This window comes from Shewanella colwelliana (assembly GCF_001735525.1).
In the GTDB taxonomy this organism is placed as follows: domain Bacteria; phylum Pseudomonadota; class Gammaproteobacteria; order Enterobacterales; family Shewanellaceae; genus Shewanella; species Shewanella colwelliana.
The window spans coordinates 1-115,343 of the sequence record NZ_MCBT01000043.1 but is presented as its reverse complement, the minus strand read 5'-3'; the positions used below and the strand labels follow the sequence as shown (position 1 = coordinate 115,343).

The window sequence follows — 115,343 nt, the reverse complement described above, 5'->3', positions numbered from 1 at the left end:
AATAAAAGAGGGAAAAGTCGATTTTACTGCAGGAACATCGGCTGGTGAAGTGAAGTTCGGCTACACGATCACAGATGGCACCGATGAGGCGACAGGTGAAGTGACTGTGACTGTTGAGGCGGCCGTGATCCCAGAGCCTGATGTGCTCGCTTATGTTGGTTCAGCGGCATGTGCAGGTTGTCACGCTGATCAGCATGCAACGTTCTCTAAGACGGGTCACAACTTCAAAATTCAGAAAATTAGTGCAGGTGAACAACCAAGCTTCCCTTATACGCCTGAAGCAACCATTACAGGTGCAATCGACTTACTTGTGGATTCGACGCCAAATAACGACCTAGGTGCGCCTACAAGCTATGACGATGTGACTTACGTTGTGGGTGGTTACCACTGGAAAATGCGTTGGTTGGATAAAGATGGATACATAGTTACGGGTAAGAACGTACAGTACAATATTCGTAACGGTAAAGGCGAGCTCAATATTCCTGATAACCATCCTGCCGATGCAAGCGTGATGGGTGATTATAAATCTACAGAGTTTAACTATAAGTATAGCTGCGGTAACTGTCATACTACGGGTTGGAAACGCACAACAGATGTGGCGGGTGGCGATGAGCGTAATCCTAACCGTCAAGACGATCTGCCCGGTATGAATGGTACGTTTGCCGAGCAAGGTATTCAATGTGAGTCTTGCCATGGTGCCGGTAGCTTCCACGTTAAAGCCCCTTCTAAGGACAATATCACTAAAATCGCTGTTGCCCGTACTACTGATCAGTTCTTAGCCGATGATATGGCTTACGGTAAAGCGGTAACGTGTGCCGAGTGTCATACCCGTGATGGCGAGAAAGATTACCCATCCTTTGTGAGTAAATATAATACTTCGTATCCAAATGGCTCTAAAGTCGGTGGTCGTATTATCGCGAAAGGGGGGTTGGCACAGCATCACCAAACCGCTGATGAAATGTTAGGTGTTGTTCCTCAAGATTACGGTATTTATAAAGCCGGTGATGAGATTGGTGCCAAGAAGAGTATGACCTGTATCGATTGCCATGATTCTCATAAGTCGACGAAGAACCAAGATAGCACTGATGGCCTACACATGAATGCAGTGAAAGCGTGTACCGACTGTCACACTATGGCGTTCACGGATGGTGGCGGTTCATACGGACACGGCACATTAGCTGAATGTACAGATTGTCATATGCCTAAACTTGCTAAGAGCGCGGTAACGACAGCACCTAAGATGGGTGGCGCAGATGTGGTGTTTGGTGACATCAAGTCTCATCTATTCACCTTAGACTTATCAGCAGATGCGAAGCAGTTCAGCGATGATGGCAAGTATCAAATGCCATGGGGTACCGCTAAGTTTACCTGTGGTAACTGTCATGGAGATTATGCGCAGAAGGCGGCAGCGCTCTCCAAGGTACATAAATAACCATCACTAACTGTTAAAAGTGAAAAAGTAATTTGACCCCCAGAAAAGACCATCTCGGACATCGCCAGAGGTGGTCTTTTTTTGTCGCGGCACTGGTGCTTAGGCATGACAATAGTTTATACCAATCCCTTTAAATCCTGTTGCAGCGTTCAGGTTTGCATAGGTCTCTTACGCAAGTGTTATAGGGGCCGAGCGCTATTTTTCCCCCAAACTTGTGATGATTTTATCATCGGGTAACAATTGTTGGCGTATGCCGACGAATATAAGATGAAAAATGTTTAATTGACTTCATTTATTATAAGTAGCGCAACGCTGCTAAGATTAATAACATCAGTGGTTTAAGTTTCTTAAGGGAGGTTTTATGGAACATGGAAAGCGACTCGTTGCTTTGTTCGTTTTACTGCTTGCTGCGCTTGTGTTTTATGGCATAGGGATGCATTACAGTGCGCTGGCGTTTATCTTGGTGGGGGCGTTACTCGAATGCGGTTTCTGGTTGAAACTATTTAAAGGCGGTGAATCACCCAAGCATAAATAGTCGGCAATATAAAAAGCCAGCGTCGATGCTGGCTTTTTGCGGTTAGGAGTGGACGACACAAGTGGCGGCATATCCTTTATGGTTATTCTTCGCCGAAGTTTTCACCAATGGTCACAGGCACATCGTAATATTTCCCCAAGCGAATGATGGTCATAGTGACCACTGTGCCAGGTTGTGCTTCGGCAATTCTATCCATTAGCATTTCGACACCAGGTACGATTTCACCATCAAATTTAGTGATCACATCGCGAGGCCTAAGTTTAGCTTGCGCCGCAGGGCCTTGGGGATCGATACCTGTCACCATGACTCCCGTTAAATCTGGCAAGTTTAAAATTTGCGCCATAACAGGATTGATGGGTTCGCCTGTGATGCCTAATGCCCCTCGGATCACCCGACCATCTTTGATCAGTTTCCCCATGATGCTGTGTGCCAGTTTGATAGGAATGGCAAAGTTGATCCCATGACCACCGCCTTCACCACCAATTTGGAAGGCGGCTGTATTAATACCTATGAGTTGACCACTGGTATCAATGAGGGCCCCGCCAGAGTTGCCCGCATTAATCGCTGCATCAGTTTGTAAGAAGTCTAAGTAACCTGAGCTGAGGCCATTACGACCGGTTGCGCTGATAATGCCTTGAGTAATGGTTTGGCCAAGGTTGTAGGGATTGCCTATGGCTAATACCACGTCACCAACCTGTGCAGGAATCTCAATATTAATGGGTACTATTGGTAGCGCATCACCCTCAATTTTCAGCACCGCAAGATCGGTTACAGAGTCAGAACCCACGACTTCAGAGGTAAATTTACGCCCATCCTGCAGAGCAACAACTATCTCGTCAGCTTTTTTAATGACATGGTAATTGGTAAGAATATAGCCTTCTTTACTCATGATCACGCCTGAGCCAAGTCCTTGCAACGATCCTGAATTAAGCGGTTGGTTTTGATTGATACTCAAGCTGTAGATGTTAACGACTGCTGGTGCTGCGCGCCTAACGGCTTGGGAAAAGGAGAGCTCTATGCCGTTTTGCCCTCTTTGCTGGAAAAAGGTGGAGTGATTACCTTGGCCTGTTATGAGTGGCGTTACGATTAGGAACACTGCAGCCATAATAAGACCAAAAAGGATCGCTTTGCCAATATAGAGTGCAGTGTCTTTTAAAGTCATGAGTCAGAAAAATATGAGAAAAGTTGCGTTAGATTAACATGTTTATTTATGCGGCACTATTGGCTATTTGTTTGTGCTCTTATCCAATGAGGGGCATCAAATAAAAGAGGCCATGCGGTGGCATGGCCTCAATAGGTAAGCGCGGTGCTATCTCAAAACAAGGTATAAACTTGTTTTGCCGCGTAAGATTTTAAGTGCTACTGCGCCTTGTTGCTCTTTAAGTTCAGCTTTTAGCTCTTTAAGATCATCAATGCGTGTGCGGTTAACGCCGACAATGATGTCACCTTTTTGCAGGCCACTCGCTGCTGCAGGAGAGCTCTGGGCAATATCGGTAATTTCTACGCCCTTTTTATCGTTCTCTAGCTTTGCACCATCGAGCATTGGGTGTACTGCACCTGCTGAGGTTTCAGTTGATTGACTGGCTTCACCTAAGGTTACAGTGACCGTTTCTTTATCACCATCACGGATGAGTCCAAGTTTTACCTTAGCTCCAGCGCCCATGGTGGCGACTTTGGCACGCAGTTCTTGGAATGATTTAATGGCACGATCATTCACACTCACAATGATGTCACCAGCTTTGAGGCCCGCTTTATCGGCGGCGCTATCGGGCATGACTTCATTTACGAAACCGCCGTGCTGGGTATCGAGGCCAAAACCTTGGGCTAGTTCGCTGTCGAGATCGCGGCCACTGACACCAAGTACGCCACGGCGCACCTCGCCATGCTCGATGATTTGATCAATCAAGTTATTGACCATATTGGCAGGAATTGCAAAGCCGATACCCACGTTACCACCACCTGGTGCAACGATTGCGGTATTAATACCAATCAGCTCACCATTTAGATTAACTAGCGCACCACCAGAGTTACCGCTATTGATCGCGGCATCAGTTTGAATGAAGTTTTCTAACATCTCGATGCCCAGTCCACTGCGTCCCATGGCACTAACAATACCGGAGGTCACGGTTTGGCCTAATCCAAAGGGATTGCCGATGGCGACGGCGAAATCGCCAACACGTAATTCGTCAGAGTCGGCACGTTTTAATGCGGTGAGGTTTTTAGCCTTAATTTGCAGTAAGGCGATATCGGACTCCGCATCACTGCCTATTAATTTGGCTTCAATCTCTCTGCCATCGTGTAGGCCGATCAAGATCTCGTCAGCACCTTCGATAACGTGATTGTTGGTGACGATATAGCCCTCTTCGGCGTTGATAATGACCCCAGAACCCAATCCTTTAAATGGACGCTCCTGCACTTGCTCTCTTGGGGCGTTTGGGCCAAAGAAGTAGCGAAATGCATCAGGTACGCGCTGTTTAGATACATGGGTTCCCGATACCGCAACAGCGACGACGGCTGGCGTGGTCTTCTCTAGCATCGGCGCAAGGCTAGGGACTTGCTGTCCATCTACAGCGAGCGGAATTGCTGCGTGTGATATGGCAGGCATTACCATAAGGCTGGCGCTTAAAACGGCGGCTGAAAGTAGTGATAGTTTTGTTTTCATCAATTCATGACTCCAATGCTGGGATAATGGACTTATGATCGCTTTAGATATAGGGCTGCTTTGCCATAAATCAAGTCGTTAATCTTAAATCTGTTATCCAATCGGACTGTATGCAGCAAAGGAAAGTTCACCTGATTAACAAAGGTTAATATTTTGCTGCTAAACCGGTTTATCTTCCAAGGTTGATGCGGACATCTCTGCAGCCGCTAATGGCTTGTTACTATTTTGTGGTGCGATAATGGCCGAAGAGTCATTCCACTGGCTAGATAGCTTACTGATGGTTTGAGTTAATTCGGCAAGCTGGCGGTGATGCTCTTCAACATGATCGTTAACCTCCTGCTTATATTGGCTTAATTCTAGTTTTGCTTGTTCGGCTAATTTACTACTGCTGGCAGAATTTCCATTGCGACTCAATAATGTGCGTCCGACATAACCTAGCAATAACCCAATAACGAAAGCGGCGACAACTAATGCCCACTCCATAGTAACTCCTTAAACATCTATAAAAACTGATTAACTAAGCTGGCAATATACCCTGTAGAAGTGAGCCATGATACCATCGCCAGGTTGATTTAAGGATAGAAGAGAATAATTCACGTGTCGTACCTCACCCCATGGCAACATTACCAACAAGACTTGCAGCGCGAAGAGTTTTCACATGATCTTGCGCAGGAGCAGGCGGTTAAATCTCTACAAAGAGTGTTTGAAGAACTTATTACTGCGCAGCAAAAGCCTAGCGGAATCGCCAAGCTGTTTAGTTTTATGGGGAAGGGCACGTCACCAGTGAAAGGCTTGTACTTGTGGGGCGGGGTCGGGAGAGGTAAAACCTATCTTATGGATACCTTCTTTGACGCACTACCAGGTGAGCGCAAACTCAGGGCACACTTTCACCGTTTCATGCATCAAATTCATATTGATTTGGATGGACTCAAAGGTCAAAGAGACCCATTACTGGTTATTGCAAAGCGTATGGCTGAGCGTTATCAGGTGATCTGTTTCGATGAGTTCTTTGTCTCAGATATCACTGACGCCATGTTACTGGGTACGCTTTTTGAAGCCTTATTTGCCGAAGGCGTTGCGCTGGTGGCCACTTCTAATATTATTCCTGACGAGTTATATCGCAATGGCTTGCAGCGAGCGCGCTTTCTGCCGGCAATTGCACTGATTAATAAACATTGTGAAATCCTCAACGTAGATAGTGGTATCGATTATCGTCTGCGCACCCTAGAGCAAGCCGAAATCTACCATTATCCCTTAGATCCTCAAGCTGATGAGAATCTATTAAGCTATTTCGACAAATTGGCACCAGAATCAGAGGTATCAATAGCCGCCATCGATATCGATGGGCGCGATATTGAGATACGTAAGCAGGCTCAAGGTGTACTGCTCATCAATTTTAGAGACCTCTGCGATGGTCCACGTAGTCAACGAGACTATATGGAGATGGCCTGTTTGTACCATACTGTGCTGCTCAGTAATGTGGAGCAGATGGGCAGTCAAACCACTGGTGATGATATCGCACGTCGCTTCTTGGCCATGGTCGATGAGTTCTACGAGCGTAACGTGAAACTCATCATCTCCGCTGACGTCGCATTAGAGGATATTTATACCGATGGCTTACTGTCGTTTGAGTTCAAACGCTGCCGCTCAAGGTTGACTGAGATGCAGTCACATGACTACCTCGCGTTAGAGCATCTGCCTTAATACAAAATGCCAAATGGATAATTGTTGCTTTTGTCTATTTGGCGACTAAAGGAAAGTAAAGCGAAAGAATTCCTGTAAATTAGCTAAAAAATTAGATGATTTTTAACTCAGCTTTGTCTATAATTCGCGACCTGCCCTCGTTACTCCGCTAATAAGGCGGAAGATGTAAAGCCTTATTCTTTGCTCGAAGGGGTAGAGAATGGCACTTTTTGTGTTGTTATTTAATGATGAATGACGGCATGTGAGACAGAATTTTAACATTGGGTTTTTGTAAATGAAGACTACTTTTACTGCTACACCAGAAACCGTTACTCGCGACTGGTATGTTGTTGATGCTGAAGGTAAAACTTTAGGTCGTATCGCTACTGAGATTGCTGCTCGCCTACGTGGTAAGCACAAGCCTGAGTATACTCCTCATGTAGATACTGGCGATTACATCATCGTTATCAACGCTGAGAAAGTTACTGTTACTGGTAATAAAGCGAAAGGCAAAGTGTACTACTCGCACTCTGGTTTCATTGGTGGCATTAAGCAGATCACCTTTGAAAAGCTGCAAGATCATAAGCCTGAAATGATCATCGAGAAAGCAGTTAAGGGTATGTTACCTAAAGGTCCTTTAGGACGTGCCATGTTCCGTAAACTTAAAGTTTACGCTGGTACAGAACATAACCACGCTGCACAACAACCTCAAGTTCTTGATATCTAAACAGGATTAAGCAAATGGCTGCAACTCAGTACTACGGCACTGGCCGTCGCAAAACATCTACTGCTCGCGTATTCGCTAAAGCAGGTAGTGGTAACATCGTCGTGAACCAACGTCCACTTGACGAATACTTTGGTCGTGAAACTGCTCGTATGGTTGTTCGTCAACCACTAGAGCTAGTTGAAATGACTGATAAGCTAGACATCTATGTAACTGTTAAGGGCGGTGGAACCACTGGCCAAGCAGGTGCAATCCGTCACGGTATCACTCGTGCACTGATGGAACTTGATGAAGCTCTACGTCCATCTCTACGCGCTGCTGGTTTTGTTACCCGTGATGCTCGTAAAGTTGAGCGTAAGAAAGTGGGTCTACGTAAAGCACGTCGTAAGCCACAATTCTCAAAGCGTTAATATTTCGCTTCGAAAATTCAAAAACCCAGCTATATGCTGGGTTTTTTATGGCTGTCATAAAGTGACTCCGAGCTTCAAGAGCGGTAAGCTTGTCGATTTCGCTTAAGTGATTGGTATAATATCAGGGTTATATCCAGTGCATGGGTTACCCAAATATTAGCGATAGCGCCATTTTGGTTTATAGTGGTTTTACTTTGATTTAGCCATTTTTGAACTTAACTGTTCTGGATAGGGAACAATAGATATGTCATTTCAACTAATCATGCTCGCGTTGGCGTTAGTGCTCATTATTGAAGGTGTCGGGCCACTTTTATTTCCCAATCGATGGCAGGCGTATTTGAAAGAAATTTCCAATCAAAATCAGCGGGTTTTACAAAGATTAGGCGGTGCTTTAGTGACGGCTGGCGTGGTCATATTGATTATTTTTTCATAAATTACTTGCAACTTCCCCCCTAAGATCTGCTAAAATCCCGTTTTAACCACTACCTTGCAGCAAATAATGGGCAAAAACGTCGTAGTTCTCGGCACCCAATGGGGTGACGAAGGAAAGGGTAAGATAGTCGATCTACTTACCGAACAGGCCAAATATGTCGTTCGTTATCAAGGTGGCCACAATGCGGGTCACACTCTTGTTATCGATGGTGACAAAACCGTTCTTCATCTAATTCCATCAGGGATCTTACGTGATAATGTAAAATGCATTATCGGTAACGGTGTGGTGCTTGCACCAGATGCGCTGATGAAAGAGATCAACATGCTTAAAGAGCGTGGCGTACCTGTAGAGGAACGTCTACTAATCTCTGAAGCATGTCCTTTGATCCTTCCCTTCCATTGCGCCTTAGATATTGCTCGTGAAAAAGCACGCGGCAATAATGCTATTGGTACAACTGGTCGTGGTATTGGTCCTGCATACGAAGATAAGGTTTCACGCCGTGGTCTTCGTGTTGGTGATCTGTTTGATGCAGAGCTATTTGCAGAGAAACTGAAAGATGTGATGGCTTATCACAACTTCATGTTGACTGAATACTACAAGTGCGAAGCAGTTGATTACGAAGAGACATTGAAAGATGCTCTCGCAATCGCTGATTACCTTAAGAGTATGTGCACCGATGTGACTGAGCTTCTTGATCAGGCACGTAAAGCTGGTGAGCCTATTCTGTTTGAAGGCGCACAAGGTACATTGTTGGATATCGACCACGGTACTTATCCTTTTGTAACCTCTTCTAACACAACCGCTGGTGGTGTTGCGACAGGTTCAGGATTTGGTCCTCGCCATTTAGATTACGTTCTAGGGATCATGAAAGCTTACACCACACGTGTTGGTGCAGGTCCTTTCCCTACAGAGCTTGATTGTGAAATTGGTGATCATCTAGGTACTAAAGGCCATGAGTTCGGTGCGACCACTGGTCGTAAGCGTCGTCCTGGTTGGTTAGATATCGTTGCGATGAAGCGTGCAGTACAGATTAACAGCATCAGCGGTTTCTGCTTAACTAAGCTTGACGTATTAGACGGCTTAGAAGAAGTGAAAATCTGTGTTGGTTATGAGTATCCAGATGGCTCAGTTGCAACGGTTACACCGCTTGCAGCAGAAGGTTATGAGCAGGTAACTCCTGTGCTTGAAACCATGCCTGGTTGGAGCGAAACCACATTTGGTGCGACCTCTGTAGCGCAACTGCCACAAGCAGCTTTGGACTACATCAAGCGTATCGAAGAGCTACTAGAAACGCCGGTAGATATTATCTCAACGGGTCCCGATAGAAACGAGACCATGATTCTGGTGAATCCGTTTAGTTAATAGAAAGGGCCGCGTTAAGCGGCCTTTTTATTGAGTGAAGTAAAATAAACAGCTATAACTATGACCGGAGCCTTTAAGGTATCGTCAATACTGCCGATAAGATAAGTTATACCGCCCCTTTTAGATGTGTAATGCGGCTTAGGTAGCGCTGTTACCCTGGGCATAGAACAGATATAGAGAATTTTTTATGTTACGTCTCCTATTCTTTATTGCTTTGCTCTGCTTATCTTCCATTACGTCGGCAGAGCCCAAAGCAGTTGATATTTATAGCCAAGAGCAGTTAATTGACATGATCCGTGATAAGTCTTACCTCACAAGGGTTAAAGGCGATGATTGTCAATTAGTACAAGATATTGAGGCGCGAGCCGAAGTATTGAAACAACCCTTATATCAATACCTTTGGGCAGAAATGCTCAATTATGGAATTTGCGTAAAGGCCAATCCTCCCAGAGGTATCTCTTTGCTACGCAACGCAGCCGAACAAGGTGGCGCTGAAGCGATGGTTCGGATTGCAGAGTATTACCATGATGGTAAGTTTGTGATCCAAGATAAAGAGCGCGCAGTACAATACACGCTGCCCGCGGCCGCCAATGGTGACTTACCCGCACGCATGATGTTGGTAAGACTCTTTGGAGAAGGTTATGGTAGCCCACGAGATTACGAGATGGGTTATCACTGGCTTTATAATGATGTATTTAGTGATGAGGCAACTAAGCAACAAGCCTTAAAATTGTTGAAGGTGCTAGAAGCAAAAATGCCCCCCAGTGCAGTGGACAGGGCGAAGCAGGAGCATCTGAAATCCCTGTAATAGCCCCAAGCGATAGCGCTGGGGTCGACATTTTGGATATTGAATGATCAAAGATCCGCATATAAAGCGTGAACAAGAGAAGTATGAAAACCCCATTCCTAGCCGTGAGTATATTTTAGATTACTTACGTTCAGAGAAATCACCCCTAAATCGTGAAAAAATCGCTAATGCTCTCAAAATAGTTGATGAAGATCAGCTAGAAGCATTGCGTCGCCGCTTACGAGCCATGGAGCGAGACGGTGAGCTAGTTTTCACTCGTGGGCAAGCCTATGGCCTGCCAGAGCGTATGGACTTGCTTAGCGGCACCGTTATCGGTCATCGTGACGGTTTTGGTTTTCTCAAACTCGATGAAGGTGGCGACGACCTCTATATCAATAACCGTGACATGCAGATGTATTTCCACGGTGATAAGGTCCTTGCTCAAAAAGCGGGTGTCGACCGTAAGGGTCGCCGTGAAGCACGTATTGTGCGCTTAACCCATCAACGAACAGCGCCGCTAGTGGGTCGCTTCCATTTAGATTCAGGCATGGCATTTGTTATTGCCGACGATCGCCGCATTACGCAGGAGATCCTGATCCCTGATGAAGACCGCGCTGGTGCACGCCAAGGCGATGTGGTCGTAGTTGAGCTGACTCGCCGTCCTGGTCGATATGTGAAAGCGGCAGGTAAAGTCACCGAAGTCTTAGGGAAAGAGTTAGCACCTGGGATGGAGATTGAGATTGCGCTGCGTAACTACGATCTGCCCCACACTTGGTCAAGCATGATCGAGAAGAAGCTGCGTAAGATCCCTGACGAAGTCACAGAGACTGACAAGCAAGGGCGTGTCGATCTGCGACATTTGCCTCTAGTGACCATTGATGGCGAAGATGCTCGCGATTTTGATGATGCCGTGTATGCAGAAACTAAAAAGAGTGGTGGTTGGCGTTTATGGGTGGCGATTGCCGATGTGAGCCATTATGTGCGCACCGAATCGGCCTTAGATACTGAAGCGCGAGCCCGTGGTAACTCTGTCTATTTCCCATCGCAAGTGATCCCAATGCTGCCAGAGAAGATCTCTAATGGTTTGTGTTCCTTGATGCCAGAGGTTGATCGTCTGTGTATGGTGGCTGAGATGACAATTTCTGCCGCAGGTAAACTATCTGGCTATAAATTTTACCCAGCGGTGATGCATTCTCATGCACGACTAACCTATACCCAAGTTGCCGATATGCTAGAAGGTGGTGAGGTGAGCGATAAGCTCAAACCGATATTCCCGCATCTGCAGACCTTGCAATCCTTGTATCTCACTTTAGATGAGACCCGTGCCCAGCGTGGTGCCATTGCGTTTGAAACCACTGAAACGCAGTTTATCTTTAATGCCGATCGCAAAATTGATCGCATCGAACCAAGGCATCGTAATCAGGCTCATAAGATCATCGAAGAATGTATGATCTTGGCCAACGTTGCGTCAGCAAAATTTGTGCAAAAACATAAAGGCGAAGTGCTGTACCGCGTACATGAGGCACCATCAGAGCAAAAATTAACTAACTTTAAGGATTTTCTTAAAGAACGTGGCCTAACGATGAGTGGTGGTCTAGAACCAACCCCTGCAGATTACCAGGCGATAATGGAAAAGATCGCTGATAGGCCAGACGCTGAATTGATTCAAGTAATGCTACTGCGCTCAATGCGGCAAGCCACCTATACGCCTGATAACGAAGGTCATTTTGGCCTAGCCTTGGAAGAGTACTCCCACTTTACATCGCCAATTCGTCGTTATCCCGATCTGGTATTGCATCGAGTGATTCGTTATTTGTTGGCCAAAGAGCGTGGGGAAAGCGTTGATAAGTGGACCCCAGATGGAGGGTATCACTACAAGATTGAAGAGTTAGATCAACTTGGTGAAGAATGTTCTACGACAGAGCGCCGCGCCGATGAGGCTACCCGCGATGTGAATGACTGGCTTAAGTGCGAGTTTATGCAAGATCATGTCGGCGACACCTTCGAAGCCGTTATCGCTTCAGTGACGCACTTTGGCATGTTTGTACGCCTAAATGATCTATTTATCGATGGATTAGTGCATATTTCAAGCCTAGGCAGTGACTACTATCAATACGATAATATGCGTCAGCGCTTGGTGGGTGAGGCTTCTGGTCAGATTTATCAGTTAGGAGATGCGGTAACCGTAAAGGTTGCGGGCGTAAACCTCGATGATCGCCAAATAGATTTGATGATGGTGGGTGATGATGCTGGCTCCCCAAGACGCACAAAAGGTAAGAAACCTTTAACGGCTCGTGAGCGGGTTAACCTAGAAGGTGCCAAGCAGGGTAAGAGCGACAGTGATAAATCCGGGCGAAAACCACGACGTAGCAGCAGTAAAAGCGGCAGCAGAAAACCCAGTACGGCTAAATCGGGTGTGGCCAAACCGGGCGCTGATAAAGGTAAGTCTGCATCAGCTAAAAGTAGTGCGAGCAAAGCCAAGACTGGTGCTAAAAAGCGTAAGCCGGTTAAGCGTAAAACCAAATAGTAAAGCCCATAGCATTCAGCAATCGATGATTGAGTGCGGTAGGTTGAAGCAGAAATAAGAGAAATCAATAAATGAAAAAACAAGATATCACCTTCGGGATTCATGCACTTGAAGCTGTGTTAAACCATAGTCCAGAGCGTGTGATTGAAATGTGGGTGCTACAGGGGCGTGATGATCAACGTCTTACGCCACTACTTGAGATTGCCGCCCAATATGGCGTATCTATCCAAAAAACGTCCCGCAAAGCTCTCGATGAGAAAGCGGGCAGCACACAACACCAAGGTGTGCTAGCGCGTGTTAAAGCCGTTAAGCAGCTTAACGACAATGACTTGTTAGCGTTATTAGAGAAAACAGAAATGCCATTTTTGTTGATCCTTGACGGCGTTACCGATCCGCATAATCTTGGTGCCTGTTTACGTAACGCCGATGCAGCAGGTGTTCATGGCGTCATTGTACCTCGAGACAACTCTGTAGGCTTAACACCTGTCGTCAGCAAGGTTGCTTGTGGCGCTGCCGAAGTGGTCCCCTTGTATCAGGTGACCAACCTTGCGCGCACGATGAAAGCACTGCAAGAGAAGGGTGTTTGGATTATCGGTGCAGCGGGTGAAGCAGAGCACGATCTCTACAAAGCCGATTTAAAAGGCCCGATTGCTATTGCTATGGGGGCTGAAGATAAAGGCTTGCGTCGTTTAACGCGTGAGAGTTGTGACTCGCTAGCATCGATTCCTATGTCGGGTAGTGTTTCAAGCTTAAATGTTTCGGTAGCGACCGGGATTTGTTTGTTTGAAGCGGTTCGCCAAAGAATTAGCTAATCGCCAATTCGATTGTTGAATTTGTGTGTTGGCCTTTAGTAAGCCGATAGCTTTTGAGAAATGTCGATGAAGTGTAAATTTCGTCGGCATTTTTGTTTTTGGCGTTTGATCAAGTTATCTACTTAGACTAGAGTCTCGCAGCCTTTACCTTCTTTGTTATCAATCGTCAGCCCGGCGAGTTAAAGCCTAAAGTGTTTTGTTTACTTGGATTGAGAGCTGTGCTCGTACAATTTGTTATTCATACCATTTGAGCAAATTTTCCTCGTCTGTCTAATCGAGGATAAGGCGCTAACCTTAGTCCACTTAGTGCCTCAAGAGCAATACAGTATTTAAGCATCATCGCGAAATCTCCTTTTTTGTTTCAATTCGTTAACAATACTCGCTTTCATTTTGAGCACTTTTCGTTGTACTCTGAGGAGCAATCAACAAATAGTGGCGTAGATCACAAAATTATAAAGATAAAAATGGCGAGGTTTTAATGGAAGGAATCACTGAGTTTGTCAGTATGATCAATGGATTTGTATGGGGCACGCCCATGTTAGTCATGATCTTAGGCGTAGGATTATTTCTCTCTCTTGGTTTGAGATTGATGCCCATTTTAAAATTGGGGACGGGATTTAAGTTACTTTGGTCTGGACGAATTCCTGACAAAGATAAATCAATGAAGGGTGAGATCAGCCCTTTTAATGCCTTAATGACCTCGCTTTCAGCCACTATTGGTACGGGTAACATAGCGGGGGTGGCAACGGCTATCTTTATCGGTGGTCCAGGTGCACTGTTTTGGATGTGGTGTACGGCACTTGTTGGTATGGCCACTAAGTTTGCCGAGGCCGTATTGGCGGTAAAATATCGAGAAGTGGATGACAACGGTAACCACATTGGTGGACCGATGTACTACATTAAAAATGGTTTAGGCAGCAAGTGGGCTTGGCTCGGTACGGCATTTGCTCTATTTGGTTCTTTTGCTGGTTTCGGTATTGGTAATACTGTGCAGGCCAACTCTGTTGCCGATGCACTGAGCAGTAATTTCGGTGTTCCGACTTGGGTGACTGGTGTGGTATTGATGCTGCTGGTTGGCGCGGTATTAATGGGTGGTATCAAGCGTATCGCCGATGTTGCAGGTAAGCTAGTGCCATTGATGACGGTTTTCTATATTGCTGCTGGTCTTGCGGTACTTGTCGTTAATGCTGCAGCGATTCCTGATGCGATAGTGCTTATTGTGCACAGTGCATTTAATCCGGTTGCGGCACAAGGTGGATTTGCTGGTGCAGCGGTGTGGGCTGCGATTCGTTTTGGTGTGGCACGTGGTGTGTTTTCTAACGAAGCGGGTCTAGGTAGTGCGCCAATAGCCCATGCTTCAGCGCAAACCAACAACCCTGTGGCTCAAGGCCTAGTTGCTATGCTTGGCACATTTATCGATACCCTAATTGTTTGTACTATCACAGGCTTAGCTATTGTGGTTTCTGGAGCGTGGACATCGGGTGAAAATGGTGCGGCGTTAACCTCTTATGCCTTCGCCACAGCACTGCCTATGGGTAACTATATCGTAGCGGTGGCACTGTCAGTGTTTGCCTTTACTACCATCTTAGGCTGGAGTGTCTACAGTGAGAAATGTGTGCAGTATCTTTTAGGTGTGCGCGCAGTTAAGCCGTTTAGGCTGGTTTGGATTCTAGTGGTGCCACTCGGTGCGATAAGTTCTCTGGACTTTATCTGGTTACTGGCCGATACCTTAAATGCCATGATGGCGATACCGAACTTGATAGCATTGGCGCTGCTAAGCCCAGTGGTATTTAGCCTAACTCGTGAGTATTTTATTAAGAAACGTCAGCAAGAAGCAGAAGCTAATACATAACGTGATTTGATGAAAAGCGCCGCTAGGCGCTTTTTTTATAGCTGTGATTTACCTGATTGGCCTCACCTTTTAGACTTCGTTACTTAAGTCTGTTTTCTATTGAGAACAGTTTTCGTGTTAGCTCATCTTTATTCAGGGCATAAGCTTAAGGAAGTTTCGAACCAGCTAAATGGCTGGTTTTACAATTATCTTCAACCTTGACAGACACTGCTGTAAGCCATTTCAATTTTGCCAGTTGTTAACATTCTGCCTAACCACTAAGAGATTTTCATCGCTTTGGCTGCATTGTCGATCGGGTTATTTCATTGAATCTGGTACTGGCAACGATTTTATGTGAGGCAATTGTTAATGCGGGTGTAGCGAATAAGATTCTCTCTTTTTGGTGGAAATATGTTAGACCATATAACAATGGCTAAGTTAAGATTTTGATTTTAATGCTATTTGTTTTGTTGTTATGTGAGGCGATACTTACCGGCTATTCAAGGTTCTGGCCTTCCCCCTTTCTCAGCTTTACTCAGCGCTTGTTTTTGTTACATCTGCTTATCATCAATTAATTATATCTCATCAACTTTGTTACCCAGATCACAATCACTTCCTAAATGTTCACATTTGAGTGGCTCAACTTTATCGCAATGTGACGTGTCTCACATTAAGTGCCTAAAAGAAAAAATAGAGTAAAGACTCTAGATTAGAGTAATTGCTCTATCAATAATTGTTCAGGTCAACGTCAATTTTGTCGCCAACCTGAATTTTGTAAACTCAGGAGGCGTTATGGACATACCTGTCTGGCAATATATTGTTTCGATGAGCGGATATATTGTGTTCTTGCTTGTTTTGGTGGAAGGCATGCGCCGTACACCTCGTTTAACTGCAGCATTTTGGCTGTTGTCACTACTTACTGCTCCATTATGGGCCGACAACTTAGATGGTTGGTTCCGTTGGGTGAAAACGGTGAGCGTATTAATCCCTACAGCGATTGTTGTGGGTGGTGCGCGAATCGCATATCTGTATTACGACAACCCAAATCGAGTGTTGGCGTTCTTTAGAGGCGATTGGGTACTTAAAGTCTTGTACGCTGTGCTGTTCCTCAATATTGCGGAAGCCACTGCCAAAGATTTTGCGACGGCTAACTACTTTAATGCGATTTGTGGTGTGATTCTATGTATCACTATTCCATTCCCTCGCTATAAGAATGGTCAGCGCATGTATTGGGTGATTGGTCGTGATAAGCCAAATGACCTGTTGTTCTATTCAACTGCAGCGTGGAACTTTCTGTATACCACATGGAACCTCGCCTTCGTCTTTGGTGAAAACCCAGGATTCTTCGCAAGTTCATTCTGTATCTTAATCGCGGCTGAACTTTACCCCATCATTAAGGGAAGACCTGAGCTCTATATTATCGCTCGAGTGTACACCTTGGCCTTCCACATCTTGGTTCGTGCCAACGCTGATATCTTCACGCCAGTGATGGATTCATCTAGCTGGGCGAATGACACAGTGCTGTGGTACTGGGGCGCGATTAACCTTGCACTGCATATCCCATTTGCAATCTGGTACTTCAATAAGAAACGCACCAGCCCAACAGGCGAGCCACCGACCGGTGACAATGAACCGCCAATGCTGAATGACTACTACAAAGATACGCCGGAAAAACAGCAACAGCTAACTACGGCTTAGTAACAAAGGGGCACCGCGAAGGTGGTGCCCATCACTTAAGCGGCACGATTGAGAGAGTAATGAATATGAAACTCAGGGTGAGAAACATAATCAGCACAATGTTTGCCATGATACTGATGCTTTGCAGCGCAGCGACTTATGCAGACACACCGCTAGATTCATCGCAGAATCTAGAAAAAATTCAAGGCCAAATTTGGCAAGGCACACGAGATGGTAAACCAGGTGAAGGTAGTCTCTTTTATCGCCTCGAATTTGGTACCGATGACACGGTTGAAGTCACCAAACAGTCTGGTGGTTTTAACCACAGCGAAATTCAGCACTGGGCGTTGGCCGGCAATGAGCTGACAATCACCAGTCAACCAAGCTCGCTAATCAAAGACTTTGATGGCGCTAAAATGAGCTTTGTCGAAGCAGAGACCATGCGTTTTAGCTTAGATGGTGATGGCTTTAATGTTCACAAGTGGTATCAAAACCGTGCCTTTGGCCACGTGCTTTTGGTATTGATTGGTTTGATGATCTTAAACGAGATCTGCCGTCGCTTTAAGTACAGCAACTACCTGCTGTGGTTTATCTTGCCTATCGTATTGATCCCATTGTGGTCTAGCTATGGTGTGACGTACTGGTTTAAGTGGGTCAAGCTCTACTCGGTGGTCGGTGCTGCCGCACTATTTACCCTGATCCGTTTTACCAAAGTCGGTGATATGAAATGGGCCAAATTTGGTGCCGCCGCCTTCTTAGCGATTAATATCTCTGAAGCGGTGATGCAAGATTTCAGTATGGGTAACCTTGCCAACGTGCTGAATGCGATTGGTGGTGTACTGTCAATTATTACCTTGGCGGGTTGGGCACAGATCTTCGCCGACAAATCTAAGCAACAAGATATGATTTGGCCTGCCATGACCACCTTCTGGATCATTGCTTACGATGTGTGGAATATCGTCTTCGTTTACCTCAACTTCCCAGGGTCCGCGACCGCGCAAATGATGGTGCTGATCGCGGCAACATTACCTGCATTATTTATCAAAAAAGGTACCTGGTTACAGGCTCGCGCATTCACGTTAGCGGGTTCATTCATGTACTACTTCAGCTGCCCATTTATGTACGAAAGCAACGTGGTGCCTTTACCACGTAATGATGAACTGATGCTCGCCGCTGGCGCAGCAAGTTTTGTGATTAACAGTGCTTATGCCTATGTGTTCTTCACGGGTAAATGGAAGCGTCGTCAAGCACTGACCACGGCAAGTTAACCGCCGTAAATCGACAAGTGATTTTAATTGGTATTTAAAACAAATAGATAAAATTATGATGATGGAGTCAATTATGAAAAAGCATCTTTTAAGTGTAGCGGTTTTAGCGTCAATGACTTGTGGTTTCAATGCGATGGCGGCTGATGATGCCGATATCGATATGTCCAATCCAACGGATGTGTACACCTCCCTTGGTGCTTCTTATGGTAGCGAAGGCGCTAACATCAAGGGGCAGTTGATGTTGTCAGAGAAAACAGCTACTTCAGGGCAAAAAACGGGGATTATTTTTGAAGCAAAAAACCTGTTTAACGAAGGTGATAAAACGCCACAGTTTACCGGCATGGTTGCTCACCCTGACTACGGCATGGTGCCAACGTTTAATGATGAAACCAGCAAGCGCTCTTTCCGTTTGCGTTACGGCACCATTAACACGACCAACGGCACAGGCTGGTCTGTTGATGCCATATTGGCTGATCACCCCTTCTACGGCAACATGGCTGTGGTTCAAGCGGGTCCGGTGATGACGATTCCGGTTTCAGATAACTTCTATATCTGGCCAATTCTTTATGCCGGTGCGGTTGTCGTTGAAGACAACATGTCGCAAATTTTGCCACCAAATATGGCGGGCAGCACAGCAGTATCGAGCAGTGGTATCGATGTGCCATCGCTTATTATGACGGGTATGGTTTACGCGCGTTATGCCTTTAATGATAACTGGTGGACACTGGTGAGTGCCTCATATACCGAAGAGCTACAAGGTAAAGGCTGGAGCGATGACATCATGGATGGTGGTCTCCAGATGGCCAGCTTCTCTGGCGAAATATCAGTGGCTTATCAGATGAATAAACGTCAAAACGTTCGTGTTAACTATAAAACAGATAACAGCGACAGCACTGATGACAGTTATTGGATTGAATACAACCACGCTTTCTAGGTTGTGATCCTTGCACTAGCGTTTGCTCCCCAGTTCGGCGCTAGTGCTTTTTTATTTGATCTATGTGGCTATGACTAAGGTGCAGTAGTGAGTCACACAGGTTTGCATGTTGATATCGACGGAGTGAAAGATGAAAAAGAATATATTGTTATTAGCCAGCGCGCTGCTGTTGAGTACGTCTACCGCCTCTGCTGCTGAAGTCGGGGGGGTCGACTTGCTTGATACTCTGAATTCGCAAGACCAAGTGCTACAGCTTAATGGCGCAGGGGTGCGTAGTAAGTTTTTTATGGATCTGTATGTTGGCTCTCTCTATACCGTAGAGCAGACTGAACAAGCATCTAAAGTGGTTAATGGAGATCAAGTGGCGGCGATCAGGCTCAATATCACCTCGGGTATGATCACTTCTGAAAAAATGACTGAAGCGATGCATGATGGCTTTAATCGCGCGACAGATGGCAATACCACGCCGATTGCTGACAGTATTAAATCGTTTATTGCGACGTTTGCAGAGCCGATTCAAGAGGGTGACCAATTCACCTTAGTGAGCATTCCGGGTAAAGGTATTATCAGCTACAAGAACGGCAAAGAATTGTCGATGACCAGTGGTGAAACTTTCCGTAAAGCGGTATTGGCTATCTGGCTTGGCAATAACCCAACCGATAAAGGCCTTAAAAAAGAGATGCTAAAAGGCTAAGCGTTAAGTCAGCTTGTTGGCCTGCAACCAGGTGCGAAGGTCGTCGTGAATGGACTCATTTAGGTCTATCAGCGTGGCCTGATAACGTTTGCTATTTTTGCTCACCCGTTAGTGTACGTTGATGCTCACCAGCGCTGCGGGAAACAGGCTGACTTAATTACTCGGCGTTGTAGTTTGAATGATGAATGCCAAATTTCCGATTGATGTCGGATGGGATAAAAGCCAATGACCCCCTTAGCATTGTGGCGCTATCTGTTTTTCCCGCGAGACCATGTCTGGACGACAGATCAAGTCAGAATGGTCGATACGGTATTGTTTTTTACCTTACTGTGTTTGTTTACCGGACTCTATAGCTTATTTAAATGGACACAACAGGCTCATACCTTGTTGATGATCACCTCAGTCTTTTTGATTGCCATTGAAATTATTGCTGCTGCTTCCATTCGCTTCTTCAAACAGATCACTTTAGCCTTGAATCTTGGCTTTTTAGGCATGGTGTTGCATGCGCTCAATGTGATTTATCAAGGCGGAGGGATCTTACAATCGAGTCAGAGTTTGTGGGTTGCCGTGCTGATAATTGCCTTTTTTCTTACGGCTTCATTAACACTAGCTACGATTTGGAGTGTTGGGGTGATTTTGCTCTCAGCGGTAATGGTGCAGCAAGGCCTAAGTGGTCTAATTGTTGCCACTATTGTGCTGTCCGATACTGGTGCTGCCGTCGAAGCATGGAGTGGTATGGTATTACCTTTAGTGGTGATTGTCGTGGCTCAAGGTTTTACGAGTGCAGCAAGGCAGAAGGCCAACAAGGCGCAAGCGGCCGCGCAGCAAGCGATTGAGCAAGGTGCGACTAAGGCATTGGCGGGTGAACAGCGTTTAGGGCAAGTCTTAACCCAAGCTAATCAAGATGCGACAGAACTCAGTGACGTGGCTGTCGACCTTGATATGCAAGCGGTTGCCTTACATAGCCAAGTGAATCAACTCAATGTTAACTGCGAGTCCCAAGCCAGTGCGGCAGAGGAGATGAGTCAGCAGGTTTATCGCATGACGCAAGATATGGCGCAATCGGAGCAGTTTATGGCGGAGTTAAAGCAGCGCTGCCAAACTATTGATAGCCAAGCGCAGGCGAGCGCTCAGTCGTTAGTTGCCTCTACTGATGCGATTGCAGCGATATTACACAGTAATCAGAAAATCGTATCGGTGGCCGATCTCATCACGTCGGTCGCCGATCAGACGAATTTGCTAGCATTGAACGCCGCTATCGAGGCAGCGAGAGCGGGGCAATATGGTCGTGGTTTTGCTGTGGTGGCTGAACAAGTCAGGGAGTTGTCGGCTAAGAGTAATCAGTCTGCGATAGAGATCCGCTTATTGCTGTCAAGCAGTCGCAGTGAAGTGTTACAGGGTCAGCAGACGATAGAACACACCGCGGGCGAACTGACTCAAATCATTGAGCAGGTGGCGAGTGTTGTGCACGATGTTAATCAGCTAGCAGACTTAATGGCCCTGCAAGGGGAAGCATTAGCGCAGCTTAATTGTGCCAGCAGTGAAGTCGCGACCAGTGTAGTAAACACTAATCAAGTTTCTGAGTCGGTGGCGGTAGAGGGCGAGCAACTAGCAAAGCGCGTTGAAAGTTTAAAGGCGCTTGCTAGTAGTTTAACCGCCGTCGTCGCGTGCCAGACAGTTTAAACATATGGGTCGGCTTTATCAGCGACCCTATATGCTTATTGCTTAATAGAAATCACCACCCATTGCACGTTTTAGTGCCGCCGCTTCGAGTCGTTCTTCGAGGCGTTTTTTTACTTCTCGCCTGTGTTGTAATTCACAGGCGGCTTTGGCATTTTTTGGCGCTGTCATCGCTTCGATTTCATAATCATTAGGAATAAAATCAATTAATTGAGCCATAGTGGACTCCTCTTATCTCAAATACAGTGCCCGGTAGCACAGCTTTGGTGCTGGTTGGCACGACAGGCTTTGACAAAAGATAGGTGGTCAAAGCGTTACTGGTGGCGCTACGGAAAATGCTTTCACTGAATCTTCAATTAGTTAGTTTCACATTAGTGAGCGCTAATGAGGAAAATAGCAGGGAGTTAGCAACAAAAGTGAGAGGAGGTTAACAAAATCGAATTTACTCAAATTAGCAGATTAATTGAGGAGAAAATGTCGAGAGTTACAGGGTATGCTATTGAATATAATGGGTTTTGATTGTCTTGAAAATAGAACTGCCACCTAATTTAGTGGCAGCTCATTTAGATGATGATCACAAATCGAAACTATAGCTATAACCTATAACCACCTTAGGGTCATCATCTTCTAAGTCTGTGTCACTCACCATGAAAGAGATGGTACCAAAATCGGTATCTTTACTGACAGATACTGAGTAGTCCGTATAGTTGTCGGTATCAAACCATGCATTGACCACATCACCAGTGGAGTAACCATAATGAGCTGAAAGTGAAAGGGTGTCGGACAGCGGAAAACTCACTCCTGCATCGATGTAGCTCAAATCTTTATTGTCGTATGGATCGCTGGCGACGTCGCTGCCTGCGTTGACTATGGTTGAGTAACTTAAACTTAGCCACTTCCAACTTACGGCTGCTTTCACTTCGCCAAGGTCGATACTGCCCTCACTATCAGGATAGGCGTAATAGAGGTAACTGACATCGTAGCCAAAGTCATCGCCTATGCTGCCAGCATAACCACCATAGAAATCTATCTCGTAGCTGGTTCCATCCCCAAAATCTACATTTGAAGCCCAAGTACCAAGATAGAATCCACTATCGTGTTCGTAATCTAACCCACCTTGAACAGCAACAGCATCGTTGGTTTGGGTGGTGCCGCGCCATAGGTAGTTAGAGGTGGCACCGATGTTACCTGAGACGTTAGCGCTCGCCGGTAAGGCAATCATCATGGTACCTGCAAGAATGCTAAGGGTGCGAAGTGCTTGTTTCATACTCATTCCTTATGTTGGTCTAGGGGAGCAACCGTACTTTGCTTTTATTAAAATTGCATGGTTGCTTACCAGATAACATAGCGAAGAGTATGCCAACTATTTTATTTATGTTTTTCAGTATCTTATTTATTTGTGTTCGTAAGTGGGTCGTGTGTTTGATTCGTTATGATGCAGTGGTGCACATAATTAGTGCATAAAAAAACCTCCACAGAGGAGGTTTTTTTACGACTTAGGGCAGTGTTTAGTTAACGCTGTCTTTAAGTGTTTTACCTGCTTTAAACTTAGGTACTGTTGCAGCTGGGATTTGGATCTCTTTACCCGTTTGTGGGTTACGACCAGTGCGGGCTGCGCGGCTTGAAGTTTCGAAAGAGCCAAAACCTACAATAGAGATTTTTTCGCCGTTCTTCATCGCTTCAGCTACTGTTTGTTCGAAAGATTTTAATGCACGAGCAGCTTCTGCTTTAGTGAGTTCAGCGCTTTCAGCCATTTTTGCAACAAGTTCAGTTTTATTCATTTGGATAGTCTCTTCTTTCCGTAGATTTAGTAATACCAATTACATTAGATACTTGCAATTGCTGGACTTAACATGCCACAAGCCTCCCTGTTTGGAAAGTGGTTTTATGCGGATAAATGGCGGTTTAAGTCAAAAATCCGCAAAATGTTAGTCATCTAGTAGGGAATAGAGCAGTTGTTTAACCAATTGGGGCTCAAAAGGCTTGTCGCACAGCGCATTAACACCCGCTTGAGAGACGTTACTTAGATGAGCATCATTGGCTTCTGATGAGACCATTAAGATCGGAATATGGGATTGTTGACTGTCTTGACGAATAAACTGGGTTAACGCCAATCCATCTGCATTGGGCATGTTGTAGTCAGTGATAACTAGGTCGTACATGTTAGATTTCATCAGCTCAATCGCCTCGGCACCATCGGTCGCCTCAGTGATCAACTTCAACCCTAAGTTGGTGATGGTGCGACGAATAATATTTCGTGCCATCCGGCTATCATCGACCACTAATACGCGAATGTTGTGCACATCGAAATGATCGAGATCCAGCTCATCATGGCTGAGTAGATCGATCGTTGCGTTAAGTGCGGCACCTAAGTGCTCAGACGAAAAGGGTTTGGGCAAAATTGAAACCACACCAGATTGTCGATATACCTCAAGCTGCTCACGGCGACATTCGCTAGAGACCAACATGAATTGGATGTCGTTGTAGGCTTCGGTCTCTTTCAAGGTTTTAAGCAGATCGAGTGCGGTACCATCATCGAAATGCATGGCGCTGGCAACTAGGTCTGGGTGGTGACGCGAGATAATCGCTAGTGCTTGGGTGAGATTAGCAGCGGTTTGAATATTGCTAATTCCTTCTTGGGCAAGGCGAGCGGAAATAATTTTTCTTTGAGTATCAGAGGGCTCAACGAGCAAAATAGAGAGTTCACTGGGAGATAGATTACCCATAATCATGGTTCTCATATAGTTATTGTTATGATTAAGGTTAGCCAAACTACCCCATGGTTAGTAGTTTGGCAATATCAGTCTTGTCGGATCACTCGCTAAGATAGCGTTTGGTTGAGGCCGTAAATGCCACCCACCATTGAAAGGCTAATAGGCTAACTACCAGTATTGCTATCAATGGCAAGGGGAGTTCTTGGCCATTGAAAACCACTTTTACATCTTCTGGGGTAATTTGGTAAGCGATGATGCCTGTGGTGGCGAGTGCAGTAAAACCTAACGTCTGTATTGCGATATACACTTTTAACACCACACCAGCCCAAGAGGCACGTAGATATAAACCAATGAGCACGGGGAGCACGCCCAGCGAAAAGAGATCCATCGCTTGGGTATCAATGGTGCGCCACAGGGCAATCACCGCAATAACTAAGTAGAGTGCGATAAGCAAGCTCAAGGCGAGAGTGGGTCGTTTCATAAACAAGACTCATGATTAATTTGCTAGCGAGTGTAGAAAAATGGCTTCTGTTAGTCCATTGCTTTGCACAAAATCATGCAATTTTACTGTGTCACAAGCTTGTCTAAGGTAATATGTCGCGGTTATTACATTGTCCGAGAGTATGATGACTGAAATAGAGTTTTGGCAACTGGTGACCCGCAGCCATGCCGATCAAAGCCAAGAAACCTTAGCTGAAGCGTTAAAGCAAAAGCTTGAACCGCTGAGCAACGAAGAGTTGGCGGCATTTGATAAGCTATTTTCTCAGCAGATGCGTCGCTGTTATCTTTGGTCTGTTTGGGGAGCGGCTTATATTGTTACTGGTTGCGACAGTGAATATGCATTTGCTGAGTTTCGCTGTTTTTTGATCTCTCTAGGGCTGGAGTGGTTTGAAAAAGTCTTGTTAGATCCTGACTGTCTGGGGGCGTTAGTGACCTGGCCAGAGAAAGATGGCTACGCTTATCCTTTTATCGAAGATTACGATCTGATTGCTGGACAAATTTTTGAAGACCGCTGTGGTGATGAGTTGCCATTCGTACCTTCAGGTCAAGCAACGCCTCAGGGGAAGAAGTTTTCTCATAAGAAAAAACAGCTTAAATCGACTTATCCACAGCTCAGTCAGCGTTTTCCTTTCTAATTTTGCTAAAAATAGCAGCAAAAAAAGCGGACACTAGGTCCGCTTTTTATTGATGGATTGGTTTGTTATTCGTAGCAGACTTGCGTCTCGCTATCGTATTGTCTGTCGTGTTCAGCACATGTGGTTTCCATAAACTGCGTTTCGGCCTGCTCCATTTGCTGATCGAGGTTGGCTTGAATATCGTCGATGATCTGCGCTTCACTCGCTTGCTGATGCTGGTCGAGGATCTCAAAGTGCTGTTGAACAGCGGCCTGCTCTGATGGGGTGAGTTCATTGGCTTTTGCTTGAGTGGAGATAGCAAAAGCAACAATAACTGCTGCAATGAGTGCCATCTTTCCTGAGAAATTTACCCGTGTCGTTGTGATTGAGTTGCTCATAATACTTGCTCCAATTTTAATCAATTAGACCTACTATCAGGAACCGTTTGCTTCAACTTGAGCAGACGCGGCTGTCAAATTGAGGGTGTCATCCTCAGGGTCACTAAGCCGTTATCGACTGTATATTCGAGGTGGTGCAGAACTTGTCGGTGCATCGAGTCTCGTTAACTTGGGGGATATAATAGCGGTGATAAACTGAATCCGAGCTGAACAAAAAAGCATCAGTTAAGTTGTGTATATAGGTAAACAATAAATCGGCTTATTTAATGATTTTGCATCGCTTCACATTGGAATCCCTGACGGCTAGCGTCAAATCGACAGCGAAGGCCACATTCCCACACGACATTGCCTAATTGCTGGGCCTGCTCTGTTGCAAATGTTTTGCAGCGTAAATAGTCATCAAAGTCATCGGTCTTTTTATAGCGACCAGAGTTATATCCATTGGCGTAAACAAATGCCGACCAAGTTTCTGGTTCATCATGCTGTTGTCCTTGGTTGATCCAAATGATGACTGCGCCAACCACTGAAAATAGCAAGGCAACAAAGAGAATAGGCATAAATTTTTGCATGTATATTTGTCTTAGATGGAGTAAACCTAGAGTCTAACTCAGCAACAAGCAATCAGGATACAGGTGGGAGCGAAAAGGGTGTGATGAAGGTAAAAGGTTAATGAGTTTTTTCAAAAAAGTACCCTAGACAGAGTGCTAGCCAATTAACTTTGCATTAAGCGAATATTCAGGTTAGCTTTTGTACAGTAAGGATGTTGAGTGAAAGTTGTACAGCCGAAGGAGGCTAAGATGAAGTTTAAATCTCTACTAGTAGTGGGGGCGCTAGTTTCCCTAAATGTGGTTGCTGCCGATGAACCCAAAGTCGACCCTGTCACCGAAACTGGTATTGTTAAAATCACCTGGCAGGATGTTGATAGCTATCGGGACGTTAAAGCGGTGAGCGATATTCAATCTCGCTATGAAAAACGTACTTTTGAGACACTCACTAAAAACCTTAATAAAGAAGCGGCCAAACACTTCAAGCCAAATCAAACGTTAGAAATGGTGGTGACCGACGTCGACCTTGCTGGTGATGTCCGCCCGACATTTGGTGCCACCACTAATGATCTTCGCGTGATCAAAGACCTTTATCCGCCTCGTATGACCTTTAGCTACAAGGTCCTTGATGGCGATCAGGTGATTGTGGCTGGCGATGAGAAGCTCACTGACATGAGTTTTATGCACACCACTGGCATCAGAAGCGATAAGCCACTTAGCTACGAGTCAAAAATGCTGGCCGACTGGCTAAAAAAGAGTATTACTCCGCAGCTTTAAGCACGCTTTAATGGATGCGCTTGTATCGGATAGCATTTTGGTAGTTTGAACAGGCTAAAGGCGTTTTCAGCGTCTTTAGCCTGTTTTTTTGCTGCAGCACTATAAGCTGATAGCGCTTGCTCGCTGCAGCTATGAGTGATCTCTGGTGGCAATAATCCAACGCATAGACTGATGAGTGGATGTTCTTTACATACGCCTTGCCTATCTTCAGCAATCATTTTCTGTGCTTGCCAATGCTCCGCGCTATAAAATAGCTGCTTGCTAGCGTTGAACTGAGATAAAACCTGAAAACACTGCTCGATGATGTTGTCATCGGTACTGATAATAACAAAGTCATCCCCGCCAATATGGCCAACAAAATTATCGCCACACAGCTGCAACTGCAGCAGTTTAGCCACCGATTGAATCACTTCATCCCCACGACAAAAGCCGTAGATATCGTTGTAAGGTTTGAAGTTACACAGATCGAAATAGGCTAAGTAGTAGGCGCGGTTATGATCACGTAATCGCTTTAGCTCCTCCTGTATCGGAATATTCCCAGGTAAGCCAGTCAGTGGGTTGGCATGGCGAGCGATTTTGATCCGTTGTTCGGTGATCTGCTGCAGTAGATCTTTGGTGTGGCCGATACCGAGAAAGTGCTTATCGCGCATGATAATAAATTGCTGGGCCACAACGCCGTGATCTGATGCTGTTAATCGCTGGCTTACTTTAGAGATTGGGTCGCTGGCTTGCACTATCAATACCTTATTATCCATCACTTCACTGACGGCTTTATTCTCATGCAGGGCGCGTCCATATGGGGTGCTAAACAGCTCCATCAATTGGGCTCTATCTACAATAGCTAATGGTTTCTTATTGTCGACCACTGCAATGGCTTGCAACGACTGTTGGGTAATAAAGAGTTCACTCAATGCTTTCAGTTTGGTTTGTGGATTGACGGTAATAGCCCGGGCACAGAGTGACTCGGCTGATTCAGCATAGCGTGCTTGTAACGCGATAGGTTCGGCACTGGACGCATGAGAACAGTGCTGCTTGGGCTCACTTTCTGGGCGGCCAAGCAGATAGCCTTGGCAGTAGATTATCCCCAACTGTTTTAACAGTGCTAGCTCCGCTTGGGTTTCTATCCCCTCGGCAATGACTTTACAGGTGAGGCTTTGGCACAAATCGATAATCGAGCGGACAAACTCCTGTTTGACTGGTGAACTGTCGATATTGTGAATAAAGTGGCGATCAATTTTGACATAATCGGGTGCCAATTCTGACCATAGTCTTAACCCAGAATAGCCTGTGCCCAGATCATCAATGGCGGTAAGAAAACCTTGGCTGCGGTAGTGGTTTAGGCAATCTTTCAGTAGATCGATATCATCGGCGGGATATTGCTCAGAGAGCTCTATGACGATTTGGTTGGGCGAAAGCCCTAGCTCTTGCACTAGGCTGAGGGTGAGCCCCTTAGCATGGCTGGGTTCCAACAAGGCTTTGGGCGAAATATTGATAAATAGCTTGCCGGGTAACTCGCTCGTATTAAATCGATGGATGGAGTGACGACGACATATCTCTTCGAGCTCAGCTAGACGGCCTTCATGCTCCGCAGTTTGGAAGAGCGGCACTGGGGAGTGAAGGGCGCTGTGCTGTGGTCCGCGACTCAGGGCTTCAAAGCCATGGATTCTTTGGGTGCTTATATTGAAAATGGGCTGAAACAGGACATGGATCTTTTCCTGAATGATGATCTTATCCAATGTATCGCGCAGATCGATTGCCGTCATATCTAAATCGCCTCAACTAGTAGTGAAGCGATTCTATGACCATCCTATGACAGCTTTATGACGATTAAGCCTTAATGACTATTTTGCTTGGCTCTTAAAGGCTTGTAAGGTTTGTAATAGTACACCCAGTTTCCGCACAAATTTTTCTAATGCGGCAGGCATGCTACTGGCGTCATTGGGGAGTTGAGTTAACTCCAGTGCCAACTCTTGTACGTATGGGCCAAAGCGATTGCTGCGGGCATCAAAGCCTTCATCTTGGGTGAAAATCGTGCTGAACTTGCCATGTCCCGCTTTTTTAAGCTCATCGAGCTTCGCATCTGCATCGATCGCTTGGCGGTAAGCTACTTGAAGATTCTCTTTCAGTTGCTCTACTAGGTGTGTATGTGGCATAACAGCCTCTTATCATAAAATTTAGCCGAATTATAAGGGGCTAGTCTGATGGCAACAAGTCGTGGTTCACTTTTACTGGCGTTGGTGGGGTTATTTTATTTCTTCAGTGGGACTGATGCGAAAGCGGCAGTTACCGACAAACCACCCTTTTATCAGTTAGAGTATCGCGGTAAGACCGCCTATCTTTTGGGGTCCATTCATGTTGGACGTGATGATTTCTATCCGATGGCGCCACAAATTGAGCGTGCTTTCGCTAAGGCGGGGGCCTTAGTGGTTGAAGCGGATATCGACAATGTCGATGTGATGGCGCTTATCCGTCAATATGGGCTGTCCTCCACACCTCAAGGTGCGAATGTCGAACAACGCATGGCGCAATATTGCCAATATCGTGGCACGTTATGTGATTCATTACGGCCCTATTCGGCATGGATGCAAGCGATGCAGCTGAGTGTGATGCGCTTCGATGAGCTGGGTTATCAAGCACAGTTTGGTGTTGATCAGGTGTTGGTACAAAAAAATCGCCCACGGCCATTAATTGAATTAGAAAGCACTGAGTTTCAGTTTAAGTTGCTAGCGTCATTTTCAGCCAAAACCCAATGGGATATGGTGATTGAAGCGATTGATGCGCCCGATGATGAGATGCTTAATTTAATTTACGCTTGGCGTGATGGTGATGAAGAAGCGCTTGATAAGTTAATGCAGGCGCAGATGCCGGGAGAAGATACCGAGTTACTTGAAAAACTACTTTGGCAGCGCAATGTCAACATGAGCAACAAAATAGCTCAGCTGATGGCTGATGATAGCACGCCAGAGCCGTTATTTATTGTTGTTGGCGCTGGGCATGTGGTGGGGGACAAGAGTATCCCCGCAAAGATGCAGCAGTTATTTGATGTTAAAGCCACTAATTGCTGGCAACAGCGTTGTCAGTAACCCGTCGTGGTTAGCGCCATTGACAGATAAAATGCACATAGCGACCCAGCGGCAGATAAGCTGGATGCTGCGAATAACATAGCTCCATCTCAATGAGCTGGTTAAAACTGGAGTTGGCAGGCTGTTGTTGCTTTAAATAGTCGTGGATCACCCGCACTCCTGACTCAGCAATGGTGGTCATGTTCCAGTTATCTAACCAGCCGCGAACTTGTTCGATATAGAGTGGGTGTGTCGGCGTCAAACCCACTTTCTTTTTCACCTTTAATCCTGCGGCAACATAGTCAAAATTACCTGAAACTAGGTTGAAGAAACGCATAGCTTCTTTGTTGTAAAACATCAGTGAAAAAAGCCCCCTTGGTTTGACCAAGGTTGTCAGCACGCCCAGAGTTTGCTCGGCATCGCTGAGCCATTCGGCTACCGCATGGCAGAGTATGAGATCAAAATGGCCATGCTCTGCCACATTGAGTGCTTGGATAGGGGCATGGATAAAGTTGATGTCGAGCATCTTTTGATGCTGGTGCTCATAGTCTTTGATTTGGCTTTTGGCGATAGCGAGCATCTCACTCGATATATCACATAGGGTCACTTGATGGCCCATCTTCGCGAGCTTTTGGCTGAAAAAGCCAAAGCCGCCGCCAGCATCGAGTATGCGCAGCGGTTTATCACCAAGATGAGTTAAGGCGAGATTAAGATCGCGCCATACTACGGCAGCCCTGACTTCGCCTTTGGGCGTGCCATAGATATTTTTAGCAAATTTTTTGGCCAATGGATCGAAATTTTTATCTTGCACTGAGGCTCAATCCTACAACGTTATCTAAGGGGAAATAGACGATATTTTGCCATAGGCAAGGGCGTGGCACTAAGGATTTTAGGCACAATTGTGCATTTTGAGGTATACTCGCGGGCTTGAAATTTTTTGGCTTGGTAATTTTTGAAGGGTTCCAATAGCGTGAATAAAGAAATTTGTGTTGATTTAAAGGCGATGCCGTCGCTGTTGTCGCTTTATCGCAAGATCTTTTTTGGCCGTAAACCCGGCTGGGATCAGCAGCCATTGCCGCATATTCATGTGAATTGTCCTAATGTTACCTTGTCTGAGGATAAAGTGCGTCAATACGCTAAGGTCTGCGACTTTGACTTTGATGGACAAATGCTGCCGATCACCTACCTGTATGTGATGGCGTTTAGACTGCACGCATGCATTTTTACCCACAATGCGATCACGTTTCCGTTACTGGGGATGATTCATCTTAAAAATAGCATTAGCCAATATCGACAGGTACGAGTTGATGAGCGGTTTAACATCGAGTGTGCTTTGACCAGCAGCCAAGAGACCGACTCTGGGTTAGAGTTTGAGCTAGTGTCGAAAGTCTTTGTTGGTGAAGAGCTGGTGTGGGAGTCATTATCGACATACCTGTACCGTATCGAAGGCGCTGGGCGTCGTGTTCGTCCCCCTAAGGCGAGCCAAATGAATTGGGAAAATCCCGCTAATTGGCAGTTAAATGAAGATCTTGGTCGTCGTTACGCTAAGGCATCGGGTGACTATAATTTAATTCACCTGCATCCTGTCTTATCTAAGCGTTTTGGTTTCGATAGAGTTTTGGCTCATGGCATGTGGTCTAAAGCTCGCAGCGTGGCGCAATTGATGCCGCAGATCGGTACTCGTCCCTGTACGGTAGAGGTCGCTTTTAAGCTGCCACTGTTAATGCCAGCAGAAGTGAGCTTTGGTATCGATAGCGAGCATGAAAGTGGATTGGTCTTTGAGCTTAGAGATATTAAGGGGCGTCGTCCTCACTTGAGCGGCAACGTCATCTTCCTCGATTGATTGTTGTGGCTAATCGGTTTCTCTGCTTGAAAAGCCAGCATTATTGCTGGCTTTTTTGATTTTTGGTGCCATGGACTATCAGTACTATAGGGTTAAGGCACGCAGTGTCCGCTAGAGGCTTGCCATATACTAAACCACTGCTGTCTATCTAAATTGATATGTTGAGACGCAACCGCTGACGTTATCCTCGCCAGATCACCACTGCCAATAATCGGTTTTGGCCGGCTAGGAAGGGCAAGCACCCAAGCATAAATGATCTGACTAATATCATCAGTATTGTGCTGCGCGGCAATCTTGTTGAGAGTCGCACGCAGTCGTTTAGCCTTAGCTGATGTGTCTGTAAATATCTCTCCACCGCCAAGGCATGACCACGCCATGGGGGCGCATCGAAACTGCTGGCACTGATCTAAGCTACCATCATGCAGCGCTGACAGTTGCATTGGCGAGATCTCTAATTGATTGGTTGCCAATGGACGATCTAGCCGAGATTGCAGCAGCTCAAACTGCGACGGTGTAAAGTTTGATACGCCAAAGTGCCGTACTTTGCCTGTTTGATATAGTTGCTCGAAAGCACTCGCCACCTCATCGGCATTCATTAATGGATCGGGACGATGTATCAGTAATAGATCTAAATAGTCGGTTTGTAATGCGCGCAGTGATTGTTCTGCACTGGCAATAATGTGGTTGTAGCTAGTGTCATAATGATTAACGTAGCGTTCGGGAGTCGATGCAAAAGCGGGTTTGATGCCACATTTACTCACGAGCTGCATCTGTTGTCTCAGTGACGGCTTGAGTGCGAGGGCTTTGCCGAATAGGGCTTCGCAACGATGTTCGCCATAGATATCGGCGTGATCCATGCTGGTGACGCCTAGGCTTAGGTAGTGCTCAATCAAGGCTAACGTCTGCTGCGGTGTATGTTGCCAATCGCAGAGCCGCCAGAATCCGGCGATAAAGGGGGAAAGTTGCAGTTTATGGACACTCATCTTTTTCTCCAATCTCGCTATTTTTTTACCTGGGTCGGTAGTTTTTTTGATTTAGATTCATAAAAGCTTAATTAAAGGCGTTGCCGCAAATGAATAGGTTTGTCTTGGCTGGATTTTCCCCTACTATGCAACACAGCTCATGTTTTCTTTTTCTTTTATGTTTTAGGAGCATTGCCTATGCTGTCTGATATTGAAATCTCCCGCCAAGCGCAGTTGCAGCCCATTGAGACGATTGCTCAAGAATTTGGCATTATCCCTGCCGAACTCACCCTATTTGGTTCGACCAAAGCCAAAATCAACTTATCTATCAAACAACGACTAAAAGATAACAGAGATGGTAAGTTAGTTATAGTCACAGCGGTAACGCCCACGCCTTTTGGGGAGGGAAAAACGGTTACGACTATTGGTTTGACTCAAGGATTACAAGCCATAGGTAAGCAAGCTTGCGCCTGTATTCGTCAGCCAAGTATGGGGCCTGTATTTGGTATTAAGGGCGGGGCTGCTGGAGGGGGGCTCGCACAAGTGGTACCGATGGAGGCGTTAAACCTGCACCTGACCGGTGATATTCATGCCGTGACCAGCGCCCATAATCTCGCTGCCGCTGCCCTCGATGCGCGTCTTTATCATGAAACGCGGCTTGGCGCCGAAGTGTTTACGCAGGAGTCTCTGCTACCAGCGCTAGATATTGACCCTAATAAGATCATGTGGCGTAGGGTGGTGGACCAAAATGAGCGCAGCCTGCGCCAAATTACCTTGGCACAAGGTGCTAGTAATGGCCCTATTCATGACGGCGGGTTTGATATCACCGCCGCGTCTGAGTTGATGGCTATCTTAGCGTTAAGTCGAGATCTGCAAGATATGCGAGCGCGTATCGGTCAGATAGTGTTGGCACTGAGCAAAAGCGGTGAATTCATCACCGCAGAGCAACTTGGTGTTGCGGGTGCAATGACAGTGATCATGAGTGAGGCCATTGAACCGACGCTGATGCAAACCCTGACGGGGGCGCCTTGTCTTATTCATGCTGGCCCATTTGCCAACATTGCTCACGGTAACTCCTCTATCATTGCCGATGATATAGCCCTGAAACTGGCCGATATTGTGGTGACCGAGGGTGGATTTGGCTCTGATATGGGGTTTGAGAAGTTTTGCAATATTAAGGCGAGGCAATCGGGAAAAGCCCCTGATGCAGCGGTCATTGTTGTGACGGTAAAAGCCCTAAAAGCCAACGCCGAGCTTGCCGATGGCGAGGCAAGGGATGAGATGAGCAAGTTACAAGCGGGTTTTGTCAATCTAGCTTGGCATATGCGCAATGTGGCGCAATATGGTGTGCCGGTGGTGGTTGCCATTAATCGTTTTGAGTCTGACTCTTTTGAAGAGTTGGCTTGGCTTAAAGCAGAGGTACTTGAGTTGGGGGCATTTGGTTGTGAGGTGTCAGAAGCTTTCACTCAAGGTAGCCAAGGGGCGACCCAGCTCGCACAAACTGTGGTCCATGCCACTGAAGCTGGTGGTGAGTTCAAGTATCTATATGAATTGGAAGCGAGCATTGAAGCTAAGCTGATGACGATTGCCGAAATTGGCTATGGTGCTTCTGGGGTTAACTTGTCTCCTTTAGCTTGTTCGCAACTGGAAATGCTAAAACAGAAAGGCTTTGAGCATTTACCTTTATGTGTAGCCAAAACACCGTTATCAATTAGCCATGATCCTAAGGTTAAGGGCGCTCCTAGTGGATTTGAGTTGCCGATCACTGAGTTAAAACTCAATGCTGGTGCAGGCTTTATTACGGCGTTAGTGGGGAAAGTCATGACAATGCCTGGGCTCGGGGTTCGCCCTGGTTACCTTAATGTCGATATCAATGAGCATGGCGAAATAGTCGGCTTGGCGTGATCATTTAGCGTTATTGACCTGTAAAAAAATCAAAAGCGCCAAAGGTAATACACCCTTGGCGCTTTTTTCTATCTCAACGATGAAACCGAACTCAGGTTACTTAGTCTGATAGATGTGCACATCGCGTTGTGGGAATGGGATAGAGATATTTTCCTGATCGAAGCGCATTTTCACCTCACGGGTGATATCCCAATATACATCCCAATAATCCGCAGGCTTAGCCCATGGGCGTACCACAAAGTCTACCGATGACTCGCCCAATAGGTGTAGTTTCACTGTTGGCTCAGGGTCTTTGAGTACCTTAGGATGGTTTTCGACGATCGCTTTTAATACTTTCTCTGCTTTTTCAATATCATCACCATAACCGATACCAAATGTCATATCGACGCGGCGCTGATGCTCGACGGTGATGTTGTTGATTGTATCGCCCCATATTTTATTGTTAGGGATGATCAGGCGTTGGTTGTCTAAGGTTTTGATGGTGGTGGAAACCAAACTCATCTGGCTGACTTTACCGGTGACCCCTGCAGCATTGATCAGATCGCCCACATCGTAAGGACGATAAATTAAGATCATCATGCCTGAGGCGAAGTTAGATAAGGTATCTTGCAGCGCGAAACCAATAATCACACCGGCAACACCGAAACCAGCCAACAGTGGGCCAAGTTCAAATCCGAGTTGTGACAGGGCTATCATTAACCCCAGGGCAAAGACAATCTTGCCCGACAAAGAGATAAAGAATTCTTGTAATAGTTTGCTGAATTTTAGTTTTGAGTTACTGACGGTTTTCTTGATCAAACGTTGAGTCGCTTTACCTGCAAGGCTAGCTAGAAAAAGGATTAAAACGAAAATAAACACTTTAAAGGTTAGCCCTGGACCATTGTCGATGGCTTGGTTTTTGGCGGTATCCCACCACTGTTCTAACAGGTTGCTGGCTACATCAATATTAAGTACATCTTGGGTAATATCGCCTGAGATACTAAACAGGGTTTGTTTTAATGCGGAGGTATCTTGCTCTAACTGATCCAGGAGATTGATAGCAACCGTCAAACTGCTGCTCGTCAGATCTAATCGCTCTTTCAAATGCGTGATCAATGCGGTTTGTTCACCAGTGACATCCTTGCCAGCGGTAGCGGCATCAGCGACAGCGGTTTTGAGTTTATCTTGTGTGAAATGCACTAGGCTATTGAGTACATTTGAGCGTTTTAACAAGGCTGCAAGTAGCGTTTGCTTCTGGGCTGTAATGTCGCCGCCGAGTTTCTCTAACCAAGTTAAGGTTTCATATTTTGCCTGTAGCATCTCATCGCGTTCTCGCTCTCGATTGGCAAGATTTAGCATCACTGCAGTATCATTATCTTTACCCAGCTCAGATTTGAAGCTTTCTATATCTTCTGCATAATAGGCCGCGACTTGGTTGATAAAGGCTAGATGGTCATTAACCAGTGGTAGCAAGGTTGCGCTGTCAAGTTGCTCTTGGCCCATTAAGGCCTTTAACTGGTCGTGGTATTGGTTAGCGTGTTCTTTGATGCGGTACTCAACAAACTGCTTCATTTCGCCATTGGATTTGGCCAGCTTATCGATATCACTAGTAATGCTTGTTTGCAGTTGTTCTAGCGCGCTGACTGCCGTGCTTGTTTCTGCATCTATTGGAGTGGGTGCCGTTTCAGCAAAAGCGGGCGCTCCGCTTAATCCTATAACGGTGATAAATCCCAAAATGAGTGTGCGCAACATTTATGAAAGTCCTTGGTAATGTAATGCCTTGAATCATAATCCCTCTGCGAGATACTGTAAAATCACATCTGCGAAAATTGCACGCTATCTGTTAAACTGCCTGCCAATATCATTAGAGAGTTTTATTGTGCTGTGTACTCATTGTCATAAATCATTTGGAGTGGGTGGTGTGAATGCCCAACGGGGGAAGGGACTCAATGCGCAAATACAGTGCCCTCACTGTCTGGCGTGGCTAGGTAAAAATCCACTATTATCACGTTTGAAAATCTTAGGTTTTTATATTGGTGCTGCGGCGTTAGGCTATGGTTATTTTGCCCCTGAACTTAGGCACATCACCACGCCAATCGCTATTTTTTCTATCATGCTGCTGTTAGTTAGCCATATGATGGATCACCTTAAGGTGATTGAGGCGCCTGAGGTTGAAGTTGTCGATGACAGTGAGCAGCGACGCAAGTATCGCGACTGAGGTAAACGTTGGTGCTTGATGAAGGTGGGAGGGTGGCTCCGATTGTTGGCCACCCATAGGTCTGTTAGCTGACCACTTGAACCTGAGCTTCTAATGCTGCTTCAACGTAATAGATGCCGCCAAGAATGGCGATAAAGAAAACCGATGTCCAAAAGATCATCTTAAAATTTTCGCGGAAAAATTCCTTCATACTTATTGTTTCCTTTAGCGTTGAGTCGTTGACATCATGTTTGTTGTTAATGTCACTATATGGCATTATTTTAGCGTTTGGAACTTAAGTCAGACTTAATTAGCCGATCCTTCTGCGTGACTCAGTTCAAGCTTTGGTTAGTGTTTGTTCCCCTCTCATATGCCGTGTTGTTGAAATAAAACATTTCGAATTTGATGCTCTCTGTTGCTCTGTATACTTGATACTGTTGGCTGGGTGAAGATAAGATTCAAGTTTCGATATAACAACAGCATAAGGTTACCGCACGGCTGCTATAGGTAGACGCTTGTTGCTGACAAATTGTTACACAAGCGCTAAAATTTAGCCTATTTGTTGCTTGACTTAGTCATGGTAATCCCTAAACTTGGTCGCAATTTGAATCATCAATCATAGAGTCTATGGCATATAAGACTAAGGGTTTGGCAAGAGGAGTAGCGATATGGCTTAGTGCGATATTGTTTTGCTTGTCTGTTGCTGCGCCAGCTCATAGCCTAGAACATGTTGATGACGGTGCGAAAAATCACTGCACCCTCTGTATTCAAAAAGTCCAACTTAATAGTTTATTGCCTGTTGGCGATTTCATTTTTACCCTTCCTTCACCCATTTATGAAAAGTTTGAGTCAAAGTTAACTGTTAGCTTAGCGACTCATATTGATTATTTTCATAGCCGCGCGCCGCCCAAAAACTCGTAATACTTGCTTGTTTTAACAATTAATTATTATTTCTCTCAGTCGTTTGACTAGAGAGCGCTTTACCTGTTTTTGGAGAAAATATGACTCGTTTAAATACCCGAATTTCAGCGGTAGCCGCTGCGTGTGCGCTTATTTCTAATGTATCTTTTGCGGAAGATTCTAGCCTAACTAACCCTGCAATCAGCGCGGTACTCGATGGTTATTATCAAAATACTGAACGACCGATGGCCGAGCGTGAAGAAGGATTCGGTTTAGGGCATACGGAAGTGGCGATTAGTGCCAATATTGACGATATGTTTTACGGTAAGCTGACTGCAGTATTAGAAGTTCATGAGGGTGAGACAGAACTAGGGTTAGAGGAAGCCTTTATTCAAACAACCGCGATGCCTGCGGGGTTCTCTGTGCGTGCGGGTCGATTTTTGTCGGACGTGGGTTATCTCAACAATCAGCATGTCCATACCGATGCGTTTTCTGATAGGCCAGCAGCCTATCGAGCTTTTTTAGGTAGTCACTATTTTGATGACGGCGTGCGTCTCGATTACGTCGCGCCAACTGATCTATTTTGGGCCATGGGTATTGAAGCCTTTAAGGGGGACAATATGCGCGCCGAAGATGAACATGGTGAACGTGATTTTAAAAATCTTGGTGTCTATACGGCCTATACTAAAATCGGTGGCGATATAGGGCTAAGCAGCTCTTGGCAGGTAGGCTTAAGTTATTTGCGTAACGAAAATGGTCGTTTAACTGCCCATGAAGATGAAGAGCATGGCATTGAGCCTGCAGCCGATGACGGCCATGACCATGATCATGCCCATGCGGCAAAGTATACTGGTGAAAATACTTATATGGCTGATTTTGTCTATAAGTGGGCGCCTAATGGTAACTATAAGTACCAGCATTTAACGGTCAGTGGTGAGTACTTTAAAGTGACAGATTTTGCGCCGCTTGATGAACATGACGACGGTCACCTTCACAGCAGTGAACATGGACCAGATGATCAGACGGGTTGGTATTTAAGCTCTGTGTATCAGATTAGCCCTAATTGGTCAGCAGGACTTCGCTATGGTCAGGTCGATACGCAAGAGTTACATGACGACCATTTCGATAGCCAAAAGTTAAAAGAAACCGAAGTGAGCCTTGCTTGGCATCATAGTCATTTTTCGACAGTGCGTTTACAGTATACCAATCAACAAGGTACTAACTTTGATGGTTTCACCGACGATAATGTCATCACACTTCAATATGTTATGACTCTGGGGGCTCACGGTGCGCATCAATTCTAAAGTCATTAAAGCCAGTTGTGCGGCTCTTGCACTGACGTTTACCAGCGGTGTTCAAGCACAATTGAATATCTTTGCTTGTGAGCCTGAATATGCCGCATTGGCACAGGAATTGGCACCCGATGCCAAAATCTACTCGGCGACGACTGCAATGCAAGATCCCCATCAGGTTCAGGCGCGACCGAGTTTGATTGCTAAGATGCGCCAAGCGGATCTGGCTATCTGCGCCGGTGCCGATCTCGAAGTGGGTTGGTTGCCTATGCTGCAGATGAAATCATCTAACGCAAAGGTACGCTCTACCGAGCAGGGATTGTTTTTTGCCGCTGAGCATATCGATACCTTAGATAGGCTTGCGAGTGTCGATCGCAGCATGGGAGATGTGCATGCGAAAGGTAATCCTCACTTGCACTTTGACCCGAACCGCTTGTTGCAAGTGGCACAGGCATTAAGCGTTAAGTTAGTGCAACTCGACCCTGACTCGAAAGACCAATATGATGCCGCACTGGCTGACTTTAGCCAACGCTGGCAGGTTGCGATAGCTGAGTGGCAACAGCTAGCTGCCCCATTAAAAGGCAAAAAAGTAATCGCGTACCATAGTAGCTTTCGATACCTGTTTAACTGGATAGGCATGGAGCAAGTTGGCGACCTCGAACCCAAACCAGGGATCCCACCTAGTACTAGCCATCTGGCCAGTTTACAAAGTCGATCACAAGAGGGTGATGTCATGGCCATTATTGTCGCCTCATACCAAGATGAACGTGGCGCACGCTGGCTAGGGGAACGTACCAACTTACCTGTACAAGTACTTCCTATGTCTGTTGGCGGTAATGATGACAGCGAAGATCTGTTTTCCTTGTACCGTAGCGTGATCGGTCTGCTGTTAAGTTTGTCGCAACAGTAATCGATAGCCGCAGTGCTGTGACTAAGCAGCGCTGCGGCTTCTACTGAATTAGGCGTAAGATTATGTTTGATCTCGATCTGCTTTCTATATTATTGCCAGCCTTCGCCGCTGGTATTCTCGTTTTATCAACCCATGTATTACTTGGTAGCCAAGTGCTCAAACGTGGGATTATTTTCATCGATCTCGCGATTGCTCAAGTAGCCGCTTTGGGTGCAATTATTGCGCATACCAACCATGATATTGAGCACCTACCATTTTCGGGTGTTTGGATGCCGGCATTGTTTGCCCTGCTTGGTGCTGGCTTTATTGCCTGGCTATCAAAACGTATGGCAGATGAGCTAGAAGCCATTATTGGTTGTTTCTACGTATTGTCGGCTGTGGCTGCTATGTTGCTGTTATCAAATGATCCCCATGGTGCAGAGATGCTGAAACAGTTGATGTCTGGGCAAATCCTGTGGGTCAACTGGTCACAATTGCTGTTTCCAGCCATCGTATCCTTTTTGGTTTTACTGACCATTGCATGGAAACCTAGCCTACTCGAGGGGGCTGGATTTTATCTGTTATTTGCCTTAGTTATCACGCTGTCGGTTGAACTGGTTGGGGTTTATTTGGTGTTTAGTTCGCTTATCTTGCCCGCGCTGGCTGTGAACAAATACCTAGGGAAAGCTAAGTGGGCGATCGCTTATCTCGTCGGTATTGTGGGTTATGGGGTTGGGCTTGTGCTCTCCGCGAGCTTTGATTTACCCAGTGGCGCTGCCATTGTTGCAACCTTGGCTTTGACTGCCGTGGCATTTAGATTACTGCAACCCAAACTTGCTAAGGTATTGGCGTAAAAGGTATTGAGTGATTAACAGTGCAAGAGTCTCTCGTACAGGTGTAAGTCGAATACCCTTGCTGGTATACTAGCGCCACTGAAATCACAGGAGTATGTTGTGCTGTTAATCTTCAGATCACTGATCTTGGCAGTTATGTTGTTGTTGGCATTTGTTTTTGGTGGACTTTATTGTTTGCTTAGACCGCGCCATCGAGACAATGTACATTTGTTTGCTAAAATCTTTTCATGGGCCGCGCCTGTATTAGGCGTGAAAGTGGTGGTGCGCAAGCCGCAGGTACAACGTGCCGAACCTTGTATCTTCTTGGCTAACCATCAAAATAACTTTGATATGTTTACCCATACAGCGGCAGTGCCTAAAGGTACGGTGAGCTTGGGTAAAAAGAGTTTAGCTTGGATCCCATTTTTTGGTCAGATTTACTGGTTGTCGGGTAATATTCTCATTGACCGTAAAAACCGTAATCGCGCCTTTGAAACCATGGCTGAAACGGCAAAAAAGATTAAAGAAAAGTGTCTTTCTATCTGGATTTTCCCAGAGGGAACACGTTCTCGGGGAAAGGGGCTATTGCCATTTAAGTCTGGCGCATTTCATACCGCCATTGAGGCTGGTGTGGCTATGGTACCAGTGCTTGCCTCTAACCAAGAACATATAAAGTTAAACCGTTGGAATAATGGTGTGGTGATCATCGAGATGATGGAGCCGATCGAAACCAAGGGGTTAGCTAAATCACAAGTCAAAGAGCTGTCTGCCCGTATTCATAGTATGATGGCTGAAAAGTTAGCGCAGTTAAATTTAGAGGCTTCTGCTTTAATGGCAAAGCAAGCTATTTAACCTGTTTTTATTGTTTATTTCGGAGTGATCCATGTCTACAGAACGTCAGTTACAGGAACAGAAGCAAGAGAACCAAGAGATTGTTGAAGCGATCCTTGCCGATGGCTCTGAGCCAGATGCTGAATATACCATTGAACATCATTTTTCAGCAGCCAACTTCGATCGTTTAGAAAAAGCGGCTGTTGAGGCGTTTAAAATGGGTTTTGAAGTCAATGATGCTGAAGAGATGGAACTCGATGATGGATCGGTGATTTTCTGCTTTGATGCCATTGCTTACCACAAGCTCGAAGTTGAGTTATTGGACAAGGCCTGTGAAGATCTGATTCTATTAGCGGCTAAGTTAAAAGTGGATTACGACGGCTGGGGCACCTACTTCATTGGCGAAGGTGCCGAAGATGAAGATGATGACGAGTTCGAAGAAGAAGCCCGCTTTCATTAATCGGTTTGAAAAAAAAGCCCTTGTTAGTCAATAACAAGGGCTTTTTTATTAATGCTGATACAGATGGTATTAGCCTTCAAAAATCCTACAGCAGTTGCGGCCCGCTTGCTTGGCTTCGTAAAGCGCATGGTCGGCATTGGCTAACCATTTACCGCTATTTTCTAATTCTTCTTCAATATCACAGATACCAATACTTACCGTTACACTGATTTTTGCGCTTTCATAGAGCATCTCTGAGGCTGCAATTTTTTCTCGTAAACGATCGGCAAAGTTAAGTGCCGATTTTGCATCGGTATTGGCTAGTACTACCGAGAACTCTTCACCTCCGTAACGTCCGGCGCAATCAGTTTCACGCAAAGACTGTTTTAGAATGTGTGACACATGCTGAATCACCTTATCGCCTGCTATATGCCCATAGGTGTCATTGATACGTTTAAAGTGATCGATATCGAACATCACAAGCGTGGTTGGTTCACCATAACGGGCATGGCGATCGAACTCGCGCTGCATGCATATCTGCCAGTGGCGGCGATTGTGTAGTTGTGTCAAACCATCTGTTTGGCTGAGATGTTCAAGGCGTTCGTTGGCAGCCTTGAGTTGTAGCTTGTTGATCGCGACATCGGTAACGTCATAAATGATCATACTGATGTGAGTGATTTCGCCAGTTAACGAGGAGAGTGGCAGCAAGGTAACATTTTGGTACATGAAATCGGCACGACCCGTGATAGGGCGATAATTACCAAATTGGAACACATAGGGACGTTGCTCCCAGCTAATGAACGCCCGGTTTTTCAACAGAAACACCGATTCCATTTTTTGCTTTAACCAGGTTGCTGGTAGGTAATCAAACTGCTCAAACAGGTTAGAGCCTTTTATGGAGTTAGGTGAGACACCGCTATGGTTCTCCATAAAACCATTCCAGAGCTGAATATCGTAGTTACGATCAAGCACAACCAAGCCCACCTCTATGGTTTGCACCATATCGATTAGCCAGTGTAACTCGTTCATTGCGCTTTGGTCATACGCCATCTAATTGTCCAATTTAATCTAGCAAGTAACCGAGCTTAAAGTTCAGCGTCGGTAGTGATTCTTCTGTAAATAGTAGCAACAGATCGCACTGAATATCGTGGCCTTCGATGCGGTAGTTGATCTCCATTGCCAACGTGCGAGCCCATTTCTCTGAATTGTCGTGGATCAGTTCATTCACGGTGCAGTGTCTGCCTAAGACCACTGGGTGGCTTTGGCTAAATTTCATATGCAGCTGTTCAGATATGCCGTTGAGGAAAGCGCCAATCAGTACGTTGCCAGTATCGATCATCACCTCAATTTCGGTGTTGGCATCCTCTGGATTGGTCAGCCCCATGAGTTGCGCCATATCTTGAAAGGAGGAGTCATGGAATAACAATAAAGCCTCACCCGCAACGCCTGCTCCAATAAAACCTTGGCAGAGTGCCGATACGGTCTGACTTTCTTCAGTTGCTTTGAGTGCCATGGTGAGTTCGCTCACCTCTAACACATTGACATTTGGGATAGGGAGTAACACAAACACATCGAGGAGTTTAGCTAAGAGATCCGCCGCGCGGCCCATAGCAACGTTGGCGATCTCTTGACAGGCATCGCGCAGATCAACTTCGATCATCGGGTTATCACTGTCACTCTCGCCCAGTGCAATCGTCAAAATGCCATATTCTTGCAAAATATTGCTAATGGCATCAGCGCTAACTGGCTTTTGAATAAAATCGAGGGCGCCCATGGCTTTTACGCGCTCATGAGCCTTTATTTGAATATCACCAGAAACCACAATAACCAGTGCGGGGAGATCTTCTTGTTGAATGGTTTTTAGGACTTCATAACCATCCATGACAGGCATATTGAGATCGAGAAAAACCACTTCCCCTTTGCCAGCGCGTATCGCATCGATACCTTCCGCGCCATTATTGGCGAAGGTAATTTCGACATCCCACTCCTTTGGAAGCGTTCTAGCCATCTGCTTTCGAGCGAGTGCAGAATCATCACATATTAGTACTGGGATCGACATTCTAGTTATAACATCCTAATCTGCCCTTCTATTGAAGATAACACTTATTAATGATTTTGGGGCAGTTGTTGTTTATTCATTGTCGTTTTCAATGATGAAAACGTATTTAGCTAACAGTAAGTAGGTACGGTTACCGTGCCGCTAATTATAAGATCTTGTGTAAGGTTTTTTATTGCAATTGTCAAAAAAACATCACTCGCAACCTGGTTTCAAGCATTATCTATCAGATTGATTAACTAAGGTAAATATTAGTGGCAATATTTTGACGTTAGTCAAAAATTCGCTACATGTTATATGTTTTAGGTAAATATGCCAAATGTGTTAAAGTTTCGTCTGGACTGACCAGATGAGCTGTGGGAGTAAAGGAATGCAACATCCATTGGTAACTTTGACGATTGAAGCCGGCATTGCTTATGTCGAGCTAAATCGGCCTGATAAATATAATGCGCTTAATTATACGCTATTCACCTCAATTCGTCGGGTGCAACGGAAGCTAGCTAAAAATCGAGGTGTACGTTGCGTTATTTTACAGGGAAGCGGAGGCAATTTTTGCTCTGGGCTTGATGTCAGTAGTGTGATGAAGTCGCCCATGCAAGCAGTAAAACTGCTATTTAAATGGTTACCTGGTAATGCGAACTTAGCCCAACAGGTGTCTATTGGTTGGCGACGTCTGCCAGTGCCTGTGATCTGTGCCATTGAAGGGGTCTGTTATGGTGGCGGCACCCAAATTGCGCTGGGTGCAGATTTTCGCATTGTTGCTGATGATTGCAAAATGTCGATCATGGAAGCTAAGTGGGGATTAGTCCCTGACATGGCAGGGCTTGTTGGGCTTAGGGAGTTAGTGGGTAAAGATGTCGCCATGCTATTAACCATGACTGCGGAAGTGATCTCTGCTCAACAAGCATTAACATATGGTTTGGTGACAGAGGTGTCAGAGCAACCACGAGTACGGGCACAAGCCTTGGCTGAGAAGCTGCTGGCGACCTCTCCCGATGCTAATGCTGCGATTAAGGCGAGTATCAATAAGAGTTGGCGAGCAACGGAGCGTAGTTTGCTGAGGCGTGAATCATTTAGTCAAATCCGCCTGTTGTTAGGCAAGAATCGTGTTAATGCTGCGATTCGTCAGACCAAAGATCCTAAGCGGGCGTATCAAGAGCGACAGCGCGGCTGGTAGTTAATCTACTTTGCAAACGGCGCCTAAGTGATAACGATCACACTCTGATATCGTCGCTATGACGTATGGTAAGCGAAACTCTATTATCGCCCGCAAATATTAGCGGTAGAGATATTATTGATGCGTGAATTGTTTGAACGGTTTTTATGGAGTAGCCGACTCTCGGTAATGTTAGGTGTATTTGCCTGTGTCGTCGCGGCATTTGTGGTGTTTATTATGGGTGTCAAAGATGTGATGCATATGATGGCACTGATTTGGGATTATCTCATCACGGGCAGTCATGACGTCCGCAATGACTTAGTGATGGTTGTCGTTGAGATTTTAGATACCTTCCTACTGGGCGCAGTGTTGCTGATTTTTGCTTTTGGTCTGTATGAGCTCTTTATTAGTAACCTAAAGGCGGCCGATGACAGTGTTGCTGGTGGGAAAATCTTAGTGATCAGCAGTATCGACTCGCTCAAGAGCAAGCTAGGTAAAGTGATATTGATGATGCTCATCATCAAGGTGTTTTCCTATTTTACCGAGATGAAACCAACCTCCATGCTAGAGCTGCTCTACATGGGGGTGATAGTGGTATTAATCGCTTTGGCGTTGATGCTCAGTAAAGATAAAAAATAGCTCCTCGCAAAAATGGCCTATCTTCGTTAGGGGTAGGCCTTCATGATCCGTTTAGCAAAGCCTTGTACTAGCACTAAAATTTCTTGCCAGGCACTCGGTTGATCTAAGTTAAGTGCTAATATTTGCTGTTCATACCTAAGGGGCTGGTTTTGCGGTGCTAGAGCTTTGCGCTCTAATAGGGTTGCCAGTGCCTCAGGTGAGGCATCTGGTGATTGAATATCTAATACGGGAATGGTTAACTCGGCAATCTGTTGTGCCAGTTTTTGATTCTCTTCGCTGCGGTCTAAATAGGGATTAATGATCACTAAGATATCGGGCTTAGGGAGTGAGCCAGCATTTAATAGGGTAATAGCCAAGCCTGCGCCTTTTTGCGATGCAATTAGAATACGCTTTCCTGGATAGGGTTGACCTAATGCATCCAATTGATTCATTGTCTGAATCAGCTGTTCATGCTGTTTCTCTCTGAGTTTTTGCCACGCTTCTTCACTGTATTTGGGCAGCGACTTGCTGGCTTTTAGTGCCAGTTGTTTTTCACCAGATTTGCTCACTTCGCTCGCGTCGGTAGTATGGTTAACCTGTGGGCCGTTATCGGGGGCGCTAAGGCTGATGGTTGCCCAACCTTTATCATTTAAATGACGCCTTAGAAAGGTGATCACATCGCTGGGGTCGGCATTGGTGCCAAAGTCAGAAAATAAGATAGCAGCACCATACTGGTGTTTACCACGCCATGAGCGGACCAACGCATGACTCTGTTTTTCGCCAATGGTGATTGTGGCTACTTCGTTTTCGGGGAGGTAGTCATAAGCCGGTGCGGTGGCAGCGTAGAGTGGCGATAGACTGAAGCAAAACGACAGTGCTGCAAAATATAGGGCTAGTGATTTCATTACGGGCTTAAAGCAGAGTGTTATTGGCTGAGTATAATTGGTTTTATCTTAAGGCTGTGAGAAATTTTCTGGTGGCAATAAAAATGCAGGAGTCATTAACTCCTGCATTTTTTTGCAATCATTATGCAGTAAATATTAAGCGTGACTCACCAAGACTAAACGGACGGCATCGAGTTGCAACAAACAACCATCTAAGTAGGTATTGAGCTCACTCATTTGTGACTTAATGTGCGCTAACTCTTCGTCACGAATGTTAGGGTTAACGGCTTTTAACGCTTCTAAACGCTCAAGCTCACCCGTCAATTGCGTGGTCATTTTCGCTCTAGCGGTCTCAGTAAGCAGCTGTAACTCGGCTTCGGCAAAGGTTTCGGCCTTAGCAAATAGCGGGTGCAGTAAAGTTTGTGATGCATTGACTAACTTACTGGCGATATGGCGATTAACCGCACTTAACTGCTTATCAAAACTCTCATAACTGACATTGTCTGATAGGTTATTACCATTCTTGTCGAGCAAAACTCGTACTGGTGTCGGCGGCATATAGCGATACAACTGGCTTGACTTAGGTGCAGAGGCATCAGCCATATAGATAAGCTCTAAGAAGATTGTGCCTGCAGGTAACGCCTTGTTCTTCAAAATGGCGACACTAGTGGTGCCGGTTTCAGATGAAGTGATTAAATCGAGTCCAGTCTGTACCAGCGGGTGTTCCTGGGTGATGAGCGCAATATCATCACGAGACAGCGCCATCTCACGGTCAAAAGTAACAGTGACGCCATCTTCAGGCAGCCCCGGGTAGGTGGGGAACATCATGTGCTCGCTTGGGTGCAGCACAATAGCGTTTTCGCCGCTATCTTCCTGTTCGACACCTATGATGTCCCACAAACGAATCACTGAGCCAATGAGCTGGGTATCTTCATCGCGTGCGGCGAGGCTCTCTACCAGCTTGTTGGCTTTGTCACCACCATGAGAGTTGATTTCTAGCAGTTTGTCGCGTCCTTGTTCCATCGCTTTCTTTAACGCTTTGTAACGTGTCTGCGTATGGTTCAGTAGCTGGGTAAATTGGTCTTCATCGCGGTACACCAGCTGTGTCAGTAGCTCTTCGCTGAATTCATTGAACAGAATATGGCCAGTTGGACAGGTTTGCTCAAAGGCGTTAAGACCTTTGTGATACCAGTTCATGAGATTTTCTTGCGCCGTCTGCTCAAGGTAAGGCAGGTGAATTTCGACATCATTGGCCTGACCGATACGGTCGAGACGACCGATACGTTGCTCCAACAGATCTGGGTTCAGCGGTAGATCGAACAGCACTAAATGGCTAGCAAACTGGAAGTTACGTCCCTCTGAGCCAATCTCGCTGCAGATAAGTGCCTGAGCACCGCCAGTTTCTTGAGCAAAGTAAGCACCCGCTTTATCGCGTTCAATAATCGACATGCCTTCGTGGAATACGGTTGCTTGAATCCCTTCACGGGTACGCAGCGCTTCTTCCAGGCTGAGTGCAGTTTCCGCTTGGCTGGCAATGATTAGCACTTTTTTACTGCGATGACTCTTTAGGAAATCAATCAGCCAGTCGACTCGTGGGTCGAACTTCCACCAACTGGCGCTATCACTTTCAAACGCTTGGTAAAGCTTCTCAGGGCTTAATGCCTGCTTCACTTTAGCTTGCAGATCGCTTTGACCACCCATCATGGCCGATACTTTCGCCGCCGTAACATATTGTGTTGGCATCGCTTGGGGATGTGCGTTGAATATGCGAGTTGGGAAGCCTTTTACTGAGGCTCGGCTATTACGGTAGAGTACGCGGCCAGTGCCGTGACGATCCAGTAGCTCCTGTAATAGCTCTTCTCGTGCATTTTGTCGTACATCGGCATCAACACTCTCATCTTCGATAAGACGCAGCGAAGGGGTGATATCTTTTTCGTTTAATAGCTCGGTTAAGCTCGCAACTGCATCGTCAGAAAGCTTAACGCCTTTACTGAGCTGGTCGGCCGCGGTCGCCACCTCTTTGTAGCTGTCTTCCTCTTTGAGGAAGGCTTGGTAATCGTAAAAACGGTCTGGGTCTAAGAGGCGTAGACGGGCAAAGTGGCTTTGGTGACCAAGTTGATCTGGGGTGGCGGTTAGTAGTAATACGCCAGGTACCACTTCACTTAACGCTTCAACCACACGGTAAGCGCGGCTTGGGGCATCTTCTGTCCATTCAAGGTGATGCGCTTCATCGACCACCATTAAGTCCCAATCAGCATCCAGGGCTTGCTCAAGACGCTTTTTCTTGCGCAGTAATTCCAGCGAACAGATGACTAACTGCTCGGTATAAAAAGGGTTGTCGTGATCGGCATAGGCTTCGACACATCTGTCTTCATCAAATACCGAAAAGCGCAGGTTAAAGCGGCGTAGCATCTCGACTAACCACTGATGGCGCAATGTGTCTGGCACAATCACGAGGATACGTTCAGCGCGGCCCGTCAACAGTTGTTGATGGATGATAAGGCCTGCTTCGATCGTTTTACCTAGTCCCACTTCATCGGCCAGCAATACGCGCGGTGCAAAACGCTGTCCCACTTCATGGGCAATCCACTGCTGGTGCGGGATGAGTCCGACACGCGGGCCTTGTAGACCCAATAGGTCTGAGGTCGCCAACTTGTGACGCAGCAGTTGGCATTGGTAACGTACGCCAAATCTATCTAAGCGATCGATTTGACCCGCAAACAGTCTATCCTGCGGCTTGTTAAAGCGAATATTGTGGTTGAGAAGCGTCTCTCTAAGGCTGACTTGTTCGCCAGTTTCACTATGCACACCGTGGTAGATAATGAGTTGGTTTTTTTCTTCCAGTTCGCTAACCGTTAAACTCCACCCTTCGTGACTCTCAATGGTATCGCCTGGATTATAAATAACGCGTGTTAATGGCGCGTCGTTGCGCGAAAACATGCGGTTCTCATCAGTCGCTGGAAACATCACAGTGACCATGCGGTCTTCTATTCCAACTACAGTACCTAAACCAAGTTCTGATTCGGTATCACTAATCCAACGTTGACCTAAGGAAAAGGGCATTACAATTTCTCATCTACAGGGTGAATCACGAAAGGGCGCGTATGTTATCCAATCGAGGCTATGATGTCGAACACAAATACCGCGCTGCTGCTCAGCTTAAAAGCCTAATGGCTAACGGGATAGATTACAAATTATCCAATTGTAAATTGGTGGGGTGGCTTGTCATCTTTTTGTCATGCTGGGCTGTGAGTCTCAAAGTGGCTGCCTATACTCTAAGTAACAAGTTTCCGATTGAAGCAAAATCGGTTTGGTGTCAGTATGGATTTGAACATAATGTTGGTTCAATTTTGATTTGATCCGTCACCCTTAATAGTTGGAGTCATAACCTAAGCCAAAAAATCAACCCTACGCACAAGTGGAGGCGCCATGGAACAAGACGACAAGAAGTTGTTTGTACTGGATACCAATGTGTTACTGCATGAACCTTTAGCTATCTATTCGTTTAAAGAGCATGATGTAGTTGTCCCCATGACCGTTCTGGAAGAGCTCGACCAGATAAAAGATAGAAAGCGAGACGTAAGCCGAGATGCCAGAGTCGCTATTAGAGCGTTGGAGGATATCCTCGGTGGCAAAACCACTCCAGAAGAGATTATTAATGGAGTGAAGTTGCCTAAACGTGAAGGCCACGGCGACGCTGTTGGTTCCCTCTCAATATTCCCCGATCACCAACTCGAATTTACTCAAGCATCGCTTCCCGGCGATAACAATGACAACCGTATTATCAATACTGCACTGCACCTGCAAACCTTGCATGCGCCCCGTAAAGTGGTGCTCGTCACCAAAGATATCAATATGCGCCTCAAGGCCAAAGGTGCTGGTATCACTCAAGTAGAAGATTACCGTACCGATCAGCTTATCGATGACATTCGCTTTCTTGCTAAAGGTTTCCATCAGTTTGGTGGTGATTTTTGGGCACGCAAAGAGCACGTTGCGACCGAGGGGCAGGGCCGGCATACGGTGCACAAAATCCCCCTTGCCGAAGTCGGTAATGAAAACTTCTATACCAATCAGTACCTCATCGATGAAGACTCAAACTTTTGTGGCCGAGTGTTAAGCAATGATACTCAAGAACTTGAGATCCTCGATCTAGGCCGCGATCGACTGCTGCATTTGGATGCTTGGGGGATTCGGCCGAAGAATATCTATCAAGGGATGGCGCTTCAGGCGTTACTTGATCCCGATATCGATTTGGTCATTCTCACCGGCCCTGCTGGTTGCGGTAAAACATTGCTAGCAATGGCCGCAGCCTTGGAGATGGTGGTTGAACGGGGGTTATATGACAAAGTGATTGTTACCCGTAACACGCCTGAAATTGCCGAGTCTATTGGTTTCCTACCGGGCACAGAAGAGGAGAAGATGGCGCCATGGTTGGCTGCAATTACCGATACCTTAGAGGTGTTACATAAAAACGATGTTAACCCCACTGGCAGCATGAATTACATCATGGATAAAGCCAATATCCAGTTTAAGTCGATTAACTTTATGCGTGGCCGTTCGATTCAAAATTCTGTGGTGTTACTCGATGAGTGTCAAAATCTAACGGCATCACAAATAAAAACCATGATCACCCGTATGGGAGAGGGTACTAAACTTATCTGTAGCGGTAACTTAGCGCAGATAGACTCTAACTACCTCACTGCGGTGACCTCGGGGTTAACTTACATTGTGGAGCGATTTAAGAACTTTGAGGGCAGTGCTAATGTTTATCTCAATGGGGTCGTACGTTCTCGTTTAGCCGAGTTTGCCGAGGAGAACTTGTAATAACCATCTGCTGACATCAATTCAGGGGTATCCAGATGTTGTCAGTTGTGGATGTTCTAAAAAAGTGTCATTGAGCCGTTTATGTTAGCGATTTAATGCGGCGCATTATCAATCTAAGCGCCTGGTGTTAAAGACTCCATCAATTGGAGTCTTTTTGCGTTGTAGTGCTCACAAATTATTTAAGTTTTACTCAAGCCGGTTGTAGTTTGTATTCCAAAGCTCTGGCTTCCTGATACTATAAGAGCAATATGTTGTGCCATGATATGGATTGATGGTGGCAGGCACTTGTTCTCAAAGGTAATGAATGAAATCGACAGAGCCGGACTTACAGCTTAAGTCTCCCATACAAAAAAACTATAACCGCGCCGTATTTTACACTTACATAGGTGTAATTATTATGGCCTTGCTGACAGCGTGGATGTTTTTTGAACGGCAAAAGACCCAGATGATGAGCCAGCGTGAAGAGCTGGTTGAGCGTCATGTATTGCAGATTGATTTGTTACTTGAGTCCAGTATTCGCGCGGTAAAGAGTTTACGAAATGTGGCGGTTGACCATTTAAAACTCGGTGAGTTGGTGCGTACTGAACGACTGCCGCAATATGAGAAATTTAATGAAAGTGGCCAGTTCTTTACCTTAGAACCTAGCTACGCTACCAGTGGTAAGCCCTTTACCAATATGGGGCGCATCACAGGTGCGGGTTCACTCAACGGCCGCAGTGATAAGTTTTACCAAGAGCTTGAAATGCTGTTCGAATTATCACTCTCATTCCCTGTCGCGACTGAAGCAGCCCCTAAAGCGTCATCTATCTACTATATCTCCAAACACCGCATGATGTCCTACTACCCATGGCCATCGGATGAACAACGATTTCGTGAAGAACTGCTCAACAAAAACCAATTTCAGTTAGCCACACCAGCTATGAACCCGCAGCGCAGTGTGTTCTGGAGCCCCGCCTATGTTGAGCCGACAGACAAAGGCTTACTGACCACCTTAGGTGTTCCCATCTACCTTGAAGATGAGTTTATTGGTTCAATCAACTTAGATATGACGCTCTCTTCCCTGGCAAAACAGATCCGTCTCTACTTTAAGATGCCGGGCACAGTGATTCTGCTTGATCAGCAAAACAACATATTGTCTCACAGTGATATCGACACTGGTGACTTTAACCGGGTGTATCACATTAGTCAGAAGATCCCGTCAGCGCTGCACTCAGTGCCGGAGTCGGAATTGTTTGATGCCCATGAAGGCATTATGCGCAACGGTTACTATATTCACTCAGTGGCGCTGCAAAATGCGCCATGGCGTTTGTTGTATCTGCAAGACGAAAATGAACTGTTTAAAGATTCTTGGGAGAAACTCGAGCTGACCTTCTTGCTGGTGGTTATCGCCCTGTCAGTCTTGGTGACCATTGTTCATTGGCAGACACGCCGCTCATTTGTGAGCCCTGCTTCGCGACTACTCACTCACTTAGAGGGCTGTTCTCAAGAGCCGCGCAAACCGCCTGAGAAGATCACTCAAGGTTGGGAGCCTTGGTTCCAGTTGGTCAGTCGAATTTTTGAAGAGAACCAGCAATATACCCGTCATCTTGCGGAGCAGAACCGTCGATTAGACAAGTTGGTGGCCCGCCGTACAGAGCGTTTGAAAGAGACCACCGAGCGGCGCGAGAGAGAGTATGCATTGCTACGTTCGCTGCTGGACTCTATACCAGAGGCGATTGTCTTTAAGGACAAAGAGGGTAAATATTTAGGGTGTAATAAGTCAGCAGAGCGGATGCTGGGCTATACCGAAAGCGAGATGATAGGTCAGGACTCTAAAACCATGACCAGCAACGAGCAGTCAGTGCGTATTCGCGCTGAAGATGAGCGCGTATTGTCTGAGCGCACGCCACTTCGTTATCAAGAGAAAGTTGAGTTGGCGGGTAAACCTGTATTGCTCGATACTCTCAAAATTCCTTTCTATAACCGTCGTGGCGAGCTACTGGGTTTGATTGCTGTGTGGCGTGATGTAACCCGAGAATATGAGTCAGCTGAACAGCTACGTTTAAGTGAAGAGCGTTATCACTTGGCCATGGATGCGGTAGAAGATGGTCTATGGGATTGGTATTTAGACTCAGAGCAGATCATCTGTAATCCAGCTTACTACTCGATGCTCGGCTATAAGAGTAATGAGTTCCCCGCCTTGGTCTCTACTATCGATGATCTGATTCATCCAGACGATCGCATTCGGGTCGAAGAGTACCGCGAGCAGTATCTTGCCGATCCTATTGGTGCCTACGATATCGAGTTTAGAATGCGCGGCAAGAGTGGCTTGTATCACTGGGTGCTTAGTCGGGGCCGGGTGGTGGAATTCACCAGTGATAATCAGCCTAAACGTATGGTGGGAACTCACAAAGATATTACTCGACATAAGAGTAACGAAGTGGCGCTACTTGAGGCTAAACAGGATGCGGAATCCGCTAACCTGTATAAGAGTGAGTTTTTGGCCAACATGAGCCATGAAATCCGTACCCCCATGAATGCCATTATCGGTATGGTGCAGTTGGCACAGCGTACCTCGCTGACACCACAGCAAGCCGATTATCTCGATAAAGCGGGATTCTCTGCGCAATCACTGCTACGCATTATCAACGATATCCTTGATTTCTCTAAAATCGAGGCGGGCAAGCTAGAGCTTGAGCGAGTCGCCTTCCCTCTAGACAAAGTCTTAGACCACGCGCTTGACCTCAATGCGCTTAAGGCGCAAGAAAAAGGGGTTGAACTGCTTCTGTATGCGCCAGTGACTGCAGGATTGATCCTCGAGGGTGATCCACTGCGCCTAGGGCAAGTGCTGATTAATATGCTCAGCAATGCGGTGAAGTTCACCAAGACGGGTGAGATTGAACTAGGTTGTGAAGACGTGGGAGAGCGGGATCATCGTATCACTCTCAAGTTCTGGGTGCGCGATACAGGTATCGGTATCAGTAAAGAGCAGCAAGAGAGTTTATTTGATGCCTTTGCACAGGCCGACGGCTCCACCACGCGCAACTATGGTGGCACGGGACTTGGGCTGTCAATCAGTAAGCATCTCGTCTCGATGATGGGTGGCACCATGCAGGTAGAGAGTGAAATGGGCGTTGGTAGTACGTTCAGTTTCACCATCAGTTTTGAAATTGCCGAAGAAGCGAAGGTGAAGCCTTTAGTTGTACCAGAAGGCATGGGTAACCTGAGCACTTTAGTGGTTGACGATAATCCCACGGCGTTACAGATATATTCGACCGCAATGCGTGACTTCCACTTCGATGTGGATACGGCGTCAACTGGCGCCGAAGCCCTCTATAAGCTTGAGCGTCGTCCGGTTGATCTACTCTTGCTTGACTGGATGATGCCTGAGATGGATGGGGTTGAGGTGATAAAGCAGCTGGATCTGATGGTGGCCGATGGCCGTATCAGTAAGCGGCCGGTGATCATTATGATGACAGCCTATGCATCTGAGCCGCTAAAAGAAGATCTCGATGATTTAGCCATTTATGCCATGTTGCAAAAACCATTTAAAGCATCGGCCCTGTTCGATGAGATTATCTCTGCCTTTGTCGACCAACCTAAGCTTAATCCTGCTATTGAGCTGGCAAAAGAGCCGGTTAAAGAGCGTGATAGTCAAGTATCGGGTTTGATTCTACTGGTTGAAGATAACTTTATTAATCAGCAAGTAGCGACAGAGTTGCTCAAGAGTGCTGGCTATGAAGTTGACGTGGCGGAAAATGGTCAAATTGCGTTAGATATGGTCGACAGCAAACCTTATGACGCGGTATTGATGGATATTCAGATGCCAGTGATGGACGGATTAACCGCCACCAAAGCGCTGCGAGAACGATACTCACAGCAGGAGCTTCCTGTCATTGCTATGACAGCGCATGCCATGTCCGGCGACAGAGAAAAGAGCCTAGCGGCAGGTATGAATGCCCATATTACTAAACCAATAGTGCTTAATGAGTTGTTCGATACACTGACGCATTGGATTAATCAAAACCCATAGTCAACAGCTCACTATTTAAGGGAGCTTTGGCTCCCTTTTGTTATCCACTCCTCTGCAACAAGTATCCCTTGATCACCTGCTAATGTGGCGGGTTTGGCATTGCACCCAAAGCATCATACTCACACCTTTATACTGATGCGTATAAGCCAAAGCCTCTTAAATGCAGGCTTTGAGCGTTATCCAACCGAACAAATATACTTTCTACAATAGAGGGTAATGCTTGAAATATTTGCACTTGAGGCAAGGAAAATAACTGTTAAGCTAGGCATTGCACACAGGCAAATAAAAATTCACAACTAAATGCCAAGATTAGGAGCATGCATGAAACCCTCTACGATAGCGCTGGCCATCGCATTAGCCATCACTCCAGCCGTCAACGCAGTGGCTGCCACCGATAACAGTAGCAAAATCGTCAAAGCCAGCCAGATCGCCGAAGGGTTTATCAATCTCTTTTATGAAAAACAGTCTGGTGACTTGTACCTCGAAGCCAATCGTTTAAATCAGCCTTTTTTGCTACTGACCAGTTTGCCCCATGGCGTGGGATCCAATGATATCGGGCTAGACCGTGGCCAATTGGGGTTCACCCGTATGGTGCAGTTTGAACGCCATGGTCCATACCTCATTTTAAAGCAGCTTAATACCGATTATCGGGCCAGCACAGATAATGCTGCCGAACAGCGCGCCGTCAAAGAGGCCTTTGCCGAGTCCGTGTTGTGGCGGGGAAAAATCACCCCTGGTAAGCGCGCGTTGGTATCAATTAATGATTTAGTCGTCAATGATCTGCACGGCATTAGTGATGTGCTCGAACAAACCAAGCAGGGCAGCTATCGTCTCGATAAAGAGAAGTCATTGATTCTGCCTGAAGGAGTAAAGTCGTTTGAGCGCAATAGCGATGTCGATGTGTTACTCACCTTCAACGCCGCGAAATCGGGTGAGCAAGTGGCGCAAGTTACCCCTGATGGTAAACATCTGTCACTGCGGTTGCGTTACTCCTTTATTGCCCTGCCAGACACAGATTTTAAAGCACGGCCTTATCACCCCATGAGCGGTTACCTGTCCGATGACTATCTCGATTATGGCACTGAGGTGAATCAAGATATCGTTAAGCGACACCTGCTGCGTCATCGTCTCGAGAAAATCACTCCGGGGGACGCGCCATCAGAGGTGGTTAAGCCCATTATTTATTACCTCGATCCCGGTGTGCCAGAGCCTATTCGCACAGCACTACTCGAAGGGGCTCGTTGGTGGGAAGCAGCCTTTACTGAGGCGGGCTTCATCAATGGTTTCAAGGTGGAGTTATTACCTGAAGACGCCGACCCACAAGATATTCGTTACAACGTGATCCAGTGGGTGCATCGTGCGACCCGTGGCTGGTCTTATGGCAGTGCCATTGCAGACCCGCGAACCGGTGAAATTATCAAAGGTCACGTGACTTTAGGTAGTCAACGCGTTCGGCAAGATCACCTTATTGCTCGCGGCCTTACCGCAGGTTGGGAAGATAGAGCTGCCGCTGAGGAGGCGTCAATGGCCTTGTCATTAGCGCGAATTCGTCAGTTATCTGCCCATGAGGTAGGGCACACCTTAGGTTTAGATCATAATTTTGCCGCATCAAGTAATCAAAATTCATCGGTGATGGATTACCCTCACCCTAAAGTGACACTCAATGGCGATAACATTGATATCTCAGCGCCTTATGATGAAGGTATCGGGGTGTGGGATAAGTTCGCCGTGGCCTATGGGTATGGCCAGTGGAGTGAAGCGAGCCAAGCGGCAAAACAGGCTCAACTGATGCAAGAGGCCGAAGCTGAGGGGTTACGCTTTGTTGGTGAAGCCGACTCGCGCTCTCGAGGCGCTAGCCATGCCTACGCCAGCTTGTGGGATAACGGTAGCGATCCCGTGGCAGAGCTTAATCGTTTAGCGCAAGTGCGCGGAGTCGCGATTAGCCAGTTTTCAGCCCGTGCACTGCTTGCCGATCAACCCGTTGCTGAACTCAGTGATGCCTTTGTGCCTATCTATCTGCTCAATCGCTATCAAATTACCGCAGCGGCGAAGTTTATCGGTGGCACTGATTATAGTTATGCTGAGGGTGTCGCAGGGCATAGCTGGCATTATCTGGCACCCGAGTTACAACAGGGCGCGCTAGAGAGTTTGTTGGCCACCTTAGCGCCTAGTGACCTGACAATCCCTACTGAACTGCTCGACGCCTTAGTGCCTAAAGCGGGTAATTATCAGGCAACGCGTGAAAGCTTCGATTCATCATTGGGGGTGATCACCGACCCATTAGGCATGGCAGAGGTGTTAAGTCGCCACACCGTTAAACAGCTACTGGCCCCGCAGCGACTCAACCGAGTTAATCAAGGTTTCTTGTTCGATAAGGAGCAGCTTTCTGTGGTGAGCTTAGTGAACAAGTTGATGGCTGCGACACTCTATAATGATATTCCCAATGGCAGTGAGCTTGGTGTGTGGATGCGGGTTAATGCTGTAGTGCTTGATGAGTTACTGGCTAGCTATCACAGTGACACGGTGACGTCTGAAGTTAAGGCGCAGCTGTTTGACCGTATCAACTACGCGCAGAAACAGTTGAGCCGCAAAGTTAAACGCAGCAGCGCCTATGAAGCGGCGCATTTTGAATGGCTCAGGCATTCACTAGAGAAGGGGCTTAGTGACAGCAAGGTTAAGCTGATTCAAACACCGTTAACCATGCCGCCAGGTTCACCTATTTAACCCATTAAAGCCCCTGTGATACGGTTAGTTATTACAGGGGCTTTTCAATGTTTTTCTCTTAGAGAAACTGCACCGAATTAAGAAAGTTCTTCGCGGTCTTCTCTTCACGTTCAGATTGATAACCCGCCATAAGTACCAATAGATGCTCATCAACGATATAGATATGCTGGATAAGATTTATCTGTTGTGGTTCTAGCTTCATGACTAGCTGATAACCGCGCACGCCATCGGTGTTGATGTAGCCGCGGTCGATGATGCTCTCTTTTGTCATTGCATTTAGGCCGCCAAATGTGTTTCCTACTGGGCTGTATTTCTCAATCTCATAGGGAAGGAACTCTAGATCTTCCGCCTCGAAACGATCCATGCTTGAGTGGTATGACATAACAAGCATGGTCAGCGAGTTATCTTGGTGGTGCTGACTATCGAGTAGCTCAAAATCAACTTGATTATTCTGAGTTCGTGATACCTTAGGCGCTGGCAAAATATCGAGTGTCACAGGGACAGAGGTGAGTCGATATTCCTCTAACGGGAATGCGGCGAACCAATGTTGGTAGCCAAAATAGCAGGCGATCATTATCACGCCGAGTTTAAACAGGTTAGCCATATCAATTTCCTTATTTAATCCCTCTTTATGAGTTGAGAGGGACTCATCCTTAAGTGTGCCACGGTCTAAACAGTCCGCGATGTTGCCATTGGTATTACCCATGGGCGTCTGATTTATCAATTACTGATTACAGTTACCAAAGCCAATGCCGTCGGTCGAAAATGTATCAATTTGCATAGATTTGTGTGATCGCGTTCATAAAAATGGGTGGTTAAGGTAATATACTTGTTAACTTAATGTGGTCAATAAGATTGGAGTACATGATGAAATTGTTAGCCAGCGCGACCCTAGTGATAGCCTCTCTGTTATTATCCCCTGCAGCCCTTGCCGAAAGGCCTGATTTTTCTAAAACCGTTGCAGCACAATCCGATTATCGATTTGCCGATAATCAACCGATAAAGAAAAATTATATTGTGCAGCGCACCACCCGCCATGATTTCTCTAAGACAACCGCTGCTAATCGCCAGTATGACTTTAGCTACAATAACGCTAGTCCCCATTGTTCAGACAATGCCGTTTCAACTCAGCATGATTTTTCTAAAACGGTTGCGGCGAGCCGGCCCAGCTAACCGCATTGATTGATGAACGCAGCAAAGGGAGCATTGGCTCCTTTGCTAGCTGGCTTGCGCAATATCCAACTGTTTGCCAATACGGTAGGCATCAATAATTCCCACCACCCAACCGGCGATAAACGCTAGGGTTGCCAAATTGATTAGCAGGCCACTATCGCCTGGCGGCACTTGACTTATCTGCTGATAGATCACATTAAAATCTAACGGAATTTCGCCTGATAGAATGCGATCAGAGATAGCTTGCGCTCGCTCAACCGCTTTATAAAGTAGATAGACCAAACCCGATAAACTTAAAAATGAGATAAGCGTACCCGTGTTATAGCGTTTGAGGTAAAAGTGACCACTGCCGGGGCAGACCAGCGCCGACATCAGTGCGGCGGTAATGGCTTTATTCATGCTGCTCTCTTTATTTCGGTCCGTTGCATTAAGATGGTTGATTACTCTAAGTCGATACGACGAAGTGCGGTATGTAGATGTTTGGCTTTAACAATCAGTTGTGATTCGGCCTGAGCGCCCTGTGCTGCCAGTTGGCTTTCGACCCCAGCCAGCTCCTGTACTAACCAGCCGCGAATCATCACATAATAGCGCGAATCGGTGCCATAGTTAGCAATAACCTCAACCGATTTAGCTGAGGGGGAGTCGATGGCGACCGCTAGCGCTTGCACCATAGCGCCTATCTGCTGTTGGGTACTTTGCTCCTCATATTCTGTTGCATGGGCGATACTACTAACTAAGGCTAAGAGTAATATTAAGGTCGCTTTCATTTTGGCTCCTCATTTGTGCTCTTTTTCTATTAGATGAGCAAAATGTATCGCAAAGCGACGAGCTAAGATAGTCGTAATCATGACAAGGATTTTTACAGAAGTGGCTAAGCTGTAATAATATAAGCCCAGCTCAAGAGAGCTGGGCGCGCCGGGAAGCGAGTTTCGGATTAGTTTTGTGGTAGTGACCTCCTGTTACCCGCAGGGTGGGAGATGCCAAAGAGCAAGGTGTAGGTCACAGGTAATACTATTAAGGTCAACACAGAGGCAAAGCCAAGACCAAAAATAATGGTGATCGCCATGGAGCCAAAAAATGCATCTGACAGCAAGGGGATCATACCTAGCATGGTGGTGATGGCCGCCATCAATACGGGTCTAACCCGGCTCACCGATGAATCGACAACCGCTTGATACGCTGCTTTACCCTGTGACAGTTCAAGGTTTATTTGGTCCACTAATACAATGCCGTTTTTAATGATCATACCGGTTAAGCTAAGCAGTCCCAGTAGTGCCATAAAACTAAAGGGGGCATTAAACAATAACAGGCCAGATACCACACCGATTAGCGCTAGTGGCACAGTAAACCAGATCACTAACGGCTGTCTGACCGAGTTAAACAGCAGCACAGTGATCAAGAACATGGCAAGATAACCCAGTGGGATAGAGCTAAATACCGATACTTGGGCTTCGGTTGAAGTTTCATATTCGCCGCCCCATTCCAGCTCATAGCCAGCAGGCAGTGCCATGGCTTCAATCTTGGGACGAAGCTTTCTAAACACAGAATCGGCAGTTTCATCGGAACCATTTATCGGATCGGCATACACGGCTAGTACGCGCTTGCGATCGCGGCGCATGATCAGCGGATTCTCCCATTCCGTACTAAAGTCCGACACCACTTGGCTAATCGGTACAAATAGATTGTTCTCTGAGCTCCACACTTGTAACTCAGACACGCTGTTGGCATTTAAACGTTCGCTGGCCGGTGCACGTGCCACTATGGGTAACAAGTGGCTGTTCTCTCTATATAGACCTATCTGTTTGCCACTAAAGTTTGTGAGCAAGGCATTGTCGATATCTTGCTTGCTGATGCCCGTTTCGCGTGCCTGGGCTAATGCCAATTGCGGACGTATCAGTGTTACTTGGTTGCGCCAGTTGTGGCGTACGCCTGTAGCGCTTGGTTCAGCTTTAAAAATAGCTTCTGCCTGATGGGCAAGTTGTCGCAGTATTTTTGGATCTTCACCATAGAAGCGTGCCTCAATCTTAGCCGCTGGGCTAGGGCCATTTTCCATATACTTAAAGCGGTATTCGGCTTCTGGATAGCTCAGGCTCAACTCCTGTTCAAGGCTGCGCATATAAAGATTAAGCGTGGTGAGGTCGGTCATCTCAATCAGCAGTTGGGCATAAGCCTTGTAACCTTTTTCTGGCACATAGGGCAGTACAAAACGCTGTGCTCCTTGGCCAATGACAGTGGTGATATTAACCAGGCCCCTATCTTCGCTGGCTTGTTGAGATAACAGATCTTGCTCAATGCGTCCCAATAGGGCCTCTGTCGCTTTAATGTCTGTGCCTTCTGGCATCCAAACGTCAACAAAAAATATAGGGGTGTTCGATGCCGGAAAGAAGACATTCTTCACATGGCCAAATCCAACGACAGAGCCCATCAACGCCACGACCACCACCAACAAAGTCAGAGCGCGAAAACGCATCGCTAGGTTAAGGCTGACGCGATAGAGATTAAACAACCAGCCTTTGTATGGGTCGCTATCATTGTCTTCTTCAGTGATACCATCTTTAAACATCAGGTTGCAGAAAAAGGGGGTCAGTGTCATCGCCGTCAGCCAACTAATAAACAGTGATATCAACAACACCTGAAACAGCGATACACAAAACTCACCCGTGGCAGTATCTGATAGGCCAATGGGCGCAAAAGCGATAATCGCGATGATCGTGGCCCCTAATAATGGCCATTGGGTTTGGGTGATCACTTGCTTGGCGGCTTCAAGACGAGTTTGCCCCCGCTTAATGCCAATCAATATCCCTTCGGTCACCACAATGGCATTATCAACAAGCATCCCCAACGCGATGATCAGTGCCCCCAAGGAGATGATCTGCAGCTCAATATTGAGTACATTCATCACCACAAAGGTGCCCAGTATCGTCAGCAGCAGTACCAGCCCCATTAAGATGCCGGAGCGAACCCCCATAAAGATCAATAGTACGCCAATAACGATAGCGATCGATTCCGCGAGGTTAATCAAAAAACCATTGATGGTTTGATCCACCATTTTGCTTTGGTCATATACCGTGGTGAGGCTCATGCCTAACGGCAACTCACCCTCTAAGGCGGCAATTTTCTCATTTAACGCCTCACCCACCTTAACCACATTGACCCCACCAGAGAAGGCGATGCCTACGGATAAGGCTTTTTGTCCTGTACCATGATAAAGGGTGGTGGGCACCTCATCTAAGTCTTTGTAGATGTCTGCAATATCATCTAAATAGATGAGTTTTGCACTCCCAGGAGGGCTGACAACTAAGCGTGAGAGCGCATTGGTGCTATCAAACTCACCGGTTGGATGAATACGGATACGATTATCACCCACCTTAATACTGCCAGCATTGGACACCACGTTTTGGCTGTTAATCAGGCCATAGATATAATCTTGGTTGAGTCCGAGTGCATTGATCTTTTGGGTGGAAATTTCTACCACGACTTGTTCATCAACCGCGCCAGCAATACTGATCCGCTTAATGCCCTTTACCAGAACTAACTCGCGTCTAAGAAAGTCGGCATAATTTTGTAATTCGCGATCGCTGTAGCCCTCACCACTTAAGTTGAGCAAGATGCCATACACATCACCAAAGTCATCAATAACCTCTGGCTCCATGACGCCTTGGGGGAGGATGCCTTTGGCATCGTTCACTTTACGGCGAACCTCATCCCACACTTGCGGCAGTTCGCTCGCGCCATAGTTTTCTTGAATCTCAATCTCTATTTGAGACAAGCCTGCGCTATTAATCGAGGTGATATGCTTGATGCCATCGAGCTGCTGCAAGGCATCTTCCAGTGGCAGTGTCACCTCCTCTTCGACCTGCTCGGGTGATGCTCCGGGGTAGGCGGTGACCACAAGTGCTTGCTTAATAGTGAACTCAGGAAATTCCAACTGTCCTAAATTAAAAAAGGAGAGACTACCGCCAATCAGTAGTAGCAGCGCAAACATCCAACTGACGACTTTGTGGGTGATTGAATACTCAGCAAAATTCATCGACTAAACCCCTCGCTGCCAATGCAAAGGCTTCACTTGCAGATCGTCTTTAAGGTATTGCACGCCCGCCACAACTACTTTGTCGCCAACCTCTATTCCATTGAGCACCTCAATGCCATCGGTGGTGACTTTACCTAGGGTGATCACCTTTGCCTGCACGGCACCTGTATCACTGTTATAGGTCCATACAATGGTTTCACCGTCTAGGTCACGTTTAATTATTGCACTGGCAGGTAGGGTAACCGCTTTGTGGTTTTTGTTGTGTGACAAGTCGATGGTGAGCTGGGCACTCATGCCTGGTAACACGCTAATATCTTGTGGCACTGGGAGCGTAAACACCACTTCATAACTTTGGCTGCCCGGCGTTACTTGGGTGGCAAACTCCTTTAGGCGAGCAGGGTAGCTGTGCTCAGGAGAGTGACTAAACACCACGCTAGGCAGAAAGGGAGTATTAGGGTTAAAGCGTGTCACTTGGCTAGCGAGCGATTCAGGCACTTGAATGACAACATCTATAAAGCGATCTTTTTGCAGCAGTAACACAGGTTGATTGGCTTGAACTATTTGATGATTGTCTATGTTAGTTTTGGCCACTGTGCCGTTAAAAGGGGCCTTAATCACCGTATAACTAAGCTGATCTTGCGCGCTGGCAAGGTTTGCCGCTGCCGATTTGAGTTGTGCTTTAGCCAAGTCATAGTCAGCTTGAGAGATTAACTCACGGCGAAGTAGTTCCCCTTTGCGTTTAAAGTCCGCTGCGGCGAGTTCATGGTCGGCCTCTCGGTTAAGTAAAGTATTGCGTGCATCGCGGTCATCAAGGCGCGCGAGTGTATCGCCCTTATTGACACGTTGGCCCTCAATGAGTGAAAAATCAACGAGTTGCCCCGACAGTCTAAATGACAGTTCCGCTTGCTTGGTTGCAGCAACTTTAGCGGGAAATGTGCGCAATGACGCGGCATTGACATCCTTCACTTCCAAAAGCTTCACAGGTCGAACCGTTGGCACCGTCACCTCAGAGGATTCCGCGCTGCAGCCAGCAAGTATAATGGTCAATACCATTAGTGAAAGAGAGGTTGTCAGGTGTTTCATAACGTAAATCCCATGCATTGTGACAAGATGTATCAAAGTTGTGGCAACGATAACAGGACTATTTGTTGAGTAAAATGGAATTATGTGGAACCATGGGTTCCAAAAAATGAAACTAAGTTTGCTTGATTTACCCTTGTGAGTGTGTGCAAAGTAAAAGGGCAGAATGGCCCCCATTTATTCTATTTTGAGATGTCACCATGAAAACCGAAGATGTTGCGCTGTTCCACCGTATTGTCGAAACTGGCAGTTTAGTGGAGGCTGCAGATATTTTAAATTTGCCTAAGTCGACCCTAAGTCGCCGCTTGCAAGCCTTAGAAGATGAACTCAATGTGAAGCTGTTCCATCGTCAGAGTCGGGCCATGACCTTAACGGCGTCTGGCAGCCATTTTTACGATAAAACTACGCCAATGTTGGCGACATTGGAGCAAACCCTATCGGAGCTGTCTGGCCAAGAGGCACAAGTTGCCGGTCATTTACGCATTCTGATTTTCCCCATCCCCGAGATTCTGCACATTACCCACGCTATTTTTGAGTTTATGGATCTCAACCCAGAGTTAACCGTCGAAATTATCGTCAGCTCTGAGCCTAAGGATATGATAAGAAACAACATCGACTTAGCCTTTATGCTCGAAGATGCCTTTAACGAAAATGAGATGGTGGCACGACACATAATTGACGAAACCGTGCATTTTTTTGCTAGCCCAGAATATCTAGAGAGAGCGGGTAAACCCCTCACGCCAGAGGAGTTACCCGCGCATAACTCCATTTTGTTCCGCTATCCTAATGGCCGAATTTTTAACGAGGTCCCCTTTGGTAAAGAGAAAACTCTGTCGGTAACTGGCAACCTGTGTGTGAACAGTTTGGGCACCTGTTTAGAAGCGACTTTAATGGGGCGAGGGATCTCAATGATGCCACTGCCTATTGCACAAGAGTATGTGGAAAACGGCAAATTAGTGATGCTATTTGAAGACGTGGAGCCCTATGAAGGTAAGTGTTTCTTGGTTTATCCCTCACGGCGTTTTATTAGCTTAGCGAGTCAACGATTTATCGACCATATGATGTTGGCGTTAGAGACATGCATCCAAAATGGTGCCTGCGATCGACAAGCCAAAACCAAAGGCGCGATTAAGCCCCTGATCTAAAATATGGCCTTGGATTTAATCCATAAACGTTGAGATTAACTAGAACATTAATCGGCGCTGATAATGAGGCCGAAGGGGGCAAGTAGTTGCTCTTGTTGCCATTGATTAATCATCACGCCCTCAAGCGCCACTGTGCGTGGATCTAAGCCGTCGAGTTCGACTCGGGTGAGGTTGGCGCCGCGCAGCTCAAAACTGCCCCACTGTTCAGGGCTAAACTCCCCGCCACTAAGGTCTGCGCCCTTCATTGACGCAGCCGTTAAATTAGCGCCGCGCCAGCGATTATCAAACAGTTCGCACGCTTCAAGGAGTACGCCATCAAAGTTACTGTAGGCCAAGTTGCAGCCAGTAATAAACCCACTGCAAAAATAGCTTTTCTGGGTGATGTAGTTGGTGAAACTGGCGCGATGAAAGTCGCTACCTTGTAAGTTACAGTCGCGAAACTCGGCGCCAAAACAGCGACTACCGGTAAAGGTTGCCATGCTCAGATTACACTGCTTAAAACTGGCATTGATTAAGGTGGCGTAGCTAAAGCTGCAACCAATAAGGTCGCCGCTTTCAATAAACTGGCAGCGTTCAAACTGGCAATCACTCAGGTCGGCATGGTTAAATTGGCAGCGGTAGAACTGACAGTCTTGAAAGTGGTGCGCTTGCAGATCTTCACCACTGAAATCATGGTCGACAAAATGTTGTTTCGTCATCAAGTTCATCGCTTAATCAGCTCCACATGTTCAGGGCTTTTATTCGGTTCGCTGATCCGCTTGGCCAAGATATAACAGGCGATGCCCATAAGAGTATTGGTTATCGGTAATGCCAGCAGTAAGCCCTTAACTCCGCCTAAGTAGGAGCCTAATGCGGCCAATGGCAGCAAGAGTAAAAATAACCGACACAGATTGAGCACGAGTGAGCTCATTGGGCGATGATAGGCGTTAAGGGACGTCGCCATTAGAATCACCATTCCCAGCGGGCCATAGGCGGCAGGGAGGGCAATAATATAGAAGGTCAGCCATTCAATCACTTGAGGGTCGCTACTAAATAACTCGGCAATCGGTGTGGCTAAAAATAGCAGTGGCAGATAGAGCAAGGTTTGAAACACCAGCACAAACTTAAGCGACAACAGCAGGGCATCACGGGCTCGTTCAGTCTGGCCTGCGCCAAGGTTTTGGGCAATAAAAGGCACTAAGCTCGATGACAACGCCATTACGGCAATTAACAACACTGACTCTAAGCGCGTTCCGGCCCCAAAGGCGGCCACAGCACTGTGATCGATACGCGCCAACATCGCCATAATGACAGCATTAGCCACAGGATTAAGCAGATTCATTAAGGCTGCAGGCTGAGCAATATGAGCCAGTTGGCGCCAGTTACAGCGCAGACGTTCAAGATTAAACTCGGCAAATTCGACTAAGTTACGTTTAATAATCAGTAAGTAACCCGACAGCGACAGCGCAACGACCCAAGAGATAAGTGTCGCAATGGCCGCACCTTGGATCTCTAAACGTGGAAATGGTCCAAGACCAAAAATCAGTAGGGGGTCGAGCACTAAGTTGATGATGGCGGCCAGCGCCATAATCTTAGCGGGTGATTTGGTATCGCCCGTGGCGCGTAACCCCTGGTTACCCACCATTAGTAGCACCAGCAATGGCGCGCCGAGGTACCATAAAAACATATAGTCGCGTATAAGCGGCAAGCTAGAATCGTTAGCGCCAAGCAAGGTAAACAGCGGGCCAATACAGAGGCTACCTAGCAGTGACAGCCCTGCCGTCAACCAAAAGGTGATCAGTAGGGCGTCGTGCAGAAACACCTTAGCCTTGGCACTGTTACCACTGCCAATGAGTCGCCCTAAATTGGTCGACACCCCAGCCCCAATGCCAATGGCAATGCTAGAGATCACTAAGGTTACAGGAAAGGTAAAACTAATAGCCGCTAATGCTTCAGTGCCTAACTGACTGATAAAAAAGGTATCCACAAGACTGAACCCAAGAATGGTTAAAATACCAATCAGGTTAGGGAGGCTCATGTTTAGCAGTACACGACCGATTGGCTGGCTGAGCAGCCCGTGTCTGTCTCTCATTAAAGTGGATTGCCTAGATTACAGAAGGAGGGCAATTCTATCAGGATTGGCTGATATTTTATAAAACCGAGTTAAAAAAAATGAGATTTTTTTTGTAAAGCCCTTGGATCTTGATGCAGCGACCCCCATATAACCAAACATCAGACGACATAAGGCTTATGTCGTATTACTTTGAAAAACCGCCAACGTTTGTTGGGCAAAAAAATCATTAGGAGAGTCCATAGATGAATATTCGTCCATTACATGACCGCGTCATTGTTAAGCGTTCTGAAGTTGAATCAAAATCTGCCGGTGGCATCGTACTTACAGGTAGTGCTGCTGAGCAATCAACTCGCGGTGTAGTCCTTGCAGTAGGCAATGGCCGAATTCTTGAGAACGGTAGCGTACAACCTCTAGACGTTAAGGTTGGCGACACAGTTATCTTCAATGAAGGTTACGGCGTGAAAAAAGAGAAGATCGACGGCGAAGAAGTCTTGATCCTATCTGAAGCAGATCTAATGGCTGTAGTGGAATAATCCACTAAGTTACTTTCTATCCCAGTTAAACCCAATTTTTTTAAAGGATACAGAACATGGCAGCTAAAGAAGTTCTTTTTGGTAATGACGCTCGCGTAAAAATGCTAGCAGGCGTAAACGTACTGGCTAACGCAGTAAAAGTTACCTTAGGCCCTAAAGGTCGTAACGTAGTACTAGACAAAAGCTTTGGTGCACCGCTTATCACTAAAGATGGTGTGTCAGTAGCAAAAGAGATCGAACTAGAAGACAAGTTCGAAAACATGGGCGCACAAATGGTGAAAGAAGTTGCTTCTAAAGCCAACGATGCCGCCGGTGACGGTACCACTACTGCAACCGTACTAGCTCAAGCAATCGTAACTGAAGGCCTAAAAGCCGTTGCTGCGGGCATGAACCCAATGGATCTTAAGCGCGGTATCGACAAAGCGGTTATCGCAGCCGTTGCTGAGCTTAAAACCCTATCTCAAGAGTGCAGCGACACTAAAGCTATCGCTCAAGTAGGTACTATCTCTGCTAACTCTGACGAGTCAATCGGTGAAATCATCGCAACAGCGATGGAGCGTGTTGGTAAAGAAGGCGTTATCACAGTTGAAGAAGGTCAAGCACTCGAAAACGAACTCGACGTCGTTGAAGGTATGCAGTTCGACCGTGGTTACCTATCTCCATACTTCATCAACAAGCCAGAAACCGGCAGCGTAGAGCTAGAAAGCCCATTCATCTTGTTGGTTGATAAGAAAGTATCAAACATCCGTGAACTACTACCTATCCTTGAAGGTTTAGCAAAAACTGGTAAGCCACTGCTTATCGTTGCCGAAGACGTTGAAGGCGAAGCATTAGCAACATTAGTTGTAAACAACATGCGCGGTATCGTTAAAGTCGCAGCGGTTAAAGCACCAGGCTTTGGCGACCGTCGTAAAGCCATGCTACAAGATATCGCTATCCTAACTGGCGGTACTGTCATTGCTGAAGAGATTGGCCTAGAGCTTGAAAAAGCGACCCTAGAAGACCTTGGTACGGCTAAGCGCGTTATCATCACTAAAGATGACACCACTATCATCGACGGTAATGGTGAGCAAGAGCAGATCCAATCTCGCGTTGCACAGATCAAGATCCAAGCTGAAGAGTCAACTTCTGACTACGACAAAGAGAAACTACAAGAGCGTATGGCTAAACTTGCCGGCGGTGTTGCAGTGATCAAAGTGGGCGCAGCCACTGAAGTTGAAATGAAAGAGAAAAAAGCCCGCGTAGAAGATGCACTACACGCGACCCGCGCCGCCGTTGAAGAGGGTGTCGTAGCTGGTGGTGGTGTTGCACTAATACGTGTAGCGAGCAAGATTGGCGAAGTTGAAGTATTAAACGAAGACCAAAAGCACGGTGTGGTTATCGCACTACGCGCTATGGAAGCGCCACTACGTCAAATCGCTACTAACGCCGGTGAAGAAGCATCAGTTGTCGCTAACAACGTGAAGAACGGTACTGGTAACTATGGTTACAACGCAGGTAACGACACTTACGGTGACATGCTAGAGATGGGTATCCTTGACCCAACTAAAGTGACGCGTAGTGCGCTACAGTTCGCGTCATCTATTGCAGGCCTAATGATCACAACAGAAGCTATGGTGGGCGAAGTTGCTCAAGAAGCTGGTGCTGGTGGTGATATGGGCGGCATGGGTGGAATGGGTGGTATGGGCGGTATGGGCGGCATGATGTAAATTTTACGGGCCTAAATCTGTGATAGCTGCGTTGCTTCACTACTCGTTTAGTACACTAAACGTCGCGGTAAAGCGCCTTGCTCTAACAAGATTTATACCATGTAAAATGCTCTGCTGGTCTTAAGCCTCACAGCCTGAAACCAAACTTCTTGTAAAAGAATAGAGAAAGCCCCGATACTTTGAGTATCGGGGCTTTTTGTTGGCTGAAATTGAGTAAGGTGAGTGAGCGGTTTGGGCTAGCTCTAAAGGTGTAAATTACTACACTTTTAGGCCGATTAATGGCTGGGTAATAACAAAGGTGTACGAAGTTACACTTTATGTGGTATCGAAACGCTAAATTTCACTAAAGTGTATGAAGCTACACTTTAATGTTGAATCATCGAATAGTTAGGGCTAAAGTGTATCAAGGTACACTTTTAGTTAACCTTACGGAATTTACGTTATGGCATCTTCGCTAAATCAACAATCCTTGGGATCACTGGTTAAAGAAAACCGCAAAAAAGCTGGACTGACTCAAGAGGTGGCGGCGATGTTGTGCGGTGTCACTAAAAAGACGTTGATCCGAGTAGAGAAAGGTGAAGATGTTTATATCTCTACGGTGTTTAAAATTCTTGATGGATTGGGCGTCGCTATTGTTGCTAAGCAAAAAAGCAGTGAAAACGCGAGTGGGTGGTACTAGTTTATGACCGATTCAGTCAAGCTTGTTCTGGATATGCATCTGGGCGATCGCATTATTGGTGAGTTGTCGTTCGACCCTGATACCGAGACATTTGCCGTTAACTATACCGACAAGTGGCAGCAAAATGGTTTTCCCATATCACCCATGATCCCGCTAGATGGCAGTGGGCGTAGTAACCAAATAGCCATGTTCTTGGCTAATTTATTGCCTGAGAACAAAGGGCTCGACTATCTGGTTGAATCGCTAGGTGTGTCTAGGGGCAATACCTTCGCGCTTATTCGTGGAATCGGTTTAGATACCGCAGGTGCAATTGCCTTTGCTCCTCAAGGCGTATTATTGCCTGCTAACTTATTTCGAGAAATAAGCGACGCTGAAGTAATAAAGCGACTCGAGGATCCAGATAGCTGGCCAATGGAGATCTGGGACGGCAAACCAAGGCTATCGGTAGCGGGTGTGCAGTCAAAATTAAATCTGTTCTATAACGGTGAAGCATTTGGTTTTGCTGAAGGTGCGCTTTCTTCGACCCATATTCTCAAGTTCGAAAAGCACCAGCATTTAGTGATCAATGAATTTCTGACTATGCGGTTGGCTAAGGCCATCTCAATGAATGTGGCCAATGTCGATATCAGCTACTTTGGCGAATATAAGGCGCTTAGTGTTGAACGCTTTGATCGCCGTTATCTACCAGCCGAACACAAGGTGCTGAGAAGGCATATCATCGATAGTTGTCAAACACTCGGTTTTAGCGTTAACAAAAAGTATGAGCGTAATTTTGGTACTGGCCGCGATGTAAAAGATATCCGTGAGGGCGTTAGCTTCGCAAGGCTGTTTAGTCTAACGAGTCAGTGCGCTAATCCTGCCGCCGCTAAGCAAGATATGTTGCAGTGGGCGTTATTTAATTTACTGAGCGGTAATGCCGATGCCCACGGCAAAAACTACTCATTCTTTATGACACCCACAGGCTTAGCGCCGACGCCATGGTACGATTTGGTGTGCGTGGCGCTGTATGATGATTTTGAGCAAGAGTTGGCAATGGCGATTGATGATGAATTCGATACCAACAAGATTTATGCCTATCAGCTCGCCGCATTTATTGATGAGATAGGCTTACCAAGAGCTTTGCTAGTCAATAATTTAACTCAAATGGCGACTAAGATAACCCAAGCCATAGATGAGGTTATCGCAATGCTCCCCGCGCTTGATAAGGCCGAGCAAGCCTTTGTCAATAATTACAGAGCGCAGCTACTGGCAAGGTGTGAACGCTACCTAGCTATGGCACCGGAAATTAAAGATATAGAGCTGTAGTTTTGGTTAAAGTTAAAGTTAAAGCTTTAGCTAAAGCTGCCTTGCAGCCGAGCTAAGCGTGAATGAGTCCAAACTTCGTGTGGATTTGAGGTCACCATCGTGGCGCTTCGCCCACACCAGAGCAAGGAGGACAGCTAGCTTGAAAAACGCCGTTCCTGTGGGGATGCGGGCGAAGTTTAGCCACTATTGTGAACATCTGAACAAGGGAAGGCGACACTTCACCAGAAGCTGTGAGTATTTGGCTGTTAACTAAGTTAAAAACATCTATAAACACCTTCCACCCTTAGTTGAACAACCTGAGTTGAACCCACTCGGTTGAAAGTGAGCTATATGTGTCTGTTTTAAGCCTTTAACGTCAGTTTTGCTTGAGCTGTCAGGGATATTGGCAGCGCGCAGAGACAAAAGCCTAGTTCTCATCGACATGTGCAGTATTGGTTGGTTATGTCTTTGATTAATAGTGGCTGGCTTTAGTTTTTTGGTATGAACTTGGATAAACTGCCTTTTAATTTTCAGATATAACTGGCAAAATGCGTAAATGGCTGTATAAATAAACAGTGTTCATTTTGGTGGTATGTATAACTTTTGTCTAGTTGAAACTCGCAGATAGTTAGATTTTCTGATGAAATTTTGATTGTATGAGTTTACTATTCGCCCTTAGATAGAATTAAGAGCTAAATCATGAAAGCGTTATTGTCGATTAAACCTGAGTTCGTAGCAAAGATCATCTCTGGCGAAAAGCTATTTGAATATAGGAAGGCTATATTCAAAAGACCCGATGTTAAGTCTGTAGTTATTTATTCTACGATGCCGGAAGGGAAGATCGTTGGTGAATTTATGATTGGTGAGATTTTGGCTAAACATCCAGCAGATTTGTGGGAAGAGACTAAATCTGCGTCGGGTATTAACAAACAGTTCTTTGATGAGTACTTTAACGAACGCAATATCGCTTATGCTATTCAGATTAAAGACTTTAAAAGATATGAAACACCTATAGACCCATACAAAAAAGAGATGGGCTTTAAGGCACCACAGTCTTTCAAGTACTTAGATGGTGCGTCTAAATTATGTTTTAGTTGATAATGACCGAGCTTATGCTCGTTTTTTTATAATATAAGGTTAGGGATTAATGAAAGAGATATATTTTATATCAGGTATACATGGTGTAGGTAAAGGAACTCTTTGTCATCAACTGAATGCAGAGCTTGGGCTACCAATTTACTCTTGTAGTGACTTGATAAAACAAAACTCAGGCTATATAGAGAATAGTAAGATTGTTACTACAGCTGAACGGAATCAGGAAGCTTTAATTCAAGGTTTGAGAAAGATTAATGAAAAACGTTTTCTGTTAGATGGTCACTTTTGTTTAATAGGTAAAGAAAAGGGTATCATCGAGCTAGATTATGACGTTTTTGATGCGATAGCCCCTGTTGCAGTTATTAATGTAGTGTGTGAGCCGTCAGTTATTCATGAAAGATTACTAAATCGTGATGGTAATGCTATTAATGTCGATAAACTGGAATTGCTTCAATTAAAAGAAACGGCGAGAGCCAAAGAATATTGTGAAATTAATTCAATCTCTTTATATGATTATCAATCATCCAACCCGATTGATCTATTAGTAAAAATTCTCAGCTAATCAGACAAGAAGCACCTAAAGGTGCTTATTGCTTTTATCTTTAAATCAAAATTTTTCGATCAAGTTCTGAGATGTCAATAATTTTATTAAATTGCTGATCTGTTAGCTTCAGTACGCCCCAATAGTCATCTCTATTTAGACCTGCCTTATCAGCGAGATCTCTGCGAATAGGTCGCTTGGGAAGTGCTGCGTTATACGTAAAGTTAATAATATATGTGTACTTTTTTTGACGATAGATTGTGCGTAATTCAGCATCGTCAAATACGCAAAACTTGACACAGGCATTTACAAAATCATCTTCATTATTGTATTTATCTATGGTGTGGACATCTTCGATAACACAAAGTGATGTCGCTACAGCACTATATTCAGCAGCACTTTGGCCATCTCGAGTACGATAGATCACGACTGCATCGCCGCGCTTAAAATCTAGCACTCCATTCATTCCGCAGATATAAACTTTGTGAATGCTATTTGAGTGTGAAACATCCTTTACTACATTAGTTCCTTCCGTAAATAATATTGAATCAGGAAATAGCTTAGTATGGTGTTGTGGATAGATACTAAGTAAATACTTATTATTTCCAGATATATTGACGAATGGGTAGTCTTTATCTACATCATCATAGACTTTGCTTAAGTCTCGTAATAGAACATTCTCAGTGCCATTACTTGTTGTCTTTGTTGCATATTCTTCAAAGCCATAGCGCTTGAACAGATCAGAAAGATATTTGTGCTTTTGCCCAAATACTGTTACGTAAATATCATCTACATTTGGTGACTGAGCTAATGCGTAGTCAAAAATTTTCTTCAAATATCGATCACCTCGACGAGTTTGCATTGGGTTAAATTTAAATGTACCCACCTTCATATGTTGCGTATTTGGTAGTGGGGGATACGTATCATTCCCTGGGCCTTGCTCAAACTTACAATACAAGAAGCCTTCAATTGTCCCTGCAACATTATATAGAACAAGAGCATTGTTATTGGCCTTTCGCTCAAACCAATCCGAGAACTCTGTATAGTCAGCCTTTAAGCTGTCAAAAAATGGATCATTTAAATTTATGTCTGAAAATTTTTGTACTACTAGATTTTCCATATGTTAAAGCCTTAGTTTAATTATTAAATAAGTGGGTCAGAGAAGCTTTCCAATTCTCTTAAATCACTCGCTGGCCACAACCACATTCTTGGCAGTTCAAGGTGTAGGTTTCTTGTCGTTTTTGAACTCTGGTATTCTTGCTTTTGCACTGCGGGCAGGCTTGTTTCATCGGTGTGTTTTTAGTGCATTGGTTGCAATGTATGTAATAGCCGAATTTGCCATACATTGGGGTGTAATTCGTTGATTCCCCGCAATGCTTGCAGCGTAGAACTATCTGAATTATTTGGCTTTTATCAGCTGTTTTTTGTTGCTCAGGTTCTGCTGGTATTGGTTGAGCTGGCATTTGTTGAGCAGGTGCTGTGCTAGCGGCTGCAGTTACTGGTGTGTTTGCTAGTGGCGCAGTGCTTTGCTCGGTCGCTATTTTGCTTGTTTCTGGTGCAGCTGCATTCGGTGCGATATGTTGCTTGATAAGAAATGAGGCGACAGATTCGAGTTCTTGTTGATTGAAAGCTGGGCGTGTATCGCTGGTATTTATAAACCGAGCGAATTTACTTTTTAGGTTCATCACCTTGTCGAGTTTCTCTACCAGAAACTCTGATTTTATCAGCTTGTCTGATACGGCCTTGGGCATCGACTTTCTATCAATAATGGCATCACTGGATACTGCACACAGGTGATCCCAGCATCGACCTTTGAAGCCTTGTTGTTTAAAGCCAAGCAATTTACCTAAAATCTCACTGCGATGGTGCATCAATAATTCGAGTAATAGAGCTTGTTGCAGTTCTACTTGCTTGATGGGCGAGGGCATGCCTTGCCATTTATCAGTCTTGCCTTGATTGATGCTTAGGCTGCGCGTCCATTCCTGTTGCTGGTTGACCTTTACCTGACCTCTGATGCTCTTCGATTCAATTAGAATGAAACCGTAGCTATAGACTATGAGGTGGTCGATTTGGGCGGTTTCATCGTTAAAGCGGAACTTAAAATCGTTGATCACCAGCACTTGTGGATGATCTTTGAAGGCACGGCGCAGAAAGAAGGCGACGTTTTGTTCTTGCTGTTGGCCAGCAATCGCTTGGGGTGATTGAGTGTTTTGCACTGATTTGCTTTTTAGAATCATCTATCAACAGCATCCATTCTCTGCTTTAGTCTTTTCGTTAGGTAAGCGTTAGCAGTCTGATAAAAGTCAGCTTTATAATACATAGCCTTAGTATAAAAAAGCTACTGAAAATTCGTCGATTATCCTTCCATCGTTAGCAACGCACCTCATGTCACATAAACTTAGAATAAGTGACACCGTCAGCATTGTTGCCCGCAATTAGGTTGTGTGCAATTTAATTGTGGGGTATGGTTACGCCATATGAGTGTAATGCCTGCCGATAACAGGGATTAACTCACCCCAATTAATCACCTTTAGTAATAGGAAATACCATGAAAGCAGTAATAAAGATTGGCCAAGGGGCGATGATTTTATTCATGACACTAATGAGTAATACAGCGAGCTATGCCGCCACAGTATCCGAAGCGGAGGTGGATAAATCAGACACTAAAGTGGTGAATATTGATGAAACCAGTTTTAGCTGCATCCGCGACATGACGCCAGTGCGTCACTTTTATGTTGATAATCTGCTGGGTAATATAGAAGGCACATTAGCTGCTGCGAATTCGCCTGAGGGCGCTATTTATCCCACAGGCTCTGTGGTGCAACTGGTGCCGACCGAGGTAATGGTTAAGCGTGAGCCTGGCACCTTTGTGGCAACCAATGATTGGGAGTTTTTCGAGTTAGAGGTCGATGAGAGCGGCTCTAAAATTGCAAAGCGCGGTTTCGTTGATGTGGTCAATCGCTTTGATGGCAACTGCTTTGCGTGTCATGTGCCAGCTAAAGAGAAGTGGGACTTTATTTGTGAGTCTGGCCATGGCTGCGAACCTATTCCTATCGACCATAAAATGACAGGCGCATTGCAACGCTCAGATCCACGTTGTGGTGATACGGCGTTGGAGTCTGGTGATACTATGGCGCTGATAAAACTTAAGATGATGGTTGGTGCAGGTTTGACCAAAAAGTGGTTTGAAGACCTGTTCTAATACCATTAGGCAGTATGTGATAGGCGATTAATCACAGCAACTCACCTTAGGCATAGATTTTAATCTATGCCTAAGGTTAGGTGACTACAATGTGTGGTTAGATGCTCGACTTCAACCATTAACAGAGGGATCTACCTGCATGGATACACAACATTCAGCACCTACTCGCCGCATGCCTTGGGTGGCTATTGGCGTCGTTATCTCAATCGTGGCCATATTTGGGCTGTTATTAATGATGATGCCTAAAGGGTTTAAAGCGACTCATGAGCAGATAGGCACAGGTAAGCCTGCGGTGGTGTTTGTGTATGATCCTAATCTTGCTCTGAGTAACAGCCAGACCGAACAGATGAACGAAGCGCGTGCGCACCTTGGTGATAAGGTATTATTTTTGTTAGCAAGAACGGGCACACCAGAAGGGCAGCAGTTGATTGCTAAATACAAGGCTGGGCCCGCTGAACTGTTACTGTTCGATCCTGCCGGAAACCTCATCAAGAGACAGTTCGCGGTGAGCGATGCCAACCAGCTAATGCGTTGGGTACGTTAACGGCCATTGGGCTAGTGTCTCGCTGCGAATAAGTCACCAATAATGTAAAGCCCTGATAACTTATGTTGTCAGGGCTTTTTTGTGTAATGCGGTCCACTTTCCCATAGCAAAATGAAAGGTTTTTGTTTTTTTGCGGGTCTATAGCGAAAAAATAGGAGTCTATATGTCTGCATTACTAAAACCCATTAGCCATAATCTGAGTTTGTTAATTGCCAGGGGGTTACTGGGTTGTTTTTTATTCTTAACCGCTATGACTCGCTTTACCGCGGGGGATGCCATTTACTTCAATAAACAACTCGCGGCGATTAATTTGCCAGATATGCCTTGGCTGTCGGCAGTATTGGGGGGAATACAGCTGCTGGTCGTGTTAGCGCTTTTGCTGCCTCAACATAAGTGGAGCCAGGTTACCCTGTACGCTTATGCTGTGCTTGCGACCGTGCCCTTATTGATGCTGTTTACCCATCCTGTTTGGATTGACGCACTTGGCGGTTTTCCTGCAATTGGCGCCGGACAAGGGCTAATAAAATATTTGGCAATTGTGGCCGTGACACTTTATGTGGCCTCTCATTATGGCGATCACTATCGGATTAAGCGCATGGCAACAGCCTTGCTTGCGGCCGGTATTGTTTTAGTCATGGCATGGATTGGCGCGATGAAGTTTACTCAAATTGAAGCTGATGGTATTGAAGGCTTGATGAGCACCAGCCCATTGTTTAGTTGGATATATGCCATTTTTAGTGTGTTGCATGGCTCATACTTTATCGGTGTCATTGAGCTCATTGCCGTCTTGGGCATATTGCTGGCCTCTTGGTCTCGCACAGCTTATGTGTTGGGGCTTGCCGTCGCCGCCTTGACGTTTGCAGCGACTCAAACCTTTGTTATCACTTTGCCCGCTTACGAAACCAGTTTGGGTTTTCCTGTGTTAACCGGAAGTGGCCAATTCATTGTTAAAGACTTAGCCCTACTGGCGGCGTGTATTATTTTGTACGCAAGGCTAACGACTACACATGTGCAGGCTGAATAAGTGTCATCTCATGTTTTCCTGCAATCCCATGGTTTGGCGAGACTGTTAGGTGCTCACGGTCGGTAAACGTAGCGCGTAAACAGGCACACTCCCGCGGCAAAAATATAGAAAATTTGTAGTTGCTCGACAATTGGAAGTTGCGGGAATTCGCTGTTATTCATCACGCTCAAGCTGGTTAGTAGCAGTAATAACGTGGCTAACAATAAACACTGTGCCTGCTTGGTGACCAATGAGGTGTTGAGCGCGCTCGCCGCATAAATACTACTCCAGCCGATGATCGCCCCTAAGGCCACATCAATGGGCCAGTGGGCACCAACGGACACTCTCGACAGTCCAACAAGGACGGCTAATGAGAGCAATAATATCCGGCTCAATTGTCGTGTTGATGAGAGAAAAACGGTGCCAGCGAGTAAAAATATGGTTGCGGTATGCCCTGAGGGAAAGCTATTGCTATGGCGCGCGTCGCCGACGATATGCAGTTGCGCTAACAGGGAGGCTGGACGTGAAGCATCAAAGTAGTTTTTAAGAAGATGGGTGGCAGCGAGGCAGATAATTGCTGCCAGCATTACCCGTAATATCCAAGCTGGTTTAAAGCATAGAATGATGATTAACAAGCTCCCAGTAACAATGCCATTACCTAGGTCTGTGATACTGGCAAGCAGCGCCGGGCTAAAGTGCTGGCTCGCCTGATTAACGAGTAAGAATAAGCTGTGGTTAGTGCTTTGCTTCATCATGAGGACAAATCCGCAGACCAAAATAAACAGCACCCATAAAAAGCCAGATTCACGCTTTCTTTGAAGGAGAAAGGTTTGGTGGTGATTTGTGTGTTGTTGCTCGAAGCTTAGGCTTAGTGGGTTCATTAGGTGCTCTTGTTAATTCAGCTTGCTCCTATTTTATGATTGGCTGAGTGAAAGAAATGTCACTGTGTTCTGACCGATTGCAAGTGAATGGTCGCGAACGCGCTGCACTGGCACTTAATCGTCTATGTTATCCCCAAATCACTCTTGATGCTTTGCGACTCTGTGCTCAATTAAGTGATGGGTCAGGTGTCGGTGGCTGCGAAAAAGTCGTTGTTGAAAAGCGCTGGGGTGTTAAAATGCGCCCCTCATCGTTGGGCCTGACAGATGGCGTTCTATTCAGCTCTTGTCTGCCTACCTACTATTTTCCATTACTGATTAGAGTGTCTATGAAACGGATTTTGTTGTTATCCCTGCTTGCCTTATCCTACCAGGCTGTCGCCGTTGAACCCTTGATTCACACGCCAAAAGATATGGAGCCTACTTGGGTCGACGATATTCTGGATATTTTCGGTGCTGACGGTGAGTTTGATGAAAGCAAACCTATCGATATGAGTTACCTGCCAACGGCTTATTACACGCCAGAGAAGAAGTTTGGCGTTGGCCTGTTGATGGTGGGGCTATACAAAACCGACGGGGCCGCGAGTGATGAGCAGCCTTCATCTTTGGTGTTGAATTCGTTTGTATCGATGAACAATTCGTATGGCGTTGAAGTGGAAAACATGACGTTTTTCAACGGCGGTAAGCAGCGCTTATTATTGGGGCTGGAGTTACATAACGAAGCGTCTGTGTATTATGGCCAGGGGATTGCCGCTGGCGATATCGACAGTAATCATCATGAGTTTGATGAGCAGCTTTACAGCTTTACACCGCGCTGGATGACTGAGGTGGCGGACAACTACTTTTTAGGTGTCGGGGCCGACTTTACCTACGCCAGTGCCGATAAGTTAACCTTGGTTGATACCGATCTGCCTATACCATCTGATGCTATTTTGCCTGATAATTTTAGCTCAGGTGTGGTGCTGACCAGTATCTATGACTCTCGTGATTATCGACTTAATGCCACTAAAGGCTGGTTATTTCAGCTTGATGCTGGGCTTTATCAAAACAGCGAGTACTCGACATTTTCGACCTATAATCTTGAGCTGGCCAACTATATTGATTTGAGCTCGACATCACTACTTAGCGGCGCCCCAGGGCTTATCGCTTGGCAAGTGCAGGGACACTTCACCAGTGGCGATGTGCCATGGAACATGCTGCCAGACTTAGGTGGTTCAAGTGCGATGCGTGGTTATATCAAGGGCCGCTATCGTGATGAGCAGATGATGATGGGGCAAGTTGAGTATCGTCTGCCTATCTTCCAACGTTATGGCATGGTCTTTTGGGGTGGTTTGGGTAGCGTGGCCTCTAAGGTGAGTGAACTCAGTGATGAGCTGATGACCTCTTATGGCGCTGGCTTTCGTTTTAAAATTAAAGACAACATCAATTTACGCCTCGATATCGGTGTGGGTGAAAATGAAACCAACTTTTACCTCAACGTGAACGAAGTGTTCTAGGCATGATGCGTTTATCTGCCTGCATGCTGGGCTGTGTGCTCGCGTTAACTTCGGTGTTGGCGTTTGCTGAAGATGCTTTGGTTGATAAGGCCAAAGTATCGGTCAGCGCTGCGCCTGTATCATCTCAAACTCTGGTTAAGGCATTGGCGCCCCAGTGCATGCGTCAGTCAGATTACGACATTTATCTTAGCGGCATCCATACAGGTACCATGAGCCGAACCGAAACTTGGCACGGGGAAACGGCGGTGGTGACCTCTCATAGTAAAGCCAGTATTTTAGGCATAGGCACTGAGTATCGTCAGCGGGCAGAGCTCTCTTGGTCTACGACAACTCATGAGTGGCTCACCGATAAGTTTCACCAGCAGGTAAGTGGTTTTCGCGCCAGAGACTTACAGGCAAATTTTAGTGCTAATGGTCGCGAGTCTCGGGTCAACGTAGACGGAGATATCGAGCATTATCACTCTTCTTCGATCGCACTGCGAGACGTGGATACGTTGGCGATTCAGATGCGCCACCTCTTGCTGCAAGGTCGCCAGCAGTTTGCCTTAATCAGACAAGCGTCAGATGCCATAGAGCCTTATCAATATTATGTGCAAGCTAAGCAAACAAAAACGATAGCGCCTTGGGGGAACCTCTCGCTCATCCCGGTTGAGCAAACTGGGGCCGAAGACGTGACCTACTATTTCGCTCCTGAGCTAGACTACCAACTTATTCAAGCGCGTTACCATGGCATTGTGTTGCAAGGCCTTATTGAACTGAATCACTATCACTCTACTTGTCAGTAATGGTAAGTACCTGCTGTTAAGTGTTAACGGATGAGATATACCTGTGCTCTCTAATCTAATATTGAAGGTACATAATCAAAAAAGCCGAGTGTTGATTCACTCGGCTTTTTATTAGCTTGGCTGAAGCTTACGGCTTTAAGATCACTTTTACCGTGTCGTCTAGATCTGCTTCGTCGATGTAACCAACAGCATTAGGGGTAGAGGCGACGGTTGACTTCATTGCCGCCGCGCTGCTAACTGTCGCTGGTGGATTACCTTTACCGGTAAATACCTGTTTTGACCAGTAGGCTTTCAATTGCGCATCGCTCTTGCGTGTCACTTTGTCGTGGAACTCAGAGCGGGTAGCGTTACCTTCATCAAGTTCAAAAGGTACAGAAGAGGATGAGCCTTTACCTAGGAATAATTTCTTGGCATCAGACGCTGAAATATCGCTGGTTCCTGGGGCACCAATTAACACTACAGCGGCTTGTGCTGAAACCATGCTGCATAGGCTAAGCGCTACGATAGAGAGTAGTTTTTTCATTGTAGCGCTCCTTAAAATACTACGTCGAATTTAACGGTATACACAGTGACATCGTCATATTCTTGCAATACATTGCTTTGGAATCCACCTGAAGTGTCGCCAAAGTCGGTAGCGTAAGTCACATCAAATTTCACCGCGAGATTGTCCAATGCATCCCAGCGCAGACCACCGCTGTATGAGGTACGTTGGCCGTTGAACAGTGCCGCAATCAGTGCGCTGCCCTGACTGAATACAGGTCTTTGGTCATCATCTTGTGACTCATAATAGGCGGCAGTCACATATGGTGTAAACGCGTTAATGCGGTAGCCTAAGGTGATATAGCCTGCATCTGAATCCGTATATTGGCCATCTACTTCGGCTCGAGTCCATTCGGTGACAGCGAGGAACTCACCGTTGTCATAGCTTGCGCCCACGCCTGTAAAGGTGGCTTTTTCATTGTCGAGCGTTAGTAGTGGTACTGATGCTTCGATAGAGATTGGCAAACCAGTGACAGGGTCTTGCGACGGAATTGTCACAGAGCGGCTGATGGTGCCATCTAAGGTTGATTGGCCGTATACGGCTCGTAGGGTCCAGATCTCATCGGTCCATGTTAGGTTGGCGCCGAGTATATTTTTGATATCTGTGCCAGACTCTTCAGATTCACCGCCAAAGGCTTGCACTGTTAACGTAGAGTCATCAAACTCAAATTCATAGCTGACATCACCACCGGTATAGGTTGTAAAGGGGACTGAGCCATAAACTTCTTCTGGTGGACGCGCAAAAGGCTGGGCGTAACCCACATCTAAGTAATCTGAGTACATAAATAGTGGCACACGTAGTTTACCGCCGCGCAGTTGTACTCCGCCGTCAAAACGATGCGACACGTATGCCCATTCTGCTTCGACATCCCAATCGTTTTCGCCCTTCATCATGAGCTGCATTACCGCTTGGGTGCTGTCGGTGATCGCAAAGGTCGCTTGGAAGCCTAGCTTACTTTCTTCACTAAAATCTGCCGAGGTACTTGAGCCCAAATAGCCAGAGTTATTGTCTGCAGAGACATAGGCTCCGCTCATAAAACCATTAAACTTGAATCTGTCTGTTAAGCTGGCAGTTTGTTGTTTTTGCAAGGTTTGCACCTGCTGCTCTAGTTTTGCTATCTTCTGCTCATTGGTTTCTTCTGCAGCAAAACCTTGTGCGGATACCAGCGAAATAGATATCGCAAACGGCAGTGCTTTAAGCGCCGTATTAAAGGTATGTCTTGTGTTCATCATATGCTCCCGGTTGATCTATTTTTTGTATTAATCGATTAAACTTTAAATTGGTCGGTGATGGTGGTCAGTTGTTTGCTGACCCCTTCGATGTCGTAACTGATGCCACCGAGTTCATCGGTAGTGGCTTTCACTTTTTGAGCGTTACTTTCAATTTCAGCGACGTATTGCTGTATTAGCACAGAGGTATTGTGTTGCTCCTCTGTGGCAGCCGCTATCTGTTCATTGACCACTACGATCGCGCTAACTTTGTCCGTAATGCTCACCAATGCATCGCCCGCAAGCGACGTACTCTGCACCCCTTCATCGGCGGTTTCTATGCCGCGTTGCATCGCTTCTACCGCTTGGGTTGAGGTTGAGCTTAGCTCTTGCAATACCTGCTGGATCTCTTCTGTTGAGGATTGGGTGCGCGATGCGAGCGTTCTCACTTCATCGGCAACCACGGCGAAGCCACGTCCCTGTTCACCTGCTCGTGCTGCTTCAATGGCCGCATTAAGCGCCAATAGGTTAGTTTGCTCGGCAATACCGCGGATGGTGCCTAAAATCGCATTCACATTGCTAGTAAAAGCGTCCAGTTGATTAACAACAATGGCAGTGGCTTTTACTTCATCGGATAAGCGGTTAATGGTGGCAATGGCATTTGCCACAACGGTTTGACCACGCTGTGCTTCTTGGTTGGCATTATCGGCCTCTGACGCGGCATTCGTGGCGTATTCTGCAACGTGTTCAACGCTGACAAACATTTCACGCATCGCATTGGATATCTGATCAACCGATTGAGACTGTTCGGTGACGGTGCTTTCGCTGTTTCTGCAACTGTCTAGCAGTGTCGTCGACACCTTACCTAGGCTTTCTGTGGTTCGTTGCGTGTCGGCAATTGAGGCTTGCAGTTTAGTTACAAACTGATTAAACCAATGAACTAATACGGCAATTTCATCTTTACCGTCATATTGAATACGTGAACGCAAATCCCCTTCACCTTCGGAGATATTACGCAGTGAATCAGTGACATTATTGAGGGTGACAATAATAGAGTTATTGACAAAATAGCCCACTACGATCAGGAAAATAGACGCGACAATACCTATGGTTAGCATAGATGTTGATGCGTTATCGGAGCTTTCTAACGTGTTTTGAATTGATTGCGCAAATTGCTCTGAAAAGTCGAGTTGCTTAGCGTTAAATTGCTGAAGCAGCTTATTATAGCGCTCAGCATTTTCAGCGGCTTGGTTTTTAATCACATTAAAATCGACATCATCTTTAAGAAACTCATTAACCAAGCCTTTGGCTTTTTGATGATAAACCTTGAGATCATTGCTCATGGATTGAGCTTGGGCGGCCTCGTTAGGCAGTAGTCGAGCGATGTCATTTAAGTTATTAACTATCTGTTCAACCATCTTGTCGACGGTGATGAGCGAATCCTCTTCGCCTGTCGTCACTGCTGACTGAATATTTTGGTCGAGCTGAATAATTAAGCCTTCATTGATAGTTGCCAGCTTTAATACCGGAAACAGCTGAGTGTTAACGTAGTTGAGGCGCTCGGCGTTATCTTTAACGCTTTGATTATTAACTACTAATGAGAAAATAAATGAAGCAATTGCCACCAGAGTTAATAGTACTATTCGATGTTTAATCTTTAACTTGTTTAGTTTCATATTCTAGCCTTGGCTGCCTACGGCGAGTAAAACGATTGCACAACACTACTGGCTATAAAATTGATAATGATGATAAACCCAGCTGTTCATCCATTACCTAGCCCAATGCAAAAAACGAGAGACTTCCGTGTGTAGGAGGCTGCAAACTGCATACTTTCCTAATTTTGCGTCCAATAATTAAAAAGTGCACTACATAGTAACTAGTCGATAACTGTGCTTTAAGCAACATTATCCCTATGATTACTAATGATCATTTTTAGATCCGTTAACGTGAATTTAGAGTGAAGCGCCCGTGCAATAAACGGTGCTATAGAGTTGAATTGGAGCTTTCCTTGAATGACATCTGACTTAGCATTGGTGTGCTGCTGGTAAGTCGTTTTGGTTTTCTACCTGAGTTATCTACTCGTTGTGCAATTCCAAGCCGTTATTCAACCTTTCTTAACGCCAATGGCGTTAGGGGCTCTTCGGTTTAAATTGATCAGTATCAATACCAATCACTCGGCAAGTCCTTGCCCTGAGTTACTGCAATAATGCTGAATTAGTTAACTCAACACTCATTTTGGTAACAATATTAACATCCAGAGTATAAGGCCAAGGTAATCAAGTGTATACAGATGTATCACGTTTTTTTGCTGAAACACCGTGGCGAATGTCGATTTTTGTAGGCATCTAACATCCCTAGGTTGAGTTTAAGCTTGGTTTAAGTGTTAAGGTCGATCATGTGGATGTAACAAGCATAACGATTAATCAACCTTGACGCGGTTAGCGTCTGTTGAGAGCAATAAGACAATAAAAAGGAGAGCACGCGTGAAGAGATTCGTCATTGCAGCCCTGTGTATGTTTATGCCTATCAGCATAGCCGTCGCAGAGCAAAGTAAAACCCTTTCAGTGGATCTGTTGTGGCAACTGAGCCGCATTGCTAGCCCAGTTATTTCTCCTAATGGTGAGATGATTATTGCGCCAGTAACTGAGTATGACGTACCCGAGGATAAGGGGAGCACGCAACTGTGGTTGTTTGACCATGAGGGTAAGTCTCAACGTCCGCTGACGGCTAAAGGACTGCGAGTCAGTGAGCCTGTGTTCTCGCCTGATGGCAAGACCCTCGCTTTTATCAGTAAGCGTGATAAAGATGAAGTCGGGCAGGTGTATCTGCTGCCAATGAGTGGCCCAGGTGAAGCCCAGCGATTAACCGATGTGCCCAGTGGGGTGAAGGGGCTGAAGTGGGTCGGCGAGCATATCTATTTTATCAGCGCGGTTTTTCCTGGCAAAAACTGGCAAGAGACAGAGGAGCAATTGAAAGCCGATAAAGATAACAAAGTCTCTGCCCATCAATGGAATGCCTTGCCTTATTCAAGCTTTGACCATTGGCTCGATGAAGACAAGCAGGCGCACGTGTTCCGCATTCCTGCTAAGGGGGGCGATGTTGAGCCCATCACTCAACCGCTCAAGAAGCAATTGCCTCGTTCGTCCCAGAGTGCGGCTAGCTATGATATCGACGTCAATGAGCGCTGGATCGCTTTTAATGCCAACGGCTGGGATAACCAAGTCGATGCCAAAATAGATATTTTCCTTGCAGCCATTGGTAGCGGTAAGGTGGAGAATCTCACCGAACAGAATAATGCGCCAGATTCAAATCCAACCTTTAGCCCAGACGGCAAAACCTTAGCGTTCACTCGTCAGCTTATCCATGGTTTCTATGCCGATACCGCCAAATTGATTCTGTTGGATATGAAAAAGCGCACCGAGACAGTGCTAGCGAAGGACTGGGATCGCTCTGTTGCCCGTTTTATTTGGACACCCGACAACAAAGGGTTTTACGCTTCGGTGGATGACGCCGCTACGCGACGCATTTTTCATATCAATGCCAAAAACGGCAAAATAAAAGCCATTACTCAGGCCACCAACTTTGGTAAGCCTACTATGGCCAACGATGGTACATTGGTCGCGGCTAACGATAGCTTTCTCTACCCTGCACGGGTGGTGAAAATTAATACCAGCAATGGCGAAACGACCCGTTTAGATCAGTTTAACGATGATATTTTGGCTGATGTCGATTTGGGTACCTATGAATCGGTGACCTATAAAGGTTACAAGGACCAAGATATTCAAATGTGGGTGCATTACCCACCAGGGTTCGATCGCAGTAAAAAATATCCATTGATGATGCTAATCCATGGCGGTCCGCACAACGCTATTTCTGATGGCTTTCATTATCGCTGGAATGCACAAACCTTTGCCTCTTGGGGGTATGTAACGGCATGGCCTAACTTTCACGGTTCCAGCAGTTTTGGCCAAGAGTTTGCCGATAGCATTAACCCAGACTGGAAAAACAAATCCCTTGAAGATGTGTTTAAAGCGACCGATTGGTTTACGCAGCAGTCATGGATAGATGACGAACGTTTAGTGGCGGGCGGTGCCAGTTATGGTGGCTATTTAACCTCGATTATTCTTGGTCAAAAACATCCATTTAATGCGCTATTAATCCACGCCGCGGTATATAACATGTACTCGCAGATGGCGGCCGATTTTGCGGTACACAGTACCCGTTTTGGTAATTACTGGGAAAAGCCAGAGATCTATCAATCAATCTCGCCTCATTACGGTGCGGCCAACTTTAATACGCCGACGTTAGTGATCCATGGGCAGTTGGATTATCGTGTCCCTGTGGGGCAAGGCTTTGAGTTGTTTAGAACCTTGCAGACCCGGGGAGTTGAGTCAAGAATGATCTATTTTCCTGATGAGAATCATTGGATCATGAAGCCCAATAACTCCATCTATTGGTATAACCAAGTCGAGCAGTGGATGACACGATTTGCAGAGCCAGGGGCTAAGTAAGCGCCAATACGGTATTGCAAAATAAAAAAAGGCTGTCGATAAGGACAGCCTTTCTGTTTTATCCCTAGATGGATAATGGATTGTCGCTATTTTTGCAGTTGTGCTTTGGCTGCTTCAACTTTTGAAAAATCGAGGCCAAGCTCGGTAACGGCTTCTTTAATCAAGGCCGGGTTTTGCATGACCAAGGCCATTAACTGCTGTAGTTTTTCTGGTGCGATACCTAGCTGACCAATCACGCCCATCGCCATGAGTGGATTGTCGGTCAATGCTTGGAAAAGTTCGTTGATCTTCTCATCGCTAACATTGTGCTCTTTTAAAATGGCAATAATTGGATTCATCGCAACGCCTTATTGTGTTGTAAAGGTGAAATTGGCGCTGATTTTACCACAGAATGTAACCGTTAGTAGACTCAGTGGTCACTCCTAACATTGGTGGATTACGCCAATAAAGGGTAGATTATTAGTGAGGATTTTTGAATAGCCAGTTTTATAGAGGCAATAACGATGTCTGATCAATTTAACTGTTGGCAATGTGGCAAAGCGCTTGAGGGGGTTATTTTACCTCTTTCTCGTCGTGAGGCGTGTGCAGAGTGTCATGCCGATCAACATGTCTGTAAGATGTGTGTGTTTTTTCAGGACTCTGGTAGAGGAGATTGTAAAGAGGAGCGTGCTGAGTGGATCTCTGACCGAGAGCGGGCCAATTTTTGCGACTACTTCAAACCCGCTACGGGCGTATACAGTAAAAGTGGTCCGTCAGCCAATGAGCAGGCTTTAGCTGAATTAGCGGTGCTATTTGGCGATGCGCCAACATCAAGTAATCAGGCAGAGGAACAACCTCAAGAACGGCCGAAAACTGCGGCTGAGATTGCTGAGCAACAATTGCGAGATTTACTTGGCGGGTGAGTTTCATTGCACCAATTTCAAGCTGTTATAGGGCTAATAATGACTATTGTTAGCCCTGCTATATTGCTGCTGAACCTAGACTAAAGGCGCGGATCGGCGTTTTGACTCTCAACCTTTCCAATCACGGTGATCTCGCTAAGGGTTGATAAAGTGCCCCACTGTTGAATGGTCATCATATCTTTGACTTCTTGCGCTGCAAAGCCTAAACGCAAACCATCTTTTTTATACTCATTAGGCAGGTTACTGGGCAATATTTTACGGCCATCATCAGTCAATATACCCCAAAATCCGCCTTCTAAATTAATTCGTCTCACAGTGCCTTGGTTCATCATGACTCCTTTTTGTGGTGAGTGCGGCTTAACCACGGCTTGCATCCCTGTATCATCTGCGTGTTGTCTATCACCAGCGATTTCAACGGGTTTAGCCGGAGCGGTGAGCTGTGACCGATTATCGCTGACGTCGGTGCTGTTGGCTGGTTTGGACTCAGTGGCATCGTTGCAACCAGTAAGTATTAATGCGCATAAGGATATGCACAGAGGGAGAGAGGCACGCATCGAAACTTTCCTTTTGGTATTAGTAGTCTGAGGGTTACTGTAGCAGAACTTACCTTAAAAAGACGAGACGTTAGTGAGTGCTGTATTGACCGACGGTGCGCAGGTGGTAGGGAAGAGAGATGAGGGTAAAGAGAAATCAAAGAGCCTCCTATAGAGGAGGCTCATGAAGGTTAGTGATTGGTAGGCTGTTGGCGCAATTCACGTTTATTGGTGGAGTAGATAAACAGTAAACCGATCACGGGGACAGCAATCGCAGCATAAGGGATCATACCTGCGCCAAAGTGACTGTCGAGTACCATTCCGCCGAGGAAGCCACCAAAGGCATTAGCAAGGTTGAAGGCTGATATGTTCGCGGTCGCCGCAAGCTCTTGTCCTTCACCGCCATGGTTCATTACACGTAGCTGCATTGCAGGTACATTGGCAAATGATGCGATACCAAATAGGAAGGCCGCAGCCACAAACAAGATTTTGTTATCAAGCGCTAATCCTACCAATACTAACGAGATGATCATGGCGATAGCCCAGTACAGTGATGCTTTTTGCAGGTTACTGTCTGATGAACGTCCACCTAAAGTGTTACCGATAATCAAGCCAATCCCGACGATAACCAGAATCCATGTTACGGCATGCTCACCAAAACCTGTGATGTGCATCGCAATTGGGGCTATGTAGCCATAAAGTGTCATAAAGCCTGACCATGCAAAGACAGTGATTGCTAATGATGCCAATAACATAGGGTTCTTAAATGCCTGCAATTGGGTTTTGATATCTTTAGCTTCACCATGGCCGTCGGTTTTGATCACGGCAAGAATGAAAAGCATGGCGATAAGGCCTAAGGCGGCGACGGTGATGAAAGTGGTGTGCCAGCCAAACTGCAAGCCAATCCAAGTGCCACCAGGCACGCCCAGTACGTTTGCCAATGTGAGTCCAGCAAACATCTGTCCTACGGCACGTCCAGCCATTCGTTCAGACACTAAATTGGTCGCCACAACAGCACCTATGCCGTAGAAGGGCCCTTGCACTAATCCCGTGATCACACGACTCGCAAACAGAATATTGTAATCTGGGGCGAAGGCTGAAAGCAGGTTGCCAAGAATGAAGAGCACCATTAAGCCCGTTAATACCCGCTTCTTATTAAACTTGGCTAAATAGATGGTGAGTATTGGGCCACCAAATACGATGGCTAGCGCATAGGCGCTGATCAGATAGCCCGCTTGTCCTTCTGTGATGGAAAGGGCATTGGCAACCTGTGGCAAAATGCCAGCAATAACAAATTCTGCGGTGCCGATGGCGAAAGCGGCAAGGGTTAAAATCCACACCTGCAAAGGTATTTTTTCATTGTTCATAATAGGCTCACTAGTTGATGATGATGCGTTGGAATTTGACTCGACCTAATAAAGAAGTGCCGTTAGCTCACTAAGGCGCCGCCATTGATGTCGATAATGCTGCCTGTGACAAATGGGTTGTCGATAGCAAAACGATAGGCTTGGGCAATCTCTTGAGGGCTACCTATTTGGCCAGCGGGTAACTGCTCACTGGCCTGACTAAACATCTTGCTGCGATCGCTGTCTGATAGGTGTTGATAAGCTGGGGTGTCGGTTAGGCCTGGGCTAATGGCATTAACGCGAATAGGGGCAAGCTCTTTAGCCAACACTTTGGTTACCGCCTCAAGTGCCGCATTGATGGCCGTTTTGGTATAAGTATTGGCGACAACTTTACGTGAAAGCATGCCAGTGGTTAACGTAATAGACCCAGCTGACTTAATGTAGCGTGCAGCATGTTTTATCGTACAGACGGTGCCCCAAAACTTAGTATCAAATGCCGATTTAGCATCATCAATGGCCACATCGACCACTTTTCCGGCTGGCGCGGATGAACCTGCTGTGATCACCAAATGATCAAAAGCGCCCACGGATTCGAAGTAACGATAAATACTCTGCTCTTGACTGATATCTAAACCTGTTTGACGGCTGGCAATATGCACAATATGGCCATCAGCTCTGATTTGTTTAGCCAGTGCTGCGCCTATGCCTGAGGTGCCGCCGACGATCACATATGTGGTTTGTGCTTGATTCATGGTTGAGTGCTCCATCGTTAATTCATTCAGTATTGGTTTGATGGAGTCAGTATATTTGTTTATTTTTTTTTGATAATTGGTCTTAAAGTGAAAATATTATTTGGATATACTGAATAAACTTTCTGTTGTGGATTAAGTGGTATGGATAAGTTTGCTGATATGGAGATGTTTACCTCTGTGGTAAAACATCAAGGCTTGGCGGCTGCAGGGCGAGAGCTAGGGTTGTCGCCAGCGACAATGACGGCTAGGTTGCAGGGGTTAGAGCAGCGCTACGGGATCAAGTTACTCAATCGGAGCACGCGTCATGTTTCATTAACGGATGCTGGCGCCCGCTATTATCAGTCCTGCTTACAGATATTGGATAGTGTAAGAGAAACTGAAGAGCTGATGCGTAAAGGCGTCAACGAGGTAAAAGGGAGCTTAAAGATATCGGCGCCAAAAGATCTCGGTAAGCAGTATATTTTGCCGATAGTGTCGCAATTTATGGAGTGTTACCCAGAGGTGACGCCCTATCTTTATCTCAATGATAACCTAGCCAATATTGCCGAATCTGGCATAGATATAGTGATTCGCTATGGTGAGCTGGCTGACAGTAACCTTATCTCGCGGCGTCTGGCCTCTAGTCGACGGGTGTTGTGTGCGTCGCCAGAGTACTTAGCGCGTAAAGGCACGCCGTTGACGCCGCAAGCTTTGACCGAACATGACTGCTTAGCCATGCTACGTAGTAACGAAGAGCTAAAACATTGGCATTTTCAAGCCAATGAGCAACGCAAGTCGGTGACGGTTATCCCCTCGAGATTTTCTGATGACGGTGAAGTGATCCGCTATTGGGCCTTAGAGGGGGCAGGCATCGCGCTCAAGTCACTGATCGATGTGCAGCAAGACATTAAGGCCCAGCGTTTAGTGACAGTGTTGAACGGTTATATGAAAAACTTCAGCGCTGCCACCACAGTGTCAAGTACCGACCTTAATGTGGTTTATTTGAGTCGCCAATATCAGCCAAAGCGGATTCGTTTATTTTTGGACTTTCTGTTTGAGCGCTTTGAGCAACGCTTAAATCAATAGTGGTTAAGGCGTTGTGCTTATCCTTTATCACAACGCCTTATCTTAACTATTACGACGATGCAACGGCGCGCTCAGTAGGCATCGCTCGCTGGGTAAAGTATCGCTGGGTTTCGGCTAAAATCACGTGGCGTAAACCAATAATGGCGATAAGATTGGGAATGGCCATTAGGCCATTAACGGTATCGGCCAGCATCCAGATAAGGTCCAGCTGAATAAATGCGCCGACTGCAATGAGGCTAAGAAACGTTAACTGGTAAAGCCTAACACCACGTTCCCCAAGGCGAGTGCCCGTTAAATAGTACCAGCAGCGCTCACCATAGTAGTGCCAACCTAAAATGGTGGTAAAGGCGAAGCAGACTAGCGCAATGGTAACCACGTATTGACCTATGATGGCTGATCCGCCCGATGCAAACGCCGCACTGGTCATTGCAGCCCCTGCAGCATCGCCATTCCAGACGCCTGTGATAATCAGTACTAGCCCTGTCATGGTGCAGATTAAGATGGTATCGAAAAAGGTACCTGTCATACTGACCAAGCCTTGTTCAACGGGTTCGTTGGTTTTTGCGGCTGCAGCGGCAATTGGCGCACTACCAAGGCCTGATTCGTTTGAAAACACCCCGCGTGCGATCCCTATTTGTAGTGCTTGAGCGACGGTGGCCCCTAAAAAACCACCAGCGGCGGAGACTGGAGTAAAGGCAGAGTGCAGGACAAGTTGCAGCGCAGGAATGATCTGTTCGCTAAAGGCGATTAAAATCCAGGCGCAAGCCAGTACGTAGCCCAATGCCATAGTGGGCACTAACTTCTGCGCCACGTTGGCGATACGCTTTACACCACCTAGTGTCACGGCGGCCACCAATAGCGTCAGCACTAAAGCAGTTACCCAAGCTGGAATATCAAAAGCGATAGTCATGGCGTCACTGATAGCATTGACCTGAGCGAAGGTGCCAATACCAAAAAACGCGACGCCAACACCAAAGACTGCAAACAGTTTGGCTAACCAGCCAAGACCGAGCCCCCGTTCGATATAGTACATAGGACCGCCAGCAATATTGCCGCGCGCATCTGTGGTACGGTATTTAACAGCGAGCATACATTCAGCATATTTAGTTGCCATGCCAAAGAAGGCGGCTAGCCACATCCAAAATAGCGCGCCGGGGCCGCCAATTTTTATGGCCGTTGCCACGCCGACAATATTGCCCGTTCCAATGGTGGCTGACAGGGCGGTGCATAGCGCGGCAAATGAAGAGAGATCACCCTTACCGCTGGCGGGTTTAAATAAAAGCGATAGCGCCAAAGGAAGTTTGAATACTTGCAGTAACTTTAGCCGCAGTGTCAGGTATAAACCTGTCCCCACCAGCAGACAAAGGGTAACAGGGCCCCAAACAATGGCATTGATGTCGCTCAGTAGCGCGTGAAAATTCATGATATTCCTCGAATATTAAACAACAAAATTAATATGGAGGAGGAAAAGAAATGGCTGAGATATGGCGCTGACGAATGGCGTCGACAAGGTATTTTGCCATACAGATGGCAAAAGTTAGGCGCAGCGACAAACGACAGTGACTGAGGTAACGCAAGGCGTTACAACAACGTCAGTCATCCTCTCCTCTGTCCTTTTGCCTGAGCGTTTCGCACAGCTTGATAAATCAATACTGCACTTTCGCCTTCGGCGCCGTGATGACATAAACGCTAACGTTGCGATATGTTCACAGTCTCTCCAGAGGCTCGTCCAGTAACAGTCCTCACCATAAAATGGCACCTGAAAGAGTGCTTTGCTTGCTAATCAATGGTTAGCGATAACAAAGTTGCCTCGTCGGTGTGGGGTTACTCCCCACTCTCCTGCTACCTTCATCCGAACGGATCTCCTTGAGTCCACAGTTGAACCCAAGGGGGAAGGTAGCATGCGTTATCTTAGCCATTTGCTCAAGAGAGCCTAGTCACAAATTTGCCTGTATGTGAAGGGGGTGGGGGATTAGTAAACGATGATGAGCTAATCATTCGGGAAGTTTAGGCCGAGCCAGATCAAATCTGAGAGTGTCGGATATCGTGTAGTAAGCAGAAGGGCCACCTGCTCTTAATATTGGTTCAGCTAAGGCTGTTTGATAGATGCCCTCGCTGTTAAGTAAGTGTTTAGCAATATGGACGGCGACCACTTCTCCAAGCACCAGCCAGGTATCAATTTTGTCGCCATTTGCCGCTTGCAACTGAATGCACTGAGACAGCTTACACTCAAAATTAACAGGGCTTTCGCTAACGCGGTCTGCAGCCACTATGGTGCTCGGTGTTGGCGTTAGTCCCGCAAACGCAAACTCATCGGCGTTAGGTGGCAAGTTTGCCGAGGTTAGATTCATTTTTTCGGCTAACTGACGAGTGGTGAGATTCCAAACAAATTCACCGCTGTCGATAATATTGGCAAGGCTATCTTTATACCCCACACTGGCAAAGCCTATGATGGGTGGGGAGTAATTAAAGCAGTTGAAAAAGCTATAGGGCGCAAGATTTCGAGCCCCAGTTTTATCACGTGATGAAATCCATCCTATGGGTCGAGGACCTATAATGGCATTGAGGGGATCATGAGCTAATCCATGGCCTTTGCTAGGTTCATAAAAATAGTGATTATCCATGCTGTCATCTCTGTTGCTATCGCACTCATAACGTACGACTGCTTAATTGTGTGGGTTAACTTAATTCAACGCTTAAATTTTCTTTGGCGCTCAGGCGTGGTGATTAAGTTACGTTTATCCAGTGTAGTTTGTGTTTTAACTCGATGTGAAGCGCGTCGCCAAGAGGTTCCGTCGCCTCTGCCTACCTCTCATCGCTACTACTCACGTTGACGGAAACGGGGCGAAAAATAAAGCATTAGGTTAAGTCTTTAAGGATATCATTCACAACTCTAAGTTAATTAAGGTTTTGCTTTTGTTGGTTTTTTGTTGACTTTGCGTGTTGGTGAGGTTAGTTTTAGCGGAATTTTTTAAAGGAATAAATATTGTGAATTTTGAAAGCATTAAGCTAAACGCTGGTCGCCTTATTGTACTCGCCACGGTTTTGCTCAGTACAGCCTGTTCTACCACTTACAAAGTTGATCCGGAGTTGGTTGCTAAGTTTAAACCAGAGGCCGTGCCGACACAGGAACAAACTTTTGTATACGTGATTAGAGGCTCTAATTTCCAAGGTGGCGCACGTGGTGCTTGGGTTGCCGCCAATGAAAATGTTGTTGCTGATCTCTCAAATGGCAGTCATACCTTATTGAAATTGGCGTCGGGCCTAAATTCGATTCACCTCGTTCAAGGTCTTGCTGGCTTTGGTTATGCCAAGGTTGATAATAAACCAGGTGAAACTCTGTTTTACTCTATCGACTATACCACTGGCAAGATGACTGAGTTGACCTCGGATATGGGTGCGTCGATGATTATGGAGACTAAAAAGGCAAAAGATATTGGTGAGCCAAGAAAGAACGATGCATACGATAATCTGCTTGCTAACCCGTCTCTGCTTGGCTTTAAAGTGATGAAACCAAGTGCTGAACCTATGATAGCGGATGCTGAAACTGCGGTAATTAGCTTTTATCGCATGGAGACCTTGATTGGTGAGGTACCGTTTGATATCTGGTCTGAAGCGGGCTATGTCGGCAGTACGAAAGCGGGGGACTATTTCCAGGTGAGAGTCGCACCAGGTAAGCATACTTTTGTTTCGCTTTCTGAACGCTATTCGGTACTAGAGGCTGAGGTTGAAGCAGGTAAAGAATACGTGGTCGAGTTCGATGTGGATATGGGCTGGAACCAAGCGCATGTACAAATATTGCCTATCGATCCAGTGAAATCGGCCAAAACCATTAAGAAGTGGCAGGCTAAAGCGAAATTAATGACCCTTGATGACTCTGTAGTGAGCCTGCCAGAGTTTCAGCAGCGAGTTGAGATGGCGCGAGAGTACCTGTTGCCTAAATTTAAGAGTATCGACGCAGGAGAGATGAGCACTCGAGCATTGACGACTCAGCACGCGCTGTAGTCGCCGCGAGTACTTTCCATAAAGGCGGTACTTGAAGCCGCCGACTTGCTATCCTTTAAAGCGAATCAGGGTTAATCCATGGTTCGCTTTTTTGTGTGATGAATTGATTAATACCAATCAGTATAAAGATGTGATCGCCTGTTAGGCGTGTTTTTTACCTGCTTACTTCTGCGTTGAACGGCCTCAAAAGGGAACAAGCATTCCATCGCCCATTCGTCTTGAATTAGTTGCCAAAAAACGCGCTGAGTAGATCACTTTCTTATACTAATTGGTATAAGGGGCTTGACTGTTAAGTTTAGATCTCGCTTCGGCAATTCTTTCAAAAATAAGCGGGTCTGTGACACCTGTAAAATTACTCCAATTGCTATAGCTATCAATTGCTGCGAGATAATACCCTTGATAGTAATTAATGTCCGCCAATAACTTTATGGCTGCAGCTTGGTCAGCATCTGACAATAGCCTTGGATCTGTGGCTTTCTTTAAGTAGTTAATCGCTAGGTCGAACTCTTCGAGTTCAGCATAGAAATTCCCCAGCATTCTCGTCACAAATGCCTCTTCAAAAGGGGTCGTTGGTTTAACCTTATGTATAGTCTCTATCGCTAGATTAACCTGGTTTTGCATGTAGAGATTGAACCCTTTTTCGACAAGTTTAATGACTTTCTTATTTTTTAATACTTGATCTTTGTTTGGTTTGCGAGGAGTAAACTCTTGCTTGGCTTCAGGCTTAAGCTGCGCTGTACTTTTATCTAAGTTAAAGTCTAATCGCACAGTCAAGTCACGCTGATATTGAGGCGTGTTAGCCACTATTTTGGGGGCGTATTGCCAGCGAGCTAATGCTTGAATGGCGGCGCTATCAAAAATGCCCTCAGGTTGCGAACCCGTCACACGGATATTGACAGGTTTTCCCATTGGGTCGATATCAAACATTAGTCGTACTGAACCCGTTAACCCCTGTTGCGCTGCGTAGACAGGATATGTTGGCGCTTGGGTAAGCAAAGGTGCTGTTTTGTTTTTACTCTGGTTTTCATGGTGGGTGTTGGTTTGGGTTAACTCTGACGACTTATTATTGGCGCAGCCGGTTGAAATTATCACCAGTAATATTGCGAGGTATCTTATTTTAATCATCTTGCTCTCGAGTTTATTTAAATGTAGTTGTTTAGTCACTTGGGAAGTTGTTTTAGCTTTAGGCTACTTTTTGCGTTCAAGTACAAATTTCATCCAACCACCAAAGAAAACACCGCCTAAAATATTAACCCCTATCGCCGTGAGGACTGAGGTGTGTGTGAAATTGGCCTGCACCTGCAACATGACGAGGGAAAAGAGCAACATAAACAGACCAAAGAATATTCCCATTTTGAGATAAGGAAACCGTGTCCTGGATGTTGGCTGGGTTTCACTGGCCTGCATTTTTTGTAACTTTTTGGCACGCCACAGCTGTTTTAGTGGTTTGTGAAACCAAAACCAGATGGGGGCAGTCAGGGCCAGTAGGATTACGCTGGTATAATTCAGTATGCAGGGAATATCATTCTTACAATGAGGGCAGAGTAGTCCAAACCAATTGCCAAACGCTTTGCTTTTGGACCAACGCAACGCATTGTGCAACGTGTTGCAATGGGGGCAGGGGATCAATTGTCTTTCGAGTAGTGGTCTATCACTGTGTTGATCGATAAGGCTCAATTTGGGAATGCGTTGACCTAACACCAACTCATTTATCGCCATTGCTGGATTGATCACCCAATGGAGCAACATCCAATTTGGAAGCTGTATCGCTTTATATTTTTCTTTATCGTACTGCATGTTATATCCGTATAAACTCAGTCAATTGTTGCCTAGCTTACTGTAATTATTTGGCGATTAATATACAGCGAAAAACCGCTATGGGTAAGGAGTGGTCAGTTTATGTTTGTCTGCACCTGTGATTAACTCAAGGTATACTTCGCTTACCTTTATTTTGATTAACCTCCCACATTATGATTACGTTTACTACCAATTACGGCGATATTGAGATTGACCTCAATATGGCGCAGGCGCCCGTCAGTGCAAAGAATTTCCTTAAATATTGCCAAGAAGGCTTTTTTGAAGGCACGATTTTTCATCGAGTGATTAAGGGGTTTATGATCCAAGGAGGCGGATTTACCGCAGAGATGGAAGAGAAGCCGACTCGAGCCGCGATTGTTAATGAAGCTAACCGTGGTCTTAAAAATATAAAAGGCTCGATAGCTATGGCGCGCACCGATGCCCCGCATTCGGCGACTGGACAATTTTTTATTAATTTAGCCAATAACAGTTTTTTAGACCATACCGCGACAACCAATGCAGGTTGGGGTTATGCCGTATTTGGCCAAGTGGTGGTTGGTATGGATGTAGTCAATAAGATTGCTAACGCCAAAACATGCTCTAAAGGTGACCATGATGATGTACCGATTAATGCCATTGTTATCGAGAAAGTCACGATTAACCAATAACCTCCAAGTATGCTTTCTTTCTCTGAAGTCCTTATGCAATGGCAAACATAATAGGTAGACTCATTGTGATGCCTCGCATTAGTTAGCTTTTGCGAATATTTTTGGCTGTGACGTTCGCCACAGTTTCTTTTATGTTTATTCTTCACACTGCTAGTTATTGGCCTGCGCCAATAACTAGGCGACAACTAACGCTTCAAAATTTACACGTTAGTGCGTCGACAAATTTCATTGTTATTAACCTGAACTGGGGATGATGTATGTTGATGAATCAAAAAATCAACCTAAGTCAAAACTCAAATAAGGTGATTTAGGCCAACACTATGCCCAGACCTAAAAAATCTCGTCAACTGTCTTGTTGCGCTCCGTGCAGTATGTTTAAGCCCAACGGTGTGCCTGCAAAAGAACTGGCAAAGATTCAACTGCAAGCCGATGAGTTTGAAGCCTTAAACCTTGGCGATGTTCAAAAACTCAGTCAACTCGAAGCCGCTGCATTGATGGGGATCTCTAGACAAACGTTTGGCAACTTATTGGCGAGCGCCCGCAAGAAAAGCGCTACCGCCATTATTCAGGGGCAAATTTTATTACTGCCTCAATCCAACCAATAGGGAAATATTATGATTATTGCCATGCCAATGAGCCGCGGCAAACTGGCTAGCCATTTTACTAAAGCACAACGAATTGGCTTTTTTAATGAGTATCACCAACTCATCACAAGCTTTGATAATCCAGCGCTTGCTGGTGGCTGCAGTGCCAAAAAAGCGATGTTACAACTGATAGTCCAGCAGAAAACAGATATTGTGATTGTTCAGCATATTGGTGAGCGGATGCTTGGTAAGCTGCTAGATGCACAGATAAGTGTTAGCAAGGGCGACCATAGCGAGAGTATCGAGGCATTGTTAACAACTGCAACCGATCTTAACCGACGCCTTGTTGATGCGTCTCAAGGAAGGAGTTCGCTCAATCATGAGAAGAAAGGCGGCTGTTGCTCAAGTTCTGGTGGTTGTGCTAGTTCAGAGGCTAGTTCAGATGGTTGCGCAGGAGGGTGTGGTTGCAGTAACAAAGCTGATGAATCGAGCTCTCGCATGCTTGATAAACAACACCAATCCACAGTATTAGCTGATAAGCCGGTAAGTTATTCAGGTTTTAGAACCGCTAATTGATTCATACAATTGGGCTCAAGCTAACATGCTATAGGGGCGAGCGATCGCCTCTTTCACATCAACTATTGAAAACACTTTGGAAAATCGACCAAAGGCTTGCCCCTGAAAATAGAGCTCAACCACGGGCAGCGAAAACACATTATGATGTGCTGCGATATCAGGTTGTGCATTGCAATCGATATAGACCAATCTCATCTTGGGAAAATTATCGCTGAGCATAGCCGTTAAGCGGGGTTTGATACTTTGGCACACCCCACAGCTTGGCGCGCCAAAAAGCAGCATCACAGCATCTTGCTGGTTGATGAATTTCTCTAAATCGGCAGCTTTGTTGACCTCATTAGGCTCATGCATTGCTATTGTCCTTTCAAAAACTTCATTCAAGCTGTGGTTAGGTAATGCCTCTAAAGAGGTATTTTATTTCAATATCATAGCGCAATATCCTTGCATAGTTCACACTTCTTCACATGGCGGAGTTTATCGTTTGTCGGCAGTTCTTTGGCTGGTTAGACTACCTCATAAAGCTATATTTTTTATGTGTGTTTGAATTAAGCCTGTTCGACAACGGAGCCAATTATCGTGCTGAATATTGATGATCCCAAGGAAGTAGAAAAAACGCCTGCGATATGGCGTCTCGGTTTTCGGCCTTTCTTCTTGGGCGGTGCGGCGTTAGCCATGCTGTATATACCTTTGTGGTTGGTCACATGGTATATCCCAGAATTTAGTCTGTTTCGTGAGCAGTTTTGGGTACGGGTCGTGCCCTTATGGTGGCACCCTCATGAGCTTTTGTTTGGTTTTGCTTTAGCCATTGTTTGTGGTTTCTTATTGACCTCGGTACAGACTTGGACCAATCAACCCAGTATGAAAGGCTGGCCGCTAGCGTTTACATTTAGTTGTTGGTTAATGGCAAGGTTACTCCTGCTGGCACCATTAGATCTGCCGATTTGGTTACCTGCATTATTTGACACTCTGTTTTTAGGTTTAACGGCGGTGACGCTCTGGCGCTGCATCTACAAGGTGAAACAGTGGAATAATATTGGCTTTCCTATCATGTTGATGGTCGCCGCTGTTATCAATCTATTGAGTTACTACGCATTGAGTCAGCGAGACTTTACCTTGAGCCACCATATTTGGCAGGGAATGCTGTGGTGGTTAGGCTTGCTTATCACGATTGTTGGCGGCCGGGTGATCCCATTTTTTACCGCAATGCGACTAAAGCTAACTAAACCGAATCCAATCATCTTACTGGAGCGTAGTCTCATTGCCCTGATGATTTTGCTGGTGGCGCAAGCAATCACTAAACAGCTGCCTATGGCTGTGGAGCAGGGCGTGTTGGCCCTTGCAGGACTATTGCATCTTGGTCGTTGGATAAGATGGCTTCCCCATAAAACCCTTAAGGAACCCTTGCTCTGGTCTTTGCATTGCGCGTACCTATTTTTACCCATCACCTTAGGGTTGTTGGCGTGGAATATTGATAATGAAAACGCTTATCGTCAATTACTGCATCTGTTTGCTATTGGTACTATGGCGGGGATTTGTCTGTCGATGATCTCGCGAGTGTCTTTGGGTCATACGAGTCGAAACATCTATTTGGGCCCCAAGATGACGCTCGCGTTTATTGCCATTCCACTGGCGGCGATCTTTAGAGCGATCATGCCGCTACTTTTACCTGAGTATGCGCAAGTTTGGTTGTGGCTTGCTGGCAGTTGTTGGACCTTAGCTTTTGGTATGTTTGTGTGGTGGTATGTCCCTATTTTAACTCAGCCACGAATCGATGGACGTCCAGGTTAAATGACTGCGATAGCGTGAAGTATTGGCACCAAGACATTGTGGTACTTGGCTTTATATTAAAGATTAAAGAATATGGAATAAGTGGATGATAAAGACTTTCAAAACAATCCAAGGCATGTGGGGATTGATTGTAACAACACTCGTGTTTAGCAGTGCAGGGGTGGCAGCGCAAGCTAATGTCACGCCTGAGGCGATGAAGGCGAAGTATCCGCAGCAATATGACAGCTGGTTAGCCACCTCTGAGCAAACGGCGCGCACCGACATGTTAGCAAGTTACCCCGCTGCAGTGATTTTATGGGCGGGATCTTCATTTGCTAAAGAGTACAACAGCCCTCGCGGACATCACTTTGCGGTAGCGGATGTGACTCATACTCTGCGTACGGGGGTGACGCCTGATGCGGGGAAAAAAGGGCTGTCTGCCAGTTGTTGGACTTGTAAAACCCCCGATGCGCCAAGACTAATGAACGAGTTAGGCGTTGAAGGTTTTTCAGCAAAAAACTTTACCGAACTTGGTCGTGAAATAAAGAGTGTGGTGTATTGCAACGATTGCCACGAGAATGGGTCAGCCAAGTTAGCGCTGCCACGCCCTCATGCTCAAGATGCCATGGCCAAAGTTCACCTGCCTTTTGATAAGCAGGATATCAATATGCAGGGCTCCCAAGTTTGTGGTCAGTGTCATGTGACTTACTATTTTCAGCCTGAGCGGAGCAATAAGGTCAACATTCCTTGGATCTTTGGCAGTAGCGCCGATCTTATTGAAAAATATTACGACACGCGTCGATTCTATGAGTGGATACACCCCATCTCTAAGACCCCAATTTTAAAAGCGCGTCACCCTGAATTTGAACATTGGAGTCGCAGTGAACACGCTAAGCAGGGGGTCAGTTGTGTCAGTTGTCATATGCCAGAAGTTAATGACGATAAGGGCAACCGTTTTACCGATCATAAAGTGAGCAAGGCGCTCGATCACTATCAACAGGTATGCCAAAGTTGCCATGGCGATCAGCAGGCATTTATGGTCAAACTGGAGTCAGGTAAGCAGCAAATTGATATTAAGGCGCGTGAAGTTGAAGGGCTATTGGTTAAGGCACACTATGAGGCGAAAGCCGCTTGGGATGCTGGTGGTAGCTGGCCGATTATGAATGATGCCATTATGGGCATACGCCATTCACAGTGGCGTTGGGACTTTGCCATGGCTTCACATGGTTTATATGCGCACAATCCACAAGAGGGCAATGACTTACTTGACGCAGCCCTTGTCCAGGTTAAAGCCGCGCGAAAATCGTTAGCGGAGATCTTAAGTATGTTGGAGGTGAAGCAGGTTGAGTACCCAGATATTTCAACCAAAGAGAGTGCGCAGCAAGCTGTTGGGATAGCACTAGAAAAATTGACTCAAGAGAAGCAAGCGTTTATCAAGCAAGAGGTGGATAAACATTGGCCTGAAGTGAGTCAGCACGGATACTAAAATTTGAGAATTTAAGCAAAACGCCAGGGTGAATCGCTCTGGCGTTTTTTGTTAGCGCCTTGGTGCTGTTTTAGTTTTATAGATACGATAGGTGATGGCCAAAATAAAACAGATCAGTGCTGGGCCCGCTAGGGCTTGAAATTGCATTTGGTTAAACAAGAGTGCGCCGAATGTCCCGCCTGAGATAAACCCGATAATGATTAATAGAAATAGAATGGCTTTACGTCTATCGAAACGTTCTCCCTTAAGTGTTGTACCTAACATAATGCCCAAATCGGTAAAAATGCCCGTAACGTGTGTCGTGCGTACAATAGCACCGCTATAGGTGGTGGCTAACGCATTTTGTAATCCGCAGGCAGCCGAGGCCATGTAGTGGCCATAAAAACTGCCGCCTTGCAGTAGATAGATAGCGCTAAGGAGGCACAAGCCTTCAATGACTAACAGGGTGTCATAATGACGCCCAAGCTTTAATGAGCTGCCAGTGAGCAGCGCCCCCGACAGTGCCGCCCCCAGCATAAAGCTCAACATGATCCCTGATAGATGAAATAGATCTGTGTAACTGGAGTTGAGCAATTGCGTCCCTACAAGGGTTGCCGTACCTGATAGATGCGACACACTTTGGTGCTTAAAGCCCAGTAAGCCAATGGCGTTTACACTGCCAGCAATAAAGGCAAGGATAAACGCGCCAGCTTCAACCCATTTAGGCAGTTTGGAAATCAAATCTGTTCCTTCTGTTACCACAACTCTCTAGGAGAGCGTAGCCCCATCATATCGGGAGGCTAAAGGGCGCTATTTTGCGCGCTATGTCGCCAGTAAACTGTCGGCGCGATCGCAAAATGCTCATGAAAAACCTGAGTGGCTAACCGTTTGCCTTTTTGGACTGCGTTTCCGCTAGCACCGCGAGTGCAGAGCATTGGCCACGTTATTGATGACTTAGGGTGGTTATTTTTCTGCGATGAGTCAATTAGATAAAAGTCACACTTTCTTTACATAAAATAGACAGATCACTGCGTCAGATCACGCTCACTCCTGCTATGTGGTTTACCACAATACCCATGAATATTTTGTGGGATAACAATGGGGCATGCCTTCAACAAGTTGGCAAAAAAAACTAATAACAGTGTGTGATTTCATCTGCCTAGGCTGATGAGGAGGAAACCATGATAGAGCTTGATAGACGAACGTTTATTAAGGGTGCAGGTGCTGGTGGAGCCACTTGTGCGCTGGCGACACTACTGCCCGGTAGTTTGGCCGCCTTAGAACAACAACCATTAAAAGCCGTTGGTAAAGAGGTGGCGAGTATTTGTGAGATGTGCTCGACCCGCTGCCCTATTTCTGCAAGGGTTGTTGATGGTAAAAATGTCTTCATTAGCGGCAATAAAGAGGCTAAGTCTTTTGGCGGTAAAGTATGCGCCAGAGGTGGAGCCGGCCACAGTTTGTTGTACGATCCGCAACGTATCGTTAATCCGCTTCGTCGCGTAGGTGAGCGTGGAGAAGGCCAGTGGGAAGAGATCACTTGGCAACAGGCTTATCAAACAATTGCTAAAAACCTCAACGATATTAAAGCCAAGCATGGTGCCGAGGCGGTGGCCTTTTCATCCAAATCCGGCTCCCTGTCTGGTCACCTATTTCATCTCGGTAAAGCCTTTGGCTCTCCCAATAGTTTCACCCATGCCTCAACCTGCCCAGGCGGTTATGTGATAGCGGCCAAAGCCATGTTTGGCACTAAGGTCAAACGTGATCTGGGCAACTCTAAATACATCATCAACTTCGGACATAACCTCTATGAGGGGATCAATATGTCTGAAACCCGTGGCATGATGAAAGCGCAGATGGAAAAAAATGCCAAGTTAGTGGTATTTGAACCGCGCTTTTCCGTGGTCGCGGATAAAGCCGACGAGTGGTTTGCTATTCGTCCCGGCACCGACCTTGCAGTCGCATTGGCGCTTTGTCATGTACTGATTGAAGATAAGCTATATGACCATGCATTTATCGAGCAGCATGTGGTGGGTTTTGAGGCCTTTGCCGAAGAAGTAAAAGCCTATACACCAGAGTGGGCACAGGGCGTGAGTGATGTGCCAGCCAAAGATATTCGACGCATCGCCCATGAATATGCCGCCCATGCACCCCATGCTGTGGTGGATTTTGGTCACAGAGCCACCTTTACGCCTGAAGAGTTTGATATGCGCCGCGCCCTATTTGCGGCCAATGTATTGATTGGCAACATTGAGCGAAAAGGTGGGCTTTACCTCGGTAAAAAAGCCAAAACCTACAATAAATTTGCTGGCAACAAAGTGGCACCCACATTAGGTAAACCTGGGGTTGAGGGCTTGCCTAAGCCAACCGCTAAACGTATTGACCAAGTGGATGAGCAATACGCCATGATGTGGTCATCAGGCGGTATCTACCAAACTATTCTCGATGCGACCTTAGAAGCTAAACCCTATCAACTTAAAGCTTGGGTGATGAGCCGTACTAACCCAATGCAAACTATGACAGATAGAGCTCGTGTGGTTGAGTCGCTCAAAAAACTCGACTTTGTCGTGTGCTGTGATGTGTACATCAGCGAAACGGCTGCTTACGCCGATATCATCTTGCCCGAATCGACCTATCTTGAACGTGATGAAGAGATAGCCGATAAGTCGGGTAAAAACCCCGCTTATTACGTGCGTCAACGCGTCGTTGAAACCATTGGGCAGACTAAACCAAGCTGGCAGATCTTTAAAGAGTTAGGCGAAGAGATGGGGCTAGGTCAGTTCTTCCCTTGGGAAAATATGGAAAGCCTGCAATTACTGCAAGTTAATCGTGATGTCACGCTATGGAATACCATCAAAGAGAAGGGTTATGTTAGCTATGGTAAGCCATTAATGCTGCGTGAACCTAGCATGGTGGCAGCGTTTACCGCTCATTATCCAGAGGCTAAAGCCACTGACGCTGATGGTACTTATGCCAGCGCCATGAGTTTTAAAACTCCAAGCGGCAAGATTGAGCTTAGTTCAGATAAAGTCGAGAAAATGGCCGCCGGACGCGGCGTGATTAAGTATCGTCCTGTGCAACTTAAGCAGGCGGACGAGCTCTACTTTATTCAAGGTAAGGTCGCGGTTCATACCAATGGTGCAACCCATAACATTCCTATGTTGGCCAATTTGATGTCAGACAATGGCGTGTGGATTCATCCGCTTACAGCTGGCAAGCTGGGCATCTCATCGGGTGACAAGATAAGGCTTTCAAGCAGTGTGGGCAGCGAGGAGGGGACGGCGCTCGTCACACCTGGTATTCGCCAGGATACCGTGTTTGCTTATATGGGCTTTGGCTCTAAAAACAAAGAGCTAGCACGTGCGACGGGGAAAGGTATCCATTGTGGCAACCTGCTACCGCATCAAACTGCGCCTATTTGTGGCATGAATATTCACACTACTGGCATCACGCTAGCGAAGATCTAATAGGAGCCCAGTATGAGTAAACGATATGTAATGATACACGATGAAAATCGCTGTATTGGTTGCCAAGCTTGCAGTGTTGCTTGCCGAAGCGAAAACGGCACGCCTGAGGGCGTTAGCCGTCTGCAAGTCAGAGTTGAAGGTCCTTTTGGTGATGCACCGCATCTGCACTTTAAATATAACCGCGTCTCTTGTCAGCAATGTGAAAATGCACCTTGTGTGACAGTGTGTCCAACTGGCGCCGCGTATGTAGGCGATGATGGCTTAGTGACAATCAAAGAGGATAAGTGTGTTGGCTGTATGTATTGTGTCGCAGCTTGCCCTTACAAAGTTCGCTTTATGAACCCCGAAACCAAGGCGGCTGACAAGTGTAATTTCTGTAAAGATACCCGTTTAGCACGCGGCGAGTTACCCGCTTGTGTGACGGTATGTCCAACTGATGCGCTGACCTTTGGTGATGCCAATGATCCGCAAAGCGATGTCGCAAAACTGATCAATACCAAGGCAACCTATCAGGAGAAAACCCATCTTGGGACTCAACCTAGGGTGTATCGCATTCCAACTAAACGTGGGGGGATCCAGTCATGAACAATACATGGGGCGATATGGCGCAATACGATCCGGTAACGTGGAACTGGATCATCGCAGTTTACCTGTTTATGGCAGGCCTGTCGGCGGGGTCCATTCTTATCGGTATCGGGTTGCGCTGGTATAGCAAAGATAAGTCAATAGAGAGTGCAATATTAAAAGCAGCGGCGATTATTAGCCCTGTGGCTATCTCGCTCGGCCTGGCTTGCTTAGTGTTTGATTTAACTAAGCCATTTCATTTCTGGCTTATTCTAATCAATTACAATTTGAGCTCAGTAATGTCGATTGGTGTGCTGGCGCTATTGGCCTACTCACCCATAGGTATCGCGTACTCTCTTATCGTGCTGCGTGATGAATTACCTAAATGGAAGCTGGGCTTTTTAGTGCCACTCGCACATGCCTTAATGCCGTTTAGAAAGGCGATTGAAGTTGTGCTATTTGTGCTCGCTATCGGTGTCGGGGCTTATACAGGCTTCCTGATCTCGGCAATGAACGCCTACCCGATGCTCAATACTGCGGTACTACCAGCGTTGTTTTTAGTCTCTGGTTTATCTGCAGGGGCGGCAGCCAATGCCATTGGGGCTTTAGTGATGTTTAATACCAGTAGTCACGATGCCACACTTGGTAAAATGCATGGGTTAGAGCTGCCTGTGATGCTGAGTGAGATGATGTTTCTGTTTATGCTATTTTGCGCACTTTATTTCAAAGGTGGAGCCGCCGCAGCAGCGCTAGCTTCATTAACGACTGGTGTTTGGGCGAGTGTATTCTGGATTGGCGTCGTGGGTATTGGCTTTGCAATTCCCTTACTCTCTATGCTCATGCCTGCTCAGACTCGCCACACTAAAGGCGTGATGATCGCAGTTGCTTGCTGTAGCTTAACAGGGGTATTAGCACTGAGACACTTTGTGTTGTATGCCGGACAAAGTTACATAAGTTGATAATGAACCCATAGCCTAAAGCTTGAGTTTAGGTTTTACCGTAAAGCCCAGATAGAACTCTGGGCTTTTTATTGGCTAAGACAGCCTGTCTTAGCGCGTTAAGTCTGCAATGATTCGCCATTGCCTGCGGCCCATTTCAAGTATCACCCCGACTGCTAACCCAGCAGCGGTGTTCACCAGTAAACAGATAGCGGCGGTTGATAAAATCACCACAATACAAAAGGGCTTTCCGTCGATAAATCGTTTTGACCAAGCCAGTTGCATCCCTGCGATAGCCAACAGGCTACCCAATACCGCCAGTGGAATAAGCGACAGCAAACTGGCGATGCCTTGTCCCCAAAATGCGGCAATAAATAAACAGGCTGCGCCAAAAATGGTGGGTGTTAACCACGTACGTGCACCAAAGTGATGTTGTACCGCTAGGCCCCCTGCGCCGTGGCACATAGCAGCAGCGCCGATGGGCGCCAGAAACAGGTTGGCCCAACCAGCGCTAGTGGCGAATCGTTTAGGGCTAAATCGGTCGTTGAACTTTTTATGGTCTTCGGGGAATTTCTCGTTGGCCATTGCCGATGTCGCAATAACGGCATTGGTAAGGGTTAATGCCAATTGTGGCAAGACAAGCAGTCCTGCGGCGGCTCCCCATTCATCGAGCGCTGGCCAACCTAGCTCCCAGTTACTGCCTGCGGATAAGGCAAAGCTTGGTGCAACATCGCTATTAAACTGCCAAAGCATCCCTAGAGTTAAGACAAGGGGCATTGCAAGATAGGGGAGTGGGAGATAACGGCTCAGTAACAGTGCTGATAAGGCCAGTAAGCCAATTAGCGGGCTATGGCCTATCATCTGTCCGCCCATACCGATTAGCTGCAGCCCAATGGCAAGTTGTATTCCAATGCTGATGGCGGGAGAAAGTTGTTTTGCCATCCAAGTGATGGCACCACTATAAGCCAAGACTAAAAGAATAATGCCCATCATGATGCCGCTGGCTTGCAGCATGCCGGGGGTGAGTCCTTGTGCGATAACCAGGGCCGTAATGACTTTCATGGGTTGAACCGGCATAGGCCGTCGATAGTAGAAAGCAGTGAACAAGGCAAACAGGCCAAAACCGGTGAAGATCCCTTGGGGCGAAAATTGGTTTAGTGCGATCAGTGCGAGGACTAAGGGTAAAAAAGTACCTAAATCGGCAAAAGCGCCGCCGAGCTCTCCTGAATATTTGTTGAAGGTGCCAAAAGGAGTCGTTTTACATCTCATAAAGCTTGCCGTAAGAAATCATCACCATGGACATTACAAGTTTAATGCCAAAATTTAGATGGGGTTACACGGCAATAGGGAGCCAAAGCGGCGATTTGTAAGGAGGCGTCGAGACAAAATGGCCAACTCGATGCTGTCCCTGTATCGAATTGGCCATTTTAGTGGTTGCTGATATTGGCGTTACGTTTGGTTATGCATGTCGTTGAGTGCATTGTGCAGCAGTTCGTCATCATTGAGTTGATGGTCCACATCGTCCATAGGATCATCGATTATCACTGCATGCTCGCCTTTATGTGAGTCTTCATCATCAGCCAGCGGGTTGTCAAAGTGGTCGTGGGTTAGGGTATCAAGCATATCGCTGTCCACATCATGACTGGCTAACGTGGTGACATCCGGCAGAGCGGCCATCATGGGGGTATCTGTAGGTGAGGTAATATCTCCTTGAGTCAGACCCACCATATGTAGGTAGTGATCGACAGGTGCCGCAGGCAAAGGGAGTGCAGCATGAGCTACCTCTGCGTCGGTCTCTGTCTCTGCTTTGGCGACGGCTGGACTATCTGCTTGATGATCTATGGTGTCACCGGATAGGTCGAGGTCATCAATTGTCACCCTTGTTACCTCATCGTTTTGCGGTGCATCATGCATCACAGGTGCAGCATGGCTGGGAGATGGAGCCATCGAGGTGTCTGGTGTGACCGTCATGCCGACAAGTTGAGTGGTACTTTGGTTCTGTCCACTGCGACCGTGAATGTATGTCACATCAAGATTCACTTTTACATCAACATTGGACGCATGTGCATCATGATACACAACTTGAAATACGTCATGATGTTCTTCTGAGGTTGTTTGCCCAGCCCAATGGGTGCCGCCTGTCGCCTTATTACCGGCAGTCGGAGCTTGACTATAAACATAGTCCACGTGGCCAGTTACGGGATCGATGGTTAAGGTACCGTATTGGCCTTGCAAACTGGTTGAATTATGACCGTGGCCATCAGTGATTGCCCACCCAGCGCCAGATAAACTAGGGGTGAGCTGTTGTATTATTGGAGGTGCAACCAGATCGCCTGAGATATGTGAGCCAATGCTACCACTACCTGTTGGTGTAGGGGGGGTCTTAAAGCTCAAAGTGGGTACAGGGTTAGCGCTATCGCTAATAAACAGAGGGCTGTGTATTGATGCTAAATTCCCCGCTAAATCTTGAACCGATGCGGTGATATCAACCGTTCCCCCTGGCAGCGCCTGAACCTCCGCTGCGGTTAATGAAGTGTGCCAAGCGCCTTGAGTTACCACGGCTTGATGCTGCTGACCCGCAATCGTTACTGTAACCGTTTGCCCATCTTCAACGCCAGATACTGTACCGGTTATATCAATCGCTTGCTGGTGTTCGCTGGCGTCAATGATGTTGTCGCTGGTGATTGGGTTAACCCTAATGGCTGCGTTAGTATCGGTGCTGTAGTGATGATTATCCGCCGCAGTAGCGTTGTTTCCTGCTGTATCCTTTATGGTGACTGATGCACTAATGTTGGAGTGGTTGCTTAGTTGATTGGCTGGGATGTCGATTGAGAATCTATGTTGTGCATCCACGGCGCCAGTGTATGTGTGTGTGCCTAGTGTAAGGGTGATATTATCGCCAACGCTGACTTCACTCCCTACAGTACCTGTGACTGGCACGCTGCCACTGAGCTCGGCCTGATTGAGCACGTCATCAGCAGTGATAGGGTCAAGGCTAATGTGTGGCGCTGCTATATTAGTGTCTAGCGTAAAATCAATACTGGTGGCTTTTGATGCGTGCCCAGCGCTGTCAGTTTGCCTTACCTGTAGCTGATTAAGTCCCTCGACAGGAGTAAATTGGCTGCTCCAATGAGCACCACCATCTGTGGAATACTCCACCTGCATTCCAGCGGTTTGACCTGAGATGCTAAGCGCCCCATCTTGAGTGATCAAGTCTGTTGCCGAGCTGCCGGTATCATGGGCCAGCGAGACTGCTAATGGCGCAATAATGATCGGGGCTTGATAAGGGTCTATATGAATAGTTAAGTTGTTCTGACTATTGTCTGCATAATCACCATTCGTGTCTGAGACGCGGTAGATAAGATTAGGCACTTGCCCGCTAAATTGACTGTTAGGGGTAAAGGTGTAGTCGCCGTTGGCTGAAATTGCGATAACCCCAACACCAGTAATGTTATGAGTTTGCCCAGCTTGAACCGTTATATAGTGATGCGTTACTGGGTCTTGAAATTGCACATCATGAAGCACTAACTGTGCGCCATCATCAACATCCGTAGCACCCTGCAGTAAGTTGCCTGTAACGGGGCCGTTATTCTGCTGAGAATGTGGGTTAAAACTGTGGATGATTGGACGATCACTGGTGCCTGTGACGACGACTTGAGCTTGCTGCTGCGATGTCTGTACATTGCTACCAGCTCCTTGTTGTAGCTCATACTTAATGTCAACTTTTAAGGCGACGCCGTTGGCCAAATGGTTGTAGCTATTGTGCGCCGGATCGACCTGTAATGTATGGCCATCGCTTGCTAGCATAAAGCCATCGGGTACCTGATTAGTGTAATGAACGCCGTCGGTCGAAAATTGCATGTGGCTTACTATGCCACTGCTCAGTCCACCGAGTAAATCGAGAGATTTACCCGCTCCACCTTCATTAACGCTCAAGCTCGGTGTGTCATCATGGCCATGAATTTGAACATTAATGGTGTGGCTAGCAGTGCCATCTGGAGAGGTAACCGTAAAGGTGTCAGTCACCACTTGGCCATTAACCAAGCCATTGGTTGGTGCTAAGTTGTTGTTTAGGTTGTATGTCCAGTGGCCATCGGCATCAAGGCTGAGCTCGCCATATTGACCCGCTAACTGACTGATTGTGGCAAACTGATTTTCGCCACTGTCGACATCTGTCAGTGTTAACTGCCCCGTCAGACGACTCGTTGCACCATCTTCGAAGATATCGACGTTTGATGATGCTCGTGACTGACCATTAATAAGGGCGGAATCATTCACCGCCGCAAGAGTCGTACTTGCACTGGTGTGGGTTATTCCGCCGTGTGCATCTTTGACGTCATAGCTAAAGTGCACCGCGCCGTTGTAGTCTTTCTCTGGCGTAAAGGTGAAGGTGCCATCGCCATTAATTAATATCGAACCATGGTCAGACTGAAGGTTTTCAATGGTTAGTTTACCGACGTCATTGGCATCCACATCGACAGTATTTGCCAACAGTTGGGCGGTAGTCAGCGTTTGGCGTGTATCTTCGCTCGCATTTGCAAGCACAACTTCAGATGAACAGTAAGGTCTGTCGTTACTGCCATGAATGGTGATAACAATGTCATGGGTGGTGCCGTCTTTCGAGCGGATTGTGATGGTATCGGTGAGTGACTGCCCATCCCCCAATTTATCAATGGCCGTTCCTGCAGTACCGGGCATGGCACCATTATGCCGACTACCTGCATTGACATTATAGTGCCAGTTGCCGTCCGCGTTTAAAATAAGGCGGCCGTAACTGCCGTGATAAGTGTAACCCTGAGTACCTACTTGGTTAGTATCAAATTCATTTTCACCGGTATCTAGGTCTGTGATATTTAATTTCCCATCAGCGTATAACATGGCGCCGGTTAAATGCCCCATGCCTGCATGGGCTTGGTCGGGTGACATATCTTTACCTGCTGTGTTTTCAGAAACATCGCCAGTATCAACACCAGTTATGATTGCGGCATCATTTGAGCCCTGCACGTTGATTTGAATATGCTTAGTTGCTGTTGAACCATCGCTTGAGATAGCGACAATATCAAAACCTTCTGCTTGGTTTTGCCCAGCGACGAGGCGGTCGGCTTTGCTTGGATCTACATCGTAATGCCAACTACCGTCTCTTTTTACAGAAAACGTCCCGAAATTTCCGGCCAGAGTTCGCGCTTCAAAATGCACGCTGTCATCTTTATCAACATCGTGTGCTTGTAATGTGCCCGATAGGGAGGTTTTTTGATCTTCAATGGCAGTGCCTATCGATGCTGTTGATGAATCAGGAGTATCGATAATGACGCTATCTTCTGTTCCTCGAATCGTTGCGGTAATTGGAATACGGGAGCCATCAGCGGTGATCAATGTCATCGAATCAGTTAGAGTTTGCCCATCTTTGAGTTGTTGTATTTCAGCGTGATTATTATTTGCGATATAAAGCCATTTATTATGTCCATCACCAGCATGTGTGGTCACAAATGAACCGTGAGCACCCTGTAAGGTCATTGTAAAATTGGCGGGTACGTTATGCTCAACACCATTAACTTCAATTTTGACAATTTGCGCATCTGCTTGACCATCGGTGTCAGTAATATCAAGATTTTTCCAATAGGAAGTTAACGTATGAGAAGCGGGACGGCTAAGATGATCTTCAACCACTTCGTTGCTAGATAACGCACTCGCAAGTGCGGAAGCATCATTGACAGCAACTAAATTGATCGTTGCGTCTGTGTGTGTAGCTCCGCCGTGGCGATCAATGACATCATAGGTAAAGTGCACATCTCCGTTGTAGTCTTTTTCTGGCGTAAAGGTGAAACTGCCATCGGTATTGGTGCTGATTGTCCCATGATCGGCGGTTAGGTTATGGACTCGAAGCCAGCCCCGATCGTTGTTATCGGCATCACTGGCATGGGCTAACAAATCCTGTTGGGTTAAGATAACCTGTGTATCTTCATTGGCTTGGGTCAACACAAGTCCACTGGTTACAGTCGGTGCATCATTACTACCATGCACCGCTACAGAAACCGTTTTACTCACTTTGCTTCCATCAGTCGATAACGCTTCGATGGTGAAATGCTCGTTCCATTCATCACCTTGCCCTAATGCTCCTGCTTTTGACTCATCGACAATGTAGTGCCACTGACCATTGGCATCTATTGAGAACGCACCATATTTCCCAGTTGTTTGAGTAATGGCCCAGCTCACTGAATCATGAGTATCACTATCATGTGCGTGTAGTTGACCGCTGACTTGTGCGCCTGTTGATTGATGCTCAATCACATCGCCAAGATGATTGGGGGCATCGATGACAACGTGATCTTCGGTGCCTTTAATTTCTACAGATAAGGACTGACGAGTGCCATCAGGGGCAACTAAAGTAATACTTTCGTGTAAAGATTCTCCTTCTTTTAAACCTTGAATCGACGGGTTGTTATTGTCTCCATTATACAGCCACACCAACTCCCCTTTATGACTACCGAAGGCATAAGTCTGTAGTTCAAATTTGCCATAGTCGGTTTGAATATCGAGAGGTGTGCCAACTTGCCAAGTAACCGTTTTCCCGCCAAATTCAATGTCAAGCTGATCGACCTTACTGTCAGTGTCGGTAATCGTCAGTTGATGCCACTGCGTCATTGAGTAACTGTTACCACCAAAATAGCCATAAGAGCTAGCGCCTGAATCAACATCTTCTTTGGCTACTGCTGTGGTAATTCCACCAAATACTGTATGGTCATCGACCGCTGCTAAACTGGTCGTTGCCCCTGTATGTGTAATACCACCATGAGCATCTTTGACGTTATAGCTAAAATGCACATCGCCGTTATAGTCTTTTTCTGGGGTGAAAGTGAAGGTGCCATCGCCATTAATTAATATCGAACCATGGTCGGCGTGTAGGTTTTCAATGGTTAGCAGTCCGGCATCATTTTTATCGACATCGACGGTATTCGCTAATAATTGCGCAGTGGTTAAGGTTTGGCGTGTATCTTCACTGCCATTTGCAAGCACAACTTCA

General features: G+C 46.2%; 102 protein-coding genes and 1 riboswitch (1 of these 103 running past the window's edge). Of the genes, 57 read left to right on the top strand and 45 right to left on the bottom strand.

The features are described 5' to 3' along the window. A protein-coding gene (locus tag BEL05_RS13520) for an Ig-like domain-containing protein (RefSeq protein WP_069671465.1) crosses the window boundary here: on the top strand, window positions 1-1,432 show its 3' portion. Its footprint begins 248 nt before the window's first position; 1,432 of the gene's 1,680 nt are visible here — the last part of the coding sequence; the start codon falls outside the window, past its left edge; the stop codon is at window positions 1,430-1,432. Window positions 1,433-1,793: 361 nt separating this feature from the next. After that, window positions 1,794-1,967, top strand: a complete 174-nt coding sequence (locus tag BEL05_RS21055) for a hypothetical protein (protein ID WP_156029374.1) — start codon at window positions 1,794-1,796, stop codon at window positions 1,965-1,967. A gap of 82 nt (window positions 1,968-2,049) precedes the next feature. On the opposite strand, the gene degS is transcribed toward BEL05_RS21055, so the two are convergent. The 3 genes from degS to BEL05_RS13505 form a co-directional block, all read right to left on the bottom strand. Continuing rightward, a complete protein-coding gene (gene degS / locus BEL05_RS13515; RefSeq protein ID WP_028762633.1) occupies window positions 2,050-3,129 on the bottom strand; it encodes an outer membrane-stress sensor serine endopeptidase DegS in 1,080 nt (359 codons plus the stop codon). Between the two features lie 147 nt (window positions 3,130-3,276). Continuing rightward, window positions 3,277-4,629 carry a Do family serine endopeptidase DegQ gene (gene degQ / locus BEL05_RS13510; protein ID WP_028762634.1) on the bottom strand — a complete coding sequence of 451 codons (1,353 nt, stop codon included), beginning with the start codon at window positions 4,627-4,629 and terminating at the stop codon, window positions 3,277-3,279. A 159-nt stretch (window positions 4,630-4,788) separates the two neighbouring features. Further along, the gene (locus BEL05_RS13505) at window positions 4,789-5,112 is read right to left on the bottom strand and encodes a ZapG family protein (RefSeq protein ID WP_037427943.1); all 324 of its coding nucleotides are present in this window, start codon (window positions 5,110-5,112) and stop codon (window positions 4,789-4,791) included. A 114-nt stretch (window positions 5,113-5,226) separates the two neighbouring features. On the opposite strand from BEL05_RS13505, the gene zapE reads away from it, so the two are divergent. The 14 genes from zapE (at window position 5,227) to BEL05_RS13435 (ending at window position 21,454) form a co-directional block, all read left to right on the top strand. After that, on the top strand, window positions 5,227-6,333 hold the full coding sequence (gene zapE / locus BEL05_RS13500) for a cell division protein ZapE (protein WP_028762635.1): 1,107 nt from the start codon (window positions 5,227-5,229) through the stop codon (window positions 6,331-6,333). Between the two features lie 274 nt (window positions 6,334-6,607). Further along, window positions 6,608-7,039, top strand: a complete 432-nt coding sequence (rplM, locus tag BEL05_RS13495; protein ID WP_028762636.1) for a 50S ribosomal protein L13 — start codon at window positions 6,608-6,610, stop codon at window positions 7,037-7,039. Window positions 7,040-7,053: 14 nt separating this feature from the next. Then, window positions 7,054-7,446, top strand: coding sequence for a 30S ribosomal protein S9 (gene rpsI, locus BEL05_RS13490; protein ID WP_028762637.1), 393 nt, complete (start codon window positions 7,054-7,056; stop codon window positions 7,444-7,446). A 244-nt stretch (window positions 7,447-7,690) separates the two neighbouring features. Then, window positions 7,691-7,879, top strand: a complete 189-nt coding sequence (locus BEL05_RS13485) for a DUF2065 domain-containing protein (RefSeq protein ID WP_028762638.1) — start codon at window positions 7,691-7,693, stop codon at window positions 7,877-7,879. 66 nt (window positions 7,880-7,945) lie between these two features. Continuing rightward, window positions 7,946-9,241, top strand: a complete 1,296-nt coding sequence (locus BEL05_RS13480; RefSeq protein ID WP_028762639.1) for an adenylosuccinate synthase — start codon at window positions 7,946-7,948, stop codon at window positions 9,239-9,241. A 187-nt stretch (window positions 9,242-9,428) separates the two neighbouring features. Further along, window positions 9,429-10,049, top strand: a complete 621-nt coding sequence (locus BEL05_RS13475) for a tetratricopeptide repeat protein (protein WP_069671464.1) — start codon at window positions 9,429-9,431, stop codon at window positions 10,047-10,049. Window positions 10,050-10,092: 43 nt separating this feature from the next. Further along, a complete protein-coding gene (gene rnr / locus BEL05_RS13470; RefSeq protein WP_028762641.1) occupies window positions 10,093-12,555 on the top strand; it encodes a ribonuclease R in 2,463 nt (820 codons plus the stop codon). A 71-nt stretch (window positions 12,556-12,626) separates the two neighbouring features. After that, the gene (rlmB, locus tag BEL05_RS13465; protein ID WP_069671463.1) at window positions 12,627-13,367 is read left to right on the top strand and encodes a 23S rRNA (guanosine(2251)-2'-O)-methyltransferase RlmB; all 741 of its coding nucleotides are present in this window, start codon (window positions 12,627-12,629) and stop codon (window positions 13,365-13,367) included. Window positions 13,368-13,845: 478 nt separating this feature from the next. Then, window positions 13,846-15,219 (top strand): alanine/glycine:cation symporter family protein, encoded by a 1,374-nt coding sequence (locus BEL05_RS13460; protein WP_069671462.1) that lies wholly within the window; start codon window positions 13,846-13,848, stop codon window positions 15,217-15,219. Window positions 15,220-15,990: 771 nt separating this feature from the next. Continuing rightward, window positions 15,991-16,896 carry a hypothetical protein gene (locus tag BEL05_RS13455; RefSeq protein ID WP_037427946.1) on the top strand — a complete coding sequence of 302 codons (906 nt, stop codon included), beginning with the start codon at window positions 15,991-15,993 and terminating at the stop codon, window positions 16,894-16,896. Window positions 16,897-16,955: 59 nt separating this feature from the next. After that, entirely contained in the window at window positions 16,956-18,143 is a 1,188-nt protein-coding gene (locus tag BEL05_RS13450; RefSeq protein WP_245686994.1) for a DUF5692 family protein, read from the top strand. 73 nt (window positions 18,144-18,216) lie between these two features. Continuing rightward, window positions 18,217-19,077: a hypothetical protein gene (locus BEL05_RS13445; RefSeq protein WP_028762645.1), complete on the top strand. Its 861-nt coding sequence runs from the start codon at window positions 18,217-18,219 to the stop codon at window positions 19,075-19,077. A gap of 130 nt (window positions 19,078-19,207) precedes the next feature. Then, window positions 19,208-19,771: a chalcone isomerase family protein gene (locus BEL05_RS13440; RefSeq protein WP_069671461.1), complete on the top strand. Its 564-nt coding sequence runs from the start codon at window positions 19,208-19,210 to the stop codon at window positions 19,769-19,771. A 225-nt stretch (window positions 19,772-19,996) separates the two neighbouring features. Further along, window positions 19,997-21,454, top strand: coding sequence for a methyl-accepting chemotaxis protein (locus tag BEL05_RS13435; protein WP_069671460.1), 1,458 nt, complete (start codon window positions 19,997-19,999; stop codon window positions 21,452-21,454). 42 nt (window positions 21,455-21,496) lie between these two features. Here the strand turns inward: BEL05_RS13435 and BEL05_RS21050 are convergent, their stop codons facing one another. The 5 genes from BEL05_RS21050 to BEL05_RS13415 form a co-directional block, all read right to left on the bottom strand. After that, entirely contained in the window at window positions 21,497-21,670 is a 174-nt protein-coding gene (locus BEL05_RS21050) for a hypothetical protein (protein WP_169731089.1), read from the bottom strand. Between the two features lie 355 nt (window positions 21,671-22,025). Beyond that, on the bottom strand, window positions 22,026-22,718 hold the full coding sequence (locus BEL05_RS13430) for a TorF family putative porin (protein ID WP_069671459.1): 693 nt from the start codon (window positions 22,716-22,718) through the stop codon (window positions 22,026-22,028). Window positions 22,719-22,959: 241 nt separating this feature from the next. Next, on the bottom strand, window positions 22,960-23,232 hold the full coding sequence (locus BEL05_RS13425) for an HU family DNA-binding protein (RefSeq protein WP_028762649.1): 273 nt from the start codon (window positions 23,230-23,232) through the stop codon (window positions 22,960-22,962). Between the two features lie 147 nt (window positions 23,233-23,379). After that, a complete protein-coding gene (locus tag BEL05_RS13420; RefSeq protein WP_069671582.1) occupies window positions 23,380-24,177 on the bottom strand; it encodes a response regulator in 798 nt (265 codons plus the stop codon). 88 nt (window positions 24,178-24,265) lie between these two features. Continuing rightward, a complete protein-coding gene (locus BEL05_RS13415; protein ID WP_069671458.1) occupies window positions 24,266-24,646 on the bottom strand; it encodes a hypothetical protein in 381 nt (126 codons plus the stop codon). A gap of 145 nt (window positions 24,647-24,791) precedes the next feature. On the opposite strand from BEL05_RS13415, the gene BEL05_RS13410 reads away from it, so the two are divergent. Beyond that, entirely contained in the window at window positions 24,792-25,301 is a 510-nt protein-coding gene (locus BEL05_RS13410; RefSeq protein ID WP_069671581.1) for a DUF4240 domain-containing protein, read from the top strand. A gap of 65 nt (window positions 25,302-25,366) precedes the next feature. Here the strand turns inward: BEL05_RS13410 and BEL05_RS13405 are convergent, their stop codons facing one another. Both BEL05_RS13405 and BEL05_RS13400 read right to left on the bottom strand, forming a co-directional pair. Continuing rightward, the gene (locus BEL05_RS13405) at window positions 25,367-25,678 is read right to left on the bottom strand and encodes a hypothetical protein (RefSeq protein WP_069671457.1); all 312 of its coding nucleotides are present in this window, start codon (window positions 25,676-25,678) and stop codon (window positions 25,367-25,369) included. A gap of 263 nt (window positions 25,679-25,941) precedes the next feature. Further along, window positions 25,942-26,247, bottom strand: coding sequence for a hypothetical protein (locus BEL05_RS13400; protein WP_028762654.1), 306 nt, complete (start codon window positions 26,245-26,247; stop codon window positions 25,942-25,944). A 228-nt stretch (window positions 26,248-26,475) separates the two neighbouring features. On the opposite strand from BEL05_RS13400, the gene BEL05_RS13395 reads away from it, so the two are divergent. Continuing rightward, window positions 26,476-27,000, top strand: coding sequence for a DUF3016 domain-containing protein (locus BEL05_RS13395; protein WP_028762655.1), 525 nt, complete (start codon window positions 26,476-26,478; stop codon window positions 26,998-27,000). On the opposite strand, the gene BEL05_RS13390 is transcribed toward BEL05_RS13395, so the two are convergent. Together BEL05_RS13390 and BEL05_RS13385 are read right to left on the bottom strand one after the other, a co-directional pair. Further along, entirely contained in the window at window positions 26,997-28,763 is a 1,767-nt protein-coding gene (locus BEL05_RS13390; protein ID WP_069671456.1) for a GGDEF domain-containing protein, read from the bottom strand. The two genes, BEL05_RS13395 and BEL05_RS13390, sit on opposite strands and share 4 nt — an antisense overlap. A gap of 78 nt (window positions 28,764-28,841) precedes the next feature. Continuing rightward, window positions 28,842-29,153, bottom strand: coding sequence for a hypothetical protein (locus tag BEL05_RS13385; protein ID WP_028762656.1), 312 nt, complete (start codon window positions 29,151-29,153; stop codon window positions 28,842-28,844). Window positions 29,154-29,201: 48 nt separating this feature from the next. On the opposite strand from BEL05_RS13385, the gene BEL05_RS13380 reads away from it, so the two are divergent. Then, window positions 29,202-30,083 carry a TraB/GumN family protein gene (locus BEL05_RS13380; RefSeq protein WP_069671455.1) on the top strand — a complete coding sequence of 294 codons (882 nt, stop codon included), beginning with the start codon at window positions 29,202-29,204 and terminating at the stop codon, window positions 30,081-30,083. A 10-nt stretch (window positions 30,084-30,093) separates the two neighbouring features. On the opposite strand, the gene BEL05_RS13375 is transcribed toward BEL05_RS13380, so the two are convergent. After that, on the bottom strand, window positions 30,094-30,873 hold the full coding sequence (locus BEL05_RS13375; protein ID WP_069671454.1) for a methyltransferase domain-containing protein: 780 nt from the start codon (window positions 30,871-30,873) through the stop codon (window positions 30,094-30,096). 192 nt (window positions 30,874-31,065) lie between these two features. On the opposite strand from BEL05_RS13375, the gene BEL05_RS13370 reads away from it, so the two are divergent. Beyond that, window positions 31,066-31,905, top strand: coding sequence for a MaoC/PaaZ C-terminal domain-containing protein (locus BEL05_RS13370; RefSeq protein ID WP_139151889.1), 840 nt, complete (start codon window positions 31,066-31,068; stop codon window positions 31,903-31,905). Between the two features lie 92 nt (window positions 31,906-31,997). Here BEL05_RS13370 and BEL05_RS13365 read toward each other — a convergent pair whose 3' ends face one another. Continuing rightward, window positions 31,998-32,888: an aldo/keto reductase gene (locus tag BEL05_RS13365; RefSeq protein WP_069671452.1), complete on the bottom strand. Its 891-nt coding sequence runs from the start codon at window positions 32,886-32,888 to the stop codon at window positions 31,998-32,000. Between the two features lie 177 nt (window positions 32,889-33,065). On the opposite strand from BEL05_RS13365, the gene BEL05_RS13360 reads away from it, so the two are divergent. Further along, window positions 33,066-34,772 carry a formate--tetrahydrofolate ligase gene (locus tag BEL05_RS13360; protein ID WP_069671451.1) on the top strand — a complete coding sequence of 569 codons (1,707 nt, stop codon included), beginning with the start codon at window positions 33,066-33,068 and terminating at the stop codon, window positions 34,770-34,772. Between the two features lie 96 nt (window positions 34,773-34,868). On the opposite strand, the gene BEL05_RS13355 is transcribed toward BEL05_RS13360, so the two are convergent. Continuing rightward, window positions 34,869-36,503 (bottom strand): mechanosensitive ion channel family protein, encoded by a 1,635-nt coding sequence (locus BEL05_RS13355; RefSeq protein WP_069671450.1) that lies wholly within the window; start codon window positions 36,501-36,503, stop codon window positions 34,869-34,871. 127 nt (window positions 36,504-36,630) lie between these two features. On the opposite strand from BEL05_RS13355, the gene BEL05_RS13350 reads away from it, so the two are divergent. Further along, window positions 36,631-36,969 carry a hypothetical protein gene (locus BEL05_RS13350; protein WP_028762663.1) on the top strand — a complete coding sequence of 113 codons (339 nt, stop codon included), beginning with the start codon at window positions 36,631-36,633 and terminating at the stop codon, window positions 36,967-36,969. A gap of 64 nt (window positions 36,970-37,033) precedes the next feature. On the opposite strand, the gene BEL05_RS21300 is transcribed toward BEL05_RS13350, so the two are convergent. Then, the gene (locus tag BEL05_RS21300; RefSeq protein ID WP_281179899.1) at window positions 37,034-37,159 is read right to left on the bottom strand and encodes a hypothetical protein; all 126 of its coding nucleotides are present in this window, start codon (window positions 37,157-37,159) and stop codon (window positions 37,034-37,036) included. A 790-nt stretch (window positions 37,160-37,949) separates the two neighbouring features. On the opposite strand from BEL05_RS21300, the gene BEL05_RS13340 reads away from it, so the two are divergent. The 5 genes from BEL05_RS13340 (at window position 37,950) to rraB (ending at window position 42,153) form a co-directional block, all read left to right on the top strand. After that, window positions 37,950-39,152, top strand: a complete 1,203-nt coding sequence (locus BEL05_RS13340) for a hypothetical protein (RefSeq protein ID WP_069671448.1) — start codon at window positions 37,950-37,952, stop codon at window positions 39,150-39,152. Further along, on the top strand, window positions 39,136-40,050 hold the full coding sequence (locus BEL05_RS13335; RefSeq protein WP_069671447.1) for a metal ABC transporter solute-binding protein, Zn/Mn family: 915 nt from the start codon (window positions 39,136-39,138) through the stop codon (window positions 40,048-40,050). Before BEL05_RS13340 ends, BEL05_RS13335 begins: the two co-directional genes overlap by 17 nt. 62 nt (window positions 40,051-40,112) lie before the next feature. Next, entirely contained in the window at window positions 40,113-40,883 is a 771-nt protein-coding gene (locus tag BEL05_RS13330) for a metal ABC transporter permease (protein ID WP_069671446.1), read from the top strand. Between the two features lie 99 nt (window positions 40,884-40,982). Beyond that, window positions 40,983-41,714: a 1-acylglycerol-3-phosphate O-acyltransferase gene (locus BEL05_RS13325; RefSeq protein ID WP_069671445.1), complete on the top strand. Its 732-nt coding sequence runs from the start codon at window positions 40,983-40,985 to the stop codon at window positions 41,712-41,714. Between the two features lie 31 nt (window positions 41,715-41,745). Beyond that, window positions 41,746-42,153, top strand: coding sequence for a ribonuclease E inhibitor RraB (gene rraB / locus BEL05_RS13320; RefSeq protein WP_028762669.1), 408 nt, complete (start codon window positions 41,746-41,748; stop codon window positions 42,151-42,153). Between the two features lie 69 nt (window positions 42,154-42,222). Here the strand turns inward: rraB and BEL05_RS13315 are convergent, their stop codons facing one another. Then, the gene (locus tag BEL05_RS13315; protein WP_028762670.1) at window positions 42,223-43,182 is read right to left on the bottom strand and encodes a GGDEF domain-containing protein; all 960 of its coding nucleotides are present in this window, start codon (window positions 43,180-43,182) and stop codon (window positions 42,223-42,225) included. Between the two features lie 13 nt (window positions 43,183-43,195). Beyond that, complete coding sequence (locus BEL05_RS13310; RefSeq protein WP_028762671.1) at window positions 43,196-44,191, bottom strand: response regulator; 996 nt, start codon at window positions 44,189-44,191, stop codon at window positions 43,196-43,198. Window positions 44,192-44,558: 367 nt separating this feature from the next. On the opposite strand from BEL05_RS13310, the gene BEL05_RS13305 reads away from it, so the two are divergent. Continuing rightward, a complete protein-coding gene (locus BEL05_RS13305; RefSeq protein WP_069671444.1) occupies window positions 44,559-45,365 on the top strand; it encodes a crotonase/enoyl-CoA hydratase family protein in 807 nt (268 codons plus the stop codon). 120 nt (window positions 45,366-45,485) lie between these two features. Further along, window positions 45,486-45,983 carry a YqhA family protein gene (locus tag BEL05_RS13300; RefSeq protein ID WP_028762673.1) on the top strand — a complete coding sequence of 166 codons (498 nt, stop codon included), beginning with the start codon at window positions 45,486-45,488 and terminating at the stop codon, window positions 45,981-45,983. A 26-nt stretch (window positions 45,984-46,009) separates the two neighbouring features. Here BEL05_RS13300 and BEL05_RS13295 read toward each other — a convergent pair whose 3' ends face one another. Together BEL05_RS13295 and rapA are read right to left on the bottom strand one after the other, a co-directional pair. Then, complete coding sequence (locus BEL05_RS13295) at window positions 46,010-46,867, bottom strand: DUF3530 family protein (protein WP_069671443.1); 858 nt, start codon at window positions 46,865-46,867, stop codon at window positions 46,010-46,012. A 135-nt stretch (window positions 46,868-47,002) separates the two neighbouring features. After that, the gene (rapA, locus tag BEL05_RS13290; RefSeq protein ID WP_028762675.1) at window positions 47,003-49,909 is read right to left on the bottom strand and encodes an RNA polymerase-associated protein RapA; all 2,907 of its coding nucleotides are present in this window, start codon (window positions 49,907-49,909) and stop codon (window positions 47,003-47,005) included. 366 nt (window positions 49,910-50,275) lie between these two features. On the opposite strand from rapA, the gene BEL05_RS13280 reads away from it, so the two are divergent. From BEL05_RS13280 to BEL05_RS13270, 3 genes are all read left to right on the top strand, one after another. After that, a complete protein-coding gene (locus tag BEL05_RS13280) occupies window positions 50,276-51,670 on the top strand; it encodes a PhoH family protein (RefSeq protein ID WP_028762677.1) in 1,395 nt (464 codons plus the stop codon). Between the two features lie 304 nt (window positions 51,671-51,974). Next, complete coding sequence (locus BEL05_RS13275) at window positions 51,975-55,682, top strand: response regulator (protein ID WP_069671442.1); 3,708 nt, start codon at window positions 51,975-51,977, stop codon at window positions 55,680-55,682. A 321-nt stretch (window positions 55,683-56,003) separates the two neighbouring features. Next, the gene (locus tag BEL05_RS13270; protein WP_069671441.1) at window positions 56,004-58,406 is read left to right on the top strand and encodes a zinc-dependent metalloprotease; all 2,403 of its coding nucleotides are present in this window, start codon (window positions 56,004-56,006) and stop codon (window positions 58,404-58,406) included. Window positions 58,407-58,464: 58 nt separating this feature from the next. On the opposite strand, the gene BEL05_RS13265 is transcribed toward BEL05_RS13270, so the two are convergent. Beyond that, window positions 58,465-59,112 (bottom strand): hypothetical protein, encoded by a 648-nt coding sequence (locus BEL05_RS13265; RefSeq protein WP_069671440.1) that lies wholly within the window; start codon window positions 59,110-59,112, stop codon window positions 58,465-58,467. A 161-nt stretch (window positions 59,113-59,273) separates the two neighbouring features. Between BEL05_RS13265 and BEL05_RS13260 the strand changes: the two genes are divergently transcribed. Then, a complete protein-coding gene (locus BEL05_RS13260) occupies window positions 59,274-59,579 on the top strand; it encodes a hypothetical protein (protein WP_037427952.1) in 306 nt (101 codons plus the stop codon). A gap of 45 nt (window positions 59,580-59,624) precedes the next feature. Here BEL05_RS13260 and BEL05_RS13255 read toward each other — a convergent pair whose 3' ends face one another. The 4 genes from BEL05_RS13255 to BEL05_RS13240 form a co-directional block, all read right to left on the bottom strand. Next, a complete protein-coding gene (locus BEL05_RS13255; protein WP_069671439.1) occupies window positions 59,625-59,978 on the bottom strand; it encodes a hypothetical protein in 354 nt (117 codons plus the stop codon). 41 nt (window positions 59,979-60,019) lie between these two features. Further along, window positions 60,020-60,346 carry a hypothetical protein gene (locus BEL05_RS13250; protein WP_069671438.1) on the bottom strand — a complete coding sequence of 109 codons (327 nt, stop codon included), beginning with the start codon at window positions 60,344-60,346 and terminating at the stop codon, window positions 60,020-60,022. Between the two features lie 167 nt (window positions 60,347-60,513). After that, the gene (locus BEL05_RS13245) at window positions 60,514-63,609 is read right to left on the bottom strand and encodes an efflux RND transporter permease subunit (protein ID WP_069671437.1); all 3,096 of its coding nucleotides are present in this window, start codon (window positions 63,607-63,609) and stop codon (window positions 60,514-60,516) included. Window positions 63,610-63,612: 3 nt separating this feature from the next. Further along, entirely contained in the window at window positions 63,613-64,692 is a 1,080-nt protein-coding gene (locus BEL05_RS13240; protein WP_069671436.1) for an efflux RND transporter periplasmic adaptor subunit, read from the bottom strand. A gap of 197 nt (window positions 64,693-64,889) precedes the next feature. Between BEL05_RS13240 and BEL05_RS13235 the strand changes: the two genes are divergently transcribed. Then, window positions 64,890-65,834, top strand: coding sequence for a LysR family transcriptional regulator (locus BEL05_RS13235; RefSeq protein ID WP_069671435.1), 945 nt, complete (start codon window positions 64,890-64,892; stop codon window positions 65,832-65,834). Between the two features lie 47 nt (window positions 65,835-65,881). Here the strand turns inward: BEL05_RS13235 and BEL05_RS13230 are convergent, their stop codons facing one another. Together BEL05_RS13230 and BEL05_RS13225 are read right to left on the bottom strand one after the other, a co-directional pair. Further along, window positions 65,882-66,532, bottom strand: a complete 651-nt coding sequence (locus tag BEL05_RS13230; RefSeq protein ID WP_404830507.1) for a Qnr family pentapeptide repeat protein — start codon at window positions 66,530-66,532, stop codon at window positions 65,882-65,884. 5 nt (window positions 66,533-66,537) lie between these two features. Further along, the gene (locus tag BEL05_RS13225) at window positions 66,538-67,905 is read right to left on the bottom strand and encodes an MATE family efflux transporter (protein ID WP_069671433.1); all 1,368 of its coding nucleotides are present in this window, start codon (window positions 67,903-67,905) and stop codon (window positions 66,538-66,540) included. Window positions 67,906-68,129: 224 nt separating this feature from the next. Here BEL05_RS13225 and BEL05_RS13220 point away from each other — a divergent pair, with 224 nt between their 5' ends. From BEL05_RS13220 to BEL05_RS13195, 6 genes are all read left to right on the top strand, one after another. Next, the gene (locus BEL05_RS13220) at window positions 68,130-68,420 is read left to right on the top strand and encodes a co-chaperone GroES (RefSeq protein ID WP_028762689.1); all 291 of its coding nucleotides are present in this window, start codon (window positions 68,130-68,132) and stop codon (window positions 68,418-68,420) included. A 56-nt stretch (window positions 68,421-68,476) separates the two neighbouring features. Then, entirely contained in the window at window positions 68,477-70,129 is a 1,653-nt protein-coding gene (gene groL / locus BEL05_RS13215; RefSeq protein WP_069671432.1) for a chaperonin GroEL, read from the top strand. Window positions 70,130-70,571: 442 nt separating this feature from the next. Then, window positions 70,572-70,808 (top strand): helix-turn-helix domain-containing protein, encoded by a 237-nt coding sequence (locus BEL05_RS13210; protein WP_069671431.1) that lies wholly within the window; start codon window positions 70,572-70,574, stop codon window positions 70,806-70,808. A 3-nt stretch (window positions 70,809-70,811) separates the two neighbouring features. Then, window positions 70,812-72,113, top strand: coding sequence for a HipA domain-containing protein (locus BEL05_RS13205; RefSeq protein ID WP_069671430.1), 1,302 nt, complete (start codon window positions 70,812-70,814; stop codon window positions 72,111-72,113). Between the two features lie 678 nt (window positions 72,114-72,791). Then, on the top strand, window positions 72,792-73,190 hold the full coding sequence (locus BEL05_RS13200) for an ASCH domain-containing protein (protein WP_069671429.1): 399 nt from the start codon (window positions 72,792-72,794) through the stop codon (window positions 73,188-73,190). Between the two features lie 49 nt (window positions 73,191-73,239). Next, complete coding sequence (locus BEL05_RS13195) at window positions 73,240-73,749, top strand: ATP-binding protein (RefSeq protein ID WP_069671428.1); 510 nt, start codon at window positions 73,240-73,242, stop codon at window positions 73,747-73,749. A gap of 40 nt (window positions 73,750-73,789) precedes the next feature. Here BEL05_RS13195 and BEL05_RS13190 read toward each other — a convergent pair whose 3' ends face one another. Both BEL05_RS13190 and BEL05_RS13185 read right to left on the bottom strand, forming a co-directional pair. Beyond that, on the bottom strand, window positions 73,790-74,848 hold the full coding sequence (locus BEL05_RS13190; RefSeq protein ID WP_069671427.1) for an acetyltransferase: 1,059 nt from the start codon (window positions 74,846-74,848) through the stop codon (window positions 73,790-73,792). A gap of 58 nt (window positions 74,849-74,906) precedes the next feature. Further along, window positions 74,907-75,965 (bottom strand): nuclease-related domain-containing protein, encoded by a 1,059-nt coding sequence (locus tag BEL05_RS13185; RefSeq protein ID WP_069671426.1) that lies wholly within the window; start codon window positions 75,963-75,965, stop codon window positions 74,907-74,909. A 311-nt stretch (window positions 75,966-76,276) separates the two neighbouring features. On the opposite strand from BEL05_RS13185, the gene BEL05_RS13180 reads away from it, so the two are divergent. The 3 genes from BEL05_RS13180 to BEL05_RS13170 all read left to right on the top strand — a co-directional run bounded on the left by BEL05_RS13180 (window position 76,277) and on the right by BEL05_RS13170 (window position 78,498). Further along, the gene (locus BEL05_RS13180; RefSeq protein WP_069671425.1) at window positions 76,277-76,930 is read left to right on the top strand and encodes a hypothetical protein; all 654 of its coding nucleotides are present in this window, start codon (window positions 76,277-76,279) and stop codon (window positions 76,928-76,930) included. A gap of 139 nt (window positions 76,931-77,069) precedes the next feature. Continuing rightward, window positions 77,070-77,474, top strand: coding sequence for a hypothetical protein (locus BEL05_RS13175; RefSeq protein WP_028762696.1), 405 nt, complete (start codon window positions 77,070-77,072; stop codon window positions 77,472-77,474). A 163-nt stretch (window positions 77,475-77,637) separates the two neighbouring features. Continuing rightward, window positions 77,638-78,498: a DUF417 family protein gene (locus BEL05_RS13170; protein ID WP_069671424.1), complete on the top strand. Its 861-nt coding sequence runs from the start codon at window positions 77,638-77,640 to the stop codon at window positions 78,496-78,498. A gap of 53 nt (window positions 78,499-78,551) precedes the next feature. On the opposite strand, the gene BEL05_RS13165 is transcribed toward BEL05_RS13170, so the two are convergent. After that, window positions 78,552-79,358, bottom strand: a complete 807-nt coding sequence (locus tag BEL05_RS13165) for a phosphatase PAP2 family protein (RefSeq protein WP_069671423.1) — start codon at window positions 79,356-79,358, stop codon at window positions 78,552-78,554. Window positions 79,359-79,684: 326 nt separating this feature from the next. Here BEL05_RS13165 and BEL05_RS13160 point away from each other — a divergent pair, with 326 nt between their 5' ends. Next, the gene (locus BEL05_RS13160) at window positions 79,685-80,851 is read left to right on the top strand and encodes a BamA/TamA family outer membrane protein (RefSeq protein WP_069671580.1); all 1,167 of its coding nucleotides are present in this window, start codon (window positions 79,685-79,687) and stop codon (window positions 80,849-80,851) included. A 2-nt stretch (window positions 80,852-80,853) separates the two neighbouring features. After that, complete coding sequence (locus BEL05_RS13155) at window positions 80,854-81,636, top strand: hypothetical protein (protein ID WP_175427344.1); 783 nt, start codon at window positions 80,854-80,856, stop codon at window positions 81,634-81,636. 127 nt (window positions 81,637-81,763) lie between these two features. On the opposite strand, the gene BEL05_RS13150 is transcribed toward BEL05_RS13155, so the two are convergent. The 3 genes from BEL05_RS13150 to BEL05_RS13140 are packed head-to-tail and all read right to left on the bottom strand — an operon-like array spanning window position 81,764 to window position 85,061. Then, window positions 81,764-82,159: a type 2 periplasmic-binding domain-containing protein gene (locus BEL05_RS13150; RefSeq protein WP_028762700.1), complete on the bottom strand. Its 396-nt coding sequence runs from the start codon at window positions 82,157-82,159 to the stop codon at window positions 81,764-81,766. Between the two features lie 11 nt (window positions 82,160-82,170). Next, the gene (locus BEL05_RS13145) at window positions 82,171-83,406 is read right to left on the bottom strand and encodes a hypothetical protein (protein WP_069671422.1); all 1,236 of its coding nucleotides are present in this window, start codon (window positions 83,404-83,406) and stop codon (window positions 82,171-82,173) included. A 38-nt stretch (window positions 83,407-83,444) separates the two neighbouring features. Next, a complete protein-coding gene (locus tag BEL05_RS13140; RefSeq protein ID WP_069671421.1) occupies window positions 83,445-85,061 on the bottom strand; it encodes a methyl-accepting chemotaxis protein in 1,617 nt (538 codons plus the stop codon). A gap of 837 nt (window positions 85,062-85,898) precedes the next feature. Between BEL05_RS13140 and BEL05_RS13135 the strand changes: the two genes are divergently transcribed. Further along, window positions 85,899-87,896, top strand: coding sequence for a S9 family peptidase (locus BEL05_RS13135; RefSeq protein WP_439332368.1), 1,998 nt, complete (start codon window positions 85,899-85,901; stop codon window positions 87,894-87,896). A gap of 86 nt (window positions 87,897-87,982) precedes the next feature. Here BEL05_RS13135 and BEL05_RS13130 read toward each other — a convergent pair whose 3' ends face one another. Next, window positions 87,983-88,234: a DUF2999 family protein gene (locus BEL05_RS13130; protein ID WP_028762704.1), complete on the bottom strand. Its 252-nt coding sequence runs from the start codon at window positions 88,232-88,234 to the stop codon at window positions 87,983-87,985. Between the two features lie 165 nt (window positions 88,235-88,399). Between BEL05_RS13130 and BEL05_RS13125 the strand changes: the two genes are divergently transcribed. Then, the gene (locus BEL05_RS13125; RefSeq protein ID WP_069671419.1) at window positions 88,400-88,798 is read left to right on the top strand and encodes a hypothetical protein; all 399 of its coding nucleotides are present in this window, start codon (window positions 88,400-88,402) and stop codon (window positions 88,796-88,798) included. An 80-nt stretch (window positions 88,799-88,878) separates the two neighbouring features. Here BEL05_RS13125 and BEL05_RS13120 read toward each other — a convergent pair whose 3' ends face one another. The 3 genes from BEL05_RS13120 to BEL05_RS13110 form a co-directional block, all read right to left on the bottom strand. After that, entirely contained in the window at window positions 88,879-89,352 is a 474-nt protein-coding gene (locus tag BEL05_RS13120; RefSeq protein WP_069671418.1) for a hypothetical protein, read from the bottom strand. Window positions 89,353-89,522: 170 nt separating this feature from the next. After that, the gene (locus BEL05_RS13115) at window positions 89,523-90,698 is read right to left on the bottom strand and encodes an MFS transporter (RefSeq protein ID WP_069671417.1); all 1,176 of its coding nucleotides are present in this window, start codon (window positions 90,696-90,698) and stop codon (window positions 89,523-89,525) included. 62 nt (window positions 90,699-90,760) lie between these two features. Then, window positions 90,761-91,429, bottom strand: coding sequence for an SDR family oxidoreductase (locus BEL05_RS13110; protein ID WP_139151885.1), 669 nt, complete (start codon window positions 91,427-91,429; stop codon window positions 90,761-90,763). A gap of 141 nt (window positions 91,430-91,570) precedes the next feature. Here BEL05_RS13110 and BEL05_RS13105 point away from each other — a divergent pair, with 141 nt between their 5' ends. Continuing rightward, window positions 91,571-92,494, top strand: coding sequence for a LysR family transcriptional regulator (locus BEL05_RS13105; protein ID WP_069671415.1), 924 nt, complete (start codon window positions 91,571-91,573; stop codon window positions 92,492-92,494). A gap of 49 nt (window positions 92,495-92,543) precedes the next feature. On the opposite strand, the gene BEL05_RS13100 is transcribed toward BEL05_RS13105, so the two are convergent. Then, window positions 92,544-93,917: an alanine/glycine:cation symporter family protein gene (locus BEL05_RS13100; RefSeq protein WP_028762707.1), complete on the bottom strand. Its 1,374-nt coding sequence runs from the start codon at window positions 93,915-93,917 to the stop codon at window positions 92,544-92,546. A gap of 175 nt (window positions 93,918-94,092) precedes the next feature. Beyond that, a riboswitch (glycine riboswitch) is annotated at window positions 94,093-94,225 on the bottom strand. A 263-nt stretch (window positions 94,226-94,488) separates the two neighbouring features. Next, window positions 94,489-95,118 carry a flavin reductase family protein gene (locus tag BEL05_RS13095; RefSeq protein WP_028762708.1) on the bottom strand — a complete coding sequence of 210 codons (630 nt, stop codon included), beginning with the start codon at window positions 95,116-95,118 and terminating at the stop codon, window positions 94,489-94,491. 364 nt (window positions 95,119-95,482) lie between these two features. On the opposite strand from BEL05_RS13095, the gene BEL05_RS13090 reads away from it, so the two are divergent. After that, entirely contained in the window at window positions 95,483-96,499 is a 1,017-nt protein-coding gene (locus BEL05_RS13090; protein WP_069671414.1) for a hypothetical protein, read from the top strand. Window positions 96,500-96,763: 264 nt separating this feature from the next. Here the strand turns inward: BEL05_RS13090 and BEL05_RS13085 are convergent, their stop codons facing one another. Both BEL05_RS13085 and BEL05_RS13080 read right to left on the bottom strand, forming a co-directional pair. Then, the gene (locus BEL05_RS13085; RefSeq protein WP_069671413.1) at window positions 96,764-97,624 is read right to left on the bottom strand and encodes an energy transducer TonB; all 861 of its coding nucleotides are present in this window, start codon (window positions 97,622-97,624) and stop codon (window positions 96,764-96,766) included. Window positions 97,625-97,687: 63 nt separating this feature from the next. Next, complete coding sequence (locus BEL05_RS13080) at window positions 97,688-98,296, bottom strand: hypothetical protein (protein ID WP_069671412.1); 609 nt, start codon at window positions 98,294-98,296, stop codon at window positions 97,688-97,690. Window positions 98,297-98,469: 173 nt separating this feature from the next. On the opposite strand from BEL05_RS13080, the gene BEL05_RS13075 reads away from it, so the two are divergent. The 3 genes from BEL05_RS13075 to BEL05_RS13065 all read left to right on the top strand — a co-directional run bounded on the left by BEL05_RS13075 (window position 98,470) and on the right by BEL05_RS13065 (window position 100,124). After that, the gene (locus BEL05_RS13075; RefSeq protein ID WP_028762711.1) at window positions 98,470-98,964 is read left to right on the top strand and encodes a peptidylprolyl isomerase; all 495 of its coding nucleotides are present in this window, start codon (window positions 98,470-98,472) and stop codon (window positions 98,962-98,964) included. A 320-nt stretch (window positions 98,965-99,284) separates the two neighbouring features. Continuing rightward, complete coding sequence (locus BEL05_RS13070) at window positions 99,285-99,569, top strand: DUF134 domain-containing protein (protein WP_028762712.1); 285 nt, start codon at window positions 99,285-99,287, stop codon at window positions 99,567-99,569. A 9-nt stretch (window positions 99,570-99,578) separates the two neighbouring features. Then, complete coding sequence (locus BEL05_RS13065; protein ID WP_028762713.1) at window positions 99,579-100,124, top strand: NifB/NifX family molybdenum-iron cluster-binding protein; 546 nt, start codon at window positions 99,579-99,581, stop codon at window positions 100,122-100,124. A 15-nt stretch (window positions 100,125-100,139) separates the two neighbouring features. Here the strand turns inward: BEL05_RS13065 and BEL05_RS13060 are convergent, their stop codons facing one another. Then, the gene (locus BEL05_RS13060) at window positions 100,140-100,475 is read right to left on the bottom strand and encodes a thioredoxin family protein (protein ID WP_028762714.1); all 336 of its coding nucleotides are present in this window, start codon (window positions 100,473-100,475) and stop codon (window positions 100,140-100,142) included. 225 nt (window positions 100,476-100,700) lie between these two features. Here BEL05_RS13060 and BEL05_RS13055 point away from each other — a divergent pair, with 225 nt between their 5' ends. Together BEL05_RS13055 and BEL05_RS13050 are read left to right on the top strand one after the other, a co-directional pair. After that, on the top strand, window positions 100,701-101,912 hold the full coding sequence (locus BEL05_RS13055) for an NnrS family protein (protein WP_028762715.1): 1,212 nt from the start codon (window positions 100,701-100,703) through the stop codon (window positions 101,910-101,912). A gap of 193 nt (window positions 101,913-102,105) precedes the next feature. After that, entirely contained in the window at window positions 102,106-103,377 is a 1,272-nt protein-coding gene (locus tag BEL05_RS13050; protein WP_245687000.1) for an ammonia-forming cytochrome c nitrite reductase subunit c552, read from the top strand. A gap of 51 nt (window positions 103,378-103,428) precedes the next feature. Here BEL05_RS13050 and BEL05_RS13045 read toward each other — a convergent pair whose 3' ends face one another. Then, window positions 103,429-104,097 (bottom strand): YoaK family protein, encoded by a 669-nt coding sequence (locus BEL05_RS13045; protein ID WP_028762717.1) that lies wholly within the window; start codon window positions 104,095-104,097, stop codon window positions 103,429-103,431. A gap of 440 nt (window positions 104,098-104,537) precedes the next feature. Here BEL05_RS13045 and phsA point away from each other — a divergent pair, with 440 nt between their 5' ends. Genes phsA through nrfD form a run of 3 tightly spaced genes read left to right on the top strand, consistent with a single transcriptional unit; the run spans window position 104,538 to window position 108,343 of the window. Beyond that, entirely contained in the window at window positions 104,538-106,820 is a 2,283-nt protein-coding gene (phsA, locus tag BEL05_RS13040; RefSeq protein WP_069671411.1) for a thiosulfate reductase PhsA, read from the top strand. A 12-nt stretch (window positions 106,821-106,832) separates the two neighbouring features. Beyond that, window positions 106,833-107,405, top strand: coding sequence for a 4Fe-4S dicluster domain-containing protein (locus tag BEL05_RS13035; protein ID WP_028762719.1), 573 nt, complete (start codon window positions 106,833-106,835; stop codon window positions 107,403-107,405). Next, on the top strand, window positions 107,402-108,343 hold the full coding sequence (nrfD, locus tag BEL05_RS13030) for an NrfD/PsrC family molybdoenzyme membrane anchor subunit (protein WP_028762720.1): 942 nt from the start codon (window positions 107,402-107,404) through the stop codon (window positions 108,341-108,343). Before BEL05_RS13035 ends, nrfD begins: the two co-directional genes overlap by 4 nt. Window positions 108,344-108,433: 90 nt before the next feature. Here nrfD and BEL05_RS13025 read toward each other — a convergent pair whose 3' ends face one another. Together BEL05_RS13025 and BEL05_RS13020 are read right to left on the bottom strand one after the other, a co-directional pair. Then, window positions 108,434-109,591: a putative sulfate/molybdate transporter gene (locus BEL05_RS13025; protein WP_069671410.1), complete on the bottom strand. Its 1,158-nt coding sequence runs from the start codon at window positions 109,589-109,591 to the stop codon at window positions 108,434-108,436. Window positions 109,592-109,771: 180 nt separating this feature from the next. Further along, the coding region (locus BEL05_RS13020) for a VCBS domain-containing protein (protein ID WP_139151884.1) at window positions 109,772-115,343 on the bottom strand (5,572 nt) is incomplete at its 5' end.

What these genes read in the sequence shown, in the direction of transcription:
- BEL05_RS21055 (WP_156029374.1), top strand. Translation starts at nt 1,794, where the DNA reads ATGGAACATGGAAAGCGACTCGTTGCTTTGTTCGTTTTACTGCTTGCT.
- degS (WP_028762633.1), bottom strand. Translation starts at nt 3,129, where the DNA reads ATGACTTTAAAAGACACTGCACTCTATATTGGCAAAGCGATCCTTTTT.
- degQ (WP_028762634.1), bottom strand. Translation starts at nt 4,629, where the DNA reads ATGAAAACAAAACTATCACTACTTTCAGCCGCCGTTTTAAGCGCCAGC.
- BEL05_RS13505 (WP_037427943.1), bottom strand. Translation starts at nt 5,112, where the DNA reads ATGGAGTGGGCATTAGTTGTCGCCGCTTTCGTTATTGGGTTATTGCTA.
- rplM (WP_028762636.1), top strand. Translation starts at nt 6,608, where the DNA reads ATGAAGACTACTTTTACTGCTACACCAGAAACCGTTACTCGCGACTGG.
- rpsI (WP_028762637.1), top strand. Translation starts at nt 7,054, where the DNA reads ATGGCTGCAACTCAGTACTACGGCACTGGCCGTCGCAAAACATCTACT.
- BEL05_RS13485 (WP_028762638.1), top strand. Translation starts at nt 7,691, where the DNA reads ATGTCATTTCAACTAATCATGCTCGCGTTGGCGTTAGTGCTCATTATT.
- BEL05_RS13480 (WP_028762639.1), top strand. Translation starts at nt 7,946, where the DNA reads ATGGGCAAAAACGTCGTAGTTCTCGGCACCCAATGGGGTGACGAAGGA.
- BEL05_RS13475 (WP_069671464.1), top strand. Translation starts at nt 9,429, where the DNA reads ATGTTACGTCTCCTATTCTTTATTGCTTTGCTCTGCTTATCTTCCATT.
- rnr (WP_028762641.1), top strand. Translation starts at nt 10,093, where the DNA reads ATGATCAAAGATCCGCATATAAAGCGTGAACAAGAGAAGTATGAAAAC.
- rlmB (WP_069671463.1), top strand. Translation starts at nt 12,627, where the DNA reads ATGAAAAAACAAGATATCACCTTCGGGATTCATGCACTTGAAGCTGTG.
- BEL05_RS13460 (WP_069671462.1), top strand. Translation starts at nt 13,846, where the DNA reads ATGGAAGGAATCACTGAGTTTGTCAGTATGATCAATGGATTTGTATGG.
- BEL05_RS13455 (WP_037427946.1), top strand. Translation starts at nt 15,991, where the DNA reads ATGGACATACCTGTCTGGCAATATATTGTTTCGATGAGCGGATATATT.
- BEL05_RS13450 (WP_245686994.1), top strand. Translation starts at nt 16,956, where the DNA reads ATGAATATGAAACTCAGGGTGAGAAACATAATCAGCACAATGTTTGCC.
- BEL05_RS13445 (WP_028762645.1), top strand. Translation starts at nt 18,217, where the DNA reads ATGAAAAAGCATCTTTTAAGTGTAGCGGTTTTAGCGTCAATGACTTGT.
- BEL05_RS13440 (WP_069671461.1), top strand. Translation starts at nt 19,208, where the DNA reads ATGAAAAAGAATATATTGTTATTAGCCAGCGCGCTGCTGTTGAGTACG.
- BEL05_RS13435 (WP_069671460.1), top strand. Translation starts at nt 19,997, where the DNA reads ATGACCCCCTTAGCATTGTGGCGCTATCTGTTTTTCCCGCGAGACCAT.
- BEL05_RS21050 (WP_169731089.1), bottom strand. Translation starts at nt 21,670, where the DNA reads ATGGCTCAATTAATTGATTTTATTCCTAATGATTATGAAATCGAAGCG.
- BEL05_RS13430 (WP_069671459.1), bottom strand. Translation starts at nt 22,718, where the DNA reads ATGAAACAAGCACTTCGCACCCTTAGCATTCTTGCAGGTACCATGATG.
- BEL05_RS13425 (WP_028762649.1), bottom strand. Translation starts at nt 23,232, where the DNA reads ATGAATAAAACTGAACTTGTTGCAAAAATGGCTGAAAGCGCTGAACTC.
- BEL05_RS13420 (WP_069671582.1), bottom strand. Translation starts at nt 24,177, where the DNA reads ATGGGTAATCTATCTCCCAGTGAACTCTCTATTTTGCTCGTTGAGCCC.
- BEL05_RS13415 (WP_069671458.1), bottom strand. Translation starts at nt 24,646, where the DNA reads ATGAAACGACCCACTCTCGCCTTGAGCTTGCTTATCGCACTCTACTTA.
- BEL05_RS13410 (WP_069671581.1), top strand. Translation starts at nt 24,792, where the DNA reads ATGACTGAAATAGAGTTTTGGCAACTGGTGACCCGCAGCCATGCCGAT.
- BEL05_RS13405 (WP_069671457.1), bottom strand. Translation starts at nt 25,678, where the DNA reads ATGAGCAACTCAATCACAACGACACGGGTAAATTTCTCAGGAAAGATG.
- BEL05_RS13400 (WP_028762654.1), bottom strand. Translation starts at nt 26,247, where the DNA reads ATGCAAAAATTTATGCCTATTCTCTTTGTTGCCTTGCTATTTTCAGTG.
- BEL05_RS13395 (WP_028762655.1), top strand. Translation starts at nt 26,476, where the DNA reads ATGAAGTTTAAATCTCTACTAGTAGTGGGGGCGCTAGTTTCCCTAAAT.
- BEL05_RS13390 (WP_069671456.1), bottom strand. Translation starts at nt 28,763, where the DNA reads ATGACGGCAATCGATCTGCGCGATACATTGGATAAGATCATCATTCAG.
- BEL05_RS13385 (WP_028762656.1), bottom strand. Translation starts at nt 29,153, where the DNA reads ATGCCACATACACACCTAGTAGAGCAACTGAAAGAGAATCTTCAAGTA.
- BEL05_RS13380 (WP_069671455.1), top strand. Translation starts at nt 29,202, where the DNA reads ATGGCAACAAGTCGTGGTTCACTTTTACTGGCGTTGGTGGGGTTATTT.
- BEL05_RS13370 (WP_139151889.1), top strand. Translation starts at nt 31,066, where the DNA reads ATGCCGTCGCTGTTGTCGCTTTATCGCAAGATCTTTTTTGGCCGTAAA.
- BEL05_RS13365 (WP_069671452.1), bottom strand. Translation starts at nt 32,888, where the DNA reads ATGAGTGTCCATAAACTGCAACTTTCCCCCTTTATCGCCGGATTCTGG.
- BEL05_RS13360 (WP_069671451.1), top strand. Translation starts at nt 33,066, where the DNA reads ATGCTGTCTGATATTGAAATCTCCCGCCAAGCGCAGTTGCAGCCCATT.
- BEL05_RS13355 (WP_069671450.1), bottom strand. Translation starts at nt 36,503, where the DNA reads ATGTTGCGCACACTCATTTTGGGATTTATCACCGTTATAGGATTAAGC.
- BEL05_RS21300 (WP_281179899.1), bottom strand. Translation starts at nt 37,159, where the DNA reads ATGAAGGAATTTTTCCGCGAAAATTTTAAGATGATCTTTTGGACATCG.
- BEL05_RS13340 (WP_069671448.1), top strand. Translation starts at nt 37,950, where the DNA reads ATGACTCGTTTAAATACCCGAATTTCAGCGGTAGCCGCTGCGTGTGCG.
- BEL05_RS13330 (WP_069671446.1), top strand. Translation starts at nt 40,113, where the DNA reads ATGTTTGATCTCGATCTGCTTTCTATATTATTGCCAGCCTTCGCCGCT.
- rraB (WP_028762669.1), top strand. Translation starts at nt 41,746, where the DNA reads ATGTCTACAGAACGTCAGTTACAGGAACAGAAGCAAGAGAACCAAGAG.
- BEL05_RS13315 (WP_028762670.1), bottom strand. Translation starts at nt 43,182, where the DNA reads ATGGCGTATGACCAAAGCGCAATGAACGAGTTACACTGGCTAATCGAT.
- BEL05_RS13310 (WP_028762671.1), bottom strand. Translation starts at nt 44,191, where the DNA reads ATGTCGATCCCAGTACTAATATGTGATGATTCTGCACTCGCTCGAAAG.
- BEL05_RS13305 (WP_069671444.1), top strand. Translation starts at nt 44,559, where the DNA reads ATGCAACATCCATTGGTAACTTTGACGATTGAAGCCGGCATTGCTTAT.
- BEL05_RS13300 (WP_028762673.1), top strand. Translation starts at nt 45,486, where the DNA reads ATGCGTGAATTGTTTGAACGGTTTTTATGGAGTAGCCGACTCTCGGTA.
- BEL05_RS13295 (WP_069671443.1), bottom strand. Translation starts at nt 46,867, where the DNA reads ATGAAATCACTAGCCCTATATTTTGCAGCACTGTCGTTTTGCTTCAGT.
- rapA (WP_028762675.1), bottom strand. Translation starts at nt 49,909, where the DNA reads ATGCCCTTTTCCTTAGGTCAACGTTGGATTAGTGATACCGAATCAGAA.
- BEL05_RS13280 (WP_028762677.1), top strand. Translation starts at nt 50,276, where the DNA reads ATGGAACAAGACGACAAGAAGTTGTTTGTACTGGATACCAATGTGTTA.
- BEL05_RS13275 (WP_069671442.1), top strand. Translation starts at nt 51,975, where the DNA reads ATGAAATCGACAGAGCCGGACTTACAGCTTAAGTCTCCCATACAAAAA.
- BEL05_RS13270 (WP_069671441.1), top strand. Translation starts at nt 56,004, where the DNA reads ATGAAACCCTCTACGATAGCGCTGGCCATCGCATTAGCCATCACTCCA.
- BEL05_RS13265 (WP_069671440.1), bottom strand. Translation starts at nt 59,112, where the DNA reads ATGGGTAATACCAATGGCAACATCGCGGACTGTTTAGACCGTGGCACA.
- BEL05_RS13260 (WP_037427952.1), top strand. Translation starts at nt 59,274, where the DNA reads ATGAAATTGTTAGCCAGCGCGACCCTAGTGATAGCCTCTCTGTTATTA.
- BEL05_RS13255 (WP_069671439.1), bottom strand. Translation starts at nt 59,978, where the DNA reads ATGAATAAAGCCATTACCGCCGCACTGATGTCGGCGCTGGTCTGCCCC.
- BEL05_RS13250 (WP_069671438.1), bottom strand. Translation starts at nt 60,346, where the DNA reads ATGAAAGCGACCTTAATATTACTCTTAGCCTTAGTTAGTAGTATCGCC.
- BEL05_RS13245 (WP_069671437.1), bottom strand. Translation starts at nt 63,609, where the DNA reads ATGAATTTTGCTGAGTATTCAATCACCCACAAAGTCGTCAGTTGGATG.
- BEL05_RS13240 (WP_069671436.1), bottom strand. Translation starts at nt 64,692, where the DNA reads ATGAAACACCTGACAACCTCTCTTTCACTAATGGTATTGACCATTATA.
- BEL05_RS13235 (WP_069671435.1), top strand. Translation starts at nt 64,890, where the DNA reads ATGAAAACCGAAGATGTTGCGCTGTTCCACCGTATTGTCGAAACTGGC.
- BEL05_RS13230 (WP_404830507.1), bottom strand. Translation starts at nt 66,532, where the DNA reads ATGACGAAACAACATTTTGTCGACCATGATTTCAGTGGTGAAGATCTG.
- BEL05_RS13225 (WP_069671433.1), bottom strand. Translation starts at nt 67,905, where the DNA reads ATGAGAGACAGACACGGGCTGCTCAGCCAGCCAATCGGTCGTGTACTG.
- BEL05_RS13220 (WP_028762689.1), top strand. Translation starts at nt 68,130, where the DNA reads ATGAATATTCGTCCATTACATGACCGCGTCATTGTTAAGCGTTCTGAA.
- groL (WP_069671432.1), top strand. Translation starts at nt 68,477, where the DNA reads ATGGCAGCTAAAGAAGTTCTTTTTGGTAATGACGCTCGCGTAAAAATG.
- BEL05_RS13210 (WP_069671431.1), top strand. Translation starts at nt 70,572, where the DNA reads ATGGCATCTTCGCTAAATCAACAATCCTTGGGATCACTGGTTAAAGAA.
- BEL05_RS13205 (WP_069671430.1), top strand. Translation starts at nt 70,812, where the DNA reads ATGACCGATTCAGTCAAGCTTGTTCTGGATATGCATCTGGGCGATCGC.
- BEL05_RS13200 (WP_069671429.1), top strand. Translation starts at nt 72,792, where the DNA reads ATGAAAGCGTTATTGTCGATTAAACCTGAGTTCGTAGCAAAGATCATC.
- BEL05_RS13195 (WP_069671428.1), top strand. Translation starts at nt 73,240, where the DNA reads ATGAAAGAGATATATTTTATATCAGGTATACATGGTGTAGGTAAAGGA.
- BEL05_RS13190 (WP_069671427.1), bottom strand. Translation starts at nt 74,848, where the DNA reads ATGGAAAATCTAGTAGTACAAAAATTTTCAGACATAAATTTAAATGAT.
- BEL05_RS13185 (WP_069671426.1), bottom strand. Translation starts at nt 75,965, where the DNA reads ATGATTCTAAAAAGCAAATCAGTGCAAAACACTCAATCACCCCAAGCG.
- BEL05_RS13180 (WP_069671425.1), top strand. Translation starts at nt 76,277, where the DNA reads ATGAAAGCAGTAATAAAGATTGGCCAAGGGGCGATGATTTTATTCATG.
- BEL05_RS13175 (WP_028762696.1), top strand. Translation starts at nt 77,070, where the DNA reads ATGGATACACAACATTCAGCACCTACTCGCCGCATGCCTTGGGTGGCT.
- BEL05_RS13170 (WP_069671424.1), top strand. Translation starts at nt 77,638, where the DNA reads ATGTCTGCATTACTAAAACCCATTAGCCATAATCTGAGTTTGTTAATT.
- BEL05_RS13165 (WP_069671423.1), bottom strand. Translation starts at nt 79,358, where the DNA reads ATGAACCCACTAAGCCTAAGCTTCGAGCAACAACACACAAATCACCAC.
- BEL05_RS13160 (WP_069671580.1), top strand. Translation starts at nt 79,685, where the DNA reads ATGAAACGGATTTTGTTGTTATCCCTGCTTGCCTTATCCTACCAGGCT.
- BEL05_RS13155 (WP_175427344.1), top strand. Translation starts at nt 80,854, where the DNA reads ATGATGCGTTTATCTGCCTGCATGCTGGGCTGTGTGCTCGCGTTAACT.
- BEL05_RS13150 (WP_028762700.1), bottom strand. Translation starts at nt 82,159, where the DNA reads ATGAAAAAACTACTCTCTATCGTAGCGCTTAGCCTATGCAGCATGGTT.
- BEL05_RS13145 (WP_069671422.1), bottom strand. Translation starts at nt 83,406, where the DNA reads ATGAACACAAGACATACCTTTAATACGGCGCTTAAAGCACTGCCGTTT.
- BEL05_RS13140 (WP_069671421.1), bottom strand. Translation starts at nt 85,061, where the DNA reads ATGAAACTAAACAAGTTAAAGATTAAACATCGAATAGTACTATTAACT.
- BEL05_RS13135 (WP_439332368.1), top strand. Translation starts at nt 85,899, where the DNA reads ATGTTTATGCCTATCAGCATAGCCGTCGCAGAGCAAAGTAAAACCCTT.
- BEL05_RS13130 (WP_028762704.1), bottom strand. Translation starts at nt 88,234, where the DNA reads ATGAATCCAATTATTGCCATTTTAAAAGAGCACAATGTTAGCGATGAG.
- BEL05_RS13125 (WP_069671419.1), top strand. Translation starts at nt 88,400, where the DNA reads ATGTCTGATCAATTTAACTGTTGGCAATGTGGCAAAGCGCTTGAGGGG.
- BEL05_RS13120 (WP_069671418.1), bottom strand. Translation starts at nt 89,352, where the DNA reads ATGCGTGCCTCTCTCCCTCTGTGCATATCCTTATGCGCATTAATACTT.
- BEL05_RS13115 (WP_069671417.1), bottom strand. Translation starts at nt 90,698, where the DNA reads ATGAACAATGAAAAAATACCTTTGCAGGTGTGGATTTTAACCCTTGCC.
- BEL05_RS13110 (WP_139151885.1), bottom strand. Translation starts at nt 91,429, where the DNA reads ATGAATCAAGCACAAACCACATATGTGATCGTCGGCGGCACCTCAGGC.
- BEL05_RS13105 (WP_069671415.1), top strand. Translation starts at nt 91,571, where the DNA reads ATGGATAAGTTTGCTGATATGGAGATGTTTACCTCTGTGGTAAAACAT.
- BEL05_RS13100 (WP_028762707.1), bottom strand. Translation starts at nt 93,917, where the DNA reads ATGAATTTTCACGCGCTACTGAGCGACATCAATGCCATTGTTTGGGGC.
- BEL05_RS13095 (WP_028762708.1), bottom strand. Translation starts at nt 95,118, where the DNA reads ATGGATAATCACTATTTTTATGAACCTAGCAAAGGCCATGGATTAGCT.
- BEL05_RS13085 (WP_069671413.1), bottom strand. Translation starts at nt 97,624, where the DNA reads ATGATTAAAATAAGATACCTCGCAATATTACTGGTGATAATTTCAACC.
- BEL05_RS13080 (WP_069671412.1), bottom strand. Translation starts at nt 98,296, where the DNA reads ATGCAGTACGATAAAGAAAAATATAAAGCGATACAGCTTCCAAATTGG.
- BEL05_RS13075 (WP_028762711.1), top strand. Translation starts at nt 98,470, where the DNA reads ATGATTACGTTTACTACCAATTACGGCGATATTGAGATTGACCTCAAT.
- BEL05_RS13070 (WP_028762712.1), top strand. Translation starts at nt 99,285, where the DNA reads ATGCCCAGACCTAAAAAATCTCGTCAACTGTCTTGTTGCGCTCCGTGC.
- BEL05_RS13065 (WP_028762713.1), top strand. Translation starts at nt 99,579, where the DNA reads ATGATTATTGCCATGCCAATGAGCCGCGGCAAACTGGCTAGCCATTTT.
- BEL05_RS13060 (WP_028762714.1), bottom strand. Translation starts at nt 100,475, where the DNA reads ATGCATGAGCCTAATGAGGTCAACAAAGCTGCCGATTTAGAGAAATTC.
- BEL05_RS13050 (WP_245687000.1), top strand. Translation starts at nt 102,106, where the DNA reads ATGAAGGCGAAGTATCCGCAGCAATATGACAGCTGGTTAGCCACCTCT.
- phsA (WP_069671411.1), top strand. Translation starts at nt 104,538, where the DNA reads ATGATAGAGCTTGATAGACGAACGTTTATTAAGGGTGCAGGTGCTGGT.
- BEL05_RS13035 (WP_028762719.1), top strand. Translation starts at nt 106,833, where the DNA reads ATGAGTAAACGATATGTAATGATACACGATGAAAATCGCTGTATTGGT.
- nrfD (WP_028762720.1), top strand. Translation starts at nt 107,402, where the DNA reads ATGAACAATACATGGGGCGATATGGCGCAATACGATCCGGTAACGTGG.
- BEL05_RS13025 (WP_069671410.1), bottom strand. Translation starts at nt 109,591, where the DNA reads ATGAGATGTAAAACGACTCCTTTTGGCACCTTCAACAAATATTCAGGA.